Genomic DNA, 114395 nt, shown 5'->3' with positions numbered 1-114395 from the left:
TTCGACAAGCGCGTGGTCACCGCCAGTTACGAGGTGACGGAACCGACCGTGGACTCGCAAGTGGTCTCGCTGAAGAGCTCGGGCGCGCAAGCGCTGTTTGTCGCGGGCACGCCGAAGTTTGCAGCGCAGGCGATTCGTCGCGCAGCGGAGACTGGATGGAAGGCGACGATCCTGATCGACTTCCCTTCGTCCTCGGTGGCCGGCACGCTGAGACCGGCGGGCCTGGAAAACTCCATCGGTGTCATCGTCGGGACCCCAAATAAGGATCCGAATGACCAGAAATGGACGGACGACGAGGCGATCAAAGGTTATCGCGCCTTCTTCGATCGATACCTGGCCGGCTCCGATATCACCAACACCAGCTATCTGACGGGGTACCAGCAGGGCTTGGTACTGGAGCAGATCCTCAAACAATGCGGCGACGATCTTTCGCGCGACAACGTCATCAAGCAGGCGAAATCGCTGAAGGATATTGCGCTGCCGACCGCGCTGCCTGGCATCCGGATCAACACCAGCGAAAGCAACAACATGATATGGACGCAGTTGCAGCTCCAACGATGGACCGGCACACGCTGGGAGCAGTTCGGTGAAATTCTCGACGCGAGCTCGGAGTAGGGCATCCGGCTCTGATGATCGCGGGTCCCGTCGTCCTGTGGATACAAAGAGTCGCCGGGAGCAAACCATGATGGCTGACTTGCGCATATTCTCGTACCTGCCCAACCCGCGCGTCTGGAAGGCGACCATTGCCGCCCGATTCTGCGGCGTCGACGTCGAGGTCAGGGGTGCGTCAGGCAAGGAGTTGCGGGACTGGCTGTGGGATTATGACGCGCGTCCCCTCGCGCAGGGCGAACGGGAATCCCTTTCGTCCTTTGCACGAACCGGGCGGGTCGGGTTGACCGGCGCGCAACTCTTCAAGACTGACGCTTTCTTGGAAGCACAGCCGTTCGGCAACGTGCCCGCCGCGTTCGGGCCTGACGGAAGGACCGGAATATTCGAGTCGAACAGCATCATGCGCGCGGTGGCGCGGCTGGGCGAGGCGAGGTTTCCGCTCTACGGGTGTGACGCCTATGAAGCATCCAGGATCGACAGCTTTCTGGATGTCAGCCTGGTCTTCGCCAGGGATTCGCAAATCTATCTCCTTGCACTGTTGGATGGCTCGGTTGATGCAGCCATTCACGCGCGTGCGAAGGCGGCCTTCGCGATCTATGCCTCGGGGCTCGAACAGGCGCTGTCGCCACGCCGCGATACGCTGGTGGGGGACGGCATCACGCTGGCCGACATCTGCTTTGCCGCCGAGCTTGCGCTGTCCATGAACGAGCACGCACGGGCCGAGCAGTTGAGCGCGCGCGGGCTGGACAGGATCCTGCACGCCGGAATTCGGGACGAGTACCCGCGGGTGTTCGCTCACTTTGATCGCCTGGTCGCGCACGAGCACTTCAGGCAGGACCTCGGGCCGTACGTTGAAAAGCTGTTATCGAAGGCCGCCGCCTGAACAAGAAAGCCGCCGGCCGCAACGGGGAGGATTGACTACATGACCGCGCCTGTTTGCCTCATCACCGGTGTTGGACCTGGCACGGGTTCGGCGCTCGCCAGACGGTTTGCCGAGGGCGGTCATCGCGTCGCGCTGCTCACCAGGAACGAGGAGCGCCTTGCCGCGCTGGAGAAGGAGCTGCCGGGCGCGAAGGGCTATCGCTGCGACGTGTCGGATCCCGCGCAGGTCGAAGCGGCAGCGTCCGCAGTGGAGCGCGAGCTCGGCCATCCCGGCGTCGTCATCCACAACGCCGTCGGCGGGGCGTTCGGCACCTTCCGCGAAATCGATCCGCAAATTCTCAACCGCAACTTTCAGGTCAACACGATGGGGCTGTTGTACCTCGCGCGGCGGTTTGCTCCGGCGATGGTCGAGTCCGGCAAGGGCGCGATCGTTGCCACGGGCAATACCTCGGCATTGCGGGGCAAGCCAGGTTTTGCCGGTTTTGCGCCGACCAAGGCAGCACAACGGATTCTCGCTGAGGCGATCGCGCGCGATCTGGGCCCGAAAGGCGTCCACGTCGCCTACGTCGTCGTCGACGCCGTGATCGACCTGGAATGGACGAGGAAGCGCTGGCCCGACCGACCGGACGACTTCTTCATCAAGCCCGCGGCGATCGCCGACGAGATCTGGCATGTCGCACACCAGCATCGCAGTGCGTGGTCGTTCAATGTCGAACTGCGGCCTTTTGGAGAGAATTGGTAGCCGGCAAAGACAACGTGGAACAAGACGTCAGCAAAGAGTAGCCGTTCTCGGTCCGGGGCGAGGGCTAATTTCATTGAGCGGTCCAGTATCCCGAGCAGCGGGACTGCCGGAATACTTTCCGAAGGGCCGCAATTGTGTCCGGAACAGACTAGGCTGCAGACAGTGGGAAGCATCGCCAAAACCTGCCGTCCCTGGGCGATGGACAGGATTTCGGCATCAGCAATGTTGGTTGCCCGTGTCAGTCCCGAGGCCTTTTCTGGCTGTCCCAGGTGGCGTGAATAAAGTTTCGCGCGGCTTGCCGAGCGAGTATCCTGACCAGGGCGACGAGGCGTGGATCCGGCTTCGATGAGTTGGGCAACGGCCACGCCGATTTAGTGTTGATGTCGGAGATCTGCAGGGTGATGTAGCGCCAGCCCAGTGCTTGACGAACCGGATTGACGGTCGAGGCGCGGTCTTCCTCCAGAAGAAGGAGGCTATGTCCCAGGCGAAAAGCCAGACCACCCGGCCAGGACTGTTCGGCGAAGCCGAGGATGTCGCCATAGAACCTACGGTTCGCGGGTCACTGCCAGAGCTCGCATGTCGCCACGCGATTGATGTCGGCGAGCCGGCGGTCGGCATCGCCACGGAGATCGAGGCTCGCAACCAGCGTCAGCAGGCGGTGATAGGCGCCATCGGCAACTTCGACCGGCAGCGGGGCCTCGTCAAATGCCTCGACATAGCTGCCGACAAGGTTGCTGAGGAGACGGCACAGGCCGCGCTGGGCGGGGTCGTCCCGGCCGAGCGTGTCGAGCTTCTGCTGAAAAATCTGGAAGGTTCGCAAACCGTGGTGCTGTTCGGAAAGCCACGTGTGCAGGTCGTTCATATAAGCCTCTTCGGTGATGTGAAGAAGCTAACGGCTTATACAGCCGGTCTGTGACGATTGCTAGGGAGGGAAAGCTCCGGCCCCGTTGATCCAGTCCGCCTTCGCCAAGGCTTCGGCGGGACAGCCTTCGCTGCTTCGCTTCGATGGGCCGGAGCTTGGCTCGCCCAGCCGTAGCTGCGAAGCAGCGAAGGCTGGTGCCCCTGGCCGGAATCGAACCAGCACTCCTTGCGGAACTCGATTTTGAGTCGAGCGCGTCTACCAGTTCCGCCACAGGGGCCCTCGGTCGGCCCCCAAGGGGCGTCGCGAAGCCGGCGGACTATAGCCATGGAAAAGGCGGGGTCAACCCGCGCCAAAGTGATCCCGGCCGTTCTCGACAGGGGCCCAGGGCGGGGTTAGAGCCTTGAAGCCACGACCCATCCGAAGAGGCTGCCGTGACGACCCAGAGTGCCGCAATACCTGCGTTCAAACCGGCTGCCAGCGCGCCTGCGCTGACGGCCTCGCTGGCCGTCACCCTGATCGCGGCGGCGACGATCGCGGGCGCCTGGTTCTTCCAGCTCGTGCTGGAGATCCTGCCCTGTCCGCTCTGTCTGGAGCAGCGCTACGCCTATTATCTCGCAATCCCGCTCGGCGCGCTCACCGTGCTGGCGGCGAGAAGCGGCGCGCCGCGGCCGCTGCTGCTCGCAGGGCTTGCGATACTCGCGCTGGCGGCGCTCGCCAATGCAGGCCTCGGCACTTACCATTCTGGTGTCGAATGGGGCTTCTGGAAGGGGCCGACCGATTGCACCGGTCCGGTCGTCAATCTCGGCAGCGCCGGCGATCTGCTGTCGCGGCTCGACACCGTGAAGGTTGTGCGCTGCGACGAGGTGCAGTGGCGCTTCCTCGGCCTCTCGCTCGCCGGCTACAATGTGCTGATCTCGCTGCTGATGGCCGTGATCGCCGCCTGGGGATTTGTGCAGACAGCAAAGCGGCCCTAGTTTTAACGCGTTTTCTTTACGCGAACCGGCATCCACTTCGCTCGAAAACGCTATGGTTCTACAGCGCGCTTGCGGCTTCGTGCTGGAAGCCGAGATAGCTCGCCGCGACCTGCTCGTTCGCGGCGACGTCGCTGGCCTTGCCGCTCAGCACGAACTCGCCGAGCTCCATCACGTAAGCCTGGTCGGCGATCTTCAGTGCGGCCTGCGCGTTCTGCTCGACCAGCAGCACCGAGACGCCGCTGGCGCGAAGCTCGGTGACGATGCGGAAAATGTCGGCGACGATGATCGGGGCAAGACCGAGGCTTGGCTCGTCCAGCATCAACAGTTTCGGCTCGCCCATCAGCGCACGGCCCATCGCGAGCATCTGCTGCTCGCCGCCGGAGAGTGTGCCGGCAAGCTGCTTGCGCCGCTCCTTCAGGCGTGGAAACAGGGTGTAGATCCGCTCTATCGAGGCCTTCGCCCGGCTCCGCTCGATGCGGAAGGCGCCGAGCTCGAGATTGTCCTCGACATTCATGGTCACGAACAATTCGCGGTGCTCCGGGACCAGCCCCAGGCCCATCGCGACGCGGTCCTCGATGTCGAGCCGCGCCAGGTCTTGCCCCGCAAACGCAACGCGGCCCTTCAGCGGCAGAATGCCCATGATGGCCGAGAGCAGCGTGGTCTTGCCGGCGCCGTTGGCGCCGACGATGGTGACGATCTCGTTCTGCCCCACTTCGAGCGAAACGGAACGGACCGCCTCGACCTTGCCATAGGCGACATGCGCGTCGGTGACGGACAACAGCGCGCTCATGCCGCCACTCCGAGATAGGCCTTGATCACTTCGGGATTGGTCTTGATCGTCGCCGGCGTGCCTTCCGCGATCTTGGTGCCGAAATCGAGCACCACGATGCGGTCGGCCAGATTCATCACAAACCCCATGTCATGCTCGACCAGCAGCACGCTCATGCCGCCGTCACGCAACTCGCGCAGCAGTTTTGCGAGCTGCTGCTTCTCCATGTGGCGAAGGCCGGCCGCCGGTTCGTCGAGCAGCAGCAGCATAGGATCGACGCACAGCGCGCGCGCGATCTCGACGATGCGCTGCTGGCCGAGCGACAGCGAACCTGCGAGCTGGTGCATCTGATCGGCCAAGCCGACGCGCTCGATCTGGCGGGCGGCTTCCGCGAGCAGTTTTGCCTCGTCGGCGCGGTCGAGCCGCAGCATCGAGGAGATCGGACCGGAATGGCCGCGCAGATGCGTGCCGATCGCGACATTCTCCAGCACGGTCATGTCGGGGACGAGTTTCACATGCTGGAAGGTGCGGGCGATGCCGAGCTTTACGATCTCTTGCGGCGGCGCCCGGTCGACCTTCTTGCCGAGCACGGAGATCGAGCCCGAAGTCGCCGACAGCACGCCGGTGATCAGGTTGAACGTTGTGCTTTTTCCCGCGCCGTTCGGCCCGATCAGCGCGACGATCTCGCGGGCCTGGACGTCGAAGGAGACGTTGTTGACCGCAATCACGCCGCCGAATTGTTTGCGGGCCTTCTCGACCTGAAGCAGCACGCTGGACTGGCCCGCCGCGCGGGGGCGCTGCTCAAGTTTCAGCGAGGTGTCCGGCTTCTTGCCACCGGTAGCCTCGGGCAGGAACGACATCAGCCAGGGCCAGACGCCGCCGGGCGCAAGTTGCAGCAGCGCCACCAGCATGATGCCGAACACGATGGTCTCGACCTGACCGGAGCCGGGCAGGATCAGCGGCAGATAGCTTTGCAGCACCTCTTTCAGGATCACGACGATGGCTGCACCGAGCACGCCGCCCCAGACATAGCCGGCGCCGCCGACCACGGCGATGAAGAGATATTCGATGCCGGCCTGCGCGCCGAACGGCGTCGGGTTCACCGCGCGTTGGAGGTGGGCATAGAGCCAGCCCGAGAGGCCGGCGAGCACGGCGGCGTGGATGAACACCAGCATTTTTGCACGCGGCGTCTGCACGCCGAAGGCTTCGGCGGCGACGTGCCCGCGCCGCAGCGCGCGAATGGCGCGGCCGGTGCGGGAGTCCAGCAGGTTCATCGTGAGCAGGGCCGAGATGATCACGGCGACCCAGATCGCGTAATAGATCGATCCGGGCGAGAGCATCTTGAATGCGCCGATCGACAGCGGCGGGATCGCCGAGATGCCGTCATTGCGGCCGAGAAATTCCAGCTTGCTGAAGAGATAGAACAGGCCGAGGCCCCAGGCGAGCGTGCCGAGCGGCAGATAGTGGCCGGAGAGACGGACCGTGACCAGGCCAAGCAGCACCGCCAGCAATCCACTGACCACAAGCGACAGCGGCAAGGTCAGCCAGGGCGACAGGCCATAGGTCGTCGTCAGCACCGCGGTGGTGTAGGCGCCGAAGCCGACGAAGGCCGCCTGGCCGAACGAGGTGAGGCCGCCGACACCGGTGAGCAGCACGAGGCCCATCGCGACCAGCGCGGTGAGGCCGATATTGTCGAGCAGCACGATCCAGAACGGCGGCATGCCCGGGACAAACGGGATCGCCGCCATCAGAGCTGCGAAGATGAGAATGGGAAGCCGGCTCTGCATCTTGGCCTCAGTCCTTCTCTTCCTCGACCGCGGGCGCGGCGAGCGAGCGCAGCAGCAGCACGGGGATCAAGAGCATGAAAACGATCACCTCCTTGTAGTTGGAGGCATAGAAGGACGAGAACGCCTCGACGATGCCGACAACGAGCGCTGCGACGGCGGTCAAGGGGTAGCTGACGAGCCCGCCGATGATCGCGGCGACAAAGCCCTTCAGGCCGATCAGGAAGCCCGAGTCATAGTAGAGCGTCGTGATCGGTACGATCATGATCCCGGACAGCGCGCCGATGACGGACGCCAGCAGGAAAGCGATCTGTCCCGACAGGGTGGTGCGGATGCCGGCAAGCCGCGCGCCAAGCCGGTTGACGGCGGTGGCGCGCAGCGCCTTGCCATAGAGCGTCAGCCCGAAGAACAGCCACAGACCGACGATGAAGGCGATGGTGATGCCGTAGACGGTGAGGCTCTGGCCGGTGAAGCGCAGCGAGCCCGCGGTGAACGCGCCGGACAGCACCGCCGGTCCGCGCTGGCCCTCGGCGCCGAAGAACAGCAGGCCCAGTCCCTGGAGCGCGAGATGGACGCCGACCGAGGCGATCAGCAGCACCAGCACCGAGGTGTGGGCCAGCGGCTGGAACGCAATCCGATACAGAAACAGGCCGATCATCGCGACGATCAGCAGCGACAGCGCGATGCAGACCGCGACCGGCGGCTTCTGGCCAGCGAAATAGAGGGTCACCGCCAGCACGATGGCCGGCAGCACGATGTTGGCGAGGACGCTGCGCAGGATCAGCCGGCCGTGCAGCGCCTTGCGGGCCACGAACAGGTCGAACGCGAAGGCGACGATGCCCATGGCCAGTGCAAGCTTGGCCGTGCCCGGCATCTGGCCCGAGGCCAGCGAGGCATAGGTCAGCGCGCCATAGGTGACGAACTCGCCCTGGGGGATCAGGATGACGCGGGTGACGGCAAACACCAGCACCAGCGCCAGGCCGAGCAGCGCATAGATCGCGCCATTGGTAATGCCGTCCTGCAACAGGAACAGCATGATGGTGGTGTTCAAGACCGGACGCTCCCCCTCAAAGATTAAGGACCGGTCCCCAGATTGTGGTGGATGGTCCGCTCACAGCCATTGAAATACGCTGACGATATTTGATATAGTCCATAACAATTATCAAATATAACTTCAAGGGTGGTGAGCGACCCGTCCCGAATTTAGCGGGATTACGAGCACGAGGCGATGACCGTTTCAAAAACCGCTGAAAAACCCGCGGACGCGACCAAGGGCCGCAAGGATGCGCCCGAGGGCCTGCCCGAAGCCCTCCAGCTCGGCGAGCTCTCTGAGCAGCTTGGCTATGTGCTGAAACGGGCACAGCTCAAGGTGTTCGAGAACTTCCTGCGTTGCATGGCCTCGCTCCAGCTTACGCCGGCGCAATTCTCGGTGCTGCTGCTGGTCGAGAAGAACCCCGGCCGTAACCAGACCGAGGTCGCTTCCACGCTCGGCATCCTACGCCCGAATTTCGTGGCCCTGCTCGACAATCTCGAAAGCCGTGACCTCTGCGCCCGGATCCGCTCCACCAACGACCGCCGCTCGCACATCCTGGTGCTGACCGACAAGGGCAAGGCCGTGCTGGCCCGCGCCAAGAAGCTCGTGGCGACCAAGCACGAGGCGCGGCTGAAAGAGCTGCTCGGGCAGGCCAACCGCGAAGCCCTGCTCGAGATGCTGTCGAAGATCGCCAACGAGTTTTAAACCGCTCTGCGCGGCAGGAAATCAGGCCGCGGCGAACCGGTCGCGCAGCGCGGGTGCCCCGAGGGAGAGGAAGCGGCGCTCGATTTCGGCCGCGGGCAAAGGACGGCTGAACAGATAGCCCTGCATTTCGGTGCACCCCTCCGCGGCGATCCGCTCGAACTGCTCGCGCGTTTCGACGCCCTCGGCTGTCGCCGTCATACCCATCCCGTTCGCGAGTGTGGCAATCGCCCGCACGATGTTGAGCGACCCGGCATCGGTCGCGATGTCGCGCACGAAGGAACGGTCGATCTTGATCTTGTCGAACGGGAAGCATTGCAGGTAGGTCAGCGACGAATAGCCGGTGCCGAAATCGTCCATGGCGATCCGCACCCCGAGCGCACGCAGCTGGTGCAGTATGGCGAGCGTCCCCTCCTTGTCCTGCAACAGGACGCTCTCCGTAATCTCGATCTCCAGCCGGCTTGCTTCCAGCCCGGCAGATGCGAGCGCGCCGACGATCACCTCGGCGAGGCCGGCGTAACGGAACTGCGCCGCAGAGATGTTGACGGCGACATGGAGGTGCTTTGGCCACCGGCTCGCGGTCCTGCAGGCCTGCCGAATGACCCATTCGCCGACCGGTACGATGAGGCCGATTTCCTCCGCGAGCGGAATGAAGTCGTTGGGCGCGATCAGCCCGCGCTGCGGATGCTGCCAGCGGATCAGGGCCTCGAAGCCGCTGATCTCGCCGCTCTCTGTCTTGACCAGCGGCTGGTAGTGAAGCTCGAATTCGCCGCCAGCGAGGGCCTTGCGCAGGTCGAGCTCCAATGCGCGGCGGCTTTGCACCTCTTCGTCCATGGCCGGTTCGAACAAGCGGTACGTGCCCCTGCCGTCGCTCTTCGCCCTGTAGAGCGCAAGGTCCGCATTGCGTAGCAATTGCTCCGGTGTCGTGCCGTCGGCCGGCGCAATGGCGATGCCGATGCTCGCGCCTGCGATCGTCTGCCCCTCGTCGATCTCGAACGGCGCAGCCATCTGTTCGATGATGCGTTGCGCAAGCCTGCCCGCCTCGCCTCCGTCGCCAATCGGAGCTTGCAATACGACGAACTCGTCGCCGCCCATCCGGGCGATCGTGTCGCTCGGACGGACGAGGCGGCGCAGGCGCTCGCTGACGCCTCTGAGAAGGGCATCGCCGGCATGATGGCCGAGCGTGTCGTTCACCGATTTGAACTTGTCGAGATCGATATGATGCACGGCGAACGTCTGGTTTGACGCGAACGCCTGCGCGAGCCGCTGGTTGAGCAAGGTGCGATTGGCAAGGTCGGTCAGCGCATCGTGATGCGCCATATGCGCGATCTTCAGCTCGGCCCGGCGTTGCTCGGTGATGTCTTCGTGGGTCGCCACCCAGCCAAGATCCGGCATCGGTCGATGGCGGACCTTGAAGGTGCGTCCGTTGCGCATCTCCATGATGCTGTCGATGGGCTCGGCCGAGCCGACGACGCCGGTTCGCCACTTCATGAATTCGTCCCGCGTCATCGCGGGCACGCTGCCGGCTTCGAAGCGCATGTCGACGATTTCCGACAGCGGTGTACCGGGACGGACGCGCTCGGGCGGCAGTCCGTACATGTCGATGAAGTCCTTGTTGCACACGATCAGCCGGTGACTGGCGTCGAAGAAGCACAGCCCGTGCGACATGTTGTTGATCGCGATGTCGAACTGCATGTTGCGTTGCTGCAACCGCGCGCTGAGCTCCTCGCGTTCGGTGATGTCCTCGTGTGTAGCCATGCCGCCGCCACCCGGTAGCGGGTGGGCGGCATAGGCGATGATCCGCCCGTCCGCGAATTCCTGGATGGTTCGTTCGCTCACGAACGCGCCCTCGGTCCGGGCGCGGATATAGGCATCGGCCTCGCCGCGGATCTCCAGGCCCAGCGCGAGACGATGCTGGATCAGATCACTGACCGGCGTGCCCGGCCGCACCTGCTCCGGCGAAAGGCGGTAAATGTCCATGTAGCGCTGGTTGCAGTAGACGACCTCGCGCCTCTGGTTGAAAAGGATGATGCCGAGCCAGAGGTTGTTGACGGCCTGCTCGAGCAGCCCGCCAAGGACGAGCGGGTCGATCTCGCTGACCTGCCTGTCACGATCGTCCATAAATCCTTGCCCTCCCTCAAGCGCGGCACCATTAAAACAGAATCCGGTGAATCGTCTCCATGATCTGCCTCGTGCGCAGGCAGCTTCCCAAAATTGCAACGAATTTCACGTTAAGAAATCTCGCGTCATCCGGGCCGGACTCGGCTTGCGTACACTTTGCGTTAAGCATACGGGGGCGAGGGCCCCAGGTTCGATAGGCGAGGCGCGTTTCGCGCTCCGGTCCCAACGCGCCGCGGGGCGCTGGTCGTCTCAGTCGACCAGGATCACCCTGATATCGTTGACGTTCGTCAGCGTCGGTCCGGGCATCAGCAAATCGCCGGTGGCCTCGAAGAACGTCGTCGCATCGTTGTTGTCCAGATAGACCTGCGGCTGAAGCGCAAGCGCCTTCATCTTCGCGAACGTCGCCGCGTCGATCAGCGCGCCGGCGGGGTCGGTGGGATGGCCGGCGCCGCCATCGGCGCCGTCGGTGTCGCCGGCAAGCGCCGAGATGCCAGCCGTGTCCTTCAAGAGGTCCGCGAGTGCCAGCGCGTATTCCTGGTTCGGGCCGCCGCGGCCATTGCCGCGCACGGTGACCGTGAGCTCGCCGCCGGAGAGGATCGCGATGCGCTTTCCTTGCGCGCGCGCCTGGAGCGCGCGTTTGGCGTGATCGGCGGCGACCTCGCGCGCTTCGCCTTCGAGATCGGCGCCGAGATCGATGGTTTCGTAGCCCGCGTCTTTTGCAAGCTTCACCGCGGCGTCGAGCGATTGCTTCGGCCGCGCGATCAGTTCGAAATGCGCGCGTGCAAAGGCAACGTCACCCGGCTTGCAGCTTTCGTTGGCGGGATTGTCGAGCGCGCGGCGCACGGCCTCATCGATGTCCAGCTTGTACTTCGCCACGATGGCGCGCGCGTCCGCAAGCGTGGTCGGATCGGGCACCGTGGGGCCGGACGCGATCGCGGAAGGATCGTCATGCGGCACGTCGGAGATCGCGAGCGTCACGATCTCGGCGGCATTCTTGCCGGCGCGCGCCAGCCGGCCGCCCTTGATGCGCGAGAGATGTTTCCTGACAATGTTCATCTCGCCGATCGGCGCACCGGAGCGCAGCAGCGCCTTGTTAACTGCCTGCTTCTGCGCAAAACTGATGCCGTCCACCGGCGCGATCCAGTTCGCCGAACCTCCGCCGGTGAGCAGCACCAGGAGCAGATCGTCGGGCCCGGCCTGCGCTGCAAGCTCAAGCGTGTCGGCCGCGCCCTTGAGGCCAGCCTCATCCGGCACGGGATGGCCGGCCTCGACCGCGCGAATGCGGCGCGTCGGCACGCCGTAGCCGTGGCGGGTGGTGGCGATGCCGACCAGCCGCTCCGGCGGGAGTTTTAGCGTGTCGAGATAGTATCGCTCGGCGGCCGCGGCCATCGCGCCTGCGCCCTTGCCGGCGGCGAGACAGATCACGCGGCCCTTCGGAGCAGGCCGCAGATGCGGCGCCAGTATCGTGCTGGGATGGGCGGCGGCAACGGCGGCGTCGTAGAGCGCGCGGAGCAGGGGACGTCGGTCGGTCATGACGATGGCCTTCAACACACAGAAGAGACTGGCGGCAAGCGCGCCGCTCACCTGCCTACCGCATCAGGCGCCAAAGCGTAAGCGGGCTTTACCATCATTCGATTGTGCAATCGCGTGATCATAATCGGCGCGCAAGCAAAAGCCCCCTGCGAAGATCTCGCAGGGGGCGTTTTGTCGTCGTGTTTTGCAGGCCTAGCCGCCGACGTCGGCGCTGATCACGTCGCCGAACAGATCCCACTTCTCGCCCTTGAACCGCTCGAGCTGGAGCTGGCTGATCGGCGCAAAGTCGGTCGGGGAGGTGTTGATCTGGATACCCGGCAGCAGCACCTCGGTGCGGAAGTTCTTCAGGCTGGCGGCCTGCCTCATGACGTTCTCGTGCGTGAGATCGTCGCCGCACTGCTTCAGGATCTGGACCAGAGTCTGCGCCACGCCGTAGCCGACGATGGTGCCATGGTCGAGCTTGTCGCCTTCAGGGAAGTATTTGGTCATGAAGGTGAGGAAGTCCTTCATGCCGGGATCGTTGACCCACTGCGGATCCGAGACGTCCTTCAGATAGTCGGCGGAGATGATGTCCTGCGCATTCTCGAAGCCTGCGGGCTTGAGCACGCTGCCGACCGAGCCCGAGACGTTGTTGAGGAAGTGCAGCGGCTTCCAGCCGACCTCGGCGACCTTCTTGATCGCTTGGGCTGCGAATTTCGGCGTCGTGATGTTCATGAAGACATCGGCGCCGGTCGACTTCAGCCTGACGATGTGGCTGTCGATGGTCGGCTCCGACGTCTCGTAGCTCTCCTCCATCACAATCATCGAAGCGGCCTTGGTCCCTAAGCCGTCCTTCAGGCCCTTGAGATAGTCCTTGCCATAATCGTCGTTCTGGAACAGCACGGCGATCTTGGCGTCCGGCTTGTTCTTGAGGAGCCATTTCGCATAGATCTGCGTTTCGCTCTGGTAGGAAGGCTGCCAGCCCATGGTCCAGGGAAAGTTCTGCGGATCGTTCCATTTGGTGGCGCCGGTCGCGACCAGGATCTGCGGCACTTTCTTCGAGTTCATGTATTTCTGGATCGCGGAGTTCGACGGCGTGCCGAGCGAGTTGAAGATGAACAACACCTCGTCGCTCTCGACCAGCTTGCGGGCCTGCTCCACGGCCTTCGGCGGCGAATAGGCATCGTCGTAGGAGACGAAGTTGATCTTGCGGCCGTTGATGCCGCCTTCCTCGTTGATCTTCTTGAAATAGGCGGCTTCGGTCCGCCCGATGATGCCGTAGGCGGAGGCCGGTCCGCTGTAGGGCATGATGTTGCCGACCTTGATCTCGGTGTCGGTCGCGCCGGTATCGTATTTCTTCTGGGCGGATGCAGTGGAGGTCGAGGCTGCAATGAGCGCGAGCGCCAGTGACGCGACCGCAAGTTTGCCGGTGACAGCGGGCATTCCTATCTCCCTATTTTTGGTGTGTGCGTTCCTTTTTTGTCTCGATTGTTTTTGGCCGACGCGGCCGCAATTCAATACGATTAGGCAGGTCGCTTCAACAGAAAGCCCCTGCGACGGCGTCGCAGGGGCTGCTTCTTTAGTAGTCAGGACCGCCCGAGATCGTCGTCTGCGACTGCTGGAAGGTCGAACTATCTTGGATTTCTTCTCGATATTCGAGCTATTTTGAGTTGCGCGCCCCTAATGGCTCAGTTCGCTCGAGATGATGTCGCCAAACAGCTCCCAGGTCCGGCCCTTGAACCGCATCATCTTGAGCTGCTCGATCGGAGCGAAATTGTCCGGCGCGGTGTTGATCTTGATCCCGGGCAGCAGCGTATCGGGCGCGAAATCCTTCAGGCTGGCCGCCTGTTTCATGATGTTGTCGCGGGTGAGGTCGTCGCCGCACATTTGCAGCACCTTCACCATCGTCTGCGCGGCGGCATAGCCGAACACCACGCCGGCATCGAGCTTGTTGGCCTTTGGGGCATATTGCGCGAGGAAGTTATAGAACTTCTTCATGCCATCATCGGCGTTCCATTGCGGGTCGGAGCCGTCCTTGGTGTAGCTCGCCGACAGGATGCCTTGCGAGATTTCGTAGCCCGCCGGCTCGATCACGCCGCCGACCGAGGCCGAGACGTTGGAGATGATGTGCATGGGATGCCAGTTGATCTCGGCCGCCTTCTTGATCGCTTGCGCCGCGAATTTCGGCGTGGTGATGCTGATGAAGACGTCGGCGCCCGCGGCTTTCAGCTTCACGACGTGCTCGTCGACCGCAGGCTCCGACGTGTCGTAGCTCTCTTCCAGCACGATCATCGAGGCCTTGGCGCCGAGGCCGTCCCGCAAGCCTTTCAGATAGTCCTTGCCGAAATCGTCGTTCTGGTAGAGCACGCCGATCTTCGCGTCCGGCTTCTCCTTCATGATGTACTTGGCGTAGATTTTCGCCTCGCTCGCGTAGTTCGGCTGCCAGCCCATGGTCCAGGGATATTGCTTCGGATCGTTCCACTTTGAGGCGCCGCTCGCCACGAACAGTTGCGGCACCTTTTTCTCGTTCATGTATTTGCGGATCGCGCCGTTGGTGGAGGTGCCGAGCGATCCGAAGATCAGGAGCACGCCGTCGCTCTCGACCAGCTTGCGGGCCTGCTCCACCGTCTTCGGCGGCGAATAGGCGTCGTCATAGGAGATGAACTTGACCTTGCGGCCGTTGATGCCACCCTCGGCGTTGACCTTGTTGAAATAGGCGTCCTCGGTCTGGCCGATCACGGCGTAGGCGGAAGCCGGGCCGCTATAGGGCATGATGTTGCCGATTCTGATCTCGGTATCGGTCGCGCCGCTGTCGTATTTCTTCTGCGCCAGTGCCGGGTTGCTTGTCGCAGTGCACAAAGCGAATGCGGCCAGAAGGGTCGCAATCTGAAAACGAACACCAGTCATTGTTCTCCTGCCCCGAGCTGGATCGGCGCCGCATTGAACAAGATTGACGCACGACGTCAACAAAAAGCCCCCGCGATCGCGCGCGGGGGCTTTTCGACCTTGGACTATAACGTCAGCCCATTATTCCGGAGCGACGTCGCCGTTCAGGATCTCGCCGAACTGTTCCCATTTCTCGCCCTTGAAGCGCTGCATCTGGAGCTGGCTGATCGGGGCGAAGTCGCTCGGACCGGTGTTGATCTTGACGCCGGGCAGCAGCGTGTCCGGCGTGAAGTCCTTCAGGCTCGCCGCCTGCTTCATCAGATTGGCGCGGGTGAGATCGTCGCCGCACTGCTCGAGCGCCTTGGCCAGCGTCTGCGCGGCACCGTAGCCGTAGACGACACTGGAATCGGTCTTGTCGGCGCCGGGCATGTACTTGTCGAGGAACTCCACCCACTTCTTCATGGCCGGATCGTCGGTCCAGCGCGGATCGGCGCCGTCCTTGGCATAGGCCGCCGACAGCACTCCCTGAGCGGCCTCGAAGCCCGCCGGCTTCATCACGCTGCCGACCGAGGCCGACACGTTGGTGATGATCTGGAGCGGCTTCCAGCCGAGCTCGGCGGTCTTCTTGATGGTCTGGGCGCCGAACTTCGGCGTCGTGTAGATCAAGAGCACGTCGGGATTGGCGGCCTTGATCTTGACGATGTGGCCGTCGATCGACGGCTCGGACACCTCATAACTCTCCTCCATGATGATCATGGATGAGGCCTTGGCGCCAAAACCATCCTTGGTGCCCTTGAGGTAGTCTTTGCCGAAATCGTCGTTCTGGTAGAGGATCGCGACCTTGGCGTCCGGCTTCTCCTTGATCAGCCATTTCGCGTAGATCTGCGCTTCGCTCTGGTAGGAGGGCTGCCAGCCCATGGTCCAGGGGAAGGCCTTCGGGTCGTTCCACTTGGTGGCGCCGGTGGCGACGAACAGCTGCGGGATCTTCTTGGAGTTGAGGTATTTCTGGATCGCGCTGTTCGAGGGCGTGCCGAGCGGGTTGAACACGGCGAGCACCTCGTCGCTCTCGACCAGCTTGCGGACCTGCTCGACCGCCTTCGGCGGCGAATAGCCGTCGTCATAGGTGACGTAGACGATCTTGCGTCCGTTGATGCCGCCCTTGTCGTTGATCATCTTGAAATAGGCTTCTTCGGTCTTGCCGATGATGCCATAGGCCGACGCCGGACCGCTGTACGGCATGATGTTGCCGATCTTGATCTCGGTATCGGACGCGCCGGTGTCGTATGTCTTCTGAGCGAGTGCTGCGCCGGAGGTGAGGGTCGCGACCGCCGTTACAAGTGCGGTGGTTCGCAGTATTCTTCCAAGAAACAATTTGGTCTCCTTGTTTATAAGAGGTTTCAGTTCTTTCTGAGCTTTCCGGCGAGTTGCTGGCCCAGGATTGCGATTTGCCTTGCGCCATGCGGCACGAGGTAGATGACGGCGAACAGGAGCACGCCGAACACGGCGCCGGAGAGGCCCTTCGAGATGCCCTCCGCGATGTTCGGCACGAAGATGATGAAGGCGGCGCCGACGATCGAGCCGGGCAGCCAGCCCACGCCGCCGACGACCATGCCGAGGAACAGCTGGATCGCGAGCGTGATGGTGAAGCTGTCGGGTGCGACGAACTGCACCGCGATCGCGCTCAGGCCGCCGGCGATGCCGGTGATGGCGGCGGAGACGCCGAAGGCGAGCGTCTTGTAGAGTGCGACGTTGACGCCCATGGCGGAGGCCGCGATCTCGTTGTCGCGGATCGCCATGAAGGCGCGGCCCGAGCGGGAGCGCAGCAGGTTGACCGAGAAGATGTAGATCGCGATCACGACGACGAGCGTGAAGTAGTAGAGCCACATGTCCTGCGACATCGGCAGCCCGAACGGTGCGTCCGGCTTGGTGACGACGAGGCCCTGCACGCCGCCGGTCCACTTCTCGAGGAAGTTCAGCTTCAGCAGCTGCGGCATGGCGGTGGCGAGCGCGAAGGTCGCAAGCGCGAGGTATACGCCGGACAGCCGTAGCGCCGGCTGGCCGAACAGGAAGCCCGCGCCGAAGCAGACCACGGCCGCGACCGGCAGGCAGAGGAAATAGGGGACGTTGAACTGCTCCATCATCACCGCGGTGACGTAGGCGCCGATGCCGTAGAACGCGCTCTGGCCGAGCGAGAACTGGCCCGAGCCGCCGGTCAGGATGTTCAGCGCCAGCACGGCGAGACCCAGATACAGCAACTGGGTGAGCTGGAAGATGACGAAGTTCTTCGCAAACAGCGGAACGGCGATGAGAAGCAGCAGCACCAGCAGCGAGGTGCCTGTGCCCAGCGTCATGGCCCGCTTCGGAACCGCCTCGACCGCCTCGTGGCCTTCGGCGACGACTTCTTCTGCTGCGCTCATGATCAAACTCGCTTGACGATGTGCCGGCCGAACAGACCAGCGGGTTTGACGACCAGGACGGAGATGATCAGCGCGAGCGCGATCGGAAGTTTCAGCTCATTGCCGACGCCGGGGATGTAGGTGCCGGCGAGGTTCTCGAAGATGCCGACCAGGAAGCCGCCGACCACGGCGCCGAACGGGCTCGTCAACCCGCCGAGCACCGCGGCGGCAAAGCCGTAGATCAGCACGCCGCCCATCATGTTGGGCTCGAGGAACACGACAGGCGCAATCAGCATGCCGGCGATGGCGCCGATGGCGGACGCCATGCCCCAGCCGAGTGCGATCATCCAGCTCGTATTGATACCGACCAGGCGGGCCGATTCAGGCACCGAGGCGGCCGCCCGCATGGCGAGACCGATCCGCGTGTACTGGAAGAAGAAATAGAGCGCGATCAGCAGCAGCACGGTGACGCCGATCATGCCGGCCTGGTGGGTCGAGATCAGCTGGCTGCCGAGGAACGGCGAGGAGCCGAACGGGGTCGGATATTGCTTGATGGTGAAGTCCCAGATCAGGCCGGCCGAGGAGTTGATGATCGCATAGAGCGCGATGAAGCCGGCGACATTGGTCAGCACCGGTGCCTTGGCGAGCGGCTTGAACAGGATGCGCTCGATCGCGATGCCGCCGACAAAGGAGAGCGCCAGCGCGATGATGAAGGCGCCCCAATAGGGGATGCCCCATTGCATCAACTGCCAGGAGATGAAGGTCGAGAACATCGCCATCTCGCCCTGCGCGAAGTTGAGATGGTCGATCGCCTGGTAGATCATGACGACAGCCAGCGCCATGCAGGCATAGATCGCGCCCGTAGCGATGCCGGCCAGCACTTGGTTGGTGAAAAGCTCCATCGTGCCGGCTCCTCAGTAACCCAGATAGGATTTGCGGATTTCTTCGTTGTTCGCGATGTCCTTGGCATTGCCCGACATCACGATACGGCCGGTCTCGATCACATAGGCCTGGTCGGCGAGCTCGAGTGCGAGCTGGGCGTTCTGCTCGACCACCAGGATCGACACCTTGTCCTCGCGATTGATCTTGCCGAGGATGCCGAACAGGTCGCGCACGACGAGTGGCGCGAGGCCAAAGGAGGGCTCGTCCAGCAGCATCAGGCGCGGCCGCAGCATCAGCGCACGCGCAACCGCGAGCATCTGCTGTTCGCCGCCGGAGAGCGTGCCGGCCTGCTGGGTGTGCCGCTGCTTCAAAACCGGGAAATGCGCGTACATGCGCTCGATGTCGGAGACGATACCGGCATTGTCCTTGCGGGTGATGGCACCGAGCTGGAGATTTTCCTCCACCGTCATCGTGGTGAAGGTGCCGCGGCCCTGCGGCACATGGGCGATGCCGAACCGCACGATGCTTTCGGTGGAGCGGTTGTTCAGCGGCTTGCCGTCGAACTCGATGCCGCCGGTGGAGCGCACCATGTTGCAGATCGCGCGCAGCGTCGTGGTCTTGCCGGCGCCGTTGGCCCCGAGCAGCGTCGTCAGCGAGCCTTCGTTGAGCGAGAAGGACAGGCCATGGAGCGCCTGGACCTGGCCGTAATAGGCGCGCAGGTCCTTGACGTTGAGCAGCGTCGTCATTGGTCCTTGCTCCCGAGATAGGCCTTGATGACGTCGGGGTCGACCTGCACCTGGGCCGGCGTGCCTTCCGCGAGCTTCTTGCCGAAATTAAGCGCGACGACGTGGTCGGCGATCGACATCACGAGGCCCATGTGGTGCTCGACCAGAAGCACGGTCATGTTGCGCTCGTCGCGGATGCGGCGGATGAGGTCGCCGAGCACATAGACTTCCTCATGGTTGAGGCCGCCGGCGGGCTCGTCGAGCAACAGGATCTTCGGGTCGGCCGCGAGCGCACGTGCCAATTCGACGCGCTTCTGCGTGCCGAAGGGCAGCCCGGACACGACGTTGTGTGCGACCTCCTCGAGTTTGAGATAGCCGAGGATCTCATGCACCTTTTTGTTGACGCTGGCCTCGCTGCGCCGGACCCAGGCGAGCCTGAGGGAGTCGCTGATGATGTCGCTGGAGGTCTTCGAATGGGCGCCGACCCGCACGTTGTCCATCACCGAGAGGTTCGGAAACAGCGCCACGTTCTGGAAAGTACGGCCGATGCCGATCTCGGCGATCCGGTGCGGAGACCGTTTCAAAATGCTCGTGCCCTCCATCAGGATATCGCCGGAGGACGGCTGGTAGAGCCGGGAGAGGCAGTTGAAGAGCGTGGTCTTGCCGGCGCCGTTGGGGCCGATCAAACCGAGGATCTGGCCCTTGTGCATGTCAAACGACACACCGTTGAGCGCAACAATGCCGCCGAACACGACGCTGACGTCGCGAACCGCGAGCAGAGGCGATGTCCCCTGCGCGAGCTGTGCCTGCGTCATCTCGTCTCGCCCACACCGTTTTGTGGGCGAAGGGGCGATGTGAACCGCTCCTGATGATGACTAAGGCTATCTGATCCCCTCGGCCACACGCGCAACTTTTCCTCCTGATTTCAGCTTTTTGCTGTCGTCTTTTTTGGATAGCGGCATCAGACCCCCCAGTGCCGCTTCGATGTTCCTTACCATCGCAAGCAGACGCGGTCCAATGTCGTTGATCAATCGCTCTTCCGTGAAGCGGAATGCGGGCGCGCCGCAATTGAATGCGTAAGGCCCGGTTCCGTCATTGAGCTTGAGCGCGACGCCGGCCGCGCCGATGTCGTCGTGCCAGTCGCCGACCGAAATCGCAAAACCGTGTTTGGCGACGGTCTCGCCGGAACGTTCCAGCCCATCGCGCATCTTGGGCCAGCGGCTGCCGTAATGTTCGCGCAGGACACGCGACAATTCGGCGCGATCGTCTTCGCCCAGCGCCCAGAAATAGGCGCGGCCCATCGCGCTGGTTGCAATCGGCACGCGAGAGCCGACGTCAAGTTGAACGCCGACCGTCTCGCTGCCGCGGCTCTGCCCGAAATAGATCATGCTGTGACGGTCGCGGCCGCCGATCGCGACGGCGCCACCGGTCGCGCGCATCATGTCCTCGCGAAACGGCTCGGACAAATGCCGAACGCCGAGATTGGCTAACGCCGCGTAACCGAGCGCCATTGCGGCCGGCGCCAGCTGATACTTCTCGAAGCGGGGAACCGGCGTCAGATAACCGAGCCTCGTCAACGTATAAGTCAGCCGCGACACGGTCGGCTTGGGCAGATTGGTGCGGGCCGCGATTTCCTGATTGCCGAGAAGGCCGTCGTTGGGGTGGAATGCGCGCAATACATCAAGTCCGCGGGAAAGCGCGACGACGAAATTCCGATCGGTCGCAGTCTTCTTTCCTGTACGCTTCATCCCTGATCTGCTCTTGCGCGGAGTCGTTGACAAGCCACGTGCTTCAAAATAACCCTGCCGTCAAGATGCGGAATTAAATTCCGCACCGCGAAATCGAATAAAAGCAATCCCCACCAAGGAGGGACACCGTGAGCGAAGTGGTCAAGTTAGAGCGTCATGACGAAGTCGGGATCGTCACGGTCAACAGCCCTCCGGTCAATGCGCTGAGCGCCGCAGTGCGCGGCGGTATTCTGGAGTGCATCAAGGCCGCGATCGCCGATCCCGTCATCAAGGGCATCGTGCTGACCTGCGCCGGCCGCACCTTCATCGCGGGTGCCGATATCACCGAATTCGGCAAGCCGCCGAAGTCGCCAGGCCTCAACGAGGTGCTTGCCGAGATCGAGAACTCGCCGAAGCCGGTCGTGGCCGCGATCCACGGCACCGCGCTCGGCGGCGGCCTCGAGGTCACGCTGGCCTGTCATTTCCGCGTGGCTGTTAAAGAGGCAAAGCTCGGTCTGCCCGAGGTGAAGCTCGGTCTGTTGCCGGGCGCCGGCGGCACCCAGCGCCTGCCGCGCGCGGTCGGACCGGAACTCGCGGTCAAGATGATCGTCGGTGGTGACCCGATCGGCGCAGCCGAAGCGCTCAAGAACGGCCTGATCGAGGAGATCGTCGAGGGTCCGGCCTCCGGCGCGGAAGCCTTTGTTCGCAAATTGCTCGCCGAGAAGCGCCCGCTGCGCCGCCTGCGCGACGACGATTCCAAGCTCGCAGCTGCGAAGGCCGATCGCTCGATCTTCACCAATGCGGTTGCCGCGCTGACCAAGAAGTCGCGCGGCCTGGAAGCGCCGTTCGCGGCCGCCGACGCGGTCGGCTACGCCATCGATTTTCCGTTCGACGAGGGCCTGAAGAAGGAGCGCGAGGGTTTTCTCAAGCTCGTCGCCAGCGACCAGTCCAAGGCGCAGCGCTACGCCTTCTTCGCCGAGCGCGAAGCCGCCAAGATCGCAGGCGTACCTGAGGGCACCAAGTCGCGTCCGGTCAACCGCGTCGCCATCCTCGGCGCGGGCACCATGGGCGGCGGCATCGCGATGTCTTTTGCCAATGCCGGCGTTCCCGTCACCCTGATCGAGACCGGCGAGGAGCAGCTCAAGCGCGGCCTCGGCATCATGCAGAAGAACTGGGAAGCAACTGCCGCGCGCGGCGGCATTCCCGCTGACGCACCGGCCAAGCGCATGGCGCTGATCACCGGCGTCGTCGGCATCGAGAACGTCGGTGATGCTGACCTGGTGATCGAAGCCGTGTTCGAAACCATGGCGGTGAAGAAGGAAGTGTTCGGCAAGCTCGACCAATACGTCAAGCCGGGCGCGGTGCTCGCCTCGAACACGTCCTATCTCAACATCGACGAGATCGCGAAGGCGACCAAGCGTCCGCAGGACGTGCTCGGCATGCACTTCTTCTCGCCCGCCAACGTCATGAAGCTGTGTGAGATCGTCCGCGCCGACAAGACCGCGCCGGACGCGCTGGTGACTGCCGTGACCATCGCGCGAAAAATCGCGAAGGTGCCGGCCGTGGTCGGCGTCTGCGACGGCTTTGTCGGCAACCGCATGCTGGCCCAGCGCGGCAAGCAGTCCGAAAAGCTGCTGTTCGAAGGTGCGCTGCCGCAGCAGGTCGACGCTGTCGTGACAAAATTCGGCATGCCGATGGGGCCGTTCGCGATGGGCGATCTTGCCGGCCTCGACATCGGCTGGCGCTCGCGCAAGGACCGCGGCATCAAGTCGGAGATCGCGGACGCACTGTGCGAAGCTGGCCGCTTCGGCCAGAAGACCGGCAAGGGCTACTACAAGTACGAAGCCGGCTCCCGCTCGGCGCTGCCCGACCCCGAGGTCGAGAAGCTGATCGACGAGACGCTGCTGCGCTTGGGGCGCAAGAAGCGCGTCGTCAGCGACGACGAGATCCTCGAGCGCATGATGTATCCAATGATCAACGAGGGCGCGAAGATCCTCGAAGAAGGCATCGCGGCGCGCCCGTCCGACATCGACGTGGTCTGGCTCTATGGCTACGGCTGGCCGATCTACCGCGGCGGCCCGATGTTCTGGGCTGATACCGTCGGCCTCAAGCACATCGCCGATCGTCTGTCGTTCTATGCCAAGGAAACCAACGATCCGAGCCTCGAGCCCGCGCCGCTGCTGAAGAAGCTCGCGGCGGAAGGCAAGACGTTCGCGTCGCTGGCTGCGGCGTCGAAAGCGGCTTGATGGCCGCTTCATCCCAACCCTCGTCATTCCGGGCTCGCGACGTCGTCGCCCCGGAATGACGGTCTTCGTTAGTTGCTCACTCAACCGATCAATCAAGAACAATGACCCATCCCGGCGAACAGTTTTATCCCGAGGGCGTGCGTTGGGACGACACCATCGTCCAGGGCACGCTGCCTGACCTGCTGTCCAAGGCCGCCGCCGAGTACGGCCCGCGCATCGCGCTGGAGTTTCGCGATCGCCCGATCACCTACACCGAGCTCGCCGCGATGGCCGAGCGCGCGGCCGCAGCCTTCCTGCGCGCTGGCTGCGGCAAGAACACCTCCGTCGCGCTGTTCCTCGGCAACTCGCCCGACCACCCCGTCAATTTCTTCGGTGCGCTGAAGGCCGGCGCGCGGGTCGCGCATCTGTCGCCGCTCGACGGCGAGATCGCGCTGACGCACAAGGTCTCCGATTCCGGCTCGCGGGTGCTGGTCACCTCGAACCTTGCAGCGCTGTTGCCGACCGCGCTGAAGTTTCTGGAAAAGGGCCTGATCGATCGGCTGGTCGTCTGCGAGGACGACAATTGGGGCAACGTCGGCACGCCGCAAGCGCCGATCCCCAGTGATCCCCGCATCGTGACCTTCAAGACCTTCGTCGAAGGCGCGGCGCTGCCTGCGCAATGGCCGCAGATGACGGCCGATGACGTCGCGCTGCTGCAATATACCGGCGGCACCACCGGCCTACCCAAGGGCGCCATGCTGACGCATGGCAATCTCACCTCGGCGGTGTCGATCTACGACGTCTGGGGCAAGCCGTCGCGCGCGACGCGCGGCGATGCCATCGAGCGCGTGATCTGCGTGCTGCCGCTGTTCCACATCTACGCGCTGACCGTCGTGCTGCTGTCCTCGCTCAGCCGCGGCAATCTGATCTCGATCCATCAGCGCTTCGACGTCGAGGCCGTGATGCGCGACATCGAGGTCAAGCACGCCACTTACTTCCCGGGCGTGCCGACGATGTGGATCGCGATCGCAGCATTGCCCGATCTCGACAAGCGCGACTTCTCGTCTCTCGCCACCATCGGCTCCGGCGGCGCGCCGTTGCCGGTGGAAGTGGCAAAATTCTTCGAGCGCAAGATCGGCAAGAAGCTCAAGAGCGGTTGGGGCATGACCGAGACCTGCTCGCCCGGCACCGGCCATCCGCCGACAGGTCCCGACAAGCCGGGTTCGATCGGCCTGATGCTCCCCGGCATCGAGCTCGACGTGGTCTCGCTGGACGATCCGACGAAGGTGCTGCCATCAGGCGAAGTCGGCGAGATCCGGATCAAGGGCCCGAACGTCACCAAGGGCTATTGGAACAAGCCGAAGGAATCCGCGGAATCCTTTGCCGACGGCCGCTTTCTCACCGGCGACATCGGCTATGTCGACGCGGACGGCTATTTCTTCCTGGTCGACCGCAAGAAGGACATGATCATTTCCGGCGGCTTCAACGTCTATCCGCAGATGATCGAGCAGGCGATCTACACCGTTCCCGGCGTGCACGAGGTGATTGTGCTCGGCATTCCCGACCAGTATCGCGGCGAGGCCGCCAAGGCCTTCATCAAGCTCAAGCCGGACGCAAAGCCGTTCTCGCTCGACGAGTTGCGCGCGCAGCTCACCGGCAAGGTCGGCAAGCACGAATTGCCGGCCGAGGTCGAGTTCGTCGATGATCTGCCGCGCACGCCGGTCGGAAAGCTGTCGCGTCACGAATTGCGTCAGCAGCAGAAACCAGCACAATCCACTCCATACGCATCAGGAGGTCGCTCTTGACCGACGCCGTCATCGTTTCCACCGCCCGCACCCCGATCGGCAAGGCCTATCGCGGCATGCTCAACGCCACCGAAGGCGCGACCTTGCTCGGCCACGCCATCGGCGAGGCCGTTGCCCGCGCCAAGGTCGATCCGAAGGAGGTCGAGGACGTCGTGATGGGCGCGGCGCTCCAGCAGGGTTCGACCGGCGGCAACATCGCGCGCAAGGCGCTGCTCCGTGCTGGTTTGCCCGTCACCGTCGCCGGCACCACCATCGACCGGCAATGCGCTTCGGGCCTCCAGGCGATCGCGCTTGCCGCGCGCTCGGTGATTTTTGACGGTGTCGAGATAGCGGTCGGCGGCGGCGGCGAATCGATCAGCCTCGTGCAGAACGACAAGATGAACGGCTTCCACGCCCAGGATCCGGCGCTGCTCAAGATCAAGGGCGAGGTCTACATGCCCATGATCGATACCGCCGAGATCGTGGCCAAGCGCTACAACATCTCGCGCGAGAAGCAGGACGAATATTCGCTGGAAAGCCAGCGCCGCACCGCGGCAGCCCAACAGGGCGGCAAGTTCAAGGACGAGCTCGCGCCGATCACGACGCAGATGGCGGTGACCGACAAGGCGACCGGCGAAGTCTCCTTCAAGGACGTCACCCTGTCGCAGGACGAAGGCCCGCGCCCCGAGACCACCGCTGAAGGCCTCGCCGGCCTGAAGGCCGTGCGCGGCGAAGGCTTTTCGATCACCGCCGGCAATGCCAGCCAGCTTTCCGACGGCGCCAGCGCCTCCGTGATCATGAGCGACAAGGAGGCGTCCAAGCGCGGCCTCAAGCCGCTCGGCATCTTCCGCGGCTTCGTCTCCGCCGGCTGCGAGCCGGACGAGATGGGCATCGGCCCGGTCTTCGCCGTGCCGCGTCTGCTCAAGCGCCACGGCCTCAAGGTCGACGACATCGACCTCTGGGAGCTGAATGAAGCCTTCGCGGTGCAGGTGCTGTATTGCCGCGACAAGCTCGGCATCGATCCCGACAAGATCAACGTCGACGGCGGCGCGATCGCGGTCGGCCATCCCTACGGCATGTCGGGCGCGCGCCTGACCGGCCACGCTTTGATCGAAGGCCGCCGCCGCAAGGCGAAGTACGCGGTCGTCACCATGTGCGTCGGCGGCGGCATGGGCGCGGCGGGACTGTTCGAGGTGTTGCAGTAGCTGTCGTCCCGGCGAAGGCCGGGACCCATACTCCGCAGCAGGGGTTTGGGGCACGGGCGACAATGGCCTGTGCAAGACAATGGAGATTTGTGGTTATGGGTCCCGGCCTTCGCCGGGACGACACATTCACAGGAGGATCCGATGGATCTCGCATTCACGAAGGAAGAGCAGGCGTTTCGCGAGGAAGTGCGGACATTCTTCCGCGGTAACGTGCCGCCGGACACGCGGCGCAAGCTGGTCGAAGGCCGCCACCTCTCGAAGGACGAGATGGTGACGTGGTGGCGCATCCTCAACAAGAAGGGCTGGGGCACCAGCCACTGGCCGACGCAATATGGCGGCACCGGCTGGACGTCGGTGCAGCACTACATCTTCAACGAGGAGCTGCAGTCCTATCCGGCGCCGCAGCCGCTCGCCTTCGGCGTCAGCATGGTCGGCCCGGTCATCTACACCTTCGGCAACGAAGAGCAGAAGAAGCAGTATCTGCCGCGCATTGCGGACGTCGACGATTGGTGGTGCCAGGGCTTCTCTGAGCCGGGCTCCGGCTCCGATCTCGCCTCGCTCAAGACCAAGGCCGAGCGCAAGGGCGACAAGTGGATCATCAACGGCCAGAAGACCTGGACCACGCTGGCGCAGCACGCCGACATGATCTTCTGCCTGTGCCGCACCGACGCCAGCGCCAAGAAGCAGATGGGCATTTCCTTCATCGTGTTCTCGATGAAGTCGAAGGGCGTCACCGTGCGTCCGATCCAGACCATCGACGGCGGCGTCGAGGTCAACGAAGTCTTCTTCGACGACGTCGAGGTGCCCTACGAGAACCTGATCGGCGAAGAGAACAAGGGCTGGGATTACGCCAAATTCCTGCTCGGCAATGAGCGCACCGGTATTGCCCGCGTCGGCGTCTCCAAGGAGCGGCTGCGCCGCATCCGCGATCTCGCTTCCAAGGTCGAGTCCGGCGGCAAGCCGATCATTCAGGACGCGGCGTTCCGCGAGAAGCTTGCGGCCTGCGAGATCGAGCTGAAGGCGCTCGAGCTGACGCAGTTGCGCGTCGTCGCCGACGAAGGCAAGCACGGCAAGGGCAAGCCCAATCCGGCGTCATCGGTGCTGAAGATCAAGGGCTCCGAGATCCAGCAGACCACCACCGAGCTCTTGATGGAAGTGATCGGCCCGTTCGCCGCGCCCTACGACGTGCACGGCGACGACGGCTCGAACGAAGCCATGGAGTGGACCGCCCAGATCGCGCCGAGCTATTTCAACAACCGCAAGGTTTCGATCTACGGCGGCTCCAACGAGATCCAGCGCAACATCATCGCCAAGGCGGTGCTGGGACTTTGACGCAACAATGACGGTGTCGTCCCCCAGTACGCCGCGGCGGTCGTGAGTACGGCAGGCGGTTGCGTTTACTGGATCCCCGCCTTCGCGGGGATGACGTCTGAGGATGAAGCGACGGCAGGGCAATTCCCGCCGATTTGGAGAGAAACATGGATTTTGATTTGACCGAGGAGCAGCGGCTTCTCAAGGACAGCATCGACGGCCTGCTGACCGATTCCTACGATTTCGAGAGCCGCAAGAAGTACATGAAGGAGAAGGGCGGCTGGAGCAAAGCCGTCTGGGGCAAGCTCGCTGAGCAGGGCCTGCTCGGACTTCCGTTCAGCGAGGCCGATGGCGGCTTCGGCGGCGGCGGCGTCGAGACCATGATCGTCATGGAAGCGCTCGGCAAGGCGCTGGTGCTCGAGCCTTATCTGGCAACGGTGGTGATCGGCGGCGGCTTCCTGCGTCATGCGGGCTCCGATGCGCAGAAGGCGGCGCACGTGCCCGGCATCGTCGACGGCAGCAAGACGCTGGCGTTTGCCCAGCTCGAGAAGAATTCGCGCTACGATCTCTTCGACGTCTCGACGACGGCAAAGAAGAAGGGCGACGGCTGGATCATCGACGGCGAAAAATTCGTCGTGCTCAACGGTGAGAATGCCGACACCCTCATCGTCACCGCCCGTACCAAGGGCGACCGCCGCGACACCGGCGGCATCGGCGTGTTCCTGGTGCCGGCGAGCGCCAAAGGCGTCACCAAGAAGTCGTACCCGACCCAGGACGGCCTGCACGCCGCCGACATCACCTTCACCGGCGTCGAGGTCGGCGCGGATGCGGTGCTCGGCAATCCCGAGGACGGTCTCGCGTTGATCGAGCGCGTGGTGGACGAAGCCCGCGTCGCGCTCTGCGCCGAGGCGGTCGGCCTGATGGACGAATCGCTCAAGACCACGGTCGAGTACATCAAGACGCGTAAGCAGTTTGGTGTGGCGATCGGCTCGTTCCAGTCGCTCCAGCACCGCGCCTCCGACATGTTCGTCGCTGCCGAGCAGGCGAGATCAATGTCGATGTTCGCGACCATGGCCGGTGATTTCGAGGACGCGAAAGAGCGTTCCAACGCGATCGCCGCGGCCAAGGTGCAGATCGGCAAGTCATTGAAGTTCGTCGGCCAGCAGGCGATCCAGCTCCACGGCGGCATCGGCATGACCATGGAGGCCAAGATCGGCCACTACTTCAAGCGCCTCACCATGATCGAGAACAGTTTTGGCGACACCGACTATCACCAGCGCCGCGTCGCGGATGGTGGCGGGTTGATTTAGCCACACGATGACTGTCATCCCCGCGAAAGCGGGGGATCCAGTACGCCGCGGCTCCTCGGTTCTAGCCGCGCCGCCTCTGGAATACTGGATCGCCCGCCCCAGTGCGCAAGTGCGCACAAGGCGGGCGATGACACCGAACGAGCAGACGCAGCGAGGCAACAACAATGAAAAACACGCCGTTCGATCTCACCGGAAAAGTCGCCGTGGTCACCGGCTCCAGCCGCGGCATCGGCCGCTCCTCCGCCGAATTGCTGGCCAAGCTCGGCGCCAAGGTCGTGGTCTCATCGCGCAAGGCTGACGCCTGCAAGGAAGTCGCCGACGGCATCAATGCAGCCGGTGGTGATGCCACCGTCATCCCCTGCAACATCGCGCGCAAGGCCGAGGTCGAGGGGCTGATCTCGGGCACGACCAAGCACTACGGCAAGATCGACATCCTGGTCTGCAACGCCGCGGTGAATCCGTATTACGGCCCGCTGCTCGACATCACCGACGAGGCCTTCGACAAGATCATGGGCTCGAACGTCAAGAGCAACATCTGGCTCTCGGCGCTGGCGATCCCGCAGATGGCGGAGCGTGGGAACGGCTCCGTCGTCATCATCTCCTCGATCGGAGGCTTGCGCGGCTCCACCGTGATCGGCGCCTACGGCATCTCCAAAGCCGCCGACTTCGCGCTGTGCCGCTCGCTTGCCGGCGAGTGGGGCCCGAAAGGCGTCCGCGTCAATTGCATCGCGCCCGGCCTCGTCAAAACCGATTTCGCCCGCGCCTTGTGGGAAGACGAAGCCAACCTCAAGCGCCGCACCGCCACCACGCCGCTCCGCCGCATCGGCGAGCCCGACGAAATCGCCGGCGCGGTAGCCTACCTCGCCTCGGATGCGTCGAGCTTCATGACAGGGCAGACGATTGTGATCGATGGCGGTGTGACGACGGCTTCGGTGTAAAATCGTCCCGGCCTTCGCCGGGACCCATAACCACAGGGAGTGGTTTGGCGAAGACTGGTCGTGCTGGATCGGCATCGTGCGCAATCGATGGATCACGCGGTATGGGTCCCGGCCTTCGCCGGGACGACAGCTGAGCCAGTCTTGACCTTCCCGCCCTAATCCGCTCCTTTTGGCGCGACACAATGATCCCCCTTAGGGAAACGTCAAGAAAACGCCAAGGTAGCCTCCATGTCTTTCGTCCTCGCCATCGACCAGGGCACCACCTCCTCGCGCGCCATCGTGTTTCGCAGCGACATCTCGATTGCGGCGCGCGCGCAAGCCGAGTTTCCGCAGCATTTTCCGGCTTCCGGCTGGGTCGAGCACGAGCCCGAGGACATCTGGACCTCGACCGTGATGGTCTGCCGCGATGCGATCGAGCAGGCCGGCATCACCGCAAAGGACATCGCCGCGATCGGCATCACCAACCAGCGCGAGACCACCGTGGTGTGGGACCGCGCCACCGGCCAGGCCGTGCACCGCGCCATCGTCTGGCAGGACCGTCGCACCGCCGACATCTGCGCAAAATTGAAAGCAGAAGGCCGCGAGCCCACCATCTCGCAGAAGACCGGGCTGATCATCGATCCCTATTTCTCCGGCACTAAGGTCGCCTGGATCCTCGATCACGTTCCCGGCGCGCGGGGGCGCGCGGCCCGCGGCGAGCTGATGTTCGGCACCGTCGATTCCTATCTGCTCTGGCGCCTCACCGGCGGCAAGGTGCACGCCACCGATGCCACCAACGCCTCGCGCACGCTGCTGTTCAACATCCACACTGGCCAGTGGGACGATGAGCTGCTGGAAATCATCGGCGTGCCGCGTTCGATGCTGCCCGAGGTGAAGGATTCTTCCGCCCATTTCGGCGAGAGCACGCCGGACCTGTTCGGCGGCGCCATTGCGATCTCCGGCATCGCCGGCGACCAGCAGGCCGCGACCATCGGCCAGGCCTGCTTCCGCCCGGGCATGATGAAGTCGACCTACGGCACCGGCTGTTTTGCCCTGCTCAACACCGGCACCACGCCGGTGGTCTCCAAGAACAAGCTGCTCACCACCATCGCCTATCAGCTCAATGGCAAGCGCACCTACGCGCTCGAAGGCTCGATCTTCGTTGCAGGCTCAGCCGTGCAATGGCTGCGTGACGGCCTCGGCATCATCAAGCACGCCGCGGAGACCGGACCTCTTGCTGATCAGTCCGACTCGATGCAGAGCGTCTATCTCGTCCCGGCCTTCGTCGGCATGGGCTCGCCGTACTGGAATCCGCGCGTGCGCGGCGCGCTGTTCGGCCTCACCCGCAACACCGGACCTGCCGAGCTCGCGCACGCCGCACTCGAAAGCGTTTGCTACCAGACCTTTGACCTTTGGGCCGCGATGCGCGCCGACTGGCCGAGCTCGGAGGTCGCGAGCGTCGTGCTCCGCGTCGACGGCGGCATGACCGCATCGGACTGGACCATGCAGCGCCTCGCTGATCTCCTCGATGCGCCGGTCGATCGTCCCGTCATCCAGGAAACGACCGCGCTCGGCGCCGCCTATCTCGCCGGCCTCCAGGCCGGCGTCTATCCCGAGCCGACCAAATTCGCCGACAATTGGCGTCTCGAGCACCGCTTCAGGCCCAACATGAGCCAGGCCACGCGCGATCGAAAGCTTGCCGGCTGGGCGCGCGCGGTGAAGGGCGTGCTCGCGAGCGACGAGGGGGAAGGGTAGGCGGATCTTGTAGCCCTTCTCACATTGTCTTCAGAAATTCGGCCAGCGCCCGCCGCTCCCCGGGCGTCAAGAGGCGCCCGATCACGCCGTCCTTTCCATTGTTGAACTCGTGCCCGGTGTTGTGATTGCCCCGGATCCGCGTATCGAGCTCGAACCCGTTCTCCAATCGGTCGGTGCGATATCCGACATTGACCGGATCATATTCGCGGTTGCCCAGGAAAAATTTCGCCGGCCGCTCGCCGACCGGCGACAACAGGGCGTAAAGGTTGGGCACCGAGCCGTTGTGCAGGTACGGCGGCGTTGCCCATATCCCGTCGAGTGGACGCGCCTTGTAGGCCAGTGGCGCCTGGATGCCGTTATCCCGATATCCGTTCAGCTCGTCGCGCTTGTCCGGCGCAACCGGCGGTGTCTGGCTGTCATACCAATGCTCGATGGTCTTTGCGGTGACGGCACCGAGCGCCGGGCCGAAACTGTCGGAGGGAATATCGAGCACCTGCGGAATCGTGACCTTGCGATCGAGCATGTCCTGGGCCTGCGCCGGATCTGTGCCGATCTTCGTGATTGGGACGACCGGGACGCGAAGATAACGCTCGCCTGGATAGCGCTCTTCCGTCCGCTTATCCGGCAGCGACCAGCGGTCGGATTTCCAGAACTCGGCATTGCTCACCGGCGCCAGGTGGCATCCCTGGCAAAGTTCCTTGTAGAGTGCCCCGCCTTGCTCGGCGAGCGTCTTGTCGATCGGAGGAAGCTCGGAAGGCCATTGTGGTGACTTCAATCCGGTGAAGCCCGTGCTTTCATTCGGCTGCTTCCCGGCCAGCGATCTCTCAATCCTGTCCAGGTTCATGATTTCGACGCCCGAGTTGAAAAGCCCGCCCTGCGCGCTGGTCAGATTGATCATCGCGGAGACGCCCATGGCTTCACCGACGTTACGCACCATGGGCTGTTCGATCGACGCGTTGTATTGGACCCAATCGAACCACGAGGAATCCCAGATGCGCGGGAAATGCACGGGCGCCGATGTGGCGGCATAGTTGGCGGGAGTCTTGAGGTCGACCGCAAAGACCTCGTTGCCGATGCGGTTCAACGCGTCGAGCCTGCCGAACCCCTCGACCACGCTCTGTGGGGCAACCATGGTGTCGAGATCGGCGAGTCCCTTGCCCTGCGCCAGGATCTTGTCGAGTTGCGCAAGCAGCTGGCTCCTTTCCACCTCGCTCGGGTCGGCTCCGATCACCTTTTCGGCGAACCGGTCGAAGCGGTAGGGAACGAAGCGCGTGAACGCCAGCGAGAGCCCAAGCGCGGTCCGGAACTTGCCGAGATCCGTGAGTGCCGGGCCGCCGTCGACCAGCAGTTCCGTCCCCTGGTAGGTGAAACGTCCGGTGTGGCACGCCGCGCAGGTAAGCCCGACCCGCGTCATGTCATTGTACGGCGCCCGTGGATTTTTCCAGGGTTGTGCGGTGGCGTCGACCATGGCCTTGCCGCGCGCCATGCCGATCGGCAATCCGAGTTTTGGATCGGTCGGATCGGGAATGAAACCGAAACGGTCGAGATAAGCGGGGTCGCTCAACAGTCCCACTGATGTCAGCGACAAGACCGGCTGTTCAAGGGCCATGAACCATTCGTAAGGGATGTGGAAAGTCGCAGTCCCCTGATCGGCGTGGTGAAACCATTCGCGCCTGTCCGTCCAGTTCTGGTCGAGCCAGCGGGTCTTCTGGGCAGTTGGATACTCCGGCAATTTCACCCTGATCCCGTCATAGACCTTGGCGACATAGGGGTAGCCCATCACTCCCGCGATCACGACGACCGCGGCAACAATGACCGAGAAGAGCAGGGCCAGCGAGGCGACGATTGAATTCGGTTTCCACGCCATCTTGTTCTCCTTGGAGAGGCTGTTGAAGCACTCAGCCTGAATCAATCATGAGGCCGTGGCCGCCGGGGCGTCGGCAAAGGATCGCAACGCGGCGATGCCCGGCAGGAAGAAATATTCCCCGCCGCGTGTGCTCACGAACGCCGGCAGTCCGGCCAATCGACGCCGCGGCGCTCCCACGCGCGGGATCGTGAAGGTTCCGCTCCCGTCGTTGCCGCCGATCATCGGATCCTTGTCATTCCCGAGGCCAGCGAAGTCACCATCATTGATCCAGACCTTCTGAACGAATTCGAATTGACGCGCGATGTCGGCATTCACCAGCAACATGATGGCGCCGCGCTCGGCGCCGTCATCGGCAGCCGCATCTGCAGGCAGACGCGACCCATAGGGCAAACCCTGTCGCAGCAGCCGATGCCGATGGACGGATGCACCATTCGGGCCTGTCAGCCCCGAGCGCGGATTGAGGCGCCGCACATGTGCCCCGATCGGGCAGCTCGTTCCCTTCAAGTCGTCGAGATATGTAAAATCATTATTTCGCTTCGGATCTCCGGCGAGCGCTGGATCGTCATGCTCTGCTGTCAAAGCCAGCGGTGCGCCGCTTTGCCAGCGTCCCATCATCTTCGCCGCCACGAGCGCGACGTCGGCCTCATCCGTGGTGGAGTATTTCAGAAAATCCCGGAAAGCCCAGACATGCTGGTGCAGCTTGCGCAACACCACGAAGCTGCCGTTGGCGCTGAGACTTGCCGGAGTGGGCAAGTCAGGGATAGCTCCCGTCTCATCAGGCCGCCCGAGTACGAACTCACCAGCCTTCAAAGCGCGCCAACCGCCTGCGTCCGGAATGCCCGCGCCGGGCAAGACGGGCTCCCCGCTGCCTTCGATGGCGGGTTGCGTAATTCCGTCGCGATACCCGAAGTGCTCGACTGGGACAGGCCTGCCGTCTGGCGCGGGCAGCAATTTCGCATCGATGGTACCTGCCGCGGTCAAGCCGTTATCGCGCAAATCAGACAGCAATGCTGTCGAAGCGGCATCGCGATCCGCTGACGTCATCGCACTGACCACGACAAGCGCGTGCACAGTGTTGTTGAACGGTGCGTCCCACCGCGCCGGAGCGCTATCGCCGGCATCGCCGAGCCGATCAGCTCGCGCAGCCATTCCTTGCTGGAATTCCTGCGGAAAACTCGACAGGCTGGGCTCTGGCGTACCTATCGCCGACAGACCTTGCCACGAGAGGGCGAGGTTGAAAGCCAGTGAAGGCGATGCGTCCAGATTTGCCACGGTGGTGCATCGCCCGGCAACACCACCGAACCATCGCCGAGCGCGCGCGGGGTCGCTCACGTTCAGCAGATGATAGTGCGCAACCGGGAAGCGATACGGCCGCATCGCCATCCCCTGGATATCGTTCCGATCCAGGTCGCCGGCTGCGGATTGGGCAGCCATTCCCGTCAACCGATCTGGTCAAGGAATGTGTCGAACTTGGTCTTCCAATCCAGCGCCTTGTTGATGTCGGTGACGGTCGAATTCGGATAGGCGCAGTAATAGCCGGTGGTTTCGATGGCGCTTCCGAGAATGTAGTCGCGCAGCTTGGGATAATCGCGCGCTCCCGGATACCCTTCGCAATGGCCCCAGATCGCATCGATTCCCTCGGGCGCCCGCTCGGCGAAATCGCGCATATAGTCTTCGACGCTGCCGTCGAAATTCGTTGCGAACAACAAACGCGTGTCGTCATCGAACATGACCCAACGCACGATATGGATCGTTCCGAGAGAAGCGATTTTACCGCCGTTTGCAGCGGTCAGCCCCTGAAGTGTCTTGCGTAACGCGTCGGCATGACCGGAAACGATCTTGGTAATTGCGGTCAGGGCGCTGATCTTCCCCGTGGTCAGGACAACCGTCATGGCAATTCCTCCCTGTTGTCCGCCAGAGCCGTTGCGAACGGCTCAATTGCGGTGTGGCTGCATGTATTCCCTCAATTGCTTCACGCCTGTATCGTAGCACGTTTACAACTACAATTTGTGACCTGCTTCACCATCTCCGGCGACAATCCCGGCTGCGGCGAGCTACGCTTGGCGCCTCTGCGCAGTCGAAGCCGCGACCGCCGAGGCCATCACGTTGACGCTGAGGTGAGCGATGCGCATCCACACAGTCGTCCCGGCGAAGGCCGGGACCCATACTCCGCAGCAGCGGTTGTGAACGGGACTCGTGGTTCCAGCGTCGCAAAGCAATCCACATTCGTGTTTATGGGTCCCGGCCTTCGCCGGTACGACGTAGAATATGTGGCTCGTACTCGGCCCCACAGGAAACCGCCATGATCCTCCCCGACGGCTATTCCGACATTCCCGCCGGCAAGATCGCCGCGGTCGTCACCCATCTCGAGATGACCGCGCGCCCTCCGTGCCGTGACGACCCGCCGGGCGCGTGGACCCTGCGCCAGGCCGACGCGCCTGCGCTCGACTGGTACCGCGATCTCCATCGCCGCGTCGGCGAGGAGTGGCTGTGGTTTTCGCGAATGCGGATGAACGACACGGAACTCGCCGCGATCATCCACGCACCGGAAATAGAGGTCTATGCATTGGTCGCGGACGGCCGCGAGGAAGGGCTGTTGGAGCTGGACTTTCGCGAGGCCGGCCAGTGCGAGTTGGTCTATTTCGGCGTCGCCGCTGGGCTGATCGGAACGGGCGCCGCTCGTTTCCTGATGAACCGCGCGCTGGAGCTTGCATGGTCACGCGACCTGCGGCGTGTCTGGCTGCACACCTGTACCTTCGATCACCCATCGGCCGTTGCGTTCTACCAGCGCTCCGGCTTCCGCCCGTTCCGCCGCCAGATCGAGGTCGCCGACGATCCGCGCCTCGATGGCACCGCGCCGCGGACGGTGGCGAGGCATGTGCCGATCATCGAATCGTAGCCGATAGTCGGCGCGCGCGATGGGGGCGTGCCCGCGAGCGAAGGGAGCAGAGTGACCCGATCCCGAAAGTTTACTTGAAATCGATTTGTAAAGATTTCTCTTGGAGAAGCTTATGCCTTCAGACTCTGAGTTCTGGACATTTGCGTCGGCGTTCCGGCGCTTCTTGAAGCGTAAGTTGTGTCTCGCTGAAGACCCAAGTGACGCATGCAATTCACCAATCATTGATGCTCATACAATCCCACGAAGTCAGCTAAGGAAGATCGCTGAACAGGGGCACGTACACTCTTTTGATAGTTCACCTGCTCAACTCGCCAAAAGCGACGGAAAAATAGCAATCAAATCCTTTGGAGTCGGTCAATTCTCCGTCTTGAATTGCTTTTGTAGACGGCATGACAATGCGATATTTGTGGACGTGGAGGATGTGCCTCTGGTCTTTTCGCCGAGACAGCTTGCTTTACTTCACTATCGAACCGTGGCTTCGGAACTCTATCGAAAGATTCGGATGGTCGAGGCCACCAACTACCAGATTGAGGCCCTGTCAAAGAAACGTAAGCGGAACCGAGACGCTCTTCAGTATCTGGATGCGTTCAACGAAGGACAGAAGCTGGGGATGAGAGACGGTAGGCTCGCCTTTGCTGAATGCCAACGTATCTTGAAGGAGGATGACTATGGTGCGCTCAGCGCGCTGGTCATCAGATTTCGTCGAATGCCAACGATCATGACCGTGGGAGGCTTCTACCCAGAGTTTGGGTTCGACGGACGCCCTCTTCAAACGCTCGGCGATTCGAATGAATTTTATGAAACAATCTCTTTCAATATATTGTCGTCGGAGGAGCGCGCGGCGGTTGCTATGATTTGGAGCAAAGGGCATCTGAACCCCTTGGCATTTGCTAGATCATACGAACAACAGCCCAGCAACCTTTATACTACGCTCGCAATTCAAGCTTCCTTCGAACACCTAGAGAACACGTGCGTTCAGCCAGCATGGTGGGACGGACTAAGGAAGATTGAGCAAGATTTGCTTTTGCGGCGTATGCAGGTAGCGGGGAGTATATTCGAGGAACGCAGAGGATCTTCTCTTCAGTACACTGGTGTTACGCACGATGATTGGGAGTTTGACAGCCTTGAATATATCAATGTTTGATATAGCGGAGCTGTGATTGGCGCTGGTAGCTTGGCGATGTCGCCTCAAAACACCTTCTGCTCCGCCCGCGCCAGCGAGAACCCGTGCTGCATGGCGTTGAAGCACGTCAGCCCCGTCTGCTCCGACCGGCACGTGAACCCCGCGCGCTGCCACACCTCGCCATAGGCGAGCACCGGCAGTGACGAATCCATGATGGTGTCACCGACGCAACTACGCCCCGCGCTGCCCTTTGCGCTCATCTCGAAGGCGTGGCCCCATTCGAGCTCGCAATTGGCGGGGCGGGGCGGGCGCGTCTCCATGTTCATGAGATCGCAGCGGAGTGCGCCCTGACCGTTGTCGGTGAAGAACTGGCAGGCGATGTTTTTCGACGGCGTCTGGAAGCCGATCGGGCGGTCCTGCGCGTGGGCGCCGTGGCTGGTCAGGGGCAGCAGGATCAGCATCAGGATGAGTCCGCGATACCTGATCATGCGACGCTTCCTAGCTGTTGAAATTCACCGCCGTGGTGTTGGCGCCGCACACCAGCACCGCGACCCGTTCGCCGGGTGAGGGACGATAGCGGCCGGAGAGCAAAGCGGCAAATGCGGCTGCGCCACCGGGCTCGGCCACAAGGCGCAAGCTCGACCACAACGCCGCCTGGGCTTGCTGGATCGCATCGTCGGTGACCAGGACTATTCTCTCGACATGGGCTCGCGCGATCGGAAACATCAATTGTCCGACGCGCCGCGGAGCGAGACTGTCGGCGGCAATGCCGCCCGCGGGCGCATCGGTCGGCGCGCCCGCCGCGAAGGCAGCATGCAGCGTTGGCGATTGCTCCGGCTCGACCGCCACGATACGCGTCTGGCCTCTGTACCACGCCGCGATGCCGCCGATCAGGCCGCCGCCGCCGACAGCAACCAGCAGCGTGTCGATGCCGGGCGCATCCTGCTCCAGCTCCATTCCGACGCTGCCTTGACCGAGCAAGGTCTCGGCCTGGTCATAGGCATGGACGGCAAGCGCGCCGGTCCGCGCGACATGGGTTTCGCTTGCGGCGAGTGCATCGGCGTAGCGGGCGCCTCCGATCATCAGCTGCGCGCCGTAGCCCCTGATGCGCTCGGCCTTGGCCGGCGAGGTGATCTCGGGCACGAAAATCGTGGCGGGGATACCGAGTTGTTGTGCGGCATAAGCGACCGCTGCGCCGTGATTGCCGCCGGACGCCGCGACGATTCCGACCTCCGGCACTTTCCGCAGCAGCAGGTTCGCGAAGGCGCCCCGCGCCTTGAACGATCCGGAATGCTGCAACATCTCGAGCTTGAACGTGACGGGCGCGGACGGCAGCCCAAAATCGGCGAGATTGGCCGTGAGCAGCGGCGTGCGCCTGATGTGGGGGCGGATCACCGCCTCGGTCGACGCAATCCGCTCGGGCGTGATGTCTGTTGTCGCGGTCATGATACCTGCCTTGATAGCGCATCCGGGAGACGATGTCCCGGCGTCGTTGCATCCGGCGCAATGCTCCATGTCCAAGATCTTTCTTGCGCGGCGGCGATCTTGTCGTGGAAACTGGTGGGCCCTGCCTTGTCCAACGACAGAGAAGAGCGAGAACCATGTTCCTGATCGGCCAATATGATTCCCCCTTCGTCCGCCGCGTTGCGATTGCGCTCCGGCTCTACGGGCTCGCTTTCGAGCACAAGCCATGGTCGACTTTCGGCGATGCCGGCAAGATCGCGCCCTATAATCCGCTACGCCGCGTGCCGACCCTGGTGCTCGACGATCGCGAAGCACTGATCGAGAGCACCATCATTCTGGATTATCTGGACGAGCTCGTCGGCGCGGAGAAGGCGATGCTGCCGCGCAGCGGCGTCGAGCGGCGGCGCCATTTGCGCATCTGCGCGCTTGCCTCCGGCCTCGGCGACAAGGCGGTGAGCCTGCTCTATGAGCGCGTGCTGCGGAAGGAGCAGCTTGCGCTGTGGGTCGAGCGCTGCCAGGCCCAGATCGGCGACGTCTTGGGCGTGCTCGAAGCCGAGCGCGCCAAGGTGTCGACGTCGTACTGGCTCGGCGACCGCATCGGCCACGCCGACGTCGCTGTCGCCTGTGTCGTCCGCTTCACCCGCGAGGCGCATCCGCAGCTGTTCGACACCGCGCGCTATCCGGCGCTGTCGGCGCATGCCGAACGCTGCGAGGCGCTGGCGCCGTTCAAGGAGATCGTGCAGCCGCTGGCGCCGCCGAAGGCGTGAGCCACCAAACGCCGCTACGCAAACCCGATCTTGATCAGGATTGTCAGAAAGACGCCGCCGACGATCGCGCAGACCGCGGCACCGATCAGAGGCCCCAGCGCGCCTTCCCGGCTCGCAGGCTCCAGCACGGCTTGTCCCGGCTGGTCTGGATCGTAATAGACTTTGACGTTCTGCCCGGGACGATATTTCGCCGCGGCCTCTGCGGCGACCTCGCGCAGCCCGGAGATCATGGTGCCGCCCCAATCGACTTCGGTGCCGATGAAGTCGCGCTTGCCGACCCTGTAGGCATAGCGCAGGGCGACCTGATAGCGATGTTGGAGCTTGCTGGTCGTCGGCTTGTCGTCATGATCGCTCTTCTCCTCGATGATCTCCTCGATCACGTCGCATTGGGTGACCCTGCCCGACGCGGTCGGCCAGCGCAGGCTGGCGCTCGCCAGCCGGCGCGTCCTGACATACTCTGCGACGCAGAACACGCCGCCCACGAGCACGATGATCGGCAGCGCGAACGCGAACAGCGGAACGCCATTGTCGGCGTAGAGCACGTGACCCGCGAGCGAATGCGCGGTCAGGGTGGCGGCAATGAAACCGAATACGATGGTGAAGGCCACCAGCGCCGCGACGTTCTGCGCCGCGGCAGGTTCGAGCAGTGCCTCGGTCGGTTGCTTCGGATCGACATGCACGTCGACATGCGCGCCGACCGGATAGCGTCCGGTCAGTTTTGCGGCCAGTACCCTCGTCATGATGGCAGGGCCGCCGACAAAGATATTGTCGCTTTCCAGCTCCTGGCCGCCGGCCTGATAGCGATAGCGGATGATGGGCTTGGCGTCGTTCTGATCGTCCGAGGCGTGCGCCGCCGGCTGGTCGACCCGGGAGACCGTGATGATGCCCTCCACCTTGTCCCAGCTCCGCGCGGCCTGCATCCGGCCCCGCATGCGGACCAGGCTGAACAGCATCAATCCAAACAGCAGCACCGTGATGCCGGCGGCAATCTGCGTCCACATCAATTGTTGGGCGTCCAGCATCCGATTCCCTGCTCTTCGGTGGCGACCGCCATTGGTCGCGGCGAGCGCACGTTGCGTTCACGGCGCTGTGGGGGCGAAACGCGCCGCGAAAAATGAGATCGTGCAGCCGCTGGCGCCGCCGAAGGGGTGAGGGCGGCCGGAGTCCAGTAGCCCGGATGAGCGCAGCGATATCCGGGACAATTGGCCCCCGCATGTCGCTTCGCTCATGCGGGCTACGGGATTACAGCTTGTCCTTGCCGCCTTCTGCGCTGGCCTGTTCCTGAACCTCGAGCATCGTCTTCAGTGTGTCGGAACTCAGCTTGCCGGTGGTTGGAGGGATGTGCTCGGCGGCTTTGAATGGCGGCGCACCTTGGGCGGCCTGGCCGGCGCCATGGGTGAAGGTCGGCTGGGCGGGCGCGCCGCTTTCCTCGGTCTCGTCAGCTTCGTCGGCAGCGGAGGTGCCTTGCGCGGATCCGACGTTGCGGCGCCGCCGGGTCTCCTTCGGCTTGGGAGGCGCCGGCGTATACACGATCGGCGGCAGGGTGTGATGGCGCGACACGGCTCGTCTCCGCTGGCCTCGTATTGCAATGGGCCGCTGATTCGCGTGCGCGCGCTACTTAAAAATCCGTCATATGGGGAGTGAAGGCGGAAGCGCGAGCCCGAGGCGGAGAGGACCAGGCGGGCGCGGCTGGCGATCATGCATTGATACAGGTGTTTTGCCCGACGGAGCAAGCAACCTCGCCTCGGGCGAGATTCCTCAAGCGTTTCAACCCCACGCCTACGGTGCATGGGGTTGTTTTTCGCTTTTTGAGTGCGGGGAGGCCTACCCCGCGCCGGCGCGCTTCTTCTGCCAGACGAGATGGACGGCGCAGTTGCAGCCTGGCGGATGCGAGGCGAGGTCCTTTGACGTTTCGTCATTCGCCGGCGTTGCCGCGAAAGCCTTGTCGGCCGCCTCTCGCGCCGGGATGTAGTTCAGCACCGGCGCGAGCCAGCGCTCCGTCTCGGCGACCGTCATGCCCTTGCGCACGGCATAGTCCTCGACCTGGTCGCGCTCGATCTTGCCGACGCCGAAATAATAGCTCGCGGGGTTCGCAAGATAGAGCCCGGACACGGAACTGCCCGGCCACATCGCAAAGCTCTCGGTCAGCTTCACGCCGGCGGTGTTCTCCGCGTCGAGCAACTCGAACAGCGTCGCCTTCTCGGTGTGATCGGGCTGCGCGGGATAGCCGGGTGCGGGGCGGATGCCCTGATATTTTTCGAGGATCAGATCGTCGGTCGACAGCGCCTCGTCCGGCGCATAGGCCCAGAACTCGCGGCGCACGCGGGCGTGCATGCGCTCGGCGAAGGCTTCGGCGAGGCGATCGGCCAGTGCCTTGCACAGGATCGAGGAGTAGTCGTCATTGGCCATCTTGAAGCGGTCGGCAATCACATCCTCACCGATTCCCGCGGTGACGACGAAGCTACCGATATAGTCGGGTACGCCCGTGTCCACCGGCGCGATGAAGTCGGAGAGCGCCGCGTTGAAACGGCCCTCGCGCTTTTCGAGCTGCTGGCGCAGCGTGTGCAGCGTCGCGATCTGCTTCGTCCGGCTCTCATCGGCGTAAAGCACGATGTCGTCACCCAGCGCATTCGCCGGCCAGAAGCCGATCGTCGCGCGCGCCCGGAACCATTTTTCCTTGACGATCAGGTCGAGCATTTTCCGCGCATCGTCATAGAGCGAGCGCGCGACCTCGCCGACCTTGGCATCGTTGAGGATGGCCGGAAATCGCCCGGCGAGCTCCCAGGTCTGGAAGAACGGCGTCCAGTCGATATAGGGCACAAGCTCGGCGAGGTCGTATGCGTCAAAGCTCCTGGTGCCGAGGAAGGTCGGCTTCACCGGCTTGTTCGCGGCGAAATCGACCGGCACGCGGTTGGCGCGCGCAACCGACAGCTTCAGCCTCTTCTTGTCGGCCTGCGCACGGAAATGCGCGTCGGAGATCTTTGCGTATTCGGCGCGCACATCGGCAGCGTAGGCCTCGCGCTTCTCAGGGCTCAGCAGCGAGGAAGCGACACCGACGGCGCGGCTGGCGTCGTTGACATGCACCACGGGACCTGCGCGATAGCTCGGGTCGATCTTGACGGCGGTATGCACGCGGCTCGTGGTGGCGCCGCCGATCAGCAGCGGCAGCTTCAGGCCTTCGCGCTGCAATTCGCTGGCGAAGAACGCCATCTCGTCCAGCGATGGCGTGATCAGACCGGACAGGCCGACGATGTCGGCCTTCACTGCTTTCACGGTCTCGACGATCTTGGCGGCCGGCACCATCACGCCGAGATCGATCACCTCGAAATTATTGCACTGAAGCACGATGCCGACGATGTTCTTGCCGATGTCGTGGACGTCGCCCTTGACGGTGGCGAGCACGATCTTGCCGGCGGAGCTGGAGCCTTCAGTGCCGATGCCGTTGGCGAGATTGCGCGCCTTCTCCTCCTCCATGAACGGCATCAGCCAGGCCACCGCCTGCTTCATCACGCGCGCGGACTTCACCACCTGCGGCAAGAACATCTTGCCGTCGCCGAAGAGATCGCCGACCACGTTCATGCCGGCCATCAGCGGGCCCTCGATCACGTCGAGCGGACGCTTCGACTCCTTGCGGGCCTCTTCGGTGTCGACTTCGATGAACTCGGTGATGCCGTGCACGAGCGCGTGGGACAGCCGCTTCGCCACCGGCCATTCGCGCCAGGCGAGATCGGCTTCCTTGGTCTGGGTCTTGTTGCCGCGGAATTTTTCCGCGAGTGCCAGCAGCCGTTCGGATGCGCCGGGATCGCGGTTGAGGACGACGTCCTCGCAGACCTGGCGCAATTCGGGGTCGATGTCGTCATAGACGATCATCTGCCCGGCATTGACGATGCCCATGTCCATGCCGGCCTTGATGGCGTGATACAGGAACACCGAGTGCATGGCTTCGCGCACCGGCTCGTTGCCGCGGAACGAGAACGACAGATTGGACACACCACCGGAAATATGCGCGCCCGGCAGGTTCTTGCGGATCCAGCGCGTCGCCTCGATGAAGTCGACGCCGTAATTGTTGTGCTCCTCGATGCCGGTCGCGATCGCGAAAATATTCGGATCGAAGATGATGTCTTCCGGCGGGAAGCCGACGCGGTCGACCAGGATGTCGTAGGCGCGCTTGCAGATCTCGGTCTTGCGTTTGAAGGTGTCGGCCTGGCCGACCTCGTCGAACGCCATCACCACGACAGCCGCACCATGGCGCCGCGCGATCTGCGCTTCGTGGATGAACTTCTCCTCGCCCTCTTTCATCGAGATCGAGTTGACGACCGGCTTGCCCTGCACGCATTTCAGGCCGGCCTCGATCACCGAGAATTTCGAGCTGTCGACCATCACCGGCACGCGGGCGATGTCGGGCTCGGCGGCGACGAGGTTGAGGAAGGTCACCATCGCGGCTTCGGAGTCGAGCAAGCCCTCGTCCATGTTGACGTCGATGATCTGCGCGCCGTTCTCGACTTGGTCGCGGGCGACTTGCAGCGCAGCGGTGTAGTCGCCGGCGGTGACCAGCTTGCGGAAGCGGGCCGATCCGGTGACGTTGGTGCGCTCGCCGACGTTCACGAACGGAATCGCGTCCGTCAGAATGAAGGGCTCGAGGCCGGAGAGCCGCAAGCGCGGCTCGATCTCGGGCACGATGCGCGGCTTGTGCGGGGCCACGGCCGCGGCAATCGCCGCGATGTGGTCCGGCGTGGTGCCGCAGCAGCCGCCGACGATGTTGACGAGGCCGGCGCTCGCGAACTCGCCGACCAGGCGCGCCATGTATTCTGGAGTCTCGTCATACTGGCCGAACTCGTTGGGCAGGCCGGCATTCGGATAGGCGCAAACGAGCGTGTCGGCGACGCGGCCGATATCAGCGATGTGCGCGCGCAGATCTTCCGCGCCGAGTGCGCAGTTGAAGCCGATGGTCACGGGCTTGGCGTGCTGCACCGAATGCCAGAACGCTTCCGGCAGTTGGCCGGAGAGCAGGCGGCCGGATTTGTCGGTGATGGTGCCGGACACCATCACAGGCATGTCGATGCCACGCTGTTCGGTGATTTCGGCGATCGCATAGAGCGCCGCCTTGGCGTTCAGCGTGTCGAAAATGGTCTCGACCAGAAGAATGTCGACGCCGCCGTCGAGCAGGCCGCGGATCTGCTCGCCATAGGATTCACGCAAATCATCGAAGGTCACGGCACGGTAGCCGGGATTGGCCACATCAGGCGAGATCGAGGCGGTGCGGTTGGTCGGTCCGAGGGCGCCGGCGACGAAGCGCGGCTTACCGTCTTCGGCTTCGACACGTCGCGCGGCATTGCCTGCGAGACGGGCGCCTTCGCGCGCCATGTCGTAGACGATGTCGGCGAGATCGTAGTCGGCCTGCGCGATCGAGGTCGTCGAGAAGGTGTTGGTCGCGACGATGTCGGCGCCGGCGCGCAAGTAAGCGGCGTGAATGTCCTCGATCGCCTGCGGCTGGGTCAGGATCAAGAGGTCGTTGTTGCCGCGGAGGTCGCGATGAAAATTCTTGAAGCGCTCGCCGCGGAAGGCGGCTTCGTCGAACTGGAGGTTCTGGATCATCGTGCCCATGGCGCCGTCGAGCACGAGGATGCGCTCGCGTGCGGCGTTGAGCAGGGCAGTTCGCTTGGCGGAAACGGGAATCGTCATCTTGGGTCAGGCCGCCTTCTGCGCGCTCTTGGCGCGAATGCCGAGCAAATGGCTGATCGCGAATACGAGATCGGCGCGGTTCATGGTGTAGAAATGGAAAGTGTCGACGCCGCGCTTGGCGAGCTTCTGCACTTGCCCGGCGGCGACGGTGGCGGCAACGAGCTTGCGGGTTTCGGCGTCGTCGTCGAGGCCCTCGAACTTTTCGGCAAGCCAGTTCGGAACAGATGTGCCGGCGCGGGTGACGAAGGCTCTCGCCTGCTTGAAATTGTGCATGGGCATGATGCCCGGCACGATCGGGATATCGATGCCACGCGCACGGACGCGGTCGAGATAGCGAAAGTAGAGGTCGTTATCGAAGAACACCTGGGTGATGGCGCGCGCAGCGCCGGCATCGACCTTGGCCTTCAGCGTGTCGATGTCATCGTCGAAGTCGCGCGCTTCGGGATGCTTCTCAGGATAGGCCGAGACCGAGACCTCGATGTCGGCATGCCGCTTCTTGATTCCCGCGACGAGATCGGCCGAGCTCTGGTAGCCGTCGGGATGGCTGGCGTAGGGCGTGCCGATGCCGCCCGGCGGATCGCCGCGCAGGCCGACGATGTGGCGGACGCCGACCTCGTGATAGCGGTCGACGATCTCGTCGATCTCGCCGCGCGAGGCGCCGACGCAGGTCAGATGCGCGGCTGGCAGCAGCGCGGTTTCTTTCAGGATCCGCGAGATGGTCGAATGGGTGCGCTCACGGGTCGAGCCGCCGGCGCCATAGGTCACCGAGACGAATTTCGGGTCGAGCGGGGCCAGGCGGTTGATGGTGTCCCAGAGATTCCGCTCCATATCCTCGGTCTTGGGCGGAAAGAACTCGAAGGAGATCGCAGGCCGCTTCGAAGAGAGGTGCCCGTCTTGCCCGTCGGCTGTCGCAGGCTTCGTCAGATCGGTCATGGCACCACTTACTCCAGTCTCGGGCGGTCGGCTCTAGCTTGGGAGAGGCTAAGATAGGGCAAAGGGGGTTTTCTCGACAGCCCATCGGTAGTGGGAAATGGCCCACTTATTGGATGTGAAGGTGAATTATTGCGTTGCGCTAAGTGGATGTGGGAAGCTTCGGCATGGCGAAATAATGTAAATATATCAAATAACTGAGGTGAATTATAAGCCTTTCGGGCATCTCCTATCTTCGTGGGCAGTTTGAATCTGTTGCTACCGAGCCTAATCTTGTCCCAACGTCCCGCCTTGGCCGGCCAAGCCGGCGCCCGGCCCACACACGTCAGATCTGCGCAGTCTGCCCATTGCCGCCGGGCGGCCCTCCATTACGTTAACGCGCCATGATCCCGCTCTCAGTCCTCGACCTTTCCGTCGTCACGTCAGGCACAAAACCCGCCGCGGCGCTGCGCAACAGCATCGATCTGGCGCGCCATGTCGATGGGCTCGGCTATCTCCGTTATTGGCTCGCCGAGCATCACAACCTCGCCTCGGTGGCGAGCCCCGCGCCTGACGTGATGATTGGGCAGATCGCGGCCGTGACGAAGCACATCCGCGTCGGCTCCGGCGGCGTGATGCTGCCCAACCACGCGCCGCTGGTCGTGGCCGAGCGCTTCAAGATGCTGGAGGCGCTGTTCCCCGGCCGTATCGATCTCGGCCTCGGTCGCGCGCCCGGCACCGACGGCGCCACGGCGTACGCTCTCAGAAGCCGGCTCGATCGCCGCGAGGGCGACGATTTCCTGGAGCGGCTGCACGAACTGATCCTGTGGCAGACCCGCGAATTCCCCTCGGGCCATCCCTACAACAACGTCGTCGCGATGCCCGACGACACGCCACTGCCGCCGATCTGGCTGCTCGGCTCCAGCGACTATTCCTCGGAATTGGCGGCGCAAGTCGGCATGGGCTTCGCCTTCGCGCATCATTTTGCGTCTCATGATGCGATCGACGCGATGGTGCATTACCGCAACCGCTTCCAGCCCTCGGCCTGGAGCGCGAGCCCGCGCGCGATCCTCGCAGTCGCCGCTATCGCTGCCGACACCGATGAGGAGGCCGAAAGGCTCGCGAGTTCTTTCGACCTCAACCGCCTGCGCCGCGACCGCGGCCAGTATCTGCCGTTGCCGAGCGTCGAGGAGGCGCTGGCCTATCCCTATACCGACTCCGAGCGCACCTCGATTGCCCGCAACCGCTCACGCCTGTTCGTCGGCAATCCGGCGACCGTGCAGAAAAAGCTTCAGCCGCTGATTGATGCGAGCAAGCCGGACGAGCTGATGGTGATCACCGCGGTCTACGACCACGACGCGCGGAAGAAGTCGTATTCGCTGCTGGCGGATGCGTTTGGGCTGGCGAAGCAGGCGGCGTAAGCCGCTACTCCATCGTCGCCCGGAACGGATGCCCCGGATACACGCCGACGATACGGAATTCGCGCGAGAAGAATTTCAGCTCCTCGATCGCAAACGCGAGGCCCTTGTCCTCGGGATGGCCGTCGACGTCGGCATAAAACTGCGTGGCGAAGAAATTGCCGTCGACCATGTAGCTCTCAAGCTTGGTCATGTTGACGCCGTTGGTGGCGAAGCCGCCGAGCGCCTTGTAGAGCGCGGCGGGCAAATTGCGCACCCGAAATACAAAAGTGGTGACCAGCGGGCCCGAGCCTTGCGCGGCCCATTTCGGCTCGCGCGCTAGCACCACGAAGCGCGTGGTATTGTGCGCCTCGTCCTCGATGTCCTCAGCGAGGATGTCGAGGCCGTAGATCTGCGCAGCCAGCCGCGAGGCGATCGCGGCGACCGTCTTGTCTTTGCGCTCGGAGATGTCGCGCGCACTGCCGGCGGTGTCGGCGTGCACAATCGGCTTGATGCCGAGCTTGCGGATGATGCGCCGGCACTGGCCGAGCGCGTGCACGTGGCTCTCGACGGACTTGATGTCGGAAATCTTGGTGCCCTTCACCGCCATCAGCTGATGCCGGACCGGCAGAAACCATTCGCCGACGATGAAGAGGCCGGAGGCCGGCAGCAGATGATGGATGTCGGCAACGCGGCCCGCGACCGAATTCTCGATCGGGATCATGCCGAGATCGGCCTCACCCGACGAAATCGCCGACAGCGCGTCCTCGAAGGTGGCGCAGGGCAACGGTTCGGCGTCGGGATAGGCCTCGACGATAGCGATATGGGAATTGGCTCCGGGCTCGCCCTGGAATGCGATCTTCATCTTGCTCATGATCGGCCTTGTAACAGCGGCTCAGGATTTGGAAAGGATGCTGCGGGCGGTTTCGAGGTCGGGCGGCGTGTCGACGCCTCGCGGAACGCTGTCGACGATCATGATGTCGATCCGCATGCCGTCCTCCACGGCCCGCAACTGCTCCAGACTCTCCTGGCGTTCCAGGGGCGAGGGCGGCAGGGACACGAACCGCTCCAGCGCGGCGCGGCGGTAGGCGTAGACGCCGATATGGTGGTAGCGCGGTCCGTTGCCATGAGGGGCGGTGGCGCGGGTGAAATAGAGCGCCCGCAGCCGTCGGGGGCCGATGCGGGTGCCGACGGCCTTCACGACGCTGGGAGCCAGGTCCTCCTCCTCGGTGTGGATCTGCGAGGCCAGCGTCACGATGTCGACCGCGGGATCGGCGAAGGGAGGAAGCACCTCGCGGAGGCTCTCGGGCGCAATCGTCGGGAAATCGCCCTGGAGATTGACCACGATCTCGGCCTTGCCGTCCGGATCGAGCTTCTGCATGGCCTCGTGGATGCGGTCGGAGCCGGACGGGTGGTCCGGGCGGGTCATCACGGCCTCGCCGCCATGGGCGGTCACGACGGCGGCGATTTCCGCCGTGTCGGTTGCGACCGCGACCCGGCCGATGCCGGCGGCTTCGGCGCGGCGCATCACATGCACGATCATCGGCAGGCCTGCGATATCGGCAAGCGGCTTGCCGGGCAGGCGGGTGGCAGCCATGCGGGCCGGGATCAGCACCAGGATGCGAGGATCGGTCATGAGCTCAAAGGCTTGGGTTCAAGGGCCTGGAAACGGGACGTTTTCCGCGTCGAGAAATGGGGTGGGGACGGGCCGAAAGCGGGGTCGCTTATACGGGTTGCCAGAGCACGGGCAAACCGATATCTCAATGGCAAAACTCGGGGAAACAATAAGGAACGTTTGATTCTCCCGAGGCTCGTCCTGGCGGCCGCTTGGCCGCTGTTCCTTCTTGCGGTGTGGGGCCTGGCCGGAAATGGACTCTTTCGAACTCAACAAGATTCTTGGTGCCGTGCTCGGCACCTGCCTGATTTTGCTGGTGACGAGCTTCACCGCCCAGGCGCTGTTCTCGCCGAAATTTCCGGAAAAGCCAGGCTTCGAGATCGCCGTGAAGGAAGTGGCCGGCGACAAGGAAGGTGCTGCAGCCGCGGCCGCGCCCTCCGAGCCGATCGAAAAGCTGCTCCAGACCGCTTCCGTCGAGAAGGGCGCGGCCGCCGCCAAGAAGTGCGGCGCCTGCCACACCTTCGAAAAGGGCGGCCCGAACCGCGTCGGCCCGAACCTCTTTGGCGTCGTCGGTGACCACGTCGGCGAAGGCCGCGGCGGCTTCAACTTCTCGGCCGGCATGAAGAGCAAGGGCGGCACCTGGGATTTCGAGGCGCTCAACAAGTTCATTGCCAATCCCAAGGGCACTGTCCCCGGTACCGCGATGGGCTTCGCCGGCATCCCGAAGGATAGCGAGCGCGCCGACGTCATCGCTTACCTGAACAGCCTCTCCGACAGCCCGAAGCCGCTGCCCACCGCAGCGAAATAAGGCTCCTCGGTATCGACCTTGAATATGCGGCCAGGCTGAAAAGCCTGGCCGTTTCCGTATTCGGACCTCGCAGCATCGTTATCGGGGCGTTTCGCCGCAGCGAAGGGCCCGGCGGGGCTTCCATCATGAGGAAAAAGCAACATATTCGGTCGAAACCTCGCCTATATTGGGCCCTTAAAGGGGTAACCTCCTTCAAGACTGGGATGTTGATTTGGCCATTACCCGACGCGATCTCTTGCTCACCGGCGCCGCCGTCGCTGCGCTTCCAGCCCTCGGTTCCGCAGCCGGTGTTTCCGTCATCGGCGCAGCCCAGGCACAATCCGCGAGTGATCTACCCTGGCGCCATGCTTTGTCGCTGTTCGGCGACATCAAGTATCCGGCCGATTTCAAGCGCTTCGACTATGTCAATCCGGATGCGCCCAAGGGCGGCGTCGCGCGCCTGATCTCGATCGGCACCTTCGACAATTTCAACCTCGCGGTTGCCGGCATCAAGGGTGCGCTCGCACCGGCGGCGGCCATGATCTACGAAACGCTGATGACCCGGGCGCAGGACGAGGTCGCGACCGAGTACGGCGAACTTGCCGAATCGGCCCAGCATCCCGACGATTTTTCCTGGGTGATCTATCGCCTGCGCAAGGAAGCCCGCTGGCATGACGGCAAGCCGGTGACACCAGAAGACGTCATCTTCTCGCTGGAGACCTTCAAGCAGCAAAGTCCGATGTACGCGTCCTACTATCGTCACGTGGTGAAGACGGAGAAGGTCGGCGAGCGCGACGTCAAATTCAGCTTCGATGGGCCGGGCAACCGGGAATTGCCGACCATCGTCGGCGAGTTGACCGTGTTGCCGAAGCATTGGTGGGAAGGCACAGACGCGCAGGGCCGGAAGCGCGACGTCGGCACGACCACGCTGGAGATTCCGCTGGGGTCCGGGCCGTATCGGATCAAGGAATTTGTGGCGGGACGTTCGGTCAAGCTCGAGCGGGTCAAGGACCATTGGGGCGCCAACGTTCCCAGCCAGATCGGCCAGAACAATTTCGACGAGCTGCGTTTCGAGTTTTTCCGCGACAACCAGGTGGCGCTGGAAGCGTTCAAGGCGGATCAGGCCGACTGGATCGCGGAGAATTCCGCCAAGCAATGGGCGACGGCCTACGACTTCCCGGCGGTTGCCGAGAAGCGGGTGCTCAAGGAAGAATTTCCGATCAACGATTCCGGCCGCATGCAGGCCTTCGTGGTCAACAACAGGCGCGAGCAGTTCAGGGATGCGCGGGTGCGGCGAGCCTTCAACTACGCTTTCGACTTCGAGGAGATGAACAAGCAGCTGTTCTTCGGTCAGTACAAGCGGATCAACAGCTATTTCGAAGGCACGGAGCTCGCCGCGACCGGTCTGCCTCAGGGCGAGGAATTGCAAATCCTCGAAACCGTCAAAGACAAGGTCCCGCCGGAAGTCTTCACGACCCCTTACCAGAATCCTGTCGGCGGCAATCCCGAAGCAGTGCGCGCCAATTTGCGCGAGGCGGCAAAGCTCCTGAAGGAGGCCGGCCTCGAAATCCGCGACCACAAGCTGACCGATTCGTCCGGCAAGCCTCTGACTGTCGAGATCCTGATCCAGGATCCCTCGTCCGAGCGCATCGCGCTGTTCTACAAGCCGTCACTGGAGCGGATCGGCGTTAGCACGTCGATCCGTATGGTCGACGACGCGCAATACCAGAACCGGCTGCGCAGCTTCGACTTCGATATGATCATCGATCAATGGGGCGAGTCGCTTTCGCCGGGCAACGAGCAGCGCGAATATTGGAGCTCGGCGACCGCCGACGTTCCCGGTGCGCGCAACACCATCGGCATCAAGAACCCGGCCGTGGATGCCCTGATCGAGAAGGTGATCTTTGCCAAGGATCGCGCCGGTCTCGTCGCCGCAACGCGCGCGCTCGATCGCGTGCTGCTGTGGAATTTCTACGTGGTGCCTCAGTTCACCTATCCGTTCGCGCGCTATGCCCGCTGGGACCGCTTCAGCCATGCCGAGCCGATGCCGAAATACGGCCGGTCCGGACTGCCGACGCTGTGGTGGTACGACACTGAAAAAGCGGCGCGTATCGGAAAACGATCTTGAGGAAGCCTTTGCGCATGGCGCAGCTGTCACGCCGGCATGTGCTGGCTTTGGGTGCTGGCGGCGTGCTCAGCACAGCGTGGCTGCGCGGCGCAGCGGCATCGGAGATGCCGGCCGAGATTCATGGCATCTCGGCGTTCGGCGATCTTAAATATGCCGCCGACTTCCACCATTTCGACTACGTCAATCTCCAGGCTCCGAAGGGCGGCACGTTCTCGCTCATCCCGTCGGTGCGCGCCTATAACCAGTCCTATTTCACGTTCAATTCGCTCAATGCCTTCGTTTTGAAGGGCGAGGGCGCGCAGGGTATGGATCTGACGTTCGCCTCGCTGATGGCGCATGCCGGCGACGAGCCTGATGGCATGTATGGCTTTGCCGCCAAGTCGGTGCAGATATCGCCTGACAGGCTCGCCTATCGCTTCACCATCCGGCCCGAGGCGAAGTTTCACGACGGCTCGAAGTTGACCGCGCACGACGTCGCCTTCTCCATCAACGTGCTGAAGGAGAAGGGTCATCCGCTGATCCAGTTGCAGATGCGCGACGTCAACGGCGTAGAGGCGGTCGATGATGCCACCGTTGTTGTGTCCTTCGCCGAGAAGCGGGCACGTGACGTGCCGCTCTATGCGGCGGGCCTGCCGATTTTCTCGAAGGCCTATTACGCGAACCGGCCGTTCGAGGAATCGTCGACAGATGCGCCGCTGGGCTCCGGCCCGTACAAGGTCGGCAAGTTCGAGATCAACCGCTACATCGAGTTCGAACGGGTCAAGGACTGGTGGGGCGCCGACCTGCCGGTCTGCCGCGGCAGCAACAATTTCGACGTGGTCCGCTACGAATTCTATCGCGACCGCGACGTCGCCTTCGAGGGTTTTACCGGCAAGAACTATCTGTTCCGCGAGGAATTCACCTCGCGCATCTGGGCGACGCGCTACGATTTTCCCGCCATCAAGGACGGCCGCGTCAAACGCGAGCAGGTCCCGGATCAAACGCCGTCGGGCGGCCAGGGCTGGTTCTTCAACACGCGGCGCGACAAATTCAGGGATCCCAAGGTCCGCGAAGCGATCAACTACGCGTTCGACTTCGAATGGACCAACAAGACCATCATGTACGGCGCCTATGCGCGCACGTTCTCGCCGTTCCAGAACTCGGATCTCGTCGCGGAAGGGCCTCCGTCGCCCGAGGAGTTGAAGCTGCTCGAGCCGTTCCGCGGCAAGGTTCCGGACGAGGTGTTCGGCGAACCGTTCGTGCCCCCGGTGTCTGACGGTTCGGGCCAGGACCGCAATCTCCTGCGCAAGGCGCAGCAACTGCTCCAGGAGGCGAAGCTCACGGCCAAGGATGGCAAGCGGCTGTTGCCGAATGGCGAAGTCTTTGCCATCGAGTTCCTGATCGATGAGGCGTCGTTCCAGCCGCACCACGCCTCCTTCCTCAAGAATCTGAACACGCTCGGCATCGACGCCAACCTGCGCCTCGTCGACGCCGTCCAATACCGCGCGCGGGTCGAGTCGTTCGACTTCGATGTCACCATCCAGCGCCTGAGCATGTCGGCGACGCCCGGTGACAGCCTGCGAACCTATTTCACCTCGCAGGCCGCAGCGACGAAGGGCTCCTACAATCTGGCCGGCGTTGCCGATCCCGCGATCGACGCACTGGTCGAGAAGGCCATGGCGGCCGAGACGCGCAATGACTTGACCGTGGCTTGCCGGGCGATCGACCGCGTATTCCGCGCCGGCCGCTACTGGGTGCCGCAGTGGTACAACACCAGTCACCGGCTGGCTTATTGGGACGTGTTCGGCCACCCCAAGAACCTGCCGCGTTACGCCATCAGCGACTATGCCAGCGGCGTCGGTGAGCGAACCCTGTGGTGGTTCGACCCCGCCAAGACCGCTCAGCTCGATCAGGCGAAGTAAGCACATGAGCGCCTATATCGCCCGCCGTATTCTCCTGATGATTCCGACCCTGCTCGGAATCCTCTTCATCTCCTTCGTCGTCGTGCAGTTCGCGCCCGGCGGCCCGGTCGAGCGCGTGATCGCACAGCTCTCCGGCGCCGATACCGGCGGCAGCTCGCGCATTTCGGGCGGCGGCGATTTCGCGCAGCGTGCACCGGGGCAGGGTGGCCCCGGCGGCGACGCGGTCAGCTCGAAATATCGCGGCGCTCAGGGACTCGATCCCGAGTTCATCAAGAAGCTGGAAGTGCAGTTCGGTTTCGACAAGCCGGCGCCCGAGCGTTTCGCGCTGATGGTCTGGAATTACGCGCGCTTCGATTTCGGCATGAGCTATTTCCGCACGGTGAGCGTGATCCAGCTCGTCAAGGAGAAGCTTCCGGTTTCGATCTCGCTTGGCATCTGGCTGACGCTGCTGACCTATCTGATCTCGATTCCGCTCGGCATTCGCAAGGCGGTCAAGGACGGCACACGCTTCGATACATGGACCTCGGCGGTGATCGTGCTCGGTTACGCCATCCCGGGCTTCCTGTTTGCGATCCTGCTGATCATCCTGTTTGCCGGCGGTTCATTCTTCAACTGGTTCCCGCTGCGCGGACTGACGTCGGACGGCTGGTCGCAGTTTCCCTGGTACTGGAAGATCATCGACTATTTCTGGCACCTGACCCTGCCGCTGATCTCGCTGGCACTCGGCGCCTTCGCGACCATGACATTTCTCACCAAGAATTCGTTCCTGGACGAGATCCGCAAGCAGTACGTCATGACCGCACGAGCCAAGGGCTGTAGCGAGAATCAGGTGCTCTACGGCCACATCTTCCGCAACGCGATGCTGATCGTGATTGCGGGCTTCCCTGGCGCCTTCATCAGTGCCTTTTTCTCGGGATCGCTCTTGATCGAGACCATCTTCTCGCTGGACGGGCTCGGGCTGCTCGGTTTCGAGAGCGTGCTCAACCGCGATTATCCCGTCGTGTTCGGTACGCTCTACATCTTTTCGCTCATGGGGCTCGTCGTCAATCTGATCTCGGATCTGACCTATATGTGGATCGATCCCCGGATTGATTTCGAGGCGCGGGAGGTGTGATGACGATTACCGCCCCGACCCCGATCGAGACCACCGTGAAATCGCCGCTCGGCGAAGCCGTGCCGATCACGCGCAAGCCGTTTGTGCCATCACCACTCAACACGCGGCGTTGGCAGAATTTCAAGGCGAACCGGCGCGGCTATTGGTCGTTCTGGATCTTCATGGTCCTGTTCGTGGTGTCGCTGTGCGCCGAACTGATCGCCAACGACCGGCCGTTCCTGATCAAGTATGACGGCCATCTCTACTGGCCCGCTTTCGTCACCTATTCGGAGACGACCTTTGGCGGCGATTTCGAGACCGCGGCCGATTACCGCGATCCCTATTTGCAGAAGCTGATCAAGGACAAGGGTGGCAGCATCGTCTGGCCGCTGATCCGCTACTCTTACGGGACCCACAATCTCGATCTGCCGACGCCGGCCCCGTCGCCGCCCACCTGGATGCTGACGGAAGCGCAATGCAAGCCGGTGGTGGAGAAGAAGGGGCTGAAGAGTTGCCGTGATCTCGAATACAACTGGCTCGGCACCGACGACCAGGGCCGCGACGTGGTCGCGCGGATGATCTACGGCTTCCGCATCTCGGTGCTGTTCGGTCTCATCCTCACGATCGTGTCTTCCGTCATCGGTGTCCTCGCCGGTGGCGTGCAGGGCTATTTCGGCGGCTGGATCGATCTTTTGTTTCAGCGCTTCATCGAGATATGGAACGCCATCCCTTATCTCTACCTGCTGCTCATCATATCGGCCGTGCTCCCACCGGGCTTCTTCATCCTGCTCGGCATCATGGTGTTGTTTCACTGGGTGTCGCTCGTCGGCCTGGTGCGCGCGGAGTTCCTGCGCGGGCGCAATTTCGAATATATCCAGGCGGCACGGGCGCTCGGCGTGTCGAACGCCGTGATCATGTTCAGGCATTTGTTGCCGAACGCCATGGTTGCGACGATGACGTTCCTGCCGTTCATCGTCTCGTCGTCGGTGATGACGCTCACGGCCCTCGATTTCCTTGGCTTCGGCCTGCCGCCGGGCTCGCCGTCGCTGGGCGAGCTGTTGTCGCAGGCCAAGGCCAACGTGCAGGCCCCGTGGCTCGGTTTCTCCGGTTTCTTCTCGGTCGCGATCATGCTGTCGCTTCTGATCTTCATCGGCGAAGCCGTGCGCGACGCTTTCGATCCGCGCAAGACGTTCAGGTAGAAGATGGACGCGATCAACCAGCCATTGCTTGCCGTCCGAGACCTCTCGGTGGCTTTCCACCAAGGCGGCGCAACGACGCTTGCCGTCGATAACGTTTCATTCCAGATCAAGCGCGGCGAGTGCGTGGCGCTGGTCGGCGAGTCCGGGTCGGGCAAGTCGGTCAGCGCGTTGTCGATCCTCAAGCTGTTGCCTTACCCGAATGCCTCGCACCCCTCGGGGAGCATCCGCTTCAAGGGACAGGAGCTGATCGACAAGTCCGAACAGCAGATGCGGGGGGTTCGCGGCAGCGACATCTCCATCATCTTCCAGGAGCCGATGACCTCGCTCAATCCGCTGCACACGATCGAGGCGCAGATCGGCGAGATCATCCAGCTGCACAATCCGACCAGCAATGCCGAGGCGCGCAAGCGCACGCTGGAGCTGCTGACCCAGGTCGGCATCCCCGAGCCGGAGACGCGGCTGAAGAGCTATCCGCACCAGCTCTCCGGCGGTCAGCGCCAGCGCGTGATGATCGCGATGGCGCTCGCCAACGAGCCGGACCTGCTGATCGCGGACGAGCCGACCACGGCACTCGACGTCACCGTGCAGGCGCAGATCCTGGCGCTGCTCGCTGAAATTCGCGCGCGGCTCGGCATGAGCCTGCTCTTCATCACCCACGACCTCGGCATCGTGCGCCGCATCGCCGACCACGTCTGTGTGATGAACGGCGGCAAGATTGTCGAGCAGGGGCCGGTCGAACAGGTCTTCAAGAGCCCGAAACATCCCTATACGCGCGACCTGCTTGCGGCGGAGCCGAAGCCTGATCCTGCGCCACCGCAGCCGGATGCGCCGGTGGTGATGTCGGCCAACGACCTGAAGGTCTGGTTTCCGATCAAGCGCGGCTTGATGCGCAAGACGGTCGGCCACATCAAGGCGGTCGATGGCGTCAGCGTTGCCGTGCGCAAGGGCGAGACGCTCGGCGTCGTCGGTGAGTCCGGATCCGGCAAGACCACGCTGGGGCTGGCGCTGATGCGGCTGATCTCCTCGAACGGGCGGATCGTGTTCCTGGGGAAAGACATCCAGGGCCTGCGCTTCAAGGACATGCGGCCTTATCGACGTGACATGCAGATCGTGTTCCAGGATCCGTTCGGCTCGCTCAGCCCGCGTATGTCGGTTGCCGACATCGTCGGCGAAGGCCTCTCGGTGCATCAGCCGAACCTGTCGCGCGAAGAGCGCGAGGCGCGTGTCGTCAAGGCGCTCGAGGATGTCGGCTTGAAGCCGGACACCCGCTACCGTTATCCGCATGAATTCTCCGGCGGTCAGCGCCAGCGCATCAGCATCGCGCGCGCGATGGTGCTGGAGCCGGATTTCGTCGTGCTGGACGAGCCCACCAGCGCACTCGACATGTTGATCCAGGCGCAGATGGTTGACCTGCTGCGTGAGTTGCAGCGCAGGCGCGACCTTACCTACATGTTCATCTCGCACGATCTGCGCGTCGTCGCCTCGCTCGCCAGCCACCTCATCGTGATGCGCGGCGGCAAGGTGGTCGAGGAGGGCCAGGCGGCCGAGCTATTCAAGTCACCGAAGACCGATTACACCCGTGCGCTGTTTGCAGCAGCGTTCCGAATCGAGGCGGCAGGCGACGGTTCGGTGGCGACGTAGGGTCCCGTCAAAGCCGCTTGATCGCAGCGACCTCGCTGCCGGCCTGCCTGATGCGCGCGATCGCCGGCTCGGTCTGCTCGATCACCGTCGCCATGTGATGCGCATTGGCATGAACCATCGTGCTGGCGTCGCGGACGATCGCGACATGGCCCTTCCAGAAGATCAGGTCGCCGCGCTGCAGCTTGCCCATCTCGTGCTGTTCCAGCGCGCGACCGAGACCCGCCTGCTGCATGTCGCTGTCGCGCGGGCAGCCGATGCCTGCGGCCGTCAGCGAGACCTGCACCAGGCCGGAGCAATCGATGCCGAGGCTGCTCTTGCCGCCCCACAGATAGGGCGTGCCGACGAAGCGCTCGGCGACCGCGACGAAGTCCGGTTCGCGATGATCGAGCGGTGTAAGATGCGCCTTCGGCAAAAATGTTCCGTCGCGCGTCACCGCGAAACTGCCGTCCTCCCGCGCCACCGCGAGTTTCGATCCCAGCACCAGCGTGTCGGCCGGCGGCAGCTTGATCGAGGGGCCGGGGAAGGCGAATGTTCGGAGTGCGCTTACCTTGTGCGTCGGCGCGGCCAAGGGCTTCATCAGCGCTGCATCAGGGAGCCAGCCGACATAGCCATCGCCGGCTAGCTGGCCCCAGGCCCAGCCTTCGCCGTCGCGGTCGTAGATCGTGACCCGCTCACCGCGCAGCGCTTCCGTCATCAGCATCGCGTTCGAGGAGGGCTGCTCGCGCATGGGCGCAATCGGCTCGACCACCTCGAATTCCTCGCCGGTGACGAAGCGATCGGCTTGCACCTTGCCTTCGAGATATTTCGCGGCGAGGTCGCCCCGCGCCGGTGTCAGCCTTGGATCGTATTTTGGATCATGCATAGCGCTCGCTCAGCAATGCGTAGATGGCGCGTGCGGCCTGGCATTCGCCGCCCTCGGGCCGCGCCGGCTTCGCCGATGGCGTCCAGCCGTAGATATCGACATGCAGCCAGCTCTTGGCTTGCTCGACGAAGCGTTGCAAGAACAGCGCGCAAATGATCGAGCCGGCAAATCCGCCGGACGGTGCGTTGGTGACGGTGGCCGTCTTGGAGTCCAGCCACGCATCGTAAGGCGGCCACAGCGGCATGCGCCACAACGGATCGTTCTCCTTCACCGCGCAACGCGCGACGTCTCCCGCAAGCGTCTCATCATTGGTGTAAAAGGGCGGTAAATCCGGCCCCAGCGCGACGCGCGCGGCGCCCGTCAGTGTGCCCAGATCGATCAGCAGGTCCGGCTTCTCCTCGTCGGCCAGCGCCAGCGCGTCGGCGAGCACCAGCCGGCCTTCCGCGTCGGTGTTGCCGATCTCGACTGTGATGCCCTTGCGCGAGGTGAAGATGTCGAGCGGGCGGAAGGCATTGCCGGAGACCGCATTCTCGACCGCCGGAATCAGCACGCGCAGCCGGACCTTCAGCTTCGCGTCCATCACCATGCGCGCCAGCGCCAGCACGTTGGCGGCGCCGCCCATGTCCTTCTTCATGATCAGCATGCCGCTCGACGGCTTCAGGTCGAGCCCGCCGGTGTCGAAGCAGACGCCTTTGCCGACCAGCGTCACCTTGGGATGGGCAGGATCGCCCCAGACGATGTCGATCAGCCGTGGCGCGCGGTCGGAGGCCATGCCGACTGCGTGGATCAGCGGAAAGTTCTTGGCCTTCAGATCCTCGCCGACGATGCAGGTGAAGCTTGCGCCGAATTCGGCGGCGAGCCCTTGCGCGGCCGTGGCCAGCTCCTCCGGTCCCATGTCGTTGGCCGGCGTGTTGATGAGGTCGCGCGCCAGCATGGCAGCATCCGCGATGCGGCTGATCTCGGTCGCGTCGACACCATCCGGCGGCACCAGCCGGACGTCGGGGCGATCAGCCTTGCGGTAACGGGCAAAGCGGTAGCTTCCAAGCGCAAACGCCAGCGCCGCCAGCCGTGCATCGTGCGGTGCATTGGCAAAGCGATAGGTGCCTGGCGGCAGCAGGCCGGGCAGGGCGCCCGGCCGGAATGGGTCGCGCGATCGGGCGCCGTCGTCCTCGAGACCGAACAGGATCTGCGCGATCGCGCCGTCGGGCGCCGGCAGCGCGAGATAGCCACCCGGCTTGGCGGCAAAGGCGCTCGCGGTGGCGAACTGGCGCTGCGCCGGCGGCAGCGTCTCGGCGACCTGATCCCAGCTCGATTTGGTGACGAAAGTGATGGGCGTGGCAGTTGAGGAGGTCTCGAAGACGGAAGGCATTGGCGGGTCCGCAAGGTCATTCGGTTGCAGGAGACTTCGCAGAGTTTCGCCATGGCTGCAATCGGCTTGCGGTCACCGTTCAGCGAGCCGCTACTCGCTTTGGAGGTGCCATGCTAGGTTCCGGACAGCGGTCGCCAAGCAGGTGCGCGCAAAGCACCGGTGACCGAAGACGAAGCGTGCCGGGAGGAATTGCGATGGAATTTGTGTGGAGCGTGGTCACTTTCATTGGTCAGGCCATCGAGGCGGTCTTTGGCTATGTCGAGCATCACCACTGGGTCTTCGCGTTCCTCGCCGGCGGCTACGTCTTCTATCTCCACGACCGATCGGTTCATGCGCGGTTCGACGCGCTTGACAAGCGCATTGACGAAATCCGCAAGCGTCTCGCCATCGAATATTGACCGGGCCGGCGAAACCATGCGCGGACCATCCTCGTATCCGAAGTGAGAACTGCCGTTCACCACGGCGCTGCCGCAGGGCTTTACTAGCGCTGCGGTTGTGGCATTATTGCAGAATATTTTAAATTGTGTTGTGCGTTTCTGCACGTATCGAGCGCAGGCACGCTCTCGCATCCCGGTTGATACCGATCTCGATTGATACCGGCCGGAACCTCTTCGTCGAACGCATTTCTCTCAATCGTTTGGGCGACGCAGCATTCGCAATGAGCGGCGCAAAATGGATAGATCGTTCGTTATTGCGCAGATATCGGACCTGCATCTGGACGGGTCAGGACGGCTGCTGGCGGCGGTCGAGGCCCTCACCGGCGCCATCCGCGAGAGGATGGCGGACTTCGCGGACGTGCCCGATCGCATCCTGCTGATCACAGGCGATCTCGTGAACGATCCGACACCGCGCGCGCTCGACGAAGCGCTCGCGGTCATCGCGTCCTTCCGGCAGACCGGTCTGTTCACCGACATCCAGGCGGTCGCCGGCAATCACGACGTCAAGCGTCCGAGCCAGCGCGGCGGCCGGCATGACGCCTACGACTATCTGCATCTGCCGCGGACCTCGAAGAGCGTCTATTACCGCCAGGCCGGTCTCGATCTGGTGCTGCTGGACTCCAACAGCGCAAGCCTGACGACTCTTGCCAGCGGCAATATCGATGAGAATGCCTACAAAGCGTTGGTCGCGGATTCGGCCCGGCTGAGCATCGAGCTCGCAGGCAGTCTTGGTTCGGCCGGACGCGCCGACTATTCTGAGCCCGCCGAAAACCTGGTGCGCGTGCTGGCGATGCACCATCATCCGCTGCCGCAGGCGACCGGCGAGGGAAAGCGGTTTCTCGGCGTTCCGGACGAGCCGCTGATGTATCTCGCCGCGCCCGCGACATTTCTCGAAGCGGCCACCTCGCTCAACGTCGATCTGGTCCTGCACGGACACCGGCATGTCGAGGGTCTCGCCCGCTATTCGATCCCCGATCCGCGTGCGACCCGGAGTGGCGGCGATGATTTCTGGCGCACGATCTATGTGCTCTCCTGTCCGTCCTCGACCGGGCAGGCCGGCGACGATGCCGGCTTCAACATCATCCATTTCGGTCGAGCGTCTGAGGCCGGGCGGCCGGAGTACCGGTTCGCGATCGCCCGCTACTCGCGACCGCGCAACAATAGCGGCTTCAAGCCGCTCGACTCGAACCTGCCCGACGGCCTCATCAGGCTTCCGGCGGGACGCGATTTTTCTCGTGATCCCGCCTTCCAGTCGGTGATCGAGATTGCCTCATGCGCGTCGCTGAAGCGGGATCAGGTGCTGGCGCTGGCCCGCCGGCTGCTGTCGCGCCGCGCCTTCTACGATGACGGCGAGCCAAGCTGGGCGGACGCTCTCTACACCTATCTCGTCACCTCCCATGCCTGGGCGGATATCGACGGCAAGTTCGCGAAATCGGGACCCAATCCTGACGTCGAGGCGCTGGCAGCAATCTGGGCGCTGCTCCATCAACTGATCGGGCAATCCGGCGATGTGCTCGGCATCGATCGGGTTCAGCTCGACGAGCTTCGCGCCAACCGCCTGATCAATCGCGACCATCTGCGGAGATGGCCGAGGATGCCGCGCGAGGGTGTCGATGTTCAGGGTGAGGAGCGACAGAGGCTCCAATTGTTGCGGGATCTGAACCGGCAAGCGCGTGTGCTCGGCCTCGATCTGGCCCTCGGCGGTGAGGTGCCGCCGGAAACGCCGGCGTAAGGCAGCCGGAGCCCTGCGTTAACCGGCCATTAGGGTTAACAGTCTATTGCTGACGCGTTCGGCTCGATCAATCGGCTCGAGAGTCAAAGCGTCATGCGTCAACGGTTCAGTCCTGCCCGGCTTCTTGCGTCTGCCTCGCTGATCGCGGTGGTGGCTGCGAGCCTCGGCGGCTGCACGGCAATGTCAAAACTCTCCGACGTCACCGGCTCGATCGGCCCGAAGGCGGAGGCCGCCCCGACCGATCCGGCGCGTGCCGTCGAAGCCTATGGCGAGCGCTATCGTGCCAATCCCAAGGATGCCGACGCGGCACTGGCCTATGGCCAGGCCTTGCGCACCAACGGACAACGCGCCCAAGCCGCCGCCGTGCTCGAACAGGCGACCATCGCCAATCCCGGCAACAAGCCGCTGCTCGCCCAGTACGGCCGCGCGCTCGCCGACAACGGCAATTTCCAGCAGGCTTTTGACGTGCTGTCGAAGGCGCATTCGCCCGACAATCCGGACTGGCGCCTGCTCTCGGTGCAGGGCACCGCGCTCGACCAGATGGGCCGCCACGAGGAGGCGCGTTCCTATTATGCAAGCGCGCTGAAGATCGCGCCGGGCGATCCCGGCGTGCTCTCCAATCTCGGCCTGTCCTACATGTTGTCGAGAGATCTGCCCAAGGCCGAAGATGCGCTGCGGCAGGCCTACGCTTCGCCACGCGCGAACGCCCGGGTGCGGCAGAATCTCGGCTTGGTGGTCGGTCTCCAGGGCCGCTTCACTGAGGCCGAGACGATCGTGAAGGCGGATCTGCCGCCGGATCAGGCCGCGGCCAATGTCGCGTATCTCAAGGACATGCTAAGCCGCAACGGTGCGCCGAAGCGGACGCCGGTCGCCTCGCTCAGCCAGCCCGACTGATCAGACCCGATCTTCCAATCCTGAAGCCGCCTGCAGACCGCCTGCGATCCGCCGTCTGCCTCAATGCAGCTCGGAGATCTTGATGCCGGTCGGCCCGAGAATGACGACGAACAGCACCGGCAGGAAGAACAGGATCATCGGCACCGTCAGTTTCGGCGGCAGCGCCGCGGCCTTCTTCTCGGCCTCGTTCATGCGCATGTCGCGGTTTTCCTGCGCCATGACGCGCAAGGATTGGCCGAGCGGAGTACCGTACCGCTCCGCCTGCTGAAGCGCCAGACACACCGATTTGACGCCTTCGAGCCCGGTGCGCTTCGCCAGGTTCTCATAGGCCACCTTGCGATCCTGCAAATAGGACAGCTCGGCGGTGGTCAGGGTGAACTCTTCCGACAGCGCGATCGACTGGCCCACGATTTCGGTTGCGACTTTGCGGAACGCCATTTCCACCGACATGCCGGATTCGATGCAGATCAGCAGCAGATCGAGTGCGTCGGGAAAGGCGCGCTTGATCGAGAGCTGGCGCTTGGAGATCCTGTTCTTGAGGAACAGCATCGGCGCCTGGAGGCCGGCATAGGCGGCGCCGACGCACATGCCGATCTTGATCGGCATCGACTTCTCCATATGCGCGATCAGGAACACGTAGACGATCGAGCCGATGAACAGCACGAGCGGGGCCACCATGCGGGCGAACAGGAACGTGACGTAAGGCGCATGGCCGCGATAGCCCGCCATGATGAGCTTGTCGCGCGCTGCTTCCTGCGCCAGCCATTTGGTGAGGTTGAAGTCCTCGACGACCCTGGAGACGAGTTGCTTTGGTGTCTGGCGCAGCGAGACCTTCTCGCTCTTGTTGAGGCGTTCGCGCTCGCGCTGACGGATGCGCTCACGCTCGCTCGCCACCGCCTTCATGCGCTTGGCGAGGCCTTCGCCGGCGAACAGCGGCATCACCAGCGTATACACGGTGGCGCTGGCGGCGATCGCCGCCAGCATCATGGTCATGAAGTGGACGTCGTGCAGCTTCGTGACGAGTAAATCGACCATACGGCACCATCAGAAATCGAAGTTGATCATCTTCTTCATCACCATGATGCCGATCGACATCCAGACGACGCAGCCGACCAGCATGAGCTGGCCGGTGGGATGGGTCCACAGCAGCGAGATATATCCGGGCGTCGTGAGATAGACGAGGAACATCACGATCGGCGGCAACGAGCCGATGATGCCGGCCGAGGCCTTGGCCTCCATCGACATCGCCTGGATCTTTTCCTTCATCTTCTTGCGGTCGCGCAGCACCTTGGAGAGGTTGCCGAGCGCTTCGGACAGATTACCGCCGGACTTCTGCTGGATCGACACCACGATGCCGAAGAAGTTGGCTTCCGGCAGCGGCATGCGATCATAGAGCCGCGCGCAGGCCTCGCCGAGCGGCATGCCGATCGTCTGCGTCTCGATGATAGACAGGAACTCGCTGCGCAGTGGCTCCGGCGCGTCGGCGGCGACGACCTTGATCGATTCGAACAGCGGCAGGCCGGCCTTGATACCGCGGACGATCACGTCGACAGCGTCGGGCAGTGCTTTGAGGAACTTGTTCTCGCGGCGCGTCTTCAGGAAACCGAGCGCCCAGCGCGGCAGGCCGAAGCCGCCGGCAAAGGCGAGACCTGCGGCGCCAAGCAAGCCGCCACCACCGAACAGGGCGCCGAAGAAAAACACGCCCGCCACGACCGCGGACGCGATCCAGAATTTCTGCGGCGTCCAGTCGAGCCCCGCCTGCGACAGGCGCACGTGGAGCGGAACGCTCTTCTCCTGTGCCCGCCTCGCCTCGAGATCCTTGAGCGTAGTCTCGACCTGCTCACGGCGTGATCGCTGGCTCTTCTCGGCCTGCTTGGCCGCGGGCGCATCGGCGCGCGAGACCGAGGCGCGGCGACTCTCGGCCTTCCGCTCGCCGGACAGCAGCGGATAGAGGAAGACCCAGGCCATGCCGCCGACGGCGGCGGTGGCGAGGAAGGCGAGGGCGAGGACCTGCATATTCATGGCTGCGTCGACCTGCTCACGTATTCGGTGCCACTTCCGCGGCGTCGAGCGCAGCGGCAAGGCGTTTCTCGTCGCCGTAATAGCGCGCGCGTTCCCAGAATTTCGGACGGCCGATGCCGGTCGAGCGGTGTCGGCCGATGATCTTGCCGTTGGCGTCCTCGCCGACCAGGTCGTAGAGGAAGATGTCCTGGGTGATGATGGTGTCGCCTTCCATGCCCATCACCTCGGTGATGTGGGTGATGCGGCGCGAGCCGTCGCGCAGGCGCGCGGCCTGGACGATGACGTCGATCGAGGCGCAGATCATCTCGCGAATGGTGCGCGAGGGCAGGGAAAAGCCGCCCATCGTGATCATCGATTCGCAGCGCGACAGCGCTTCGCGGGGATTGTTGGCGTGCAGCGTCCCCATCGAGCCGTCGTGGCCGGTATTCATGGCTTGCAGCAGGTCGAACGCCTCGGGTCCGCGGACTTCGCCGACGATGATGCGTTCGGGCCGCATACGCAGGCAGTTTCGCACCAGCTCGCGCATGGTGACCTGGCCTTCCCCCTCGATGTTGGGCGGGCGAGTTTCGAGCCGCACCACGTGGGGCTGCTGGAGCTGGAGTTCCGCGGCGTCCTCGCAGGTGATGACGCGCTCGTCGTGCTCGATATAATTGGTCAGGCAGTTCAGCAGCGTGGTCTTGCCCGAGCCGGTACCGCCGGAGATCAGCACGTTGCAACGGACGCGGCCGATGATCTGGAGGATCTCCGCGCCCTCCGGCGAGATTGCGCCGAACTTGACCAGCTGATCCAGCGTCAGCTTGTCCTTCTTGAATTTGCGGATGGTGAGCGCAGGACCATCGATCGCGAGCGGCGGCACGATGGCGTTGACGCGGGAGCCGTCGGCGAGGCGCGCGTCGCAGATCGGCGAGGATTCGTCGACGCGCCGACCGACCTGGCTGACAATGCGCTGGCAGATGTTGAGGAGCTGCTGGTTATCGCGGAAGCGGATCCCGGTTTTCTGGATCTTGCCGTTGACTTCGATGAAGACGGTGCCAGCCCCGTTCACCATGATATCGGCGATGTCGTCGCGCGCCAGTAGCGGCTCGAGTGGACCATAGCCGAGCACGTCGTTGCAGATATCGTCGAGCAGCTCTTCCTGCTCTGCGATCGACATCACGATGTTCTTGATCGCGATGATCTCGTTGACGATGTCGCGGATTTCCTCGCGCGCGGATTCGGAATCCAGCTTGGCGAGCTGGGCGAGGTCGATGGCCTCGATCAGCGCGCCGAAGATGGTCGCCTTGACCTCGTAGTAATTGTCCGAGCGGCGGGACTCCATGGCCGGCGCGGGCCGGGCAGGGGCGAGCGGCGGCGATGCGACGGCCGGCGGGAGCGGCGCGCGCGACACCGTCGGCGCCGGAGCCGAGGCAGGCTCTGGCGACACGGCGCCGGGCTTGGGAGCCCGAGGGTCGGTGTCTGTTCCGCTACGCTTACCGAACACTTAACGACTCCATGCGGCGGTTTATTTTCCGCGCAATTTCTCAATCAGGGGTGAAAGCAGGGACGACTTTTGTTTCTTGGTCTCGCTGCGGCCGGTCAGGCGTTGGGCGATCTGGAGGAACATGTCGATCGATTTGTGGTTCGCGGAGATCTCCGCGATCATCTGGCCGTTGTTGGCCGCCGAACCGAAGATCTGCGGCTCGAACGGGATCGAGACGACCGGTTGGCTCTCGATCGCCTTGGCGAATTCGGCTGCGGCGATCTCCGGCCGTTTGGGGACGCCGACCTGGTTCAGACAGTAGAGCGGCGGCCGGTCGTTGGGACGGGCGGCCTTCAGCAGATCGAACAGGTTCTTGGCGTTGCGCAAATTGGCGAGATCCGGCGCCGCCACGATCAGGATGTCGTCGGCACCGATCAGGGCACGCTTGGTCCAGCCCGACCATTGATGGGGGATGTCGAGCACGATGCAGGGCATGGTCGCGCGCAGCGTGTCGAACACCGAATCGAAGGCATCGCTGCCGAAATCATAGACCCGGTCGAGCGTCGCCGGTGCCGCCAGCAGGCTGAGGTGGTCCGTGCATTTCGACAGCAGGCGGTCGATGAAGGCGGTATCGACGCGATCGGGCGAGAACACGGCGTCAGCAATGCCCTGCGGCGGGTCCTGGTTGTAGTCGAGACCGGCGGTGCCGAAGGCGAGGTCGAGATCGGCAACCACCGCGTCCATCGCGAGGTCCCGCGCGATCGCCCAGGCGACGTTGTGGGAAATGGTGGAGGCGCCGACGCCGCCCTTGGCGCCGACCACGGCGATGATGCGGCCGACCGCCTTGGCTTCCGGCGCCGAGAACAGGTTGCAGATCGAGCGCACGACGTCGATCGCGCCAACCGGCGCGAGCACGTAGTCGCTGACGCCGCGGCGCACCAGCTCGCGGTAGAGCATGACGTCGTTGATGCGGCCGATCACGACCACGCGGGTGCCGGCGTCACAGACGGTGGCGAGCTGGTCGAGCCCGGCCAACAGATCGTTGCGCGTGTCACTCTCGAGCACGATCACGTTCGGCGTCGGCGCCGAGCGGTAGGCTTCGATCGCAGCCGCCATGCCGCCCATCTGGATCTTCAGATGGGCCTTGCCGAGACGGCGATCCTCGCCGGCCGATTGCACGGCGGCGGCGGTCTCCACGGTCTCGCAGAAGGCCTGGACCGAGACGCGCGGCGCGGGCGCAATATGCTCCTCGGCCGGCGGAGAGGCCTCCGACGGCTCTTCTTGAGTCTGGCGAGCGTAGCTGATCATTTGCCGGTATCGCTGAGTTTGGCCCGTTCGGCCTCGGGATAGGTGACCGCCGTGGGAGTTCCCTTGCGATACTTCTCGAAGGCGGCGGTGCGCCGCGCCGTGTAGGTCGGTGTTTCGGGCCGTGGCTGCTCGAGGTCCGACGGATTGTCGACCATCGCCGCGAGGTTGCGCTGATAGGCGCAGCCGAAATTGTAATAGTCCTTGTTCTCGAACCAGCTCTTGTTCTTCATCGAAGGACCGATGTCCTCAGGCCACAGGCCGCAGGGCCCCGCGACCGCGGCGATCTTGGAATAGGTCATCCGGATCGGCGGCAGGAAGCGCTTGTCTTCCGGCTGGTAGGGACGGGCGATGACGCCGCGCGGGGGAACGCCCGCTGCCGCCAGCATCGCCTGGATCTCACGCATCGATTCAGCCACCGGACGCGCATTGGGCGTTCCGGACGGCACGTCGATATGAATGGCGCCGGTGCCCTCGTGCAGCCAGGTCGACGCGAGGCCCATCACGTCGGCGCGCTGCGCTGCAGTCAAGCCGCCGCGGGCATGACCGACGAAGACGACGATCGAGCGGTTTTGCTCCTCGATCGCGATCGGATGACGCTGCTTGTAGTCATCGGGAATGGACGCGGTGGCCACTTCGTCATGCTGGCAGCCGCCGAGCGCAAGCGCGATACCAACCAGCGCGCCACCGAGGCCGATGGCGCGTTTGCGAGTCTGGGGTGGTCTTGTAATCATAACTAAGTCCCCGTTCCGCTTTAGTCGGTGATGAAGCCGTAGGTGCCGCGGTAGTTCTTTGCCGGTTCGGTTTTACCCGGCACGCCGTAGATGCGGTTGATGTTGCCGAGAAGTTCGGCCTGCGGGTCCGCGGGCGTCGAGAAGCCGTCATCCGGGCGCGACAGGTCCTTCTGCGACACCGCGCGCACGATGTAGGGCGTCACGATGACGACCAGCTCGGTCGCGCTGTTGACGAAGTCACGGCTGCGGAACAGCGAGCCGAGGATCGGGAGCTGCATCAGGCCCGGCAATCCGCTGACCGCCTGCTTGGTCTGCTGCTGGATCAGGCCGGCCATCGCCATTGCGCCGCCGGAGGGAATTTCGAGCGAGGTCTCGGCGCGCCGGGTCCTGATCGAGGGCACTGTCAGCGAGTTCACCGAGGTCGAGGTCACCGCCTGCGACAGCGTGATCGCGTTATCGTTGGAGAGTTCCGACACTTCGGTCATCACACGCAGGCTGATCTTGCCCTCGCTCAGCACCACCGGCGTGAAATTGAGTGAGATGCCGAACTTCTTGAAGCTGATCTGGGTGGTACAGACATGCGTGGTGGGGTCGCAAGAATAGCCTGCCGGTACCGGGAATTCGCCGCCGGCGATGAACGTCGCCGATTCACCCGAGATCGCAGTCAGATTCGGTTCGGCCAGCGTACGGATCACGCCCGCGGTTTCCATCGCGCGCAGGGTGGCCTGCACCGACGGTGTCCCGCCGAACTTGGTGGTCAGAGCGTTGCCGTCCACGAGATTGTGGCCAAGCGCCGTGAACGGGTTGGAGTTGGTGAAGCTCACCACCGACGTGCCGTAATTGAGGTTGGCGGTGAGATCGATGCCGAGCTGCTTGACGATGTTGCGCGCGACTTCGGCGACCGTCACCTTCAGCATGACCTGGTCGCGTCCGCGGACCACGATCGAGTTCACCACCTTTTCGGGGCCGCCGGCGAGGCGCGCGGCGAGATCGTTGGCCTGCTGTGCTTCGCCCGGGTTCGCAGCCGAGCCGCTCAGGACGACGCCGTCGCCGAGGCCGTCGATCTGGATATCGGAATTGGGCAGGATCTGCTTCAGCGCGGCACGCACGCCGTTGAGGTCGCGCTTGACTGCGATGTCATAGGCCGCGATCTGTTGGCCGGCGGAATCGAAGAACACGATGTTGGTCTGGCCGACCGAAGCGCCGATGATGTAGGCGCGCTGGGACGAGCGCACCACCGCGTTGGCGATCTTGGGATCGGCCACCAGCACGTCCTTGATGTCGCGCGGCAGGTCGATCACGATCGACTTGCCGATCCCGAGCGAGAGGAAGCGCGCGTTCATCTGGCCGTCGGCCGCAACTGGCGCCACGGGACGATAGTCAGCGGCGACCACGGGGGTGAGCACCGGATTGAGCGTTAGCGCGAGCGCGGCCGAGAACGACAGGGCGCGGACCATTGAGGTCTGCATCGTCGCGAGATTTGCCCTGCATTTCATATCGACTGTCCTCATCGTACCTTCGCCGCCTGGCTTGGAATGCCGTAGCGAATGATCGAAACGCCGTCGCGCTTCTGCGCGGATTCATCGAGCGTGATCTCGCTCATCTTGACGTCGGCAATGCTGCGCAGCGCCAGCGACAGCGTTCCGGCCTGGCGGGACGAGGACAGCACCTGGGTCTGAGCGGGATTGAGCTCGAGGGTGACGGTCTTGCCGACCACCGTGTTCTGGCCGTCCTTCTCCTTCGGAGCCTGGTCGATGGCCAGTACGCGGACATTGGCCAGGATGATCTCGGACGTGACGACATCCGGGGCGCCCGCGCTCTGGTCCGGATTCTTGAGGCGGCGCGTGAGCAGCACGTCGACGCGGTCGTTCGGCAGGATGAAACCGCCGGCGCCGGTCTCCGGCGAAATTTCGGTGGAAATGGCGCGCATGCCGGTCGGCAGGATCGCGGCCATGAAGCCGGAGCCATCGGCCTTGACCAGCTTCTGGTCGCGGATCGGCTCACCCTGGATGAAGGGGGCGCGCGCAATCGAGCCGACGACCTGGGTCGCGCCCTCGGGACGCTCGCTGCGGCGGATGAAGGTGGAGCTGGCGGTCGCGGTCGGCCAGGTCTGCCACTGCACGTCTTCCGGCTTCACGGTCTGCCCGAGGCCGATGTCGTTCTTGGCAATCAGGACGTCGGTGGTGGGAAGCTGCGCGACCGGAGCCGGAGGCGGCGCAGAATTGTCCGAGCTGCTCGCCAGATACGCGGCGATGCCGCCGGCGCAGATGGCGACCGTCAGGACGACAATGCGTGCCCTATTCATACGCTTCACTTTCCCAACAAACGCCGCGACGTTGCCGCCGCCGTAATCGGCAGTTGACCAGCTATTCGTCAAAGCATGGTTAATGAGGCGTATCTAAATCGGCTTAACGCCGGGTTTATGCGGGGCTTTTAGCGCATCGCCAGGTGAGCGAGGTCGATCGCTTTCACCCATTCGGTCTCCGGGTAGACCATCAGTGCGCTCAGTGCGAGCGCGATGCCGTAGGGAATGCCGCTCTCCTTGGCGTGCAGTCGCGCGAGCCAGGCTTGGCCGGCGAGCCCGAAGGGCAGCGGCCATTGCCGGAACTGGAGCAGGAGCAGTGTCAGCGCCCCGCCGAACAGCGAGGCGTAGAGCAGGAAGTTCATCAACTGTGCGAAACCGAACCAGAGCGCCACCGAGGCCGCGACCTTCGCGTCGCCGCCGCCGACCCAGCCCATCGCAAAGCAGGTGAACGCTACGGCCAGAACAAGTGCGCCGGCGCCGACATGGCCTAGCATGTCGTAAGGTGCCATGCCACCGGCAATGGCAAGCGCGAAGAAGCCTGCAACCAGCGCCAGCGAAACGCGGTTCGAGATGGTCATCGTGAAGAGATCGCTGGCCGCGGCGAACGCGATCAGGGCCGGGAAGAGCAGGAGGCGCGCGAGGTCGAGGATCATGGGCTGCGTCTTGAGGCCAGGGTCTGTCGCCGGATCGGGGCGTCGGCGCATGCTAGCCGGCAGAGCTAAACAAACCGACAATGGCGGCAGCGGCCTCGGAACCGGCGACCCGGTGCCGGCGGCCTCACCAGATGCTGACGATGCGGGTTGCGAGCGTGACCATGGCGAGCAGCAGCGCAAGGCAGACCCAATAGACCGAGGCGTCGGCTCGCGCCGTTTCCGCCTCGCTCGCCGCAACCGCGGCATTGGTTCTGTGCTTAGGCAACGCCACTGGAACTCGCCGTGTCCAGAAAAACAAAGGCCCCGGAGGTCCGGGGCTTTTGCAATCGGTTGTCGGTCGCTTACTTCAGCGAGGAGCTGATCGAGCCAAACTTGGCGTTCAGCGTGGTGCCGAGGTTGTTGACGACGGTGATGATGGCCAGCGCGATGCCGGCGGCGATCAGACCGTATTCGATGGCGGTGGCGCCGGATTCATCCTTCACGAAACGCGCAATCAGGTTCTTCATGAACTAAACTCCATCTGGGGTGGGGTCGCCTCGTTCGGCGCTGTCTTGACACGACGACCATGTGAGCCGAGCTCTTTCGGTAGAGTTAATTCGACCCCGCAAACGCGGCCGGGGCGCGATGCTTTTGTCCAGAGTGAATTTCGCCTTAAGACGGCTCGCCCAATTCGCTCCAGTCCCAAACGGGCCATCAACTTCATCCTCCTTTAAATTTCGCGGAGTAGGCGTAGACAGGATCAGCAGTCTGGAAGAGAGGCGACGATGTCGAGCCTACCCATGCAAGTCGCCCTGATGCTCGGCGAGACCATCGCGAAGGTGATCCCCGTCACCTTCATGCTGGCGGTGGTCTTCACGGTGCTCGAACATTTCTGGGCCTGCAATGCCGGCCCGTCGTGGTGGCGCAAGCGGGAGATCGTGACCGACATCTGCTACTGGTTCTTCGTTCCGGTGTTCGCCCGCACCATGCGGATCGGCCTTCTGATCGTTACCGCCGGCGTCGTCTTCAACATTCACGATGCCGACGAACTGATCGCCTTCTACGACAATGGCCACGGCCCGCTGTCGCAATTGCCGCTCTGGATGCAGGGCCTGCTGTTCCTGGTCGCGTCCGATTTCATGCTGTACTGGCTGCACCGGCTGTTTCACGGCGGCGGGTTCTGGAAGTATCACGCGATCCATCACTCCTCCGAGGAGATCAGCTGGATTTCGGCGGCCCGCTTCCATCCGGTGAATCTGATGCTCGGCACGATCGGCGTCGACGTCGTGCTGCTGATGGCCGGCATTTCGCCGAACGTCATGATCTGGGTCGGCCCGTTCACCACCTTCCATTCGGCCTTCGTGCACGCCAACCTGAACTGGACCTTCGGGCCGCTCAGATATGTGCTGGCGACGCCGGTGTTCCACCGCTGGCACCACACCTCGCTCGAAGAGGGCGGCGACACCAATTTTGCCGGCACCTTCCCGATCTGGGATGTGCTGTTCGGCACCTTCCGCATGCCGAAGGGTGAGCTGCCGCAGGATTACGGCAAGGACGAAGCGACCATGCCCAAGGAGATCGCGGGCCAGCTCGCCTATCCGTTCCGCCACTAGGACAGCATCCGGGGCCGCAATACGCCAATCCGTTCAAACAATAGCCGGCGAATTTGCGGAACGTTCACGAATTGCGGGCAGGTTAGCCGGGTCGGGCGCCGGCTCCGCTTTTCGAATCGCTTCTGCCGGCTTGTACGTCCCGGGGTAAGAGTATGCGTAAAGAGTTCCTGCGCCGTCAGGCGCGTGTCTGTCTTCTGGCTGCGGCCGCCGTTCTGGCTTCGCCGGCAGCGGTCCTTGCCGAGCCCACTGCCGATGCCATCGCCGTCAATGTCGACCAGGCCAAGCTCGTGCGGCTGCCCGGCAAGGTGGCGACGATCGTGGTCGGAAATCCCCTGATCGCCGACGTCACGCTCCAGCCCGGCGGCATGATCGTCGTGACCGGGAAAGGCTACGGCGCCACCAACTTCATCGCGCTCGACCGTGGCGGCGAGATCCTGGTCGATCGTCAGATCCAGGTCGAAGGTCCGAGCGACCGGCTCGTCACCGTCTATCGCGGGGTCGAGCGCGAGTCCTATAGTTGCATGCCGGTCTGCCAGCGCCGCGTGACGCTCGGCGACAGTGACGGCTACTTCAATGCCACGATGGGTCAGGCCGGTTCGCTGAGCAGCAATGCGAGCAGTAGCGGCGGCGGGGCCGCCAAGACCAACTAATAGGCCAACTTGCAAGGCCAAATAGCAGCATTGCCGGGTGGGAGCATGCCGTCCGCTCAGGAGCTGTCGCGCGCAGAATTCATATCCTGCGTCCGCGGGCCGGCGTGGTTAATCCGCGCTTAACGGTGCGGTCCGGCCGGCGCGGATTGTCTGAAACACTTAAACAATCAGTTTCCGCTACTGATCGGCGCAGATGATTGCTGCCGCAGGGGAGTTTCACGCGATGCCGTCGCCTGCACCTTCGAGGTTCACGTTCCGGACTGCGCTGCGCCGGTTTCGCGGCAATCGCCGCGGCTCCGCAGCGGTCGAGTTCGCACTGGTCGCACCGATCTTCTTCGGGCTGCTGTTCGCCATCATCGAGACGGCGATCATGTTCTTCGCGGGCCAGGTGCTCGAGACCATCACGCAGAATTCCGCGCGCGTGGTGCTGACCGGCCAGGCGCAATCAGGTTCGGTGACGGCCTGCGCGGTGTCCGGCGTCAGCACGCCTTGCACGCAGGCGACGTTCAAGTCTTACGTCTGCGCCCAGATTCCCGCGCTGTTCGACTGCAACAGTCTCCAGGTCGACGTCTCGAGCTACTCGTCCTTTTCGTCCGTCGTGCTGTCGAACCACATCGATGCGGCCTGCAATTTCGACAGCAGCATGGGCTATAGCCCGGGCAATGCCGGTGACATCGTGGTGGTCCGGCTGTTCTACCAGTGGCCGCAATTCGTCACCGGGCTCGGCTACAGCATCGTCAACCCTGCGTGCAGCAAGCGGCTGCTCGTGGCCACGGCCGCGTTCAAGAACGAGCCCTATTAGGACCAATGGATCGGAACAATGCAGGCGATTGCGAAATTCTTGCGGGCGACGCGTCTCTCCGCCCATGATTTCCTGGCCGATGGCAGTGGTCTTGCGGCGACCGAGTTCGCGGTGATCGTGCCGCTGATGCTGGTGATGTTCTTCGGCACGGTCGAGTTCTCGTCGGGCGTGGCGATCGATCGCAAGGTGACGCTGATGGCGCGGACGCTGTCGGACCTCACCTCACAGTCGACATCGGTCGCCGATACCGACATGACCAATTTCTTCGCGGCATCGACCGCAATCATGACGCCCTATTCGGCCACGCCGGTGACGGCGACGATCAGCGAGCTCTATGTGGATTCGACGCAGACGGCGCATGTGCAGTGGAGCAAAGGCTCGGTGCCGCGGACCCAGAAGTCCTCGGTCTCGATTCCTACGACGCTTGCGATCGCCGGCACCTATCTGATCTTTAGCGAGGTCAGCTACACCTACACGCCATCGGTCGGCTACGTGCTCAAGAACGCGATTACGCTGAGCGACGTCTCCTACACCCGCCCGCGCCAGTCGACCTGCGTCTATTACAGCCCGGATACGGCCTGTACGACCTACTGAGCGCATCGCTTTCTGGGCATGAAAAAAAAGGCCGTGCATCTCGCACGGCCTTTTCCCTGGTCTGTTCGCGCTGCTCCGGGCCAGAGGCCCGGCCGGCTCAGCCTGCGTCGCGGAGGTTGTCGGCAGCCGACTTGCCGGACCGGCGATCGGCGACGATCTCGTAGGAGATCTTCTGGCCTTCGCGCAGCGTGCCAAGGCCGGCGCGCTCGACGGCGCTGATGTGAACGAACACGTCCTGTCCGCCTTCGTCGGGCTGAATGAAGCCAAAGCCCTTGGTCGCGTTAAACCACTTCACGGTTCCCATGCTCACGGGGGTAGTTCCTTCTCAGATAACACAATGTAAGAGCCCGCTCGCGCAGGCAGGTTAGATCGAATTTCTGGAAGGGTCGTCAGCGTGTCTGAACCGGCTGTACCGGTGGATGCCAATGTCGTCCGGCCGAAAATCGATTAGCGGATTTTATTGGAAATAAGGCACCAAAACAATCCTGACGCGCACGTTTTTTTGATCCGCCGCGATTTGAGCGGCGGATCAGTATGCAGCACAGCATTTTAGTTCCGCACTTGCGCGCGGACGAGCCGGTTAGCGACGACGGAACTGGCCGCCGCGCTGCCCCGGACGCGGAGGTCCACCCACCCCACTGGGACGTTCGTCCTTGTGGCGGAAAATCAGCCGGCCCTTTTCGAGGTCATAGGGCGACATCTCCACCGTCACGCGGTCTCCCGCCAGCGTCTTGATGCGGTTCTTCTTCATCTTGCCGGCGGTGTAGGCAACGATCTCGTGTCCGGCGTCGAGCTGCACGCGGTAGCGCGCATCGGGGAGGATTTCGGTGACCAGTCCTTCGAACTGGATCAGCTCTTCCTTAGCCATGAATTTCTCCAGGTCGTGGACGGCTAGTGCGAATAGGGTTTGCGAGTCGGTTGGCCCATCGGCCGACTCTCGCGGCGCAAAAAGGCCACGCCTTGTATCCCATCAGGCTTGCCGGCGCTATGCGCAGAACGCTGCTCCGGTCGGTCGTTTGACGATGAATGCGGCTTGCCACCGGACGGACGACGGCGAGCACCCTTCGAGACCTTCTGGCCACCACCAGGCCGTCCGTCAACATGCCTTCCGTCACCGTGCCGACCTTCGCCAGGCCTTCCGTCGCCCTGCTTGCCGGCGTTATGCCGTCCTTCAGGACGCCTTTCGTCAGCACGGCGTCCGTCACCTTGCCTTGCGCCTTGCGGGCGCTGGCCCGGGCGGCCCGGCCGGCCCTGCCGTTGCTGTGACGGGGGCGGGCCTGCATCGTTGCGGCCGGCGTCCGTGCGGTTATCTTCCCGCGGCAGCGCCACCTTGATCAGCCGCTCGATGTCGCGGAGATAGCCGAGCTCCTCGCCGCCTGCGACCAGCGAGATCGCGGTGCCCTCGGCGCCGGCGCGCGCGGTGCGGCCGATGCGGTGGACATAGGTCTCGGGCACATTCGGTATGTCGAAATTGATGACGTGGGTGATGCCGTCGACATCGATGCCGCGGGCGGCGATGTCAGTGGCGACCAGCGTGCGGATTTCACCGGAGCGGAACAGCGCCAACGTCCGCTCGCGATGGTTCTGCGACTTGTTGCCATGGATGGCGCTGGCGGCGATGCCGGCCCTCTCGAGCGTCTTCACCACCTTGTCGGCGCCGTGCTTGGTACGGGTGAAAACCAGCGCGCGGTTGATCGGCTCGTTCTTCAGGAGCTTGGTCAGGACGGCGGGCTTGGCCGAGAAGTCGACCTGAATGATGCGCTGGTTGATCCGCTCAGCCGTCGAAGACACCGGGGTGACTGCAACGCGGGCGGGATCACGCAGCATGGCGTCCGCGAGCTCGGCGATGTCCTTGGGCATCGTGGCCGAGAAGAACAGCGTCTGCCGCTTGATCGGCAGCTTAGAGACGATCTTCCGGATATCGTTGATGAAGCCCATGTCGAGCATGCGGTCGGCTTCGTCGAGCACCAGGAATTCGACGCTTCCAAGCTTGAGCCCGTTGCTCTGGACGAGATCGAGCAGGCGGCCGGGGGTCGCGACCAGCACGTCGACGCCCGGCATGAGCGCGCGGACCTGGCGCCCCATCGGCACGCCGCCGATGGCGAGTGTCGAGGCGAGGCGAACGTGGCGGCCATAGGCGTTGAAGCTGTCGAGGATCTGGCCGGACAATTCGCGGGTCGGCGAGAGCACCAGCACCCGGCAGGTCTTCGGCTGCGGCTTGATGCGGTTCTCGAGCAGGCGGTGCAGGATCGGCAGCGCGAAGGCCGCGGTCTTGCCGGTTCCGGTCTGGGCGATGCCGACGACATCGCGGCCGGTCAATGCCAGCGGGATGGTCTGGGCCTGGATGGGGGTGGGTGTGACGTACTTCTCTTCGGTGAGAGCGCGCGCGATCGGTTCGGCGAGGCCGAAATCCTGAAACGAAGTCAAAAGATGGGTTCTTTCCATGTCAAATACGAGCGCCCGGCGCAGTCGGCGGGGCACGCGCGAGAGGGTGTCGAGAAGACACCTGCGTGTTTGGGGTGTCGGATGGCTTGATGGGATGGGGCAAGCCAGAGGCCCGTAAGGGCTTAAGAACACGCGGCTCGCAACGACCACCCGATTCGCGAGCGATCTCAAGCGCTATATGGAACATCGGCGCGGCGCTTTCAAGGCGGGCGTGCGCCTGGCGTCGATTGCGGTGCAAAAATAGTTATGCCGGATTTTTAGCCAGAAGTGGGTTTCTGCTCAGAAAATAAACCGGATGCCGCATTGGCATACATTTTATTCGCTCATTTTTTGAGCAATCAAACTGCGGCGAAACTTTGATATCGGTCAAATTCTCAAATTAAGCCAATGGCTTAGTGGGTACTCGGGCCATGGCATGGTTCTTGCGATTCCGTTAATCGCAGGCGGCCGTGGGGCCGTTTCGCAGCGTCTTTTTCACGTCTGCGTCAGGGAGATGATACACTCATGCTTAACAAATCCACTCACGATATAGCGGCGTCATTTAGCCGCCGCGGCGTGCTCGCCGCGACCGCCGGACTGATGCTCGGTCTGGCTTCCATTTCCGGCGCGAAGGCCGCGGACGACACCATCAAGGTCGGCGTCCTTCATTCTCTCTCCGGCACCATGGCCATCAGCGAAACCACGCTGAAGGACACGATCCTCTTCCTGATCGATGAGCAGAACAAGAAGGGCGGCGTGCTCGGCAAGAAGCTCGAGGCTGTCGTCGTCGATCCCGCTTCGAACTGGCCGCTGTTCGCCGAGAAGGCGCGTGAGTTGATCACCAAGGACAAGGTCTCGGTCGTGTTCGGCTGCTGGACCTCGGTGTCGCGCAAGTCGGTGCTGCCGGTGTTCAAGGAGCTGAACAACATCCTGTTCTACCCCGTGCAGTACGAGGGTGAGGAGAGCGAGCGTAACGTGTTCTACACGGGTGCGGCGCCGAACCAGCAGGCGATCCCAGCCGTCGACTATTTGATGAAGGAAGAGAAGGTGAAGCGCTGGGTGCTCGCGGGCACCGACTACGTCTATCCGCGCACCACCAACAAGATCCTGGAAGCCTATCTGAAGTCGAAGGGTGTCGCCCAGGAAGACATCATGATCAACTACACGCCGTTCGGTCACTCCGATTGGCAGACGATCGTGGCCGACATCAAGAAGTTCGGCTCGGCCGGCAAGAAGACCGCGGTGGTCTCGACCATCAACGGCGACGCCAACGTTCCCTTCTACAAGGAGCTCGGCAACCAGGGTATCAAGGCAAAGGACATCCCGGTGGTCGCGTTCTCGGTGGGTGAGGAAGAGCTCGCCGGCATCGACACCAAGCCGCTGCTCGGCCATCTCGCCGCCTGGAACTACTTCGAGTCGATCAAGACCCCGGCGAACGAGAAGTTCATCAAGGACTGGCAGACCTACACCAAGAATCCGAAGCGCACGACCAACGATCCGATGGAAGCGCACGTGATCGGCTTCAACATGTGGGTGAAGGCGGTCGAAAAGGTGAAGTCAACTGATCCGGACAAGGTGATCGATGCGCTTCCCGGCATCGAGGCGCCGAACCTGACCGGCGGCGTGTCGAAGATGCTGCCGAACCACCACATCACCAAGCCGGTGTTCATCGGCGAGATCAAGGGCAACGGCCAGTTCGACGTGGTCTGGAAGACCCCGGGTCTTGTCGCGGGCGACGCCTGGTCGAAGGAGCTCGACGGCTCCAAGGATCTGATCGGTGACTGGGTCGGCAAGAAGTGCGGCAACTTCAACGTCAAGACCAACAAGTGCCTCGGTTCGGGCTCCTGATCCAAAAGCACCCGACCAAGGCCTGACGGCCAATTGCGATCGGAGAAGGCGGCGATCCCGCCGCCTTCTCCACCCATTTCTGCCGGGGTCAATCACAGTGCCAGCCAAGTTATCCGCCCGCCTCTGTTCGCTCTTGCTCTCGTTGTTTCTGATCGCGTTCGCGCTGCCGGCCTTCGCCGGTCCGTTCGAGGATGCGGTCGCCAAATTCGCCAACGACGATTATTCCGATACGGAAGAGGCGATCGGCGTGGTCGCCAGCAGCGGCAATCCGCTGGCCTATCCCATCATCAGCGCGCTCCAGGACGGCCGCCTGATGGCCGATCCGGACAGCAAGAAAGTTTACGTCACCGGCGCCGACGGCAAGTCGATCGATGCCGCGACCGGCCAGCCCGTCGCCAGCGTTCCCGACAGTGCCAGCGCGGTCCGTCTCAACAATCGCTTGCGCCGCAGTGTTGATGCCGCGGTCGGCGGCCTGACGCTGATGTCGCCGGATGTCACGGCCCGCATTCAGGCCGCGCAGTCCGTCTTCAAGTCGCATGAGGAATCGGCGCTTGAGGCCGTCAATACGGCGCTGGCAAAGGAAACCAACAAGTCGGCCAAGGCCGCTCTCGGCGACGCACGTGCAGCGATCCTGCTGTTCAAGTCCGATGCCACCGAGGTTGAGAAGCTCGAGGCCGTCGCCACCATCAAGGCGCGCGGCGACCAGGAAGCACTGGCGATGCTGACCGGCATCGGCGCCGATCAGCCAGCCTCGGTGACGAAGGCCGCGACCAGTGCGATCGCTTCGATCCAGAGCTCGCTGGCGATCTGGTCCACGGTGCAGAATGCCTGGTACGGCCTTTCGCTTGGCTCGGTGCTGTTGCTCGCTGCGATCGGCCTCGCAATCACCTTTGGCGTGATGGGCGTCATCAACATGGCGCATGGCGAGATGGTGATGATCGGGGCCTACACCACCTTCGTGGTGCAGGAGGTGATCCGCACGCGCTATCCTGCCCTGTTCGACTATTCGCTGCTGATCGCCGTTCCGCTTGCATTCCTCGTCGCCGGCGCCATTGGCGTGGTGATCGAGCGCAGCATCATCCGCTTCCTCTATGGTCGCCCGTTGGAAACGCTGCTCGCGACCTGGGGCCTGTCGCTGGTGCTCCAGCAGGTCGTGCGCACCATGTTCGGCCCGACCAACCGTGAGGTCGGCAACCCCTCCTGGATGAGCGGCGCGTTCGAGGTCGGCCAGATCACTATCACCTATAACCGGCTCTGGATCCTTGTCTTCACGCTCGCGGTATTTGGGATACTGCTCGCGATGCTGCGCTACACGGCGCTTGGGCTCGAGATGCGCGCGGTGACGCAGAACCGCCGCATGGCGGCCTCGATGGGCATCGCCACCTCGCGCGTCGACGCGCTGACCTTCGGGCTCGGTTCGGGCATCGCCGGCATCGCGGGCGTGGCGTTGTCGCAGATCGATAATGTCAGCCCCAATCTCGGTCAGAGCTACATCATCGACAGCTTCATGGTCGTGGTGTTCGGTGGGGTCGGCAATCTCTGGGGCACACTGGTTGGCGCCTTCACGCTCGGCATCGCCAACAAGTTCCTGGAACCGGTCGCCGGCGCAGTGCTCGGCAAGATCGCCATTCTGGTTCTGATCATCCTGTTCATTCAAAAGCGGCCGCGCGGACTGTTTGCGCTCAAGGGCCGTGCGGTGGAAGCATGACCCCTCACATGCTGACGCGATCGCTGGACCGCGGCGCGACGATCTTCCTCGTTATCGTCGCGGCATGCGGGATTTTGATCCCGCTCTCCAACCTGCTGCTGCCGGCGGGCTCGTTCCTGCAAGTGCCGACCTACCTTGTCGCGCTCTGGGGCAAATATGTCTGCTACGCGATCCTGGCGCTCGCGATCGACCTAATCTGGGGCTATTGCGGCATCCTCTCGCTTGGCCACGGCGCGTTCTTCGCGCTCGGCGGCTACGCCATGGGCATGTACCTGATGCGCCAGATCGGCACCCGCGGTGTCTACGGCAATCCGATCCTGCCCGACTTCATGGTGTTCCTGAACTATCCGAAACTGCCGTGGTACTGGTATGGCTTCGACATGTTCTGGTTCGCGGCGCTGATGGTGCTGGTCGTGCCCGGGCTTCTGGCATTCTGCTTCGGCTGGCTCGCTTTCCGCTCCCGTGTCACCGGCGTCTATTTGTCGATCATCACGCAGGCGATGACCTATGCGCTGCTGCTCGCCTTCTTCCGCAACGATTTCGGTTTCGGCGGCAACAACGGCCTGACCGACTTCAAGGATATTCTGGGTTTCAACGTGCAGGCCGAGGGGACACGTGCGGCCCTGTTTGCGCTGAGCTGCCTTGGGCTGATCGTCAGCTTCCTGATCTGTCGGGCCGTCGTCTCCTCCAAGCTCGGCAAGGTCCTGATTGCGATCCGCGACGCGGAATCGCGAAGCCGCTTCCTCGGGTACCGCGTCGAATCCTACAAGCTGTTCGTGTTCACGCTCTCGGCCTGCATGGCGGGCGTGGCCGGCGCGCTCTACGTGCCGCAGGTCGGCATCATCAATCCGAGCGAATTCGCACCCGGCAATTCGATCGAGGCGGTGATCTGGGTCGCGGTCGGCGGCCGCGGCACGCTGGTCGGCGCGGCGCTAGGGGCCGTCGTCGTCAACTACGCCAAGACGTTCTTCACCTCGGGCATGCTGGCGCCGTACTGGCTGTTCATGCTGGGCGCGATGTTCATCCTGGTGACACTGCTGCTGCCGAAGGGCATCATCGGCACCTTCAACGCCTGGTGGGAATCGTCGAAGGAAAGACGCATTGCAGAGACCACCGCGAGCGCTGCGGCGGAAGACGGCGTCACCGAACCGAAGATGGCGGAGTAAGCGCGATGAACGTCATGGACACCCGCGCGACCTCCGCGTTGCTCTATCTCGACGGCGTGCACGTCTCGTTCGACGGTTTCCACGCCATCAACAATCTGTCGCTCACGCTCGCGCCCGGCGAGATGCGCGCCATCATCGGCCCCAACGGCGCCGGCAAGACCACGATGATGGACATCATCACCGGCAAGACCAAGCCCGACGAAGGCACGGTGCTGTTCGACGGCGTCACCGACCTGACTCGGCTCGACGAGACGCGCATCGCCGAGCTCGGCATCGGCCGTAAATTCCAGAAGCCGACCGTGTTCGAGAGCCAGACCGTGCAGGATAACCTGCTGCTTGCGCTCAATGTCGACCACAGCGTCAAGGGCACGCTGTTCTGGCGCGGCAGCAAGCCGGAATCGGAGCGCATCGACAAGGTGCTGGAGACGATCCGTCTCACCGACGCCCGTAATCGTCTTGCCGGCAGCCTCAGCCACGGCCAGAAGCAATGGCTCGAGATCGGCATGCTGCTGGCGCAGGATCCGAAGCTGCTGCTGGTCGACGAGCCCGTTGCCGGCATGACCGACGTCGAGACGCATCTCACGGCGGAGCTGCTCAAGGAAATCAACAAGACCCACACCGTGATGGTGGTCGAGCACGACATGACGTTCGTGCGCGAGCTCGGCGTCAAGGTCACCTGCCTTCACGAAGGCACCGTGCTCGCCGAAGGCACCATCGATCAGGTGTCGTCGAACGACCGGGTTATCGAAGTGTATTTGGGGCGCTGAACCATGCTCGAGGTCAAGGACATCAACCTGTTCTACGGCGCGGCGCAGGCGCTGCGTGGCGTCTCGATCTCGGCCGAGCCGGGCAAGGTGACGTGCGTGCTCGGACGCAACGGCGTCGGCAAAACGTCACTGTTGCGCGCCATGGTCGGGCAATATCCGATCTCGTCGGGCGCGATCGTGTTCGACGGCAGCGACATCACCGGCCTCAAGCCCTATGAGCGGGCCCGCAAGGGCGTTGGCTTCGTGCCGCAGGGACGTGAGATCTTTCCGCTGCTGACGGTGGAGGAGAACCTGAAGACCGGCTTCGGCCCGCTCAAGCGTGAGGACAGGCACATTCCGGACGATGTGTTCTCGCTGTTCCCGGTGCTGCAATCCATGCTCGGCCGGCGCGGCGGGGATCTCTCCGGCGGCCAGCAGCAGCAGCTCGCGATCGGGCGTGCGCTGGTGATGCGGCCAAAGCTGCTGCTGCTTGATGAGCCGACCGAGGGCATCCAGCCGTCGATCATCAAGGACATCGGTCGGGCGATCTCTTACTTGCGCAATCTCGGCAACATCGCCATCGTGCTGGTCGAACAATATCTCGACTTTGCCTGCGAACTCGGCGACAGTTTTGCCGTGATGGATCGCGGCGCAGTCAAGTTCACCTGCGACCGCACCAATCTCGACGCGGGCGAGATCAGCCGCCAGATGGCGCTGTAAAGGAAATCCTGCCGCGGCCGGCTGGGGAGACGGATGCGCAGCGAACTATCAGCCAATTCTTCTGACCTGGATTCGCCTGTGTTCGAGGCCAACCGCGCCCGCGGCGCGGTGCGGTTCGATGTGCACGCCCGCGATGGCGTGACGCGGCGCGGCGTCCTGCATGAATCCGGCTCCCTGCGCGTGCGCTTTCCCTCGCCGGAAGACCACGGCTTGTCCGGCGTGTTCGTCAACACGGCCGGTGGCGTCGCCGGCGGCGATCGCTTCGACATCGAGATTACGGCCACTGACGCCGCGCGGCTGACGCTGACTACGGCAGCCGCGGAAAAGATCTATCGTGCGCCGGGTCCGGCGGCCCAGCTCAACATCGCTCTCAAGGTCGCCGCAGGCGCGCATCTCGGCTGGCTGCCGCAGGAGACGATCCTGTTCGACCGTGCGCGCGTGCAGCGCCGCTTCGACATCGATCTCGACGAGGCGGCTTCGCTTTTGCTCTGTGAAATCGTCGTGTTCGGCCGCACCGCCATGGGCGAGCGGATGGAGCAGGGTGAGTTCGTCGACCGCTGGCGGTTGCGGCGTGGCGGCAAGCTGGTCTTCGCGGAAACCGTCCGGCTCGATGGGAATATTGGTGCAAAGCTCGCGCGATCTGCGGTCGCCAAGGGCGGCGCGGCGATCGGCACCGCCCTGATCGTGCCCGGCGATGAAGCGCTGATCGAGCGGCTCCGTGAAGCGGCGGACTCGTTCTCTAGCGAGGTCGGGATATCGGCGTGGAATGGCTTTGCAATGGCGCGGTTCTGTGCCCAAGATGCGGCGCGCTTGCGTGCCGACATGATGGCTGTGCTCGCGCGCACGGGCGTGGCGCTGCCGCGATTGTGGCTGAATTGACGACCGGCTGAATTGATGATGTGAACTGAAGAGATTTCGCATGAACCTGTCTCCCCGCGAAAAGGACAAGCTTCTGATCTCGATGGCGGCGATCGTGGCGCGCCGCAGGCTGGATCGCGGCGTCAAGCTCAACCATCCCGAGGCGATCGCAATCATCTCCGATTTTATCCTCGAAGGCGCGCGCGACGGCCGCACCGTTGCCGAGCTGATGCAGTCCGGCGCGCAGGTGCTGACCCGCGATCAGGTGATGCCCGGCATCCCGGAGATGATTCACGACATCCAGGTCGAAGCGACCTTTCCGGACGGCACCAAGCTCGTCACGGTGCACGAGCCGATCCGATAGGAGCCCAACATGATCCCCGGCGAACTCTTCATCCAGGACGGCGAGATCGAGCTCAACGCGGGCCGCAAGACCGTGACGCTCACGGTCGCCAACACCGGCGACCGCCCGGTCCAGGTCGGCTCGCACTACCATTTCTTCGAGACCAACCCGGCGCTGAAGTTCGACCGCAAGAAAGCCCGCGGCATGCGTCTCGACATCGCCGCCGGCACCGCCGTCCGTTTCGAGCCCGGCCAGACCCGCGACGTCCAGCTTGTCGCCGTGGCCGGCAAGAAGACCATCTACGGTTTTCGTGGCGATGTGATGGGGAAGCTGTAGGGCAGGTTGAGGCGCGCGGCGTGATCCACAGTGAGGTGAGCACAATGGTCGGGCTCCCTCCCCCCTTGCGGGGGAGGGTTGGGGAGAGGGGTATGCCACACGACGAGGTCAGCGAGATTCAGCGCCATCGCGCCAAACGATTGAGGCGCGAGATGACTCGTGCGGAGACATTGCTATGGCGCTACCTGAAGGCCGGCCGTCTCGCGGGTTTGGCGTTTCGTCGCCAGACTCCCATGGGGCACTACATTGCGGATTTCGTCGCACATTCCTGCAAGCTTATCGTTGAACTCGATGGCGAGAGCCACGATTTTGAAGAACGTATCCGCCACGATGAACAGCGCGACCAATGGTTCGCATTTCGCGGATATCGCGTGCTGCGATTTACTAACGACGACGTGATGAAAAATCTCGAGGGCGTTGTTCTTTCTATTGTCGAGGCTGCGGAGCAAGCGGCACCCCTCTCCCTAACCCTCCCCCGCAAGGGGGGAGGGAACCCTTCCAGCAATGCGTCCCTAACTAACGGCGAGAGCGGTGCGTCCGACGGCGTCGGGGACGCATAAGCATGCAAAAATTCAAACGCAAACGGGGCTTGTGATGTCCGTCAAGATGAAGCGTTCCGTGTATGCCGACATGTTCGGCCCGACCACCGGCGACAAGGTGCGGCTCGCCGACACCGATCTCATCATCGAGGTCGAGAAGGATTTCACGATCTACGGCGAGGAGGTGAAGTTCGGCGGCGGCAAGGTGATCCGCGACGGCATGGGCCAGTCGCAGGTGACCAACAAGCAGGGCGCGGCGGACACCGTCATCACCAATGCGCTGATCGTCGATCACTGGGGCATCGTCAAGGCCGACGTCGCGATCAAGGAGGGCATGATTTCGGCGATCGGCAAGGCTGGCAATCCCGACATCCAGCCGGGCGTCACCATCATCGTCGGCCCCGGCACCGACGTGATCGCGGGTGAGGGCAAGATCCTCACCGCTGGCGGCTTCGACAGCCACATCCATTTCATCTGTCCGCAGCAGATCGAGCACGCGCTGATGTCTGGCGTCACCTCGATGCTTGGCGGCGGCACCGGTCCGTCGCACGGCACTTTCGCCACCACCTGTACGCCGGGCCCCTGGCACATGGGGCGGATGATCCAGTCGTTCGACGCCTTCCCAGTCAATCTCGGCATTTCCGGCAAGGGCAATGCCTCGCGTCCCGCGGCCTTGGTCGAGATGATCAAGGGCGGCGCCTGCGCGCTGAAGCTGCACGAGGATTGGGGCACGACGCCGGCGGCAATCGACAACTGCTTGTCGGTCGCCGACGATTACGACATCCAGGTGATGATCCACACCGACACGCTGAACGAATCCGGCTTCGTCGAGGACACGATCAAGGCGTTCAAGGGCCGCACCATCCACGCCTTCCACACCGAAGGTGCCGGCGGCGGCCACGCCCCTGATATCATCAAGGTTGCCGGTCTGAAGAACGTGCTGCCGTCCTCGACCAATCCGACACGGCCGTTCACGCGCAACACCATCGACGAGCATCTCGACATGCTGATGGTGTGTCATCACCTCGATCCTTCGATCGCGGAAGACCTGGCGTTTGCCGAAAGCCGTATCCGCAAGGAGACCATCGCGGCCGAAGACATCCTGCACGATCTCGGCGCGCTCTCGATGATGTCCTCGGACTCCCAGGCGATGGGCCGCCTCGGCGAGGTCATCATCCGGACATGGCAGACCGCGGACAAGATGAAGAAGCAGCGCGGGTCGTTGCCGCAGGACAAGGGCAAGGACAACGACAATTTTCGCGTGAAGCGCTACATCGCCAAATACACCATTAATCCCGCGATCGCGCACGGTGTGTCAAAGCTGATCGGCTCGGTCGAGAAGGGCAAGATGGCCGATCTCGTGCTGTGGTCGCCGGCGTTCTTCGGCGTCAAGCCGGACTGCATCATCAAGGGCGGGATGATCGTGGCCGCACCGATGGGCGATCCCAACGCCTCGATCCCGACGCCGCAGCCGGTGCATTACCAGCCGATGTTCGGCGCCTTCGGCAAGGCGCGCACGGCATCTTCCGTGGTCTTCACCTCGAAGGCCGCGATCACCGGCGGCCTGGCGCGCAAGCTCGGCATCGACAAGAAGCTCTACGCGGTCCAGAACACCCGCGGCAAAATCTCGAAGAAGAGCATGATCCACAACGACGCAACGCCCAATATCGAGGTCGATTCCGAGACCTACGAGGTCCGCGCCGACGGTGAATTGCTCACTTGCGCGCCCGCCGAGGTGCTGCCGATGGCGCAGCGATATTTCATGTACTGAAATAGCGCCTCAACGCATGTTCCCGGCGCATGTCCGGGGGCGGCTTTCCGGTTTTGCGTTCGATCCCGGCTGGTCTAAGGTCCCGCCCGGTATCTTGACCCAGAAGAAAAGCCGGGAGGATTTCTCGTGATCTACGTCGTTGCCACCTTGACCATCAAGCCCGAGACGCGCGCCGAATTCATTGCAGCCGCCACCGCCTGCATCAAGGAGACGCGCAAGGAGCCCGGCAATATCGCCTACGACCTGCATGAGAGCGTCACCGATCCCACCAAGATGGTGTTCGTCGAGCAGTGGGAGAATGCCGAGGCACTGGTGCCGCATCGCGGCCAGGAGCACATGAAGACGTTCGGCCGCGTCGCGGTGAAGTGCTTTACGGCACCGCCGAAGATCGAAGTGATCACGCCCGAGAGGGTCGACGTTCGCTAACAAGAACAACAGGGAATAACCCTCATGATCTATGTCATCGCCACCACGCTCATGAAGCCGGAAAACAAGGACGACTTCATCAAGGGGCATAAGGCCTGCACCGCCGAGACTCTGAAGGAGAAGGGTTGCCTCACCTATGACGGCAATGTCAGCGTCAACAACCCCAATCAGTACGTGGTGGTCGAGCGTTGGGAAACCCGCGAGGATCTCAACGCCCACGGCAAAGCGCCGCACATGAAGGTGTGGCGTGAATATTCGGCGCAGATGAAGACGGCGCCGACGGTGATCGAGATCATCAGCGACGGCAAGGTCGAGAAGCTCTGAGGATATAGCGCATGATCCGGGCGACGCAGGTCAAGGGGCAGCACCGCTTCACGGAAACGCCGGCGGATACGATCGTGCTCGATTTCGACGATCGGCACCGACGCCGCATGGCGATGACGGGGACGCGGGGGCTCGAATTCCTGCTCGACCTGGAAAACGCCGTCGCGCTGCGCGGCGGCGACGCACTGGTGCTGGAGGATGGCCGGCTGGTCGAAGTGGTCGCGGCGCCCGAGCCGCTGCTCGAGATCCGCGGCCACGATCCGCACCACCTCATCCGCGTCGCCTGGCATCTCGGCAATCGTCATCTGCCGACGCAGCTCATGGCCAAGGGCCTGCGCATCCGCCGCGACCACGTCATCGAGGCCATGGTGAAGGGGCTCGGCGCGCGCGTGATCGAGATCGAGGCGCCGTTCGATCCCGAAGGCGGGGCTTATGCCGACGCGGGCCACGCGCACGGCCACGATGAGCATGCGCATCACGATCACGGGCATGATCACCACGATCATGGCCACCACCATGATCATCACGGCCATGATCATGCGGCGCATGACCATGGCCACGATCATCATCACCGCGACGAGCATTGTGACCACCCCGACCATCATCACGGCCACAACCATGCTCATGACCACAAATGAGCTGGCCAGTGCCGGCGACCTCGCCGCGCGCGAGGCGGCGGCGCTGTACCGGCTGATGACCTGGTTGTCGCCGGCGTTCCCCGTCGGCGGCTTCTCCTATTCCAGCGGCATCGAATGGGCGGTCGAGGCGGGCGACATTGTCGATACGGCAACGCTCGCCGATTGGCTCGATGCGATGCTCGGAGACGGTTCCGGGTTTTGCGATGCGACCTTCCTGGTCCATGCCTATCGTGCCGCCGAGGTGGGGGAGGACGCTGTTCTGCGCGAGATCGCCGAGCTTGCGGCGGCCTTCGTGCCGTCGCGCGAGCGGCAGCTCGAGATCACCTCGCAGGGGCGCGCTTTCATCGACATCACTCGCGCCGCATGGGATGCCGACGGCCTGGATGCCATGGTCGCGGCATGCAGCACGCCACTGGTCTACCCTGTTGCCGTCGGCGTGGTCGCGGCGATGCATGGCGTGCCACTGGTGCCGACACTGCATGCCTTCCTGCACGCGCTGGTCTCGAACTGGATCTCGGCGGCGAGCCGGCTCGTTCCGCTCGGCCAGACCGACAGCCAGCGTGTTCTGGTAAGGCTGGAGGCTGCCGTCGCCACGACCGCACATCGTGCACTGGTTGCGACACTGGACGATCTCGGCAGCGCAACCTTTCGCGCCGACCTCGCCAGCCTGCGGCATGAGACGCAATATACGCGGCTGTTTCGCTCGTGAACGGTACGGGATCTAACTTACCGTCGTCCCGGCCTTCGCCGGGACGACATTAGGAGAGAGCATGTCGAAATCTCACGGCCCCTTGCGTGTCGGCGTCGGTGGTCCGGTCGGATCGGGCAAGACCGCGCTGATGGACCTGCTCTGCAAGACCATGCGCGATCGCTACGACATCGCGGCGATCACCAATGACATCTACACCAAATGGGATGCGGAATTCCTGGTGCGTTCGGGCTCGCTGACGCCGGACCGCATCGCCGGCGTCGAGACCGGCGGCTGCCCGCACACAGCGATCCGGGAGGACGCTTCGATGAACCTCGCCGCGGTGGCCGACATGCGCGCGAAATTTCCAGGGCTCGACCTCGTGCTGATCGAGTCCGGTGGTGACAATCTCGCTGCCACTTTTTCCCCCGAGCTCGCCGACCTCACCATCTACGTCATCGACGTGGCGGCCGGCGACAAGATCCCGTCCAAGGGCGGCCCCGGCATCACCCGGTCCGACCTTCTGATCATCAACAAGATCGACCTCGCGCCCCATGTCGGGGCGTCGCTGGAGAAGATGGAGACGGATGCCAAGCGGATGCGGGGCGAACGTCCCTTCGTCATGACCAACCTGAAGAAGAGCGAGGGGCTCGACCGCATCGTCGGCTTCATCGAGGCCAAAGGCGGGCTGAAACGTGCGGATTGAAACACGCGAGCTGACGGGCGCGGCGACATAGCGCAGGCGTTGTCCGCCGTTAACTTGTGGGGCAAAGCCCGCCTGCGGAACAAATTTTGGACACGGCGATTATCTACCTCCGGTGCCCGGAGCAATCTGTCCTGGCCTGACAATCGGCCGGACGAATTAAGCTTTTTGGGCAACCCAAGTTGCGTATAGATGCCTCCTCCTTCATTATCTCCGCCACTGGGGTCCACCCTGTTTCGGCACATGGCCGTTCGAGCGGCGTTAATATGCTCCGTATTTATTGCAGACCTCCTGCTTCCGCCTGAGTAGTCGCGTGGTCCGGCTGGGTTTCATCATCGGCTTTATCGCTCTCCTCGGGGCCTTGCTCTCCGGGCTTGCGGCCTATCGCGTCCACGACCAGGAGCTGGCGCTGGACCGGATTGCGCTTGCGCGGGCGATCGACGTTCATGCGAGCCTTGTCCAGGACAGGTCGACCGAACGTGAGCTGCTGGCGCGTGTCGCCTCAGGCCTGTTCCGCGCGCCGTCGGTGCTGAAGCCCAATATGCTGGAGCCGCTGCGCTCGGCGATCTACGCCTTCAAAACCGATTTCGTGGTGGCTGGCTGGGTCGCCCGGCTTCAGCCGAACGAACTGGTTGCAGCGCAGGCCGCGATCGCGGCGGCCGGCTTCCCGAAATCGCAGATCCGCGACTACAATGACAAGCCGATCGATCCGGCGAGCCTCACTCAGCCGATCGACGTGCTGATGGATCTCGAGCCGCGCAGCGACGAGACCAAGTCGCTGCCCGGCCGCAGCTACGACCAGGACCAGGTGCGAAGTGCGATGCTGGCCCGTGCCAGGATCGAGAAGCGGTCGGTTGCCTCCGACCCGGTTCCGCTCCTGCGCGAGAATGGGCCGATTGGCGTCATCGTCGCTGCCCCCGTCATTCCAGAGGGGGCAACGGAGCCGGTCGGCTTCATCACTTTTTCCTACGAGCTCGCCTCGCTGATGCTGACCAATGACGATCTGTCGTTGTTCTCGGTCGCGCTCAAGGACCCGCGCAAGGAGGGTAGTGAGCTCATTGCCAACGATCAGGGCGTCGTCTCGACCCGCATGACCGCGACGGACGGGCCGGCGCCTTCGGCGACGCGAACCGTGAGCTTCGGCGGGCGCGACTGGCAGCTCGGCTATTACGCGAAGACCAATTCCGCGCGCCGCGCCGAGCAGACTGCGATCATCGTGGCGGCGATCGGTTTCGCCATCACCGCGATGGTGTGCGGCCTGTTCGGTTACGTCGCCTACAACAACTTAAGGCTCAGCCGCGAAATCCAGGTGCGCATCGGCTTCGAGCGGCGGTTGACGGCGGTGATCGACGAGCTGAATCATCGTGTGAAGAACATCCTCGCGGTGATCCAGTCGATCGTGACGCGCACGCTGCGTCACGGCTCGGACATCGACGTCGCGCGCGAACTCCTGATCGGCCGCATCCACGCCATGTCCAACGTGGTTTCGCTGCTCAGCGAAAGTCAGTGGCAGGGCGTCAAGCTGAAAGGCCTGTTCGAGGCGCGCGCGATTCCCCATGCCGATCGCATCGCCGTCAGCGGCCCGGACATCGCGGTCAGCGCGCGCGCTGCGCAGAGCCTGTCGCTGCTGTTCTTCGAGCTCGCCTCGCATTCCGACGAAGGCCTGTCGCTGGTGGGCAAGCACCCGCATATCACCGCGAACTGGACGGTGACCGGGGAAGCCCCCGAGGTCTTCCAGTTCCGCTGGGAGGAGTTCAACACCAGCGAGGCGACGCGCCGCCCGGATTCCGATTTCGGCCTGATCCTGCTCGACCGCGTCGCGCCCGAAGCGCTCGGCGGCACCGCCAAGCGCTACTTCACCGATGTCTCCTATGTCTATGAGCTGACTGCGCCGATGGATACGGTCGTTGACATGACCGAGCGCGACCGCACGGAAAAGCTTTCGCAGCCGGTGAAGCCGGCGCGGTAGACACCTCGACTTGCGCTTCAGGTAGCGGTCGGCCGAGCCGCGATTGCTGTCATCTCGAGTTTGACGCCCGGACCGAGATCGGCCACGCCGACGACGGCGCGCGCCGGCAGATGAGCTTCCGCGAAGTGCGCCTTCCAGGCCGCATTGAATGCGGCCTTCTCGCTCAGATTCGTGACGAAGATGGTCACCTGCAATACGCTGGTCAGGTCGGACCCAAGAGTCTTCAGGAGTTGCGACAGCTGGCCAAGTACATCGTTTGCCTGGCCAGACATGTCGACGCTCGTGTCCTCGGCGACGATTCCGCCGATGTAGAGCACGCCTCCATGCTCGACCACTTCGTGGAGCAGCCCTGCGTATGGCGAGATTCGTTTGATCATGATGAGACTGATGCTCCTGTGGGAATCGGGGCGGACGTCGAGCGCATTCAGCTACCGGCCTAGCCCTTCGGCCGCAACACCAGGTCGACCAGATTGCGCGCGTAAGCAGGCGTGATCGGCTCGATGCCGAAGACGTAGCGATAGAACAGGCTGCCATAGATCGCGTCGTAGAGATCCTCCGCCGGCCCCTCGGCTAGTATGCTGCCGTCCTTTTGACCCGTGGCGATCATCTCCACCAGCGCGTCGCGGCGGAATTGCAGATAGCGCGTGTAGAACAGCTCGGCCGAGCCCGTCTTGGAGATGCATTCGGAGATGACGGCGAGCTGTACCTTGCCGAACTCGCCTTGCAAGGCCTCGGCATAGGCCGCGGCATGGCGACGCGCGCGCGCCACCGGCGTGCCGGCGCTCACAGGCGGCAGCGGCAGCATTTGCGCAGCGTGATGGAGAAAGGCGTCGATCAGCAACGCCTCCCGCGACGGCCACCATTTGTAGATCGTCATCTTGGAGACGCTGGAGTGGCGCGCGACGGCATCGATGGTGGTGGCGGCGAGGCCGGTCGCGGCCATCAGCGCATAGGCGCTTTCGAGGATGGCGTTGGTGGTCTCGATCGAGCGTGGTCGGCCGCGCCGGGGTGCGCTCTCGGCCGCATCACTCGTGCCTTTCGCCATGACCAAGCGGGTCTCCTTGCGGGGAGCCGCCATTGCTGCGGCCGCTCCGCCCCGCATAGCGCAGCTGCGGCGTCCGGCCTAGTGGAATCGCGTGAACTGACCCGGCTAAGCCCGCTGACGCAAGGCCGCCGGCTCGTCCTGCCGCTTCGACCAGGAGATGTAATAGGCGACCGCCGTCATTGCCGCGAAGCCGGCCAGGCTCACCCCAATCTGCATCACGACCAGATTGGCTCCCGTGATCAGGATCAGATGGCCGGCGAAGGACAGGAAGACGCCGACGCAGAACACGGCAAGCCACTCCTCACCGCACTTGATCACCATCTGAAGCGGCTTCAATTGCAGGCCAGGATGGTCGGCCGGAATGAGATGCGTCGCGAGGAAGGCGAGCGCGAGGAAGTGGATCACGCGATAGGGCGCGAGGTTTTCCTTGTCGGTCGGCGAGATGTTGTTGAGCACGATATCCGGCAGGTAGGCCGACAGCGCCGGCGAATGGCGCATCAGCGTGATGCCCATCGCGAACACGAGATAGGCGCCCGCAAGTACCCGCAGCCAGCGCATGCCGTGCAGCGCGCGGCCGGACGCGCCGGTCACGGCGAACCAGCCGCCCAGCACCATCAGCATCTGCCAGCAGAACGGATTGAAGGTCCATTCCTGGTCCGGATAGGTCCGGAAACCCCACTCGAACCAGCGTGCCGCGAAATAGAACGCGATGGACAGCGCCAGCGTCAGGTTTGGCCGTCGCAACAGCCCCCACAGCGCCAGCGGAAAGAACGCCATCAGTGGGATCATCAGTTGCAGCAGATCGAGGTTCAGCGGCTCTTCCTGGAGCACGAGGCCGCGGACCAGAATGCGCAGCGGATGTTCGAGTATCCCGGAGATGTTGTAGTCACTGATGATCTCCGGTGCCATCGATTGCGAGGCGACATAGGCGATGGTGTCGATATAGATCACGAACAGCACGACATAGGCGGCATAGAGCCGCCAGACGCGGCGGAAGATGCGCGTCGCCGCGACGACATAGCCGCGCTCCAGCGCCATCCTGCCGTGGATGACGGCGACGCCATAGCCCACCACGAACACGAACAGATCGGCGGCACCGCTGAAGCCGAAGTTTCGCAGCGTCAGCAGATTCACGACATTGTTCGGGATGTGGTCGACGAAGATCGACCAGTTGGCGATGCCGAGCGTCAAATAGAGCCTGGCGTCGTGATGGAATGCAGCGAGGTTCGCTTTGACGGACGGTTTCATCTCGGAAAATGGCTTTTGGAATCAGGGCGCTGCTTTTAGCGGCAACCACCTGCCTATCCGAGTAGCGTTTGCGTGAATAGGGACGGATTTACTGCGGCTGATGAAAAATTGCGCAAACTCCGCCGTCGAATTTCAACGAGCCTGCTCTCCCGGTCTGCGGCGCAACTTTCTTAACGCGGTCTCATCGCTACTCGGCCGGTTCGGCCGAAGCCTCATCCGATGTGCCGGCGCGGCTTGCCATGATCCCGAGCGCGACGCCGCCGATCGCCAGGATCGGCAGCAGCCGTTTGACGCCGACCGCGCGGACGATCTGGAGTGCTGTGGCGAGCAGCATGGGGTCGGCGAGCATGCTTTGTGCCGTCGACTTGGCCGCACGCTCGGCGGTGATCCGGGCGCGCTTCCGCATCTCCCGCTTGTAGCCCCAATAGCTCCCCGCAGCAGTGAGCGTCAGCAGGAAGAAGATGGCGGCGCCGGCGAGGCAGGCCTGCACCGGGCCATATTTCTCCAGGACGGAGATGAAGGCGGCTGCGCAGAGGAAGCATGTGGTGATGAAGAGCGCGAACGCGGCGCCCGCGGCGAGCGACGTCAGACGGACCGTCGTGCCGGTCGAGGCGCTGATGCCGTCGATGATGCGCTGAAACATGGACTTGCTCCTCAAAATCCCCACAAGCCAATCACGGCGGCGCTGGAGGCCGCCGTGATCTCAAGACCCCGTCGCGCGGCCTACCGACGCCAGACCGCGCCGATCAGGAAGCCGATGCCGAGCGCGATGCCGACGGTCGCGAGCGGCCGCTGCGTGATCGCGTCTTCCAGCGTCTCTTCGATCGAGCCGTAAGCGTCCTGCGCCGCGCCCATCATCGCGCTGCCGCGATCCGACATGTCATCGAGCGTCGAATCCATGTTTTCGCGCGCCTGCTTGTAGCCACGCCGGGCTTGCTTGCCCGTCGCGTTTGCAAACGTGTTGAGCGCGTCGGTGATCTGGTCGGTGAGGGCGGCGATATCGTTTTTCACGGCTGCTACATCCTTCTCGAGGCGTTCTGCGGTGGCTTTTTCGGTCCAGTCTCTCATTCTGGCTTCGCCGTCGGTTATTGACATTACAGGCTCCGAACTGTTGGCGGTGAGATGAGCGGAAAACGTTTCGTTGTGACGGAAGTTCCGTCGTCGAAACCCCTTACCCCTGCGGAAGCTGCGGCGAATCCGCCGGCGCGAGATGCTCCTTCAGGATCAGCGCAACGATCAGGAGCGGCGACGACAGGAATGCGCCCATCGGTCCCCACAGCCAGGTCCAGAACGCGAGAGCGATGAATACGGCGAGCGCGTTCAGCGACAGCCTGCGGCCGATGATGGTCGGCGTGACAAAGTGTCCTTCCAGGAAAGTTACGCCGCCGAAGGCGAGTGCCGTCACCAGGCCGCCGCCGATGGTGGGGAAGGCGACCAGCCCAACCACGGCCAGCACGGCAAACATCGCCACCGGCCCGATGATCGGGATGAAGTTGAGCGCGGCCGCAAGCGCGCCGAGTCCGGCCGCATTTGGCATGCCGGTGATCGCGCAGACGATGCCGGTAGCGATGCCGACGCCGACATTGATGACGGTGACGGTCAGGAGGTAGTTGCCGAGGTGAACCTCGATCTCGTTGAGGATTCGAAGCGTGCGCAGTCGCGCATCGCGATCGCTGAAATTCATGATCATCGCGCGCCGAAGATCGCGCCAGCTCGCGATGAAAAGGATCAGGGTGGCGAAGAACAGCAGGAATTCGGCGAAGGTCGGCGACAGGAATTCCAGCGTCGGTTGCACCCAATCGAATTTCGGCAAGGGGACGCTCGGCAGCCCCTCGGAGCCGCCGACCATGGTTTGCAGCTCCTTCCACAGCGCCAGCGGCCGGTCGAAGACATGCGCCTTCTCCTTCAACTGCGCGCCCAGCTCCGGCAGCCGCGAGCTCCACTCCATTGCGGGCACGGTAATCAGCGCGACGACGAACGCGACAACCGTTGTCACCGCGATTACGATCAGCACGGCGCCGAGGGCGCGAGGCACGTGCCGCCGCTCCAGAAAGCTCGCGGCCGGAGACAGCATGGTGCCGGCAACGATGGCCATCACGACCGGGAGGAAGAACGCCTTGGCGGCATAGAGTACCGCGACAATGGCGATCAGGAGCAGGCCGGCGAGGGCAAAGGCGACGAACTCGGTTCGGCGGATCACCGGCGGCAGCTCGCCGTGGCTATCGGGGAGCGGTGTGCCTTCGTTCTTGCCGGGCATCAGACGTTCAGAGGGAAGGACGCGCACAATAGCTCTCCCCGCACGGAGGTGTCCGGGCGCCCATTGGTGATCGGAAAACGCCCGGGGGCTGTTACGGTTCCATCGCGGCTTCGTGAAGTTAAGCTCGCTTGACTGTGACGTCATTGCCGCAGAGGACGATGGAACTTGAGTCGGTTCTGCTGCGTTTGTTGGGAAGCCGCATCACTGAAGATGCAGACATTCCACGGGGCAGCACATGACAAAGTTCTCTGAAGCCCATCGCCGCTTCTCGCCGCGCGCCGTCGCCGCTTTTGCCTTTGCGACAGCTTTGCTGACGGTGCCGTTCGCAGCACAGGCCCAGACGCTCGGCTATGCGCCGATGCAGCCGCAGGGGTATCCGCAGGACCAGACCTATTCGCAGGGCTACACAAGCGAGGCGCCGCAGGCCGCCGACGACGATGCCGCGCTGCCAGATCGGCTGCGCCGACAGATCGTCAGCTTCGATCGCAGCGAGCCGGCCGGCACCATCGTCATCGATACCGCCAACACCTATCTCTTCTATGTGCTCGGCCAGGGCCGTGCCATCCGCTACGGTGTCGGCGTTGGCCGTCAGGGCTTTACCTGGGCGGGCGTGCAGAGCATCACCCGCAAGGCGGAATGGCCGGACTGGCATCCGCCGGCCGAGATGATCGCCCGCCAGCCCTATCTGCCGCGCTTCGTCGCCGGCGGCCCCGGCAATCCGCTCGGCGCGCGCGCGATGTATCTCGGCTCCAGCGAATACCGCATCCACGGCACAAACGATCCCACCACGATCGGCAAGTTCGTCTCCTCCGGCTGCATCCGCCTGACCAATGAGGACGTCACCGACCTGTTCAGCCGGGTCAATATCGGCGCCAAGGTCGTGGTGCTGCCGAAGAATGCGCCCTTAATGGCGCGAGATGGAGACAAGGGGAGTGATTCCTGGCGCAAGCGCCCGGCCGTGACGACGCTGCCTTCGGGGCGGCAGGCGCTGAATATCTCGACGTCGGCAGTGAACTAAGAGTTGAGTGAGGTTCACATGGCTAAACGTTCGATCAGAAAACTCGCCCGCAGTGCGGCGGCGGTCTTCGCCGTCGCCTCTCTTGGCCTCTCTCTTGGCCTCGCGCTGACCCCGTCGGCGCATGCGGAGGATTTCTTCTCGGCATTGTTCGGCGGCTTCCGTGGGCGGCCCGCTCCGGAGATTCGTATGCCGTTCTCCAACGACGATATGCCGCGCTATGACGCCCCGCGCCAGCGCGCGGCCTATGGCGGCGGCACGGCCTATTGCGTGCGCGGTTGCGACGGCCGCTATTTCCCGGCGCAGGGCGCTGATGCCGAGAGCAAGGCGCAATCCTGCAAGAGCTTCTGCCCGACTTCGGAAACGTCACTGGTGTATGGCAGCAATATCGACAACGCCTCGACCGAGGCCGGAAAATCCTATTCCGATCTGCCTAACGCTTTCCGCTACCGCAACGAGATCGTTGCCGGTTGCACTTGCAACGGCAAGGATTCGACCGGGCTAGCGCCGGTGAAGGCGGAGGACGATCCCACCTTGCGCAAGGGCGACATCGTCGCAGGCAACGACGGCTTGGTAGTCGCCAACCGAAATGCCAATGACCGTCGTGGCATCGCGATGAATTTCTCGCCGCTGCCGGAGTCCGTGCGCGCCAAGTTCCGCCAGCTGCCGGTGGTGGCGAAGGAGTAGCGCGGCAGCGTGTGTGAAGCGATGCCGGCGCCTCAATCTCCGCCGTCGTCCCGGCGCAGGCCCTAGGGCATGCACATATCTGGTGCGACGGATTGACTCGGGTCGCGGGTAAGGGGTTCCAGAATCGGGAATCCGTGTGATCTCTATTGCGGCACTTCTGATCGGATCGAGGTGCCGCCATGTTGTCACGAATTGACTGGACGCTAGGCCGGTTCGGGGATCGTCGTCTCGATAAAGGGGGGCGGCGCTTGTCGGACGCATGGTTGCTGGCAAGAATGTCTGCCTGCGGCAGCTTTCCAGAGGTGACCGTAATCTGGAGGTGCGGTTCAACCGCTTTCTCGGTCATGACAAGGTGACAGCGGAGCGGATCATCGAAAGCTGGAGTGAAAGCACGGTTGCAGCCGTCGAGGGCCGCCACGTTTTGGCGATCCAGGACACCAGTGAGATCCACTTCAACACCACACCGCAACGTCGTCGCGGGCTTGGGGAGATCGGCAAGGGCAATAACCACGGTGTGCTGCTGCACCCGTTGCTGGCGGTGGATGCGGACAATGGCATCTGCCTGGGACTTCTGAGCGGCGAAGTGTGGACGCGTGAGGGCCGTCGGACCGTCTCGCATGACAGCCGCGAGCTGTCGGACAAGGAATCGCAGCGCTGGACTGCCACCGCCCTTGCGGCCAAGCCGCTGCTTGCGAAAGCCGCAAGAGTGACCCTGCTTGGTGACCGCGAGAGTGACATCTTTGCCCTTTATGCCAGCGCGGCCGAGCAAGGCTATCACGTGATCGCCCGCAGCATGCATGATCGCAAGCTGGCCGACATGGCGGGTTTGTATGCGGCCATCGACGCTATGGTGGCGATGGAGCGTCGTACGATCCAATTGCCTCCGAGAGCGCAGCGGCCGGCACGTCAGGCTTAACCTTGAACTTCGCTTTGGTGCAATCGAACTGGCTCGACCGCAAAGCAAGTTCCTGCGCCATTTGCCGAAAAGCTTACATCTGGCCGTCATTGATGTCCGCGAGATCAACGCCGGCTCCGACGTCGAACCGCTGCATTGGTGTCTTCTCACCTCTCACGGGGTCGCCGGTGCAGACGACGCCTGGCGTATCGTCGAATGGTACAAGCAGCGCTGGATCATCGAGCAGTTCTTCCGTGTCCTCAAGACACAAGGCCTCAAGCTCGAAGACAGCCAAATTGGGACCGCTGACCGGCTCCTGAAACTGGTCGCCATCGCTGCCAAAGCGGCTGTGATCACCATCCAGCTCCTGCAAGCGCGTGACGGTAGACCGCAGTCCATCCATATCGCCTTCAACACCAGCGAGATGGCCACGCTGACTGCCCTGAACCAGCAGTACGAAGCCAAAAGTAAGCGGCTGAAGAATCCGCATCCGCCTGACAGCCTGGCCTGGGCCGCCTGGATCATCGGCCGCCTCGGTGGCTGGGATGGCTATCCATCTTCCAGGCCGCCAGGTCCCATCACCTTCAGCAATGGTCTCCAATACTTCCATGCCCTCGCAGCCGGATGGAGCCTTAGAGATGTGTGCATGCCCTAGGGCCTTCGCCGGGACCCATACCGCGTGATCTATCGAGGGATGGCGGTCTTGGCAGCGAAGAAGGCGTAATCCGCCAAACTTCTCCCTGTGGTTATGGGTCCCGGCCTGCTCCGGGACGACACGGAGGTTGTAGCGCCAGCGTTACGCCGCGCGGATCTTGCCGAGGAAGTCGCTGACCTCGTGACCGAGCTGGCGGCTCTGCGTCTCCAGCAGCTCGGAGGCGTGCTTCACGTTTTCAGCGGAGGCGGCTGCGGCATCGGCGTCGGCCTTGACGCCGGTAATGTTGTCCGAGACGTTCTTGGTGCCCTGCGCCGCGTATTGCGTGCTGCGGGTGATCTCCTGGGTCGCTGCGCCCTGCTCCTGCACGGCGGCGGCAATTGCGGTGGCGACCTCGTTGACCTCGCCGATGATGCCGCCGATGGTCTGGATCGCATTGATGGCGTCGCCCGCGACCTTCTGGATGTCGGCGATCTGCTCGGAGATCTCCTCGGTCGCCTTCGCCGTCTGGCTCGCCAGCGACTTCACCTCGGAGGCGACCACGGCAAAGCCGCGGCCGGCCTCACCGGCGCGTGCGGCCTCGATCGTGGCGTTGAGCGCGAGTAGATTGGTCTGCTGCGCGATGGTGTTGATGAGGCCGACGACCTCGCCGATACGGCCGGCGGACTTGGCCAGTCCCTGCACGGTGCCATCGGTCTCGCGCGCCTGGGTGACGGCGCGGCCGGCGATGCCAGCGGCGTGCGCGGCCTGCTGGCTGATGTCGTTGATCGAGGCGCTGAGCTCTTCGGCGGCGGCGGCGACACTGTCGACGCTCATCGAGGCGTCATTGGACGCCTTGCCGGCGACCTGGACGCGGTCGTTGGTCTGCCGCGACACGGCCGACAGATCGACCGAGGTCTTGCGCATTGCGCCGGAGGCATCGCTCAATTCGCCGAGCGTCTTGCGTACCGCGCCCTCGAACTCTCCGACATAGGCTTCGACTGCGCGCTGGCGTGTGGCGGCGCCGGCATTGCGCTCGCGCTCGTGCTCCTCGATCTCGAGCTTGTCGATGGCTTGCTGCTTGAAGGTCTCCAGCGCGCCGGCGAGCGCGCCGATCTCGTCCTTGCGGTCGAGATAGCCGCTGTCGACGGCAAGATCGCCGCCAGCAACCTTCAGCATCGCGTCGCGGATGGTGTTGAGCGGGTGGATGACGCGGCGGCTGACCAGCATGATTGCGCCGACCGCGAGCCCGATGGCGAGCGCCAACAGCACGAGTTGCGCGGTCAGTGCGCGTTGCGCAGCGCCGCGCTGCTCCACTGTGTGGGCTCTCGCAGCATCGAGGGCGCCTTCAGCAACCGCGACCGCGCTTCCCATGCGGCCGACCGTGAGCGGGCTCCACTGGTTCGCCGTCATCTCGGGCTTCTCGCCCTTGACCAGCGCATCCGCGAGGCGGTCGCGCAGAGCCAGATATTGCGGTTCGAAATAGGCAGTCTTGGCGGCGGCCATGGCCGAGGCGAGCGCCGGCGGCAACTGCATGCCCGAGGTCGACAAGTCCAGTGCCTTCCACATCGCGGCGGTGCCGCCGACATATTGGGTATAGGCGTAACGGCCCTCCGGCGTGATCTTGCCGGCGGCAAGCCCGTTGGCGACGATCAGCGAGGCTTCGCCGGCGGTGTTGCGGAGCAGCCAGGCGTTCTGCTTGATCGATAGCAGCTGGTCGATCTCGGCGTCCTGGTGGTTGACGGTGGCGGCCAGCGTGTTCGACAGCTTATCGAGCACGTCGAGCAGGCCTTGCGTCGTGTCCATGTATTCCTTCGGCAGGCCCGCGCGGCGCTGGTCCTTGGGCTTGGCGACCTCCTCCCAGAACTGCTTCTGCTCCTCGATCAGCAACTTGTTGAGGCGCGCAAGCTCCGGCACCATCGTGCCCGATTGCGGGAAGTCCATGGTCGGCAACAGCTCGAGCGCACGTGCCATTGCCGGCATCTGGGCGTCGCGGAGCGCACGCAGATACTTTTCGATTTCGGGGTCGAGCGGGTCGGTCGCGTTCAGGAGCCGCGTGGTGGTCGAGCGGTCGGTGCGCAGGTTGTGCATTGCCTTGAACAGATCGGCGGAGGCGTCGGCGATATGCGAGATGCGGTTGGTGGTCTTGAGGCGATCCCAGGACTCGTAGGCGGTGAGCGAGAGCGCGATCACCACGCAGATCGATGTGATCGCAATCACCGCCTTCAGGAGCGCGGACACGGTCAGACGATTCAACATCGAAATCCCCCAATTCCCATTCTCAAAGGTCGCAAACGGCGCCCGGCAACATCAGAAAACAGGGGGGCGCGACAGCATCGGCAATTGCATACCGTTCGCGGCTGGCGAGATACGGTTTAGGCATCTGAAACGAAAAGGGTAAAGTTTTAGGCAGCCAGCCTGCTGGTAGAAGTACGCATTTACTAGAAGTTGCAATGGGTTGCCCGAATGGAACCGACGCGAGCAACAGGCGTTAGGATACCGTTAGCAATTTGCCTGAAGGGGGCCCTGCAATGTTGGTCGGCGTACTCGTCACCTTTCTCGTCATCATCCTCGTGCTCTATCTCATCAACATGCTGCCGATGGACGGCCGCGCCAAGCAGATCGCGCGCGTCGTCGTCATCATCATCGGCATCGTGTCTCTGCTGAAATATCTCGCGGTGTTTTAGCGGGCGCGGACGGATCCCCAAACAAAAAAGCCCCGGCGTGAGCCGGGGCTTTCGGTGTTTGTATGACCGGCCTCAGCCCGCCGCCTTCTTAGCCAAGTGCTTTGGCCTCGCGGCGGCGCGCGGTGAGGATGTATTCGGTGTAGCCGTTTGGCTGCTCGCGGCCCTTGAAGATGAGATCGCTGGCCGCCTTGAAGGCGACGCCGTCGAATGACGGCGCCATCGGCTTGTAGATGGCGTCGCCCGCATTCTGCTTGTCGACGACGACGGCCATGCGCTTCAGCGATTCCATTACTTGTGCTTCGGTGATGACGCCCTGGTGCAGCCAGTTGGCGAGATGCTGGCTGGAGATGCGCAAGGTGGCGCGGTCTTCCATCAGGCCGACATCGTGGATGTCGGGCACCTTGGAGCAGCCGACGCCCTGGTCGATCCAGCGCACGACATAGCCCAGAATGCCCTGGCAGTTGTTGTCGATCTCCTGCTTGACGTCGTCCGGCGCCCAGTTCGACTTCGATACCGGAATGGTGAGGATGTCGGAGAGCTTTGCGCGCGGACCGCCCTTGGTCAGCTCCTGCTGGCGTGCGGTGACGTTGACTTGGTGGTAGTGCAGCGCGTGCAGCGTCGCCGCGGTCGGCGACGGCACCCAGGCGGTGGTGGCGCCGGCCTGCGGATGCGCGAGCTTCTGCGTTAGCATGTCCGCCATCTTGTCGGGGGCGGCCCACATGCCCTTGCCGATCTGGGCGTGGCCGGGCAGGCCGTCGATCAGGCCCATGTCGACGTTCCAGTCCTCATAGGCCTTGATCCAGGCCTGCGCCTTCATCTCGTTCTTGCGGATCATCGGACCCGCTTCCATCGAGGTGTGGATCTCGTCGCCGGTGCGGTCGAGGAAGCCGGTGTTGATGAACATGATACGCTTGGAGGCGCGCTGGATGCAGGCCTTGAGGTTGACGGTGGTGCGCCGCTCCTCGTCCATGATGCCGACCTTGAGTGTGTTCTCAGGCAGCGACAGCATCTTCTCGACATGGTCGAAGATCTCGCAGGTCAGCGACACCTCGTCGGGGCCATGCATCTTCGGCTTGACGATATAGGCAGATCCGGTGCGGCTGTTCTTGGTCTTCGAGTTGCCTTTCAAGTCGTGGATGGCAAGAAGCCCCGAGACGGCGGCATCGAGCAGGCCTTCGGGAATTTCCTCGCCCTTCTCGTCCAGCACCGCGTCGGTGAACATGTGGTGACCGCAATTGCGCATCAGCAGCAGGCTACGGCCGTGCAGCTTGACCTCGCCCTTGCCGTCCGGTGTCTTGTAGCTGCGGTCGGTGTTGAGCGAACGGGTCAGCGTCTTGCCACCTTTCTCGAAATCGGCCGACAGCGTGCCGTTCATCAGGCCTAGCGTGTTGCGATAGACCAGCACCTTGTCTTCGGCATCGACGGCGGCAACCGAATCCTCCATGTCGAGGATGGTCGACACGGCAGATTCCATGATCATGTCTGCGACACCGGCCGGATCGTCCTTGCCGATCACGCTGTTGCGGTCGATCTTGACCTCGACATGCAGGCCGTTGTTGCCGAGCAGCACCGCGGAAGGTGCCGTTGCATCGCCTTGGAAGCCCGCGAAATGCGCGGCGTTCTTCAGCGCGGTGGCATTGCCGCTCTTCAGCTTCACCGCGAGCTGGCCCGCGACCACGCTATAGGCCGTGACGTCGGTGTGGCTGCCGGTCGCGAGCGGCACGGCGGCATCGAGGAACGCCTTGGCCTTGGCGATCACCTTGTCGCCGCGCGCCTTGTTGTAACCCTTGCCGCTCTCGGAAGGATCGTGCGGGATCGCGTCGGTGCCGTAGAAGGCGTCGTAGAGCGAGCCCCAGCGCGCATTCGCCGCGTTCAGTGCATAGCGCGCATTGGTCAGGGGGACGACGAGCTGTGGGCCGCAGATCTTGCCGATCTCCTCGTCCACATCGGTGGTCTCGACCTTCTGCGTCGCGGGCTCCGGGACGAGATAGCCGATCTCCTTCAGGAAGGCTGTATAGACATTGAGGTCGAACGCCTTGCCCTTGTTGGCGCGGTGCCAATCGTCGATCTTGGCCTGGAGCGTGTCACGGACGGCGAGCAGTGCGCGGTTCTTCGGCCCCAGCTCCTTGATGATGCCGGCAAGCCCGGCCCAGAACGCATCCGGCGCGATCCCCGTTTTCGGGGCCGCTTCCTTGGCGATGAAATCGAACAGGACGGGGGCGATCTTCAATCCGTGGGCGTCGACGCGTTTCATGATGGTCTTTCTTGTTGGAAATGGCTGTTTTTGGCTGCTTTTGACCCGACAGCAGCAAAATGCGCCCACAGGGAGCGGCTTTCGGGGCCTTATTAGCCCCAAAATCGGGGCGGTGAGAAGGCCCCTAAAGGTCTGTCAAAATGTCAAGGCGAGGTGGGGACCTGGCTCGTTCGCACGATCGAGCCCGGCTCGGCGCCACGCGCTCAACTGTGCTCCCTCCCCCCTTGCGGGGGAGGGCGGGGGAGAGGGGTAGCCCAGGAAGAGGTGTGTATGAATTCGACGGAGCGGAATGCTGTTGTCGATGGAGAGAGTCCCCGTGTGGACCCCTCTCCCTAGCCCTCCCCCGCAAGGGGGGAGGGAACGCACCACATGTGTGGTGGCTGTGCGCCAACCAACGAGAGTGCCCTCAAATATTCGCCGCGAGGTCCACGACCTCGTCGAACAGTACGCCGGTCGCCTTCAGCATCTGCTCGATGTCGTCCGCCGCATCTGCGACGGTCCGCGTCGACGTATCGATCACGAGCTCGGCCGCCTCCGGCTTCTCGTAGTCGTTGCCGATGCCTGTGAAAGAGGCAAGCGCACCGGCGCGGGCCTTTTTGTAGTGGCCCTTGGGATCGCGCTCCTCGCAGATGTCGGCCGGCGTCGCGACATGGATCTCGCGGAATGCGGTATCCGCGATGCGGCGCGCGGTAGCGCGGTCCTCGCGGGCGGGCGAGACCGCGGCGACGATGGCGATATGGCCGTTGCGCGCGAGATGCGTCGCGACTTCCGCGAGGCGGCGGATGTTCTCGCTGCGATCATGCGCGGTGAAGCCGAGGTCGCTGTTGAGCCCCGCGCGCACCGTGTCGCCGTCGAGCAGGATCGGCGAGCCGCCATTGGTGAACAGCCGCCGTTCCAAAGCCTTGGCCAGCGTCGACTTGCCGGAGGCCGGCAGGCCGGTGAGCCAGACCACCGCGCCATTGTGCTGGTAGCGCGCGGAGCGCTCGTCGGGACGAAGCGCCGATTCCACCGGCACGATGTCGACCGGCACGGCACGCTGGCCGGCATCGACCGACAGCACCAGGCCACCGCCGGCGATGCGCCCGGACACCTCAATGACGAGGCGCCCGGTGCGCGGATTGTCGGTGTAGGGATCGGTCGCGATCGGATTGGACAGCGAGATATCGATCTCGCCGACATGGTTGCGGCCGATCGCCTTGTTCTCGATGCTCGAGAGTTCGCCGGGGTCGACGGCCTTCTCGATCGCAACGACGGTGGCGCGGCTTTCCTTCGGCCCGCAGCGCACCAGCAGCTGGTCGCCCTGGGCGAGCGGCTTGTCGTGCAGCCAGAAGATGCGCGCGCGCAGCCGCCGCGTCTCGCGCGGCGCGGCATTGGCATGCGCGATGATGTCGCCGCGCTCGATGAAGAGTTCGCGGTCGAGTGTGATGCCGACCGAGCGGCCCGCGCCTTGACGGCCCGCGACCGGCGTCACCGGCCAGCTCTCGACCGTCTTGATCTTGGCGATCTTGCCGGCGGGCATGATCACGATCTCATCGCCGGCAATCAGGCTGCCGGATTCGATGCGGCCCGCGACGATGCGGCGGTCGTCGAATTTGTAGATCGCCTGCACCGGCAGGCGCAGCGCCAGCGCTTCGAGCGGGCGCGCCGGCTCGAGGGCGTCGAGCGCCTCGACCACGGTCGGGCCCTTGTACCAGCCGATCCGGTCGGTGCGCTCGGCGACGCCGTCGCCGTCGCGGGCGGAGATCGGGATCACGGCCGTGGGCGTCACGCCGAGGCCTAGCAGATGCGCCGAGATCTCGTCGCTGATCTCCTTGAAACGATTGGCGGAGAAGTCGACGCGGTCCATCTTGTTGACGACAACAGCGACCTGCTTCACGCCAAGCAGATGCAGGAGATAGCCGTGCCGCCGGGTCTGGTCGCGCACGCCTTCGAGCGCGTCGATGATCAGCACCGCGCCGTCGGCCTGCGAAGCGCCTGTGATCATGTTGCGCAGGAATTCGGCGTGGCCCGGCGCGTCGATCAGGACGATGTCGCGCGAATTGGTGCGGAAGCGGATCTGCGTGGTGTCGATGGTGATGCCCTGGTCGCGCTCGGTCTGGAGCGCGTCGAGCAGGAACGACCATTCGAACGGCATGCCGCGCCGCGCGCTGACGGCCTTCAGCATCTCGAGCTTGCCGTCGGGCAGGCTGCCGGTCTCGTGCAACAGGCGGCCGACCAGCGTCGACTTGCCGTGATCGACATGGCCGACGATGACGATCCGCACTTGCGGTCGCGTCGTGCCATTTGGCATCGAATTGGTGCCGTTCGGGGTCGCAGGCGAAGCGGGGGTGACGATCATGTTCATGGCCGCGGTGCGTCCTAAGGTCAGAGATAGCCGGCGACGCGCAGGCGCTCGAAGGCGTCCTCGGTCTCGTGGTCGAGCGCGCGGCCGGCGCGCTCCGGCACCTTGGTCTGCTCGAGCTCGATCAGGATCTCGTCGATGTTCGACGCGGTCGAATTCACCGGGTTGGTGATGTCCTGATCGCCCAGCGAGCGGTAGCGCTTGCCCTTCTGGGACAGATAGAGCGGGATGATCGGGATGTTCTCGCGCTTGGTGTAGGCCCAGATGTCGGCCTCGGTCCAATGCAGGATCGGGTGGATGCGCAAATGCGCGCCTTGCGGCGGCGACGCGTTGAAATGATCCCAGAACTCCGGCGGCTGGTCGCGCACGTCCCAATTGCCTTCCAGGCCACGCGGCGAGAACACGCGCTCCTTGGCGCGGGTGGCTTCTTCGTCGCGGCGGATGCCGGCGATCAGGCCGTCAAAGCCGTATTTGCCGAGTGCCATCTTGAGCCCTTCGGTCTTGCGCGCGGCGGAACGGGCGGCCGGCGGCAGCGTTGGGTCGACGGCATCGATCGGCGGGCAGGGCTCGACGCGCAGGTCGAGATCCCATTCCTTGCCGTAATGATCGCGGAAGCGATACATCTCGGGAAACTTTTTGCCGGTGTCGACATGGAGAGCCGGGAATGGCAGGCGGCCGAAGAACGCTTTCCGCGCCAGCCAGATCATGACGTTGGAGTCCTTGCCGAGCGACCACAACAGGGCGATCTTCTTCAGGCGGCCGAAGGCTTCGCGGAAGATATAGATGCTCTGCGCCTCGAGCTGGTCGAGATGGTCCATACTGGGCGCGGTTGGTTCGACCGAAATATGCTGGGAAACGGGAGTCGCGGAGCCCAGTCGATCTGCGCCGGAATCAGTGCTGAGAAGATGCATCTCTGCCACTTTGCGTTTGGAGGCGAAAATTCTATAGTTGCGGTGCAGAAGAGAAGAAAAAATTTTCTCTTTGCGCACTCATAACGACACATATATAGAAAATAATTCCAGTCAACCCCGGATGTGGGGGAAGCGAGTATCGCATGCGGTTCTTGCCGGTGTTCCTCGATCTCAAGGCCGGTCCGGTGGTCCTCATCGGCGCGGGCGAGCTTTTGCGCGCCAAATTGCGCGTGCTCGCCGCGGCCGGCGCGCGCATTCGCGTGCATGCGATCGACGGCAATCATGATCTGGGCGTCAGCTCCGAGGATGCAGCGCGCATAGACATAGCGGCTGGCGATCCGCTCATCGCCGATCTTGCCGGCGTCATCGCGGTCGTCTGCGCGGGTGCGGGCGATGTCGGCGTGGCGATGTCGGTCCGCGCCAAGGCGCTGGGCCTGCCCGTCAACGTCATGGACGATCTCGACCATTCCAGCTTCATCTTCCCGGCCATCGTCGATCGCGGCGATGTCGTGGTCGCGGTCGGCACCGGCGGAACGTCGCCGGTGGTGGCGCGGCGCGTGCGCGAGAAGATCGAGGCGCTGCTGCCGGCACGCATTGGCGAGCTCGCCGAGTTCATCGGCGGCTTCCGCAAATCCATCAATGAGCGTATCGCCGAGTTTCCGCTGCGCCGCCGCTTCTGGGAGCGCGTGATCGACGGGCCGATCGGCGCCTCCGTGCTCGCCGGCCGCAAAGGCGAGGCGGACGCGGCGCTCAAGGCTATTTCCGATCCGTCCGCGTTCGCGCGTGCCGACAAGCCGGAAGGCTCCGTCGCGCTGGTCGGCGCCGGCCCCGGCGATCCCGATCTTCTCACCATCAAGGCGCTGCGCGCGTTGCAGGATGCCGATATCGTCTTCCATGACGAACTGGTTTCCCCTGAAATCCTCGACCGCATTCGCCGCGACACCACGCGCGTTCCGGTCGGCCGCCGTATCGGCAAGCCCGGCATCGGCCAGGACGCCATCAACAAACGGATGATCGAGGCGGCGCAATCCGGCCAGCGCGTGGTACGGCTGAAGGGTGGCGATCCCTTCGTGTTCGGCCGTGGCGGCGAAGAAGTCGAAGCGCTGCGTGCCGCCGGTGTCGCCTATTCCATTATTCCCGGCATCACCGCCGGCCTTGGCGGTGCCGCCGATTTCGAGGTGCCGCTCACCTACCGTCATGAAGCGACCCGCATCACCTTTCTCACCGCACACAAGGCGCGCGATGCCGAAACGGTGGATTGGTCGGCGCTGACCGATACCAAAATGACCGTCGTGGTCTACATGGGCATGACAGCTGCGCCCGCTATCCGCGCCGGCCTGTTCGCAGCCGGCCGCTCGCCGGAAACGCCGGTCGGCGTGTTTGCCCGCGTGACGCGGCCCGATGCGCAAGGCGCGATCGGCACGCTGCGCGACCTGCCCGAGCTCGTGCGGCGGACCAATGGCGGTCCCGCCATCCTCATCATCGGCGACGTGGTCCGGCATGCCGGTTCGCTTCGCCGCGAAACCCCCAAACAAATCATCTCTGACCTGTTGGATGCTGCCGAATGACCTCTCCTCTGCAACAGAAACTCAAAATCGCCGGTTCCTCCGTGGTGACCGCCAACCGCACCTGGGATGGTGTCGTCGTCTACCGCACCGCTGCCAAGGGCTGGTCAGCTGACCTCGCGGACGCCGCGATCGTGCGAAACTCCGATGAGGCGAAAGCGTTGCTCGCCGAGGCCGTGGCCGATGACGTCGGCGCGATTGGTCCCTATATCGCTCCGGTCCAGATCGGTGAGGATGGCAAGATCGTGCCCGGAAATCTGCGCGAGCAGATCCGCCACGATGGCGTGACCATCGACCTGCCGGTTTAACCGCGGGTCGAGCTGTAAGGCATTTTAATCATGTACGCTTACGACGAAATCGATCGCACGCTGGTCAACGAGCGCGTCTCGGAATTCCGCGACCAGGTCCAGCGCCGTCTCTCGGGCGAGTTGACCGAGGACGAATTCAAGATGCTGCGCTTGCAGAACGGCGTCTATCTGCAACTGCACGCCTACATGTTTCGCGTCGCGATTCCCTACGGAACGCTGGCGTCGAACCAGTTGCGGCAGCTGGCCCATGTCGCGCGCAAATATGACCGCGGCTACGGCCATTTCACGACGCGCCAGAACATCCAGTTCAACTGGATCAAGCTTTCGGACCTGCCGGATGCGCTGGCCGATCTCGCCGAGGTCGGCATCCACGCGATGCAGACCTCCGGCAATAACATGCGCAACGTCACCTCGGACCAGTGGGCGGGTGTCGCGCCCGGCGAGATCGAGGATCCGCGCATCTGGTCGGAGCTGATCCGTCAGCACACCACGCTGCATCCGGAATTCTCGTTCCTGCCGCGCAAGTTCAAGATCGCGATCACCGCATCGGACCACGATCGCGCCGCGATCAAGGTTCACGATATCGGCCTGCGTCTGATCAAGAACGAGAAGGGCGAGACCGGCTTCGAGGTTCTAGTCGGCGGCGGCCTCGGCCGCACCCCGTTCATCGGCAAGACCATCAAGCACTTCGTCCATGGCCGCGATCTCCTGAGCTATATCGAGGCCATCCTGCGCGTCTATAACCAGTACGGACGCCGCGACAATATCTACAAGGCGCGCATCAAGATCCTGGTGCACGAGCTCGGCATCGAGAAGTTCTCCCGCGAGGTCGAGGAGGAGTGGCAGCATATCCGCAACTCCTCGCTTCAGATCGACGACGAGGTGATCGAGGACATCCGCTCGCGCTTCATCTATCCGGCCTATGAGAAGCTTCCGCACATGCCGGACGAGTTGCGGCAAGCTGCGGCCGATCCCGACTTCGAGGCGTGGCGCAAGAATTCGGTGACCTCGCACAAGAATCCGGGCTACTCCATCGTCACGATCTCGCTGAAGCCGATCGGCGCGCCTCCGGGCGATGCCACCGCCGAGCAGATGGATGCGCTCGCCGATCTCGCCGACAAATATTCCTTCGGCGAAATCCGCGTCGGTCATGAGCAGAATTTGGCTCTGCCGCATGTCGCGAAGCGCGACCTGCCGGCGCTGTGGAAGGCGCTCGACAAGCTTGGCCTCGCGACGCCGAACGTCAATCTGATCACCGACATCATCGCCTGCCCGGGGCTCGATTATTGCTCGCTGGCCAACGCGCGCTCGATCCCGATCGCGCAAGAGCTGACGCGGCGCTTTGCCAACCACGAGCTGGCCAATCTGATCGGCCGGCTGCACATCAACATCTCCGGCTGCATCAACGCCTGCGGCCATCACCATGTCGGTCATATCGGCATTCTCGGCGTCGAGAAGAACGGCGAGGAGGTCTACCAGATCACGATCGGCGGTCGTGCCGACGAGAATGCCGCGCTTGGCAATCTGATCGGTCCCGGTGTCAAGTTCGACGAGGTCGCCGACGTTGTCGAGGACATCGTGGAAGCCTATCTGGCGCTGCGCGAGCGGCCGGAGGAGCTGTTCGTCGACACAGTGAAGCGCCTCGGCGTCGAACCCTTCAAGGAGCGCGTCTATGCCACTCGTTAACGGCGGAAAGATCGTCGCGGACGGCTTCGTCAAGCTTGCCGTCGACACGCCGCTGCCCGAGGGCGGCGACATCCTGGTACCGGCCGAGCGCTTCCTGAGCGATGCGGACGCGTTGCTGAAGCGCAGTGGCAAGATCGGCGTGATCTGGCCGAACAATCGCGATATCGCCGAGCTCGTGCCCTATCTCGGCAAGATCGCCGTCGTCGCGCTGGTGTTCCCGAGCTTCCGCGACGGACGCGCCTACAGCCAGGCGCGATTGCTGCGCGAGCGCTACAACTATCGCGGTGAGCTGCGTGCCACCGGCCAGGTGTTGCGCGACCAGTTCGTGTTCATGCTGCGCGCCGGCTTCGATTCCTTCGAGGTCAAGAAGCAGGCCGATGCGGAAGCCTTCATGCAGACGGCGAAGCGCTATTCGGTGTTCTACCAGCCGACCGGTGACGGCCGGATCACGGCGCTGCACCGGCGCATGCAGTTGCGTCACTCCGAAGGTGTCGGCACGTGAACGCAATTGCGCCTCAGGCTTCGTCGGCATCCGTCTCTGCGCTGCCATTGGCGGAGGAGCTCGATCGTGCGTTGCGCGATGCTTCGCCCGCGGAGGTTATCGCCGCGGCTCTGAAGGCGGTCGGTCGCGAGAAGCTTGCACTGGTGTCGTCGTTCGGCACGGAATCGGCGACGCTGCTCAAGGTGATGGCGGATGTCGATCCGGCGATCCCCGTGATCTTTCTCGACACCGGCTGGCTGTTCGAGGAGACGCTGGCCTATCGCGACACGCTGATCGCGGCGCTGGGATTAAAGGATGTCCGTTCGATCAAGCCCGCGGAAGAGACGCTGTCGCGCGAGGATGCCGACCACGACCTCTGGTTCTCCGATCCTGATGCCTGCTGTCGCATCCGCAAGGTGGAACCGCTGGCGCGTGCACTGAAGCCGTTTTCGGCCTGGATCAACGGGCGCAAGCGCTTCCAGGGCAACGCGCGCGCCGACATTCCGGTGGTCGAGGACGACGGCGCGCGGCTGAAGTTCAATCCCTTTGCCAACGTCTCGCGCGAGGAGCTCGAGGCGATTTTCGTCCGCGCCAAATTGCCGCGTCATCCACTCACAGAGTCCGGTTTTCTGTCGGTTGGGTGTATGCCTTGCACGAGCAGAACGACTGAGGGCGAGGACGAACGCGCCGGTCGCTGGCGCGGTCGCGCCAAGACAGAATGCGGCATCCACACGATGAAGATTCCGTAGCACAGTCAGGCTGCAGCGCCGCGAACAAGAAAATCCGGTTCCGTTGACTTAAGAGCGTTTCGCCCCGAGTTATGCCCGCATGCCATCGATGACGCCGATGTCGTCGAGGTAAATGGAGATGGACATGATCCGCCGTATCGTTCCGCTCGCGGCTGGCCTGCTCGTGACAGGCTTCTTGGCAAGCTCGGCTCTCGCCGCTGACATCAATCTGTTGAACGTGTCGTATGATCCGACGCGCGAGCTCTACGCCGACTTCAACAAGTCGTTCGCGGCCGCCTATCAGAAGGAAACCGGCAAGAGCGTCGAGATCAAGCAGTCGCATGGCGGTAGCGGATCGCAGGCGCGTAGCGTGATCGACGGATTGCAGGCGGATGTGGTGACGCTCGCGCTCGCCTATGACATCGACGCCATCGCGGGCAAGGGCCTCACTGCGGCGGATTGGCAAAAGCGCCTGCCGCAGAATTCATCGCCCTATACGTCGACCATCGTGTTCCTGGTGCGCAAGGGCAATCCGAAGGGCATCAAGGACTGGGACGATCTGCTCAAGTCGGGCGTCGCCGTGATCACGCCCAACCCGAAGACCTCGGGTGGCGCGCGCTGGAATTATCTCGCGGCCTGGGGTTTTGCGCAGAAGAAGTACGGCTCGGTCGACAAGGCCAAGGATTTCATCGGCAAGCTCTACCAGCAGGTACCGGTGCTCGACACCGGTGCGCGCGGCGCGACCGTGACCTTCGTCGAGCGCGGCGTCGGCGACGTGCTGCTCGCCTGGGAGAACGAGGCGTATCTCGCACTGAAGGAGTTCGGTCCCGAAAAATTCGAAATCGTTGCGCCGCCGCAATCGATCCTCGCCGAGCCGCCGGTCGCGATCGTCGACAAGGTTGCCGATAAAAAAGGCACCCGCAACGTCGCCGATGCCTATCTCCAGTATTGGTACACCAAGGAAGGTCAGGAGATCGCCGCGCGCAATTTCTACCGTCCGCGTGATGCCGAGATCGCTAAAAAGTATGAAAACTCCTTCGCAAAGGTCGAGCTGTTCACGATCGACGATGTGTTCGGCGGCTGGACCAAGGCGCAGAAGGAACATTTTGCCGACGGCGGCGTCTTTGATCAGATCTACAAAAACTGATCGGGCGCTGTCGCTTTAGCAGGGGGCCTGGTGAGCGCAATCGCAGTACGACGCCGGACATTGCCGGGCTTCGGTCTCACGATGGGACTGACGCTGTCCTGGCTGTCCGTGATCATCCTGATCCCGCTCGCCGGCCTCTTTCTGAAGTCCTTTGAGCTGAGCCCCGAGCAGCTCTGGGCCATCCTCTCCAGCCGCCGCACGCTGAATGCATTGCGTGTCTCGTTCGGACTCGCTTTTGCCGCGGCCTGCGTCAATCTGGTGATGGGCAGCATCATCGTCTGGGCGCTGGTGCGCTACCGCTTCCCCG

Annotated in this window: 107 protein-coding genes and 1 tRNA gene (2 of these 108 running past the window's edge); 57 read left to right on the top strand and 51 right to left on the bottom strand. The window is 63.5% G+C overall.

Annotated elements, in window-relative coordinates; genetic code table 11:
* The 3 genes from UB31_RS03115 to UB31_RS03105 form a co-directional block, all read left to right on the top strand.
* Positions 1-615: the 3' portion of an ABC transporter substrate-binding protein gene (locus tag UB31_RS03115; protein WP_045009977.1), read on the top strand. 585 nt of this gene lie to the left of the window's left edge; only the last 615 of its 1200 coding nucleotides appear in the window; its start codon lies off the left edge, out of view; it ends in the stop codon at positions 613-615.
* 67 nt (positions 616-682) lie between these two features.
* Positions 683-1492, top strand: coding sequence for a glutathione binding-like protein (locus tag UB31_RS03110; protein WP_245305939.1), 810 nt, complete (start codon positions 683-685; stop codon positions 1490-1492).
* A gap of 39 nt (positions 1493-1531) precedes the next feature.
* Complete coding sequence (locus UB31_RS03105) at positions 1532-2233, top strand: SDR family NAD(P)-dependent oxidoreductase (protein WP_045002454.1); 702 nt, start codon at positions 1532-1534, stop codon at positions 2231-2233.
* Between the two features lie 559 nt (positions 2234-2792).
* On the opposite strand, the gene UB31_RS03100 is transcribed toward UB31_RS03105, so the two are convergent.
* Both UB31_RS03100 and UB31_RS03095 read right to left on the bottom strand, forming a co-directional pair.
* Complete coding sequence (locus UB31_RS03100; protein WP_045009767.1) at positions 2793-3095, bottom strand: hypothetical protein; 303 nt, start codon at positions 3093-3095, stop codon at positions 2793-2795.
* 192 nt (positions 3096-3287) lie between these two features.
* Positions 3288-3372, bottom strand: a tRNA-Leu gene (locus UB31_RS03095).
* Positions 3373-3526: 154 nt separating this feature from the next.
* Between UB31_RS03095 and UB31_RS03090 the strand changes: the two genes are divergently transcribed.
* Complete coding sequence (locus UB31_RS03090; RefSeq protein ID WP_045009766.1) at positions 3527-4069, top strand: disulfide bond formation protein B; 543 nt, start codon at positions 3527-3529, stop codon at positions 4067-4069.
* Positions 4070-4127: 58 nt separating this feature from the next.
* Here the strand turns inward: UB31_RS03090 and UB31_RS03085 are convergent, their stop codons facing one another.
* Genes UB31_RS03085 through UB31_RS03075 form a run of 3 tightly spaced genes read right to left on the bottom strand, consistent with a single transcriptional unit; the run spans position 4128 to position 7673 of the window.
* Positions 4128-4859: an ABC transporter ATP-binding protein gene (locus UB31_RS03085; RefSeq protein WP_045002457.1), complete on the bottom strand. Its 732-nt coding sequence runs from the start codon at positions 4857-4859 to the stop codon at positions 4128-4130.
* Positions 4856-6625 carry a branched-chain amino acid ABC transporter ATP-binding protein/permease gene (locus UB31_RS03080; protein ID WP_045009765.1) on the bottom strand — a complete coding sequence of 590 codons (1770 nt, stop codon included), beginning with the start codon at positions 6623-6625 and terminating at the stop codon, positions 4856-4858. Before UB31_RS03080 ends, UB31_RS03085 begins: the two co-directional genes overlap by 4 nt.
* Positions 6626-6632: 7 nt before the next feature.
* Complete coding sequence (locus UB31_RS03075) at positions 6633-7673, bottom strand: branched-chain amino acid ABC transporter permease (protein WP_045009764.1); 1041 nt, start codon at positions 7671-7673, stop codon at positions 6633-6635.
* 177 nt (positions 7674-7850) lie between these two features.
* Here UB31_RS03075 and UB31_RS03070 point away from each other — a divergent pair, with 177 nt between their 5' ends.
* Positions 7851-8360 carry a MarR family winged helix-turn-helix transcriptional regulator gene (locus UB31_RS03070; protein WP_045002460.1) on the top strand — a complete coding sequence of 170 codons (510 nt, stop codon included), beginning with the start codon at positions 7851-7853 and terminating at the stop codon, positions 8358-8360.
* Between the two features lie 21 nt (positions 8361-8381).
* Here the strand turns inward: UB31_RS03070 and UB31_RS03065 are convergent, their stop codons facing one another.
* The 10 genes from UB31_RS03065 to UB31_RS03020 all read right to left on the bottom strand — a co-directional run bounded on the left by UB31_RS03065 (position 8382) and on the right by UB31_RS03020 (position 20627).
* On the bottom strand, positions 8382-10478 hold the full coding sequence (locus tag UB31_RS03065) for a putative bifunctional diguanylate cyclase/phosphodiesterase (protein WP_045009763.1): 2097 nt from the start codon (positions 10476-10478) through the stop codon (positions 8382-8384).
* A gap of 249 nt (positions 10479-10727) precedes the next feature.
* Complete coding sequence (locus UB31_RS03060; protein WP_045009975.1) at positions 10728-12011, bottom strand: glycerate kinase type-2 family protein; 1284 nt, start codon at positions 12009-12011, stop codon at positions 10728-10730.
* A 192-nt stretch (positions 12012-12203) separates the two neighbouring features.
* Positions 12204-13433: an ABC transporter substrate-binding protein gene (locus UB31_RS03055; RefSeq protein WP_045009762.1), complete on the bottom strand. Its 1230-nt coding sequence runs from the start codon at positions 13431-13433 to the stop codon at positions 12204-12206.
* Positions 13434-13670: 237 nt separating this feature from the next.
* A complete protein-coding gene (locus tag UB31_RS03050) occupies positions 13671-14897 on the bottom strand; it encodes an ABC transporter substrate-binding protein (RefSeq protein ID WP_045009761.1) in 1227 nt (408 codons plus the stop codon).
* 120 nt (positions 14898-15017) lie between these two features.
* On the bottom strand, positions 15018-16247 hold the full coding sequence (locus tag UB31_RS03045) for an ABC transporter substrate-binding protein (RefSeq protein WP_045009760.1): 1230 nt from the start codon (positions 16245-16247) through the stop codon (positions 15018-15020).
* A 26-nt stretch (positions 16248-16273) separates the two neighbouring features.
* Entirely contained in the window at positions 16274-17293 is a 1020-nt protein-coding gene (locus tag UB31_RS03040) for a branched-chain amino acid ABC transporter permease (protein WP_045009759.1), read from the bottom strand.
* Between the two features lie 2 nt (positions 17294-17295).
* Positions 17296-18174, bottom strand: coding sequence for a branched-chain amino acid ABC transporter permease (locus UB31_RS03035; RefSeq protein ID WP_045002466.1), 879 nt, complete (start codon positions 18172-18174; stop codon positions 17296-17298).
* A gap of 12 nt (positions 18175-18186) precedes the next feature.
* Positions 18187-18900, bottom strand: coding sequence for an ABC transporter ATP-binding protein (locus tag UB31_RS03030; protein ID WP_045009758.1), 714 nt, complete (start codon positions 18898-18900; stop codon positions 18187-18189).
* Complete coding sequence (locus UB31_RS03025) at positions 18897-19694, bottom strand: ABC transporter ATP-binding protein (RefSeq protein ID WP_045009757.1); 798 nt, start codon at positions 19692-19694, stop codon at positions 18897-18899. Before UB31_RS03025 ends, UB31_RS03030 begins: the two co-directional genes overlap by 4 nt.
* A gap of 66 nt (positions 19695-19760) precedes the next feature.
* Positions 19761-20627: an IclR family transcriptional regulator gene (locus tag UB31_RS03020; RefSeq protein ID WP_045002469.1), complete on the bottom strand. Its 867-nt coding sequence runs from the start codon at positions 20625-20627 to the stop codon at positions 19761-19763.
* Positions 20628-20755: 128 nt separating this feature from the next.
* Between UB31_RS03020 and UB31_RS03015 the strand changes: the two genes are divergently transcribed.
* From UB31_RS03015 to glpK, 7 genes are all read left to right on the top strand, one after another.
* Positions 20756-22852 (top strand): 3-hydroxyacyl-CoA dehydrogenase NAD-binding domain-containing protein, encoded by a 2097-nt coding sequence (locus UB31_RS03015; protein ID WP_045009756.1) that lies wholly within the window; start codon positions 20756-20758, stop codon positions 22850-22852.
* Between the two features lie 101 nt (positions 22853-22953).
* Positions 22954-24636 carry a dicarboxylate--CoA ligase PimA gene (gene pimA / locus UB31_RS03010; RefSeq protein ID WP_045009755.1) on the top strand — a complete coding sequence of 561 codons (1683 nt, stop codon included), beginning with the start codon at positions 22954-22956 and terminating at the stop codon, positions 24634-24636.
* The gene (locus UB31_RS03005) at positions 24633-25820 is read left to right on the top strand and encodes an acetyl-CoA C-acyltransferase (protein WP_045009754.1); all 1188 of its coding nucleotides are present in this window, start codon (positions 24633-24635) and stop codon (positions 25818-25820) included. Before pimA ends, UB31_RS03005 begins: the two co-directional genes overlap by 4 nt.
* Before the next feature lie 141 nt (positions 25821-25961).
* Entirely contained in the window at positions 25962-27152 is a 1191-nt protein-coding gene (pimC, locus tag UB31_RS03000) for a pimeloyl-CoA dehydrogenase large subunit (RefSeq protein WP_045009753.1), read from the top strand.
* A gap of 146 nt (positions 27153-27298) precedes the next feature.
* Positions 27299-28441 carry a pimeloyl-CoA dehydrogenase small subunit gene (gene pimD, locus UB31_RS02995; protein WP_045009752.1) on the top strand — a complete coding sequence of 381 codons (1143 nt, stop codon included), beginning with the start codon at positions 27299-27301 and terminating at the stop codon, positions 28439-28441.
* 164 nt (positions 28442-28605) lie between these two features.
* Positions 28606-29379, top strand: coding sequence for an SDR family NAD(P)-dependent oxidoreductase (locus UB31_RS02990; protein ID WP_045009751.1), 774 nt, complete (start codon positions 28606-28608; stop codon positions 29377-29379).
* Positions 29380-29607: 228 nt separating this feature from the next.
* A complete protein-coding gene (glpK, locus tag UB31_RS02985) occupies positions 29608-31113 on the top strand; it encodes a glycerol kinase GlpK (protein WP_045009750.1) in 1506 nt (501 codons plus the stop codon).
* Between the two features lie 19 nt (positions 31114-31132).
* Here the strand turns inward: glpK and UB31_RS02980 are convergent, their stop codons facing one another.
* From UB31_RS02980 to UB31_RS02970, 3 genes are read right to left on the bottom strand one after another with little or no spacing between them, the layout of a single operon-like run.
* Entirely contained in the window at positions 31133-32980 is a 1848-nt protein-coding gene (locus tag UB31_RS02980; protein ID WP_045009974.1) for a di-heme-cytochrome C peroxidase, read from the bottom strand.
* A gap of 45 nt (positions 32981-33025) precedes the next feature.
* On the bottom strand, positions 33026-34414 hold the full coding sequence (locus UB31_RS02975) for a Dyp-type peroxidase (RefSeq protein WP_045009749.1): 1389 nt from the start codon (positions 34412-34414) through the stop codon (positions 33026-33028).
* 5 nt (positions 34415-34419) lie between these two features.
* The gene (locus tag UB31_RS02970; RefSeq protein ID WP_050044714.1) at positions 34420-34872 is read right to left on the bottom strand and encodes a hypothetical protein; all 453 of its coding nucleotides are present in this window, start codon (positions 34870-34872) and stop codon (positions 34420-34422) included.
* A 410-nt stretch (positions 34873-35282) separates the two neighbouring features.
* Here UB31_RS02970 and UB31_RS02965 point away from each other — a divergent pair, with 410 nt between their 5' ends.
* On the top strand, positions 35283-35879 hold the full coding sequence (locus UB31_RS02965; RefSeq protein ID WP_045009748.1) for a GNAT family N-acetyltransferase: 597 nt from the start codon (positions 35283-35285) through the stop codon (positions 35877-35879).
* 112 nt (positions 35880-35991) lie between these two features.
* Positions 35992-37023 carry a hypothetical protein gene (locus tag UB31_RS41160; RefSeq protein ID WP_156175148.1) on the top strand — a complete coding sequence of 344 codons (1032 nt, stop codon included), beginning with the start codon at positions 35992-35994 and terminating at the stop codon, positions 37021-37023.
* A 44-nt stretch (positions 37024-37067) separates the two neighbouring features.
* Here UB31_RS41160 and UB31_RS02955 read toward each other — a convergent pair whose 3' ends face one another.
* Together UB31_RS02955 and UB31_RS02950 are read right to left on the bottom strand one after the other, a co-directional pair.
* Positions 37068-37490 carry a DUF6636 domain-containing protein gene (locus UB31_RS02955; RefSeq protein WP_045009746.1) on the bottom strand — a complete coding sequence of 141 codons (423 nt, stop codon included), beginning with the start codon at positions 37488-37490 and terminating at the stop codon, positions 37068-37070.
* 10 nt (positions 37491-37500) lie between these two features.
* Positions 37501-38448 (bottom strand): threonine/serine dehydratase, encoded by a 948-nt coding sequence (locus UB31_RS02950; RefSeq protein WP_045009745.1) that lies wholly within the window; start codon positions 38446-38448, stop codon positions 37501-37503.
* A gap of 155 nt (positions 38449-38603) precedes the next feature.
* Here UB31_RS02950 and UB31_RS02945 point away from each other — a divergent pair, with 155 nt between their 5' ends.
* Positions 38604-39233, top strand: a complete 630-nt coding sequence (locus UB31_RS02945; RefSeq protein WP_045009744.1) for a glutathione S-transferase family protein — start codon at positions 38604-38606, stop codon at positions 39231-39233.
* A gap of 14 nt (positions 39234-39247) precedes the next feature.
* Here UB31_RS02945 and UB31_RS02940 read toward each other — a convergent pair whose 3' ends face one another.
* The 4 genes from UB31_RS02940 to metF all read right to left on the bottom strand — a co-directional run bounded on the left by UB31_RS02940 (position 39248) and on the right by metF (position 45848).
* Positions 39248-40255 (bottom strand): DUF3592 domain-containing protein, encoded by a 1008-nt coding sequence (locus UB31_RS02940; RefSeq protein ID WP_045009743.1) that lies wholly within the window; start codon positions 40253-40255, stop codon positions 39248-39250.
* A gap of 220 nt (positions 40256-40475) precedes the next feature.
* Entirely contained in the window at positions 40476-40793 is a 318-nt protein-coding gene (locus UB31_RS02935) for a hypothetical protein (RefSeq protein ID WP_045009742.1), read from the bottom strand.
* Between the two features lie 264 nt (positions 40794-41057).
* On the bottom strand, positions 41058-44915 hold the full coding sequence (metH, locus tag UB31_RS02930; RefSeq protein WP_045009741.1) for a methionine synthase: 3858 nt from the start codon (positions 44913-44915) through the stop codon (positions 41058-41060).
* A gap of 6 nt (positions 44916-44921) precedes the next feature.
* Positions 44922-45848 carry a methylenetetrahydrofolate reductase [NAD(P)H] gene (gene metF, locus UB31_RS02925; protein ID WP_045009740.1) on the bottom strand — a complete coding sequence of 309 codons (927 nt, stop codon included), beginning with the start codon at positions 45846-45848 and terminating at the stop codon, positions 44922-44924.
* Between the two features lie 380 nt (positions 45849-46228).
* Here metF and UB31_RS02920 point away from each other — a divergent pair, with 380 nt between their 5' ends.
* Positions 46229-47245: an LLM class flavin-dependent oxidoreductase gene (locus UB31_RS02920; protein WP_045009739.1), complete on the top strand. Its 1017-nt coding sequence runs from the start codon at positions 46229-46231 to the stop codon at positions 47243-47245.
* Positions 47246-47249: 4 nt separating this feature from the next.
* Here UB31_RS02920 and UB31_RS02915 read toward each other — a convergent pair whose 3' ends face one another.
* Positions 47250-48095, bottom strand: coding sequence for a prephenate dehydratase (locus tag UB31_RS02915; RefSeq protein WP_045009738.1), 846 nt, complete (start codon positions 48093-48095; stop codon positions 47250-47252).
* Between the two features lie 21 nt (positions 48096-48116).
* Positions 48117-48857: a 3-deoxy-manno-octulosonate cytidylyltransferase gene (locus UB31_RS02910; protein ID WP_045009737.1), complete on the bottom strand. Its 741-nt coding sequence runs from the start codon at positions 48855-48857 to the stop codon at positions 48117-48119.
* 232 nt (positions 48858-49089) lie between these two features.
* Between UB31_RS02910 and UB31_RS02905 the strand changes: the two genes are divergently transcribed.
* From UB31_RS02905 to UB31_RS02880, 6 genes are all read left to right on the top strand, one after another.
* The gene (locus tag UB31_RS02905; RefSeq protein ID WP_045002490.1) at positions 49090-49644 is read left to right on the top strand and encodes a c-type cytochrome; all 555 of its coding nucleotides are present in this window, start codon (positions 49090-49092) and stop codon (positions 49642-49644) included.
* A gap of 211 nt (positions 49645-49855) precedes the next feature.
* The gene (locus UB31_RS02900; protein ID WP_045009736.1) at positions 49856-51751 is read left to right on the top strand and encodes an ABC transporter substrate-binding protein; all 1896 of its coding nucleotides are present in this window, start codon (positions 49856-49858) and stop codon (positions 51749-51751) included.
* A 14-nt stretch (positions 51752-51765) separates the two neighbouring features.
* Positions 51766-53652, top strand: coding sequence for an extracellular solute-binding protein (locus tag UB31_RS02895; protein ID WP_045009735.1), 1887 nt, complete (start codon positions 51766-51768; stop codon positions 53650-53652).
* Positions 53653-53656: 4 nt separating this feature from the next.
* The gene (locus UB31_RS02890) at positions 53657-54766 is read left to right on the top strand and encodes a microcin C ABC transporter permease YejB (RefSeq protein ID WP_045002492.1); all 1110 of its coding nucleotides are present in this window, start codon (positions 53657-53659) and stop codon (positions 54764-54766) included.
* Positions 54766-55944, top strand: a complete 1179-nt coding sequence (locus UB31_RS02885) for an ABC transporter permease (RefSeq protein WP_045009734.1) — start codon at positions 54766-54768, stop codon at positions 55942-55944. The genes UB31_RS02890 and UB31_RS02885 overlap by 1 nt, the downstream gene beginning before the upstream one ends.
* 3 nt (positions 55945-55947) lie before the next feature.
* Entirely contained in the window at positions 55948-57585 is a 1638-nt protein-coding gene (locus UB31_RS02880) for an ABC transporter ATP-binding protein (protein WP_045009733.1), read from the top strand.
* Positions 57586-57592: 7 nt separating this feature from the next.
* Here the strand turns inward: UB31_RS02880 and UB31_RS02875 are convergent, their stop codons facing one another.
* Both UB31_RS02875 and UB31_RS02870 read right to left on the bottom strand, forming a co-directional pair.
* Positions 57593-58447 (bottom strand): C40 family peptidase, encoded by an 855-nt coding sequence (locus UB31_RS02875; RefSeq protein ID WP_045009732.1) that lies wholly within the window; start codon positions 58445-58447, stop codon positions 57593-57595.
* Positions 58440-59816 (bottom strand): leucyl aminopeptidase family protein, encoded by a 1377-nt coding sequence (locus tag UB31_RS02870; RefSeq protein ID WP_045009731.1) that lies wholly within the window; start codon positions 59814-59816, stop codon positions 58440-58442. The genes UB31_RS02875 and UB31_RS02870 overlap by 8 nt, the downstream gene beginning before the upstream one ends.
* Positions 59817-60010: 194 nt before the next feature.
* Between UB31_RS02870 and UB31_RS02865 the strand changes: the two genes are divergently transcribed.
* The 3 genes from UB31_RS02865 to UB31_RS02855 all read left to right on the top strand — a co-directional run bounded on the left by UB31_RS02865 (position 60011) and on the right by UB31_RS02855 (position 62879).
* The gene (locus UB31_RS02865) at positions 60011-60214 is read left to right on the top strand and encodes a hypothetical protein (RefSeq protein ID WP_045002497.1); all 204 of its coding nucleotides are present in this window, start codon (positions 60011-60013) and stop codon (positions 60212-60214) included.
* Positions 60215-60488: 274 nt separating this feature from the next.
* Positions 60489-61985 (top strand): metallophosphoesterase family protein, encoded by a 1497-nt coding sequence (locus tag UB31_RS02860; RefSeq protein ID WP_045002498.1) that lies wholly within the window; start codon positions 60489-60491, stop codon positions 61983-61985.
* Positions 61986-62078: 93 nt separating this feature from the next.
* Positions 62079-62879 (top strand): tetratricopeptide repeat protein, encoded by an 801-nt coding sequence (locus UB31_RS02855; RefSeq protein ID WP_045009730.1) that lies wholly within the window; start codon positions 62079-62081, stop codon positions 62877-62879.
* Positions 62880-62939: 60 nt separating this feature from the next.
* Here UB31_RS02855 and UB31_RS02850 read toward each other — a convergent pair whose 3' ends face one another.
* The 10 genes from UB31_RS02850 to UB31_RS02810 form a co-directional block, all read right to left on the bottom strand.
* Complete coding sequence (locus tag UB31_RS02850; protein ID WP_045002500.1) at positions 62940-63914, bottom strand: type II secretion system F family protein; 975 nt, start codon at positions 63912-63914, stop codon at positions 62940-62942.
* A gap of 9 nt (positions 63915-63923) precedes the next feature.
* Positions 63924-64901 (bottom strand): type II secretion system F family protein, encoded by a 978-nt coding sequence (locus UB31_RS02845; protein ID WP_045002501.1) that lies wholly within the window; start codon positions 64899-64901, stop codon positions 63924-63926.
* A gap of 16 nt (positions 64902-64917) precedes the next feature.
* Positions 64918-66381 (bottom strand): TadA family conjugal transfer-associated ATPase, encoded by a 1464-nt coding sequence (locus tag UB31_RS02840; protein ID WP_045009729.1) that lies wholly within the window; start codon positions 66379-66381, stop codon positions 64918-64920.
* A 21-nt stretch (positions 66382-66402) separates the two neighbouring features.
* Complete coding sequence (locus UB31_RS02835) at positions 66403-67668, bottom strand: CpaE/TadZ family protein (protein ID WP_045009728.1); 1266 nt, start codon at positions 67666-67668, stop codon at positions 66403-66405.
* Positions 67665-68399 (bottom strand): CpaD family pilus assembly protein, encoded by a 735-nt coding sequence (locus UB31_RS02830; protein WP_045009727.1) that lies wholly within the window; start codon positions 68397-68399, stop codon positions 67665-67667. Before UB31_RS02830 ends, UB31_RS02835 begins: the two co-directional genes overlap by 4 nt.
* Positions 68400-68419: 20 nt before the next feature.
* Entirely contained in the window at positions 68420-69895 is a 1476-nt protein-coding gene (locus UB31_RS02825; protein ID WP_045009726.1) for a type II and III secretion system protein family protein, read from the bottom strand.
* Between the two features lie 11 nt (positions 69896-69906).
* Positions 69907-70704 carry a Flp pilus assembly protein CpaB gene (gene cpaB / locus UB31_RS02820; protein WP_045009972.1) on the bottom strand — a complete coding sequence of 266 codons (798 nt, stop codon included), beginning with the start codon at positions 70702-70704 and terminating at the stop codon, positions 69907-69909.
* Between the two features lie 128 nt (positions 70705-70832).
* A complete protein-coding gene (locus UB31_RS02815) occupies positions 70833-71357 on the bottom strand; it encodes an A24 family peptidase (protein ID WP_045009971.1) in 525 nt (174 codons plus the stop codon).
* Between the two features lie 124 nt (positions 71358-71481).
* The gene (locus tag UB31_RS42030; RefSeq protein WP_197087186.1) at positions 71482-71622 is read right to left on the bottom strand and encodes a hypothetical protein; all 141 of its coding nucleotides are present in this window, start codon (positions 71620-71622) and stop codon (positions 71482-71484) included.
* 76 nt (positions 71623-71698) lie between these two features.
* Positions 71699-71863, bottom strand: a complete 165-nt coding sequence (locus UB31_RS02810) for a Flp family type IVb pilin (protein ID WP_045002505.1) — start codon at positions 71861-71863, stop codon at positions 71699-71701.
* 258 nt (positions 71864-72121) lie between these two features.
* Between UB31_RS02810 and UB31_RS02805 the strand changes: the two genes are divergently transcribed.
* The 4 genes from UB31_RS02805 to UB31_RS02790 all read left to right on the top strand — a co-directional run bounded on the left by UB31_RS02805 (position 72122) and on the right by UB31_RS02790 (position 74995).
* Complete coding sequence (locus UB31_RS02805; RefSeq protein ID WP_045002506.1) at positions 72122-72949, top strand: sterol desaturase family protein; 828 nt, start codon at positions 72122-72124, stop codon at positions 72947-72949.
* Positions 72950-73101: 152 nt separating this feature from the next.
* Positions 73102-73599 carry a pilus assembly protein N-terminal domain-containing protein gene (locus UB31_RS02800; protein WP_045009725.1) on the top strand — a complete coding sequence of 166 codons (498 nt, stop codon included), beginning with the start codon at positions 73102-73104 and terminating at the stop codon, positions 73597-73599.
* A 223-nt stretch (positions 73600-73822) separates the two neighbouring features.
* Positions 73823-74401, top strand: coding sequence for a TadE/TadG family type IV pilus assembly protein (locus UB31_RS02795; protein ID WP_045002623.1), 579 nt, complete (start codon positions 73823-73825; stop codon positions 74399-74401).
* Positions 74402-74419: 18 nt separating this feature from the next.
* Positions 74420-74995, top strand: coding sequence for a TadE/TadG family type IV pilus assembly protein (locus UB31_RS02790; protein WP_045002508.1), 576 nt, complete (start codon positions 74420-74422; stop codon positions 74993-74995).
* 97 nt (positions 74996-75092) lie between these two features.
* Here UB31_RS02790 and UB31_RS02785 read toward each other — a convergent pair whose 3' ends face one another.
* From UB31_RS02785 to UB31_RS02775, 3 genes are all read right to left on the bottom strand, one after another.
* Positions 75093-75305: a cold-shock protein gene (locus UB31_RS02785; RefSeq protein WP_045002509.1), complete on the bottom strand. Its 213-nt coding sequence runs from the start codon at positions 75303-75305 to the stop codon at positions 75093-75095.
* A gap of 270 nt (positions 75306-75575) precedes the next feature.
* The gene (gene infA, locus UB31_RS02780; RefSeq protein ID WP_008131890.1) at positions 75576-75863 is read right to left on the bottom strand and encodes a translation initiation factor IF-1; all 288 of its coding nucleotides are present in this window, start codon (positions 75861-75863) and stop codon (positions 75576-75578) included.
* A 23-nt stretch (positions 75864-75886) separates the two neighbouring features.
* Complete coding sequence (locus UB31_RS02775) at positions 75887-77440, bottom strand: DEAD/DEAH box helicase (RefSeq protein WP_045009724.1); 1554 nt, start codon at positions 77438-77440, stop codon at positions 75887-75889.
* A gap of 504 nt (positions 77441-77944) precedes the next feature.
* Between UB31_RS02775 and urtA the strand changes: the two genes are divergently transcribed.
* From urtA to UB31_RS02695, 16 genes are all read left to right on the top strand, one after another.
* The gene (urtA, locus tag UB31_RS02770) at positions 77945-79267 is read left to right on the top strand and encodes an urea ABC transporter substrate-binding protein (protein WP_045009723.1); all 1323 of its coding nucleotides are present in this window, start codon (positions 77945-77947) and stop codon (positions 79265-79267) included.
* Between the two features lie 97 nt (positions 79268-79364).
* Positions 79365-80975 (top strand): urea ABC transporter permease subunit UrtB, encoded by a 1611-nt coding sequence (urtB, locus tag UB31_RS02765; RefSeq protein WP_045002512.1) that lies wholly within the window; start codon positions 79365-79367, stop codon positions 80973-80975.
* The gene (gene urtC / locus UB31_RS02760) at positions 80972-82141 is read left to right on the top strand and encodes an urea ABC transporter permease subunit UrtC (protein ID WP_045002514.1); all 1170 of its coding nucleotides are present in this window, start codon (positions 80972-80974) and stop codon (positions 82139-82141) included. The genes urtB and urtC overlap by 4 nt, the downstream gene beginning before the upstream one ends.
* A gap of 5 nt (positions 82142-82146) precedes the next feature.
* The gene (gene urtD / locus UB31_RS02755; protein ID WP_045002515.1) at positions 82147-82908 is read left to right on the top strand and encodes an urea ABC transporter ATP-binding protein UrtD; all 762 of its coding nucleotides are present in this window, start codon (positions 82147-82149) and stop codon (positions 82906-82908) included.
* A gap of 3 nt (positions 82909-82911) precedes the next feature.
* Positions 82912-83607 carry an urea ABC transporter ATP-binding subunit UrtE gene (gene urtE, locus UB31_RS02750; protein WP_045009722.1) on the top strand — a complete coding sequence of 232 codons (696 nt, stop codon included), beginning with the start codon at positions 82912-82914 and terminating at the stop codon, positions 83605-83607.
* 33 nt (positions 83608-83640) lie between these two features.
* Positions 83641-84486: an urease accessory protein UreD gene (locus UB31_RS02745; RefSeq protein WP_045009721.1), complete on the top strand. Its 846-nt coding sequence runs from the start codon at positions 83641-83643 to the stop codon at positions 84484-84486.
* 40 nt (positions 84487-84526) lie between these two features.
* Complete coding sequence (locus UB31_RS02740) at positions 84527-84829, top strand: urease subunit gamma (protein ID WP_007605424.1); 303 nt, start codon at positions 84527-84529, stop codon at positions 84827-84829.
* A gap of 9 nt (positions 84830-84838) precedes the next feature.
* Positions 84839-85144 carry an urease subunit beta gene (locus tag UB31_RS02735; protein WP_045009720.1) on the top strand — a complete coding sequence of 102 codons (306 nt, stop codon included), beginning with the start codon at positions 84839-84841 and terminating at the stop codon, positions 85142-85144.
* Between the two features lie 92 nt (positions 85145-85236).
* Positions 85237-85704 carry an endonuclease domain-containing protein gene (locus tag UB31_RS02730; RefSeq protein WP_045009970.1) on the top strand — a complete coding sequence of 156 codons (468 nt, stop codon included), beginning with the start codon at positions 85237-85239 and terminating at the stop codon, positions 85702-85704.
* Positions 85705-85738: 34 nt separating this feature from the next.
* Positions 85739-87454, top strand: a complete 1716-nt coding sequence (ureC, locus tag UB31_RS02725; protein WP_045009719.1) for an urease subunit alpha — start codon at positions 85739-85741, stop codon at positions 87452-87454.
* A gap of 126 nt (positions 87455-87580) precedes the next feature.
* Entirely contained in the window at positions 87581-87880 is a 300-nt protein-coding gene (locus UB31_RS02720) for a putative quinol monooxygenase (protein WP_045009718.1), read from the top strand.
* A 24-nt stretch (positions 87881-87904) separates the two neighbouring features.
* Complete coding sequence (locus UB31_RS02715) at positions 87905-88204, top strand: putative quinol monooxygenase (RefSeq protein WP_045009717.1); 300 nt, start codon at positions 87905-87907, stop codon at positions 88202-88204.
* Positions 88205-88215: 11 nt separating this feature from the next.
* Complete coding sequence (locus tag UB31_RS02710; protein WP_045009716.1) at positions 88216-88842, top strand: urease accessory protein UreE; 627 nt, start codon at positions 88216-88218, stop codon at positions 88840-88842.
* Entirely contained in the window at positions 88823-89551 is a 729-nt protein-coding gene (locus UB31_RS02705) for an urease accessory protein UreF (protein WP_082078385.1), read from the top strand. The genes UB31_RS02710 and UB31_RS02705 overlap by 20 nt, the downstream gene beginning before the upstream one ends.
* 61 nt (positions 89552-89612) lie before the next feature.
* Positions 89613-90236 (top strand): urease accessory protein UreG, encoded by a 624-nt coding sequence (gene ureG, locus UB31_RS02700; RefSeq protein WP_045009715.1) that lies wholly within the window; start codon positions 89613-89615, stop codon positions 90234-90236.
* A gap of 310 nt (positions 90237-90546) precedes the next feature.
* Complete coding sequence (locus tag UB31_RS02695) at positions 90547-92202, top strand: CHASE domain-containing protein (RefSeq protein ID WP_045009714.1); 1656 nt, start codon at positions 90547-90549, stop codon at positions 92200-92202.
* Positions 92203-92219: 17 nt separating this feature from the next.
* Here UB31_RS02695 and UB31_RS02690 read toward each other — a convergent pair whose 3' ends face one another.
* The 6 genes from UB31_RS02690 to UB31_RS02665 form a co-directional block, all read right to left on the bottom strand.
* Complete coding sequence (locus UB31_RS02690; RefSeq protein WP_045009713.1) at positions 92220-92579, bottom strand: RidA family protein; 360 nt, start codon at positions 92577-92579, stop codon at positions 92220-92222.
* Between the two features lie 59 nt (positions 92580-92638).
* On the bottom strand, positions 92639-93247 hold the full coding sequence (locus UB31_RS02685; RefSeq protein ID WP_045009712.1) for a TetR/AcrR family transcriptional regulator: 609 nt from the start codon (positions 93245-93247) through the stop codon (positions 92639-92641).
* A 105-nt stretch (positions 93248-93352) separates the two neighbouring features.
* On the bottom strand, positions 93353-94495 hold the full coding sequence (locus UB31_RS02680) for an OpgC domain-containing protein (RefSeq protein WP_045009711.1): 1143 nt from the start codon (positions 94493-94495) through the stop codon (positions 93353-93355).
* A gap of 187 nt (positions 94496-94682) precedes the next feature.
* Positions 94683-95138, bottom strand: a complete 456-nt coding sequence (locus UB31_RS02675; RefSeq protein ID WP_045009710.1) for a hypothetical protein — start codon at positions 95136-95138, stop codon at positions 94683-94685.
* Between the two features lie 80 nt (positions 95139-95218).
* Positions 95219-95590: an ElaB/YgaM/YqjD family protein gene (locus tag UB31_RS02670; protein ID WP_045002528.1), complete on the bottom strand. Its 372-nt coding sequence runs from the start codon at positions 95588-95590 to the stop codon at positions 95219-95221.
* Positions 95591-95666: 76 nt separating this feature from the next.
* Positions 95667-96779: an AI-2E family transporter gene (locus tag UB31_RS02665; protein WP_045002529.1), complete on the bottom strand. Its 1113-nt coding sequence runs from the start codon at positions 96777-96779 to the stop codon at positions 95667-95669.
* 208 nt (positions 96780-96987) lie between these two features.
* Here UB31_RS02665 and UB31_RS02660 point away from each other — a divergent pair, with 208 nt between their 5' ends.
* From UB31_RS02660 to UB31_RS42450, 4 genes are all read left to right on the top strand, one after another.
* The gene (locus tag UB31_RS02660) at positions 96988-97770 is read left to right on the top strand and encodes a L,D-transpeptidase (RefSeq protein WP_045009709.1); all 783 of its coding nucleotides are present in this window, start codon (positions 96988-96990) and stop codon (positions 97768-97770) included.
* Positions 97771-97788: 18 nt separating this feature from the next.
* Positions 97789-98454, top strand: coding sequence for a DUF2865 domain-containing protein (locus tag UB31_RS02655; protein ID WP_045009708.1), 666 nt, complete (start codon positions 97789-97791; stop codon positions 98452-98454).
* A gap of 259 nt (positions 98455-98713) precedes the next feature.
* A complete protein-coding gene (locus UB31_RS42455) occupies positions 98714-99370 on the top strand; it encodes a hypothetical protein (protein ID WP_245305938.1) in 657 nt (218 codons plus the stop codon).
* Entirely contained in the window at positions 99285-100004 is a 720-nt protein-coding gene (locus UB31_RS42450) for a transposase (protein WP_245305937.1), read from the top strand. Before UB31_RS42455 ends, UB31_RS42450 begins: the two co-directional genes overlap by 86 nt.
* A gap of 141 nt (positions 100005-100145) precedes the next feature.
* Here UB31_RS42450 and UB31_RS02645 read toward each other — a convergent pair whose 3' ends face one another.
* Positions 100146-102239 carry a methyl-accepting chemotaxis protein gene (locus tag UB31_RS02645; protein ID WP_045009707.1) on the bottom strand — a complete coding sequence of 698 codons (2094 nt, stop codon included), beginning with the start codon at positions 102237-102239 and terminating at the stop codon, positions 100146-100148.
* Between the two features lie 272 nt (positions 102240-102511).
* Between UB31_RS02645 and UB31_RS41155 the strand changes: the two genes are divergently transcribed.
* A complete protein-coding gene (locus UB31_RS41155) occupies positions 102512-102667 on the top strand; it encodes a Thivi_2564 family membrane protein (RefSeq protein WP_084292245.1) in 156 nt (51 codons plus the stop codon).
* An 88-nt stretch (positions 102668-102755) separates the two neighbouring features.
* Here the strand turns inward: UB31_RS41155 and UB31_RS02640 are convergent, their stop codons facing one another.
* From UB31_RS02640 to cysD, 3 genes are all read right to left on the bottom strand, one after another.
* Positions 102756-104921, bottom strand: coding sequence for a malate synthase G (locus UB31_RS02640; protein WP_045009706.1), 2166 nt, complete (start codon positions 104919-104921; stop codon positions 102756-102758).
* Between the two features lie 406 nt (positions 104922-105327).
* Positions 105328-107265, bottom strand: coding sequence for an adenylyl-sulfate kinase (cysC, locus tag UB31_RS02635; RefSeq protein ID WP_045009705.1), 1938 nt, complete (start codon positions 107263-107265; stop codon positions 105328-105330).
* A 20-nt stretch (positions 107266-107285) separates the two neighbouring features.
* Positions 107286-108080, bottom strand: coding sequence for a sulfate adenylyltransferase subunit CysD (cysD, locus tag UB31_RS02630; RefSeq protein ID WP_045009704.1), 795 nt, complete (start codon positions 108078-108080; stop codon positions 107286-107288).
* Positions 108081-108316: 236 nt separating this feature from the next.
* On the opposite strand from cysD, the gene cysG reads away from it, so the two are divergent.
* The 7 genes from cysG to cysT all read left to right on the top strand — a co-directional run.
* Positions 108317-109741, top strand: a complete 1425-nt coding sequence (gene cysG, locus UB31_RS02625) for a siroheme synthase CysG (RefSeq protein WP_045009703.1) — start codon at positions 108317-108319, stop codon at positions 109739-109741.
* On the top strand, positions 109738-110046 hold the full coding sequence (locus tag UB31_RS02620) for a DUF2849 domain-containing protein (protein WP_045009702.1): 309 nt from the start codon (positions 109738-109740) through the stop codon (positions 110044-110046). Before cysG ends, UB31_RS02620 begins: the two co-directional genes overlap by 4 nt.
* Positions 110047-110076: 30 nt before the next feature.
* Positions 110077-111732: a nitrite/sulfite reductase gene (locus tag UB31_RS02615; RefSeq protein ID WP_045009701.1), complete on the top strand. Its 1656-nt coding sequence runs from the start codon at positions 110077-110079 to the stop codon at positions 111730-111732.
* Positions 111719-112234: a DUF934 domain-containing protein gene (locus tag UB31_RS02610; protein WP_045009700.1), complete on the top strand. Its 516-nt coding sequence runs from the start codon at positions 111719-111721 to the stop codon at positions 112232-112234. Before UB31_RS02615 ends, UB31_RS02610 begins: the two co-directional genes overlap by 14 nt.
* The gene (locus UB31_RS02605; RefSeq protein WP_045009699.1) at positions 112231-112962 is read left to right on the top strand and encodes a phosphoadenylyl-sulfate reductase; all 732 of its coding nucleotides are present in this window, start codon (positions 112231-112233) and stop codon (positions 112960-112962) included. Before UB31_RS02610 ends, UB31_RS02605 begins: the two co-directional genes overlap by 4 nt.
* A gap of 112 nt (positions 112963-113074) precedes the next feature.
* Positions 113075-114088 (top strand): sulfate ABC transporter substrate-binding protein, encoded by a 1014-nt coding sequence (locus UB31_RS02600; RefSeq protein WP_156162892.1) that lies wholly within the window; start codon positions 113075-113077, stop codon positions 114086-114088.
* A 30-nt stretch (positions 114089-114118) separates the two neighbouring features.
* Positions 114119-114395, top strand: the beginning of a protein-coding gene (gene cysT / locus UB31_RS02595; protein ID WP_082078384.1) for a sulfate ABC transporter permease subunit CysT. 560 nt of this gene lie beyond the right edge of the window; 277 of the gene's 837 nt are visible here — the first part of the coding sequence; the start codon lies at positions 114119-114121; its stop codon lies beyond the right edge, outside the window.

The organism is Bradyrhizobium sp. LTSP849 (assembly GCF_000938255.1).
Taxonomy (GTDB): Bacteria; Pseudomonadota; Alphaproteobacteria; order Rhizobiales; family Xanthobacteraceae; genus Bradyrhizobium.
Note: the sequence above shows the minus strand (reverse complement) of the source record. Positions and strands in the feature narration are given on the sequence as shown.

Excerpts from the sequence above, each read along its gene's own strand:
- UB31_RS02970 (WP_050044714.1), bottom strand. The coding sequence starts at position 34,872 with ATGACGGTTGTCCTGACCACGGGGAAGATCAGCGCCCTGACCGCAATT.
- UB31_RS02845 (WP_045002501.1), bottom strand. The coding sequence starts at position 64,901 with ATGAATATGCAGGTCCTCGCCCTCGCCTTCCTCGCCACCGCCGCCGTC.
- UB31_RS03065 (WP_045009763.1), bottom strand. The coding sequence starts at position 10,478 with ATGGACGATCGTGACAGGCAGGTCAGCGAGATCGACCCGCTCGTCCTT.
- ureG (WP_045009715.1), top strand. The coding sequence starts at position 89,613 with ATGTCGAAATCTCACGGCCCCTTGCGTGTCGGCGTCGGTGGTCCGGTC.
- UB31_RS02790 (WP_045002508.1), top strand. The coding sequence starts at position 74,420 with ATGCAGGCGATTGCGAAATTCTTGCGGGCGACGCGTCTCTCCGCCCAT.
- UB31_RS03070 (WP_045002460.1), top strand. The coding sequence starts at position 7,851 with ATGACCGTTTCAAAAACCGCTGAAAAACCCGCGGACGCGACCAAGGGC.
- UB31_RS02875 (WP_045009732.1), bottom strand. The coding sequence starts at position 58,447 with ATGCATGATCCAAAATACGATCCAAGGCTGACACCGGCGCGGGGCGAC.
- urtC (WP_045002514.1), top strand. The coding sequence starts at position 80,972 with ATGACCCCTCACATGCTGACGCGATCGCTGGACCGCGGCGCGACGATC.
- UB31_RS02975 (WP_045009749.1), bottom strand. The coding sequence starts at position 34,414 with ATGGCTGCCCAATCCGCAGCCGGCGACCTGGATCGGAACGATATCCAG.
- UB31_RS02990 (WP_045009751.1), top strand. The coding sequence starts at position 28,606 with ATGAAAAACACGCCGTTCGATCTCACCGGAAAAGTCGCCGTGGTCACC.
- urtD (WP_045002515.1), top strand. The coding sequence starts at position 82,147 with ATGAACGTCATGGACACCCGCGCGACCTCCGCGTTGCTCTATCTCGAC.
- UB31_RS03025 (WP_045009757.1), bottom strand. The coding sequence starts at position 19,694 with ATGACGCAGGCACAGCTCGCGCAGGGGACATCGCCTCTGCTCGCGGTT.
- UB31_RS03020 (WP_045002469.1), bottom strand. The coding sequence starts at position 20,627 with ATGAAGCGTACAGGAAAGAAGACTGCGACCGATCGGAATTTCGTCGTC.
- UB31_RS03110 (WP_245305939.1), top strand. The coding sequence starts at position 683 with ATGATGGCTGACTTGCGCATATTCTCGTACCTGCCCAACCCGCGCGTC.
- UB31_RS02855 (WP_045009730.1), top strand. The coding sequence starts at position 62,079 with ATGCGTCAACGGTTCAGTCCTGCCCGGCTTCTTGCGTCTGCCTCGCTG.
- UB31_RS02740 (WP_007605424.1), top strand. The coding sequence starts at position 84,527 with ATGAACCTGTCTCCCCGCGAAAAGGACAAGCTTCTGATCTCGATGGCG.
- UB31_RS03105 (WP_045002454.1), top strand. The coding sequence starts at position 1,532 with ATGACCGCGCCTGTTTGCCTCATCACCGGTGTTGGACCTGGCACGGGT.
- UB31_RS02600 (WP_156162892.1), top strand. The coding sequence starts at position 113,075 with ATGGAGATGGACATGATCCGCCGTATCGTTCCGCTCGCGGCTGGCCTG.
- UB31_RS02885 (WP_045009734.1), top strand. The coding sequence starts at position 54,766 with ATGACGATTACCGCCCCGACCCCGATCGAGACCACCGTGAAATCGCCG.
- UB31_RS02730 (WP_045009970.1), top strand. The coding sequence starts at position 85,237 with ATGCCACACGACGAGGTCAGCGAGATTCAGCGCCATCGCGCCAAACGA.
- UB31_RS02880 (WP_045009733.1), top strand. The coding sequence starts at position 55,948 with ATGGACGCGATCAACCAGCCATTGCTTGCCGTCCGAGACCTCTCGGTG.
- UB31_RS02965 (WP_045009748.1), top strand. The coding sequence starts at position 35,283 with ATGATCCTCCCCGACGGCTATTCCGACATTCCCGCCGGCAAGATCGCC.
- UB31_RS02670 (WP_045002528.1), bottom strand. The coding sequence starts at position 95,590 with ATGTCAATAACCGACGGCGAAGCCAGAATGAGAGACTGGACCGAAAAA.
- UB31_RS02610 (WP_045009700.1), top strand. The coding sequence starts at position 111,719 with ATGCCACTCGTTAACGGCGGAAAGATCGTCGCGGACGGCTTCGTCAAG.
- UB31_RS03085 (WP_045002457.1), bottom strand. The coding sequence starts at position 4,859 with ATGAGCGCGCTGTTGTCCGTCACCGACGCGCATGTCGCCTATGGCAAG.
- UB31_RS02910 (WP_045009737.1), bottom strand. The coding sequence starts at position 48,857 with ATGACCGATCCTCGCATCCTGGTGCTGATCCCGGCCCGCATGGCTGCC.
- pimA (WP_045009755.1), top strand. The coding sequence starts at position 22,954 with ATGACCCATCCCGGCGAACAGTTTTATCCCGAGGGCGTGCGTTGGGAC.
- UB31_RS02710 (WP_045009716.1), top strand. The coding sequence starts at position 88,216 with ATGATCCGGGCGACGCAGGTCAAGGGGCAGCACCGCTTCACGGAAACG.
- UB31_RS02620 (WP_045009702.1), top strand. The coding sequence starts at position 109,738 with ATGACCTCTCCTCTGCAACAGAAACTCAAAATCGCCGGTTCCTCCGTG.
- UB31_RS02680 (WP_045009711.1), bottom strand. The coding sequence starts at position 94,495 with ATGAAACCGTCCGTCAAAGCGAACCTCGCTGCATTCCATCACGACGCC.
- UB31_RS02660 (WP_045009709.1), top strand. The coding sequence starts at position 96,988 with ATGACAAAGTTCTCTGAAGCCCATCGCCGCTTCTCGCCGCGCGCCGTC.
- UB31_RS02860 (WP_045002498.1), top strand. The coding sequence starts at position 60,489 with ATGGATAGATCGTTCGTTATTGCGCAGATATCGGACCTGCATCTGGAC.
- UB31_RS02800 (WP_045009725.1), top strand. The coding sequence starts at position 73,102 with ATGCGTAAAGAGTTCCTGCGCCGTCAGGCGCGTGTCTGTCTTCTGGCT.
- urtA (WP_045009723.1), top strand. The coding sequence starts at position 77,945 with ATGCTTAACAAATCCACTCACGATATAGCGGCGTCATTTAGCCGCCGC.
- infA (WP_008131890.1), bottom strand. The coding sequence starts at position 75,863 with ATGGCTAAGGAAGAGCTGATCCAGTTCGAAGGACTGGTCACCGAAATC.
- UB31_RS02805 (WP_045002506.1), top strand. The coding sequence starts at position 72,122 with ATGTCGAGCCTACCCATGCAAGTCGCCCTGATGCTCGGCGAGACCATC.
- UB31_RS03040 (WP_045009759.1), bottom strand. The coding sequence starts at position 17,293 with ATGAGCGCAGCAGAAGAAGTCGTCGCCGAAGGCCACGAGGCGGTCGAG.
- UB31_RS02810 (WP_045002505.1), bottom strand. The coding sequence starts at position 71,863 with ATGAAGAACCTGATTGCGCGTTTCGTGAAGGATGAATCCGGCGCCACC.
- UB31_RS02745 (WP_045009721.1), top strand. The coding sequence starts at position 83,641 with ATGCGCAGCGAACTATCAGCCAATTCTTCTGACCTGGATTCGCCTGTG.
- UB31_RS02640 (WP_045009706.1), bottom strand. The coding sequence starts at position 104,921 with ATGAAACGCGTCGACGCCCACGGATTGAAGATCGCCCCCGTCCTGTTC.
- UB31_RS02705 (WP_082078385.1), top strand. The coding sequence starts at position 88,823 with ATGCTCATGACCACAAATGAGCTGGCCAGTGCCGGCGACCTCGCCGCG.
- UB31_RS41160 (WP_156175148.1), top strand. The coding sequence starts at position 35,992 with ATGCCTTCAGACTCTGAGTTCTGGACATTTGCGTCGGCGTTCCGGCGC.
- cysD (WP_045009704.1), bottom strand. The coding sequence starts at position 108,080 with ATGGACCATCTCGACCAGCTCGAGGCGCAGAGCATCTATATCTTCCGC.
- ureC (WP_045009719.1), top strand. The coding sequence starts at position 85,739 with ATGTCCGTCAAGATGAAGCGTTCCGTGTATGCCGACATGTTCGGCCCG.
- UB31_RS02825 (WP_045009726.1), bottom strand. The coding sequence starts at position 69,895 with ATGAAATGCAGGGCAAATCTCGCGACGATGCAGACCTCAATGGTCCGC.
- UB31_RS03055 (WP_045009762.1), bottom strand. The coding sequence starts at position 13,433 with ATGCCCGCTGTCACCGGCAAACTTGCGGTCGCGTCACTGGCGCTCGCG.
- UB31_RS03030 (WP_045009758.1), bottom strand. The coding sequence starts at position 18,900 with ATGACGACGCTGCTCAACGTCAAGGACCTGCGCGCCTATTACGGCCAG.
- UB31_RS02795 (WP_045002623.1), top strand. The coding sequence starts at position 73,823 with ATGCCGTCGCCTGCACCTTCGAGGTTCACGTTCCGGACTGCGCTGCGC.
- UB31_RS03060 (WP_045009975.1), bottom strand. The coding sequence starts at position 12,011 with ATGACCGACCGACGTCCCCTGCTCCGCGCGCTCTACGACGCCGCCGTT.
- pimD (WP_045009752.1), top strand. The coding sequence starts at position 27,299 with ATGGATTTTGATTTGACCGAGGAGCAGCGGCTTCTCAAGGACAGCATC.
- metF (WP_045009740.1), bottom strand. The coding sequence starts at position 45,848 with ATGACCGATCTGACGAAGCCTGCGACAGCCGACGGGCAAGACGGGCAC.
- UB31_RS02865 (WP_045002497.1), top strand. The coding sequence starts at position 60,011 with ATGGAATTTGTGTGGAGCGTGGTCACTTTCATTGGTCAGGCCATCGAG.
- UB31_RS02895 (WP_045009735.1), top strand. The coding sequence starts at position 51,766 with ATGGCGCAGCTGTCACGCCGGCATGTGCTGGCTTTGGGTGCTGGCGGC.
- UB31_RS42455 (WP_245305938.1), top strand. The coding sequence starts at position 98,714 with ATGGTTGCTGGCAAGAATGTCTGCCTGCGGCAGCTTTCCAGAGGTGAC.
- pimC (WP_045009753.1), top strand. The coding sequence starts at position 25,962 with ATGGATCTCGCATTCACGAAGGAAGAGCAGGCGTTTCGCGAGGAAGTG.
- UB31_RS02870 (WP_045009731.1), bottom strand. The coding sequence starts at position 59,816 with ATGCCTTCCGTCTTCGAGACCTCCTCAACTGCCACGCCCATCACTTTC.
- UB31_RS02955 (WP_045009746.1), bottom strand. The coding sequence starts at position 37,490 with ATGATCAGGTATCGCGGACTCATCCTGATGCTGATCCTGCTGCCCCTG.
- cysC (WP_045009705.1), bottom strand. The coding sequence starts at position 107,265 with ATGAACATGATCGTCACCCCCGCTTCGCCTGCGACCCCGAACGGCACC.
- UB31_RS02735 (WP_045009720.1), top strand. The coding sequence starts at position 84,839 with ATGATCCCCGGCGAACTCTTCATCCAGGACGGCGAGATCGAGCTCAAC.
- UB31_RS02890 (WP_045002492.1), top strand. The coding sequence starts at position 53,657 with ATGAGCGCCTATATCGCCCGCCGTATTCTCCTGATGATTCCGACCCTG.
- cpaB (WP_045009972.1), bottom strand. The coding sequence starts at position 70,704 with ATGAATAGGGCACGCATTGTCGTCCTGACGGTCGCCATCTGCGCCGGC.
- cysG (WP_045009703.1), top strand. The coding sequence starts at position 108,317 with ATGCGGTTCTTGCCGGTGTTCCTCGATCTCAAGGCCGGTCCGGTGGTC.
- glpK (WP_045009750.1), top strand. The coding sequence starts at position 29,608 with ATGTCTTTCGTCCTCGCCATCGACCAGGGCACCACCTCCTCGCGCGCC.
- UB31_RS02835 (WP_045009728.1), bottom strand. The coding sequence starts at position 67,668 with ATGATCAGCTACGCTCGCCAGACTCAAGAAGAGCCGTCGGAGGCCTCT.
- UB31_RS02655 (WP_045009708.1), top strand. The coding sequence starts at position 97,789 with ATGGCTAAACGTTCGATCAGAAAACTCGCCCGCAGTGCGGCGGCGGTC.
- UB31_RS02940 (WP_045009743.1), bottom strand. The coding sequence starts at position 40,255 with ATGCTGGACGCCCAACAATTGATGTGGACGCAGATTGCCGCCGGCATC.
- UB31_RS03080 (WP_045009765.1), bottom strand. The coding sequence starts at position 6,625 with ATGCAGAGCCGGCTTCCCATTCTCATCTTCGCAGCTCTGATGGCGGCG.
- UB31_RS02920 (WP_045009739.1), top strand. The coding sequence starts at position 46,229 with ATGATCCCGCTCTCAGTCCTCGACCTTTCCGTCGTCACGTCAGGCACA.
- UB31_RS03050 (WP_045009761.1), bottom strand. The coding sequence starts at position 14,897 with ATGACTGGTGTTCGTTTTCAGATTGCGACCCTTCTGGCCGCATTCGCT.
- UB31_RS02775 (WP_045009724.1), bottom strand. The coding sequence starts at position 77,440 with ATGGAAAGAACCCATCTTTTGACTTCGTTTCAGGATTTCGGCCTCGCC.
- UB31_RS02945 (WP_045009744.1), top strand. The coding sequence starts at position 38,604 with ATGTTCCTGATCGGCCAATATGATTCCCCCTTCGTCCGCCGCGTTGCG.
- UB31_RS02715 (WP_045009717.1), top strand. The coding sequence starts at position 87,905 with ATGATCTATGTCATCGCCACCACGCTCATGAAGCCGGAAAACAAGGAC.
- UB31_RS41155 (WP_084292245.1), top strand. The coding sequence starts at position 102,512 with ATGTTGGTCGGCGTACTCGTCACCTTTCTCGTCATCATCCTCGTGCTC.
- UB31_RS02615 (WP_045009701.1), top strand. The coding sequence starts at position 110,077 with ATGTACGCTTACGACGAAATCGATCGCACGCTGGTCAACGAGCGCGTC.
- UB31_RS02905 (WP_045002490.1), top strand. The coding sequence starts at position 49,090 with ATGGACTCTTTCGAACTCAACAAGATTCTTGGTGCCGTGCTCGGCACC.
- UB31_RS02675 (WP_045009710.1), bottom strand. The coding sequence starts at position 95,138 with ATGTTTCAGCGCATCATCGACGGCATCAGCGCCTCGACCGGCACGACG.
- UB31_RS02685 (WP_045009712.1), bottom strand. The coding sequence starts at position 93,247 with ATGGCGAAAGGCACGAGTGATGCGGCCGAGAGCGCACCCCGGCGCGGC.
- UB31_RS02850 (WP_045002500.1), bottom strand. The coding sequence starts at position 63,914 with ATGGTCGATTTACTCGTCACGAAGCTGCACGACGTCCACTTCATGACC.
- UB31_RS02645 (WP_045009707.1), bottom strand. The coding sequence starts at position 102,239 with ATGTTGAATCGTCTGACCGTGTCCGCGCTCCTGAAGGCGGTGATTGCG.
- UB31_RS02815 (WP_045009971.1), bottom strand. The coding sequence starts at position 71,357 with ATGATCCTCGACCTCGCGCGCCTCCTGCTCTTCCCGGCCCTGATCGCG.
- UB31_RS02915 (WP_045009738.1), bottom strand. The coding sequence starts at position 48,095 with ATGAGCAAGATGAAGATCGCATTCCAGGGCGAGCCCGGAGCCAATTCC.
- UB31_RS42450 (WP_245305937.1), top strand. The coding sequence starts at position 99,285 with ATGCGGCCATCGACGCTATGGTGGCGATGGAGCGTCGTACGATCCAAT.
- UB31_RS03035 (WP_045002466.1), bottom strand. The coding sequence starts at position 18,174 with ATGGAGCTTTTCACCAACCAAGTGCTGGCCGGCATCGCTACGGGCGCG.
- metH (WP_045009741.1), bottom strand. The coding sequence starts at position 44,915 with ATGACGATTCCCGTTTCCGCCAAGCGAACTGCCCTGCTCAACGCCGCA.
- UB31_RS02980 (WP_045009974.1), bottom strand. The coding sequence starts at position 32,980 with ATGGCGTGGAAACCGAATTCAATCGTCGCCTCGCTGGCCCTGCTCTTC.
- UB31_RS02830 (WP_045009727.1), bottom strand. The coding sequence starts at position 68,399 with ATGATTACAAGACCACCCCAGACTCGCAAACGCGCCATCGGCCTCGGT.
- UB31_RS03100 (WP_045009767.1), bottom strand. The coding sequence starts at position 3,095 with ATGAACGACCTGCACACGTGGCTTTCCGAACAGCACCACGGTTTGCGA.
- urtE (WP_045009722.1), top strand. The coding sequence starts at position 82,912 with ATGCTCGAGGTCAAGGACATCAACCTGTTCTACGGCGCGGCGCAGGCG.
- UB31_RS02690 (WP_045009713.1), bottom strand. The coding sequence starts at position 92,579 with ATGATCAAACGAATCTCGCCATACGCAGGGCTGCTCCACGAAGTGGTC.
- UB31_RS02950 (WP_045009745.1), bottom strand. The coding sequence starts at position 38,448 with ATGACCGCGACAACAGACATCACGCCCGAGCGGATTGCGTCGACCGAG.